At 62.7% G+C, this 93,622-nt stretch carries 99 protein-coding genes and 1 pseudogene; 55 read left to right on the top strand and 45 right to left on the bottom strand.

Annotation, left to right across the window (positions count from 1 at the left end; all coding sequences use genetic code 11):
• Positions 1-96: 96 nt before the first annotated feature.
• The 5 genes and pseudogenes from NCR34_RS19255 to NCR34_RS19235 form a co-directional block, all read left to right on the top strand.
• Positions 97-1,365 (top strand): annotated as a pseudogene (locus NCR34_RS19255) (response regulator); the annotation flags it as partial.
• A gap of 16 nt (positions 1,366-1,381) precedes the next feature.
• Entirely contained in the window at positions 1,382-2,218 is an 837-nt protein-coding gene (locus NCR34_RS19250) for a CheR family methyltransferase (RefSeq protein ID WP_250474336.1), read from the top strand.
• A 2-nt stretch (positions 2,219-2,220) separates the two neighbouring features.
• Complete coding sequence (locus NCR34_RS19245) at positions 2,221-2,820, top strand: chemotaxis protein CheB (RefSeq protein WP_250500979.1); 600 nt, start codon at positions 2,221-2,223, stop codon at positions 2,818-2,820.
• Between the two features lie 39 nt (positions 2,821-2,859).
• Positions 2,860-3,999, top strand: coding sequence for a hybrid sensor histidine kinase/response regulator (locus NCR34_RS19240; protein ID WP_250500978.1), 1,140 nt, complete (start codon positions 2,860-2,862; stop codon positions 3,997-3,999).
• Between the two features lie 98 nt (positions 4,000-4,097).
• A complete protein-coding gene (locus tag NCR34_RS19235; RefSeq protein ID WP_175942315.1) occupies positions 4,098-4,394 on the top strand; it encodes an acylphosphatase in 297 nt (98 codons plus the stop codon).
• A 20-nt stretch (positions 4,395-4,414) separates the two neighbouring features.
• Here NCR34_RS19235 and egtD read toward each other — a convergent pair whose 3' ends face one another.
• Positions 4,415-5,383, bottom strand: coding sequence for an L-histidine N(alpha)-methyltransferase (gene egtD / locus NCR34_RS19230; protein ID WP_250500977.1), 969 nt, complete (start codon positions 5,381-5,383; stop codon positions 4,415-4,417).
• A 299-nt stretch (positions 5,384-5,682) separates the two neighbouring features.
• Here egtD and rarD point away from each other — a divergent pair, with 299 nt between their 5' ends.
• The gene (gene rarD, locus NCR34_RS19225) at positions 5,683-6,651 is read left to right on the top strand and encodes an EamA family transporter RarD (protein WP_250500976.1); all 969 of its coding nucleotides are present in this window, start codon (positions 5,683-5,685) and stop codon (positions 6,649-6,651) included.
• 28 nt (positions 6,652-6,679) lie between these two features.
• On the opposite strand, the gene NCR34_RS19220 is transcribed toward rarD, so the two are convergent.
• On the bottom strand, positions 6,680-7,591 hold the full coding sequence (locus NCR34_RS19220) for a LysR substrate-binding domain-containing protein (RefSeq protein WP_250500975.1): 912 nt from the start codon (positions 7,589-7,591) through the stop codon (positions 6,680-6,682).
• 149 nt (positions 7,592-7,740) lie between these two features.
• On the opposite strand from NCR34_RS19220, the gene NCR34_RS19215 reads away from it, so the two are divergent.
• From NCR34_RS19215 to NCR34_RS19195, 5 genes are all read left to right on the top strand, one after another.
• Positions 7,741-9,081, top strand: coding sequence for a hypothetical protein (locus NCR34_RS19215; protein ID WP_250500974.1), 1,341 nt, complete (start codon positions 7,741-7,743; stop codon positions 9,079-9,081).
• A gap of 41 nt (positions 9,082-9,122) precedes the next feature.
• Positions 9,123-10,025, top strand: coding sequence for a glutamate/aspartate ABC transporter substrate-binding protein (locus NCR34_RS19210; RefSeq protein WP_502800114.1), 903 nt, complete (start codon positions 9,123-9,125; stop codon positions 10,023-10,025).
• 37 nt (positions 10,026-10,062) lie between these two features.
• Complete coding sequence (locus NCR34_RS19205) at positions 10,063-10,800, top strand: amino acid ABC transporter permease (RefSeq protein ID WP_250500986.1); 738 nt, start codon at positions 10,063-10,065, stop codon at positions 10,798-10,800.
• Between the two features lie 5 nt (positions 10,801-10,805).
• Positions 10,806-11,483 carry an ABC transporter permease subunit gene (locus NCR34_RS19200; protein WP_250500973.1) on the top strand — a complete coding sequence of 226 codons (678 nt, stop codon included), beginning with the start codon at positions 10,806-10,808 and terminating at the stop codon, positions 11,481-11,483.
• Between the two features lie 88 nt (positions 11,484-11,571).
• Entirely contained in the window at positions 11,572-12,522 is a 951-nt protein-coding gene (locus tag NCR34_RS19195) for a LysR substrate-binding domain-containing protein (RefSeq protein WP_248322790.1), read from the top strand.
• Positions 12,523-12,574: 52 nt separating this feature from the next.
• Here the strand turns inward: NCR34_RS19195 and NCR34_RS19190 are convergent, their stop codons facing one another.
• From NCR34_RS19190 to NCR34_RS19180, 3 genes are all read right to left on the bottom strand, one after another.
• Positions 12,575-12,802, bottom strand: a complete 228-nt coding sequence (locus tag NCR34_RS19190) for a hypothetical protein (protein WP_250500972.1) — start codon at positions 12,800-12,802, stop codon at positions 12,575-12,577.
• 132 nt (positions 12,803-12,934) lie between these two features.
• Entirely contained in the window at positions 12,935-13,831 is an 897-nt protein-coding gene (locus tag NCR34_RS19185) for a putative bifunctional diguanylate cyclase/phosphodiesterase (RefSeq protein ID WP_350029443.1), read from the bottom strand.
• A gap of 450 nt (positions 13,832-14,281) precedes the next feature.
• Positions 14,282-14,755 carry a hypothetical protein gene (locus tag NCR34_RS19180; protein WP_250500971.1) on the bottom strand — a complete coding sequence of 158 codons (474 nt, stop codon included), beginning with the start codon at positions 14,753-14,755 and terminating at the stop codon, positions 14,282-14,284.
• A 361-nt stretch (positions 14,756-15,116) separates the two neighbouring features.
• Between NCR34_RS19180 and NCR34_RS19175 the strand changes: the two genes are divergently transcribed.
• Both NCR34_RS19175 and NCR34_RS19170 read left to right on the top strand, forming a co-directional pair.
• On the top strand, positions 15,117-15,452 hold the full coding sequence (locus NCR34_RS19175; protein ID WP_250500970.1) for a hypothetical protein: 336 nt from the start codon (positions 15,117-15,119) through the stop codon (positions 15,450-15,452).
• Positions 15,453-15,558: 106 nt separating this feature from the next.
• Entirely contained in the window at positions 15,559-15,963 is a 405-nt protein-coding gene (locus tag NCR34_RS19170; protein WP_250500969.1) for a hypothetical protein, read from the top strand.
• Between the two features lie 120 nt (positions 15,964-16,083).
• On the opposite strand, the gene NCR34_RS19165 is transcribed toward NCR34_RS19170, so the two are convergent.
• The 3 genes from NCR34_RS19165 to NCR34_RS19155 form a co-directional block, all read right to left on the bottom strand.
• Positions 16,084-16,650: a transglycosylase SLT domain-containing protein gene (locus tag NCR34_RS19165; protein WP_248322784.1), complete on the bottom strand. Its 567-nt coding sequence runs from the start codon at positions 16,648-16,650 to the stop codon at positions 16,084-16,086.
• A gap of 104 nt (positions 16,651-16,754) precedes the next feature.
• Positions 16,755-18,149 carry a DHA2 family efflux MFS transporter permease subunit gene (locus tag NCR34_RS19160; RefSeq protein ID WP_250500968.1) on the bottom strand — a complete coding sequence of 465 codons (1,395 nt, stop codon included), beginning with the start codon at positions 18,147-18,149 and terminating at the stop codon, positions 16,755-16,757.
• A gap of 399 nt (positions 18,150-18,548) precedes the next feature.
• Positions 18,549-19,289, bottom strand: coding sequence for a hypothetical protein (locus tag NCR34_RS19155; RefSeq protein WP_250500967.1), 741 nt, complete (start codon positions 19,287-19,289; stop codon positions 18,549-18,551).
• A 202-nt stretch (positions 19,290-19,491) separates the two neighbouring features.
• Here NCR34_RS19155 and NCR34_RS19150 point away from each other — a divergent pair, with 202 nt between their 5' ends.
• From NCR34_RS19150 to NCR34_RS19135, 4 genes are all read left to right on the top strand, one after another.
• Positions 19,492-19,908, top strand: a complete 417-nt coding sequence (locus NCR34_RS19150; protein ID WP_250500966.1) for a DUF2513 domain-containing protein — start codon at positions 19,492-19,494, stop codon at positions 19,906-19,908.
• A 638-nt stretch (positions 19,909-20,546) separates the two neighbouring features.
• Positions 20,547-21,113 (top strand): PAAR domain-containing protein, encoded by a 567-nt coding sequence (locus NCR34_RS19145; RefSeq protein WP_250500965.1) that lies wholly within the window; start codon positions 20,547-20,549, stop codon positions 21,111-21,113.
• Positions 21,113-21,625, top strand: a complete 513-nt coding sequence (locus tag NCR34_RS19140) for a PAAR domain-containing protein (RefSeq protein ID WP_250500964.1) — start codon at positions 21,113-21,115, stop codon at positions 21,623-21,625. Before NCR34_RS19145 ends, NCR34_RS19140 begins: the two co-directional genes overlap by 1 nt.
• Before the next feature lie 9 nt (positions 21,626-21,634).
• On the top strand, positions 21,635-22,321 hold the full coding sequence (locus NCR34_RS19135; RefSeq protein ID WP_250500963.1) for a M35 family metalloendopeptidase: 687 nt from the start codon (positions 21,635-21,637) through the stop codon (positions 22,319-22,321).
• Between the two features lie 788 nt (positions 22,322-23,109).
• On the opposite strand, the gene NCR34_RS19130 is transcribed toward NCR34_RS19135, so the two are convergent.
• Entirely contained in the window at positions 23,110-23,652 is a 543-nt protein-coding gene (locus NCR34_RS19130; RefSeq protein WP_250500962.1) for a phosphonate degradation HD-domain oxygenase, read from the bottom strand.
• 93 nt (positions 23,653-23,745) lie between these two features.
• Between NCR34_RS19130 and NCR34_RS19125 the strand changes: the two genes are divergently transcribed.
• Together NCR34_RS19125 and NCR34_RS19120 are read left to right on the top strand one after the other, a co-directional pair.
• Complete coding sequence (locus tag NCR34_RS19125; protein ID WP_250500961.1) at positions 23,746-24,072, top strand: hypothetical protein; 327 nt, start codon at positions 23,746-23,748, stop codon at positions 24,070-24,072.
• Between the two features lie 67 nt (positions 24,073-24,139).
• Positions 24,140-24,694, top strand: a complete 555-nt coding sequence (locus NCR34_RS19120) for a J domain-containing protein (RefSeq protein WP_250500960.1) — start codon at positions 24,140-24,142, stop codon at positions 24,692-24,694.
• Here NCR34_RS19120 and NCR34_RS19115 read toward each other — a convergent pair.
• The 3 genes from NCR34_RS19115 to NCR34_RS19105 form a co-directional block, all read right to left on the bottom strand.
• A complete protein-coding gene (locus NCR34_RS19115; protein ID WP_175940735.1) occupies positions 24,691-24,939 on the bottom strand; it encodes a hypothetical protein in 249 nt (82 codons plus the stop codon). The two genes, NCR34_RS19120 and NCR34_RS19115, sit on opposite strands and share 4 nt — an antisense overlap.
• 199 nt (positions 24,940-25,138) lie before the next feature.
• Positions 25,139-25,510, bottom strand: coding sequence for a VOC family protein (locus tag NCR34_RS19110; RefSeq protein ID WP_250500959.1), 372 nt, complete (start codon positions 25,508-25,510; stop codon positions 25,139-25,141).
• 5 nt (positions 25,511-25,515) lie between these two features.
• Entirely contained in the window at positions 25,516-25,824 is a 309-nt protein-coding gene (locus NCR34_RS19105) for a hypothetical protein (protein WP_250500958.1), read from the bottom strand.
• Positions 25,825-26,203: 379 nt separating this feature from the next.
• Here NCR34_RS19105 and NCR34_RS19100 point away from each other — a divergent pair, with 379 nt between their 5' ends.
• The 4 genes from NCR34_RS19100 (at position 26,204) to NCR34_RS19085 (ending at position 29,612) form a co-directional block, all read left to right on the top strand.
• Complete coding sequence (locus NCR34_RS19100; protein WP_502800113.1) at positions 26,204-26,743, top strand: DUF3280 domain-containing protein; 540 nt, start codon at positions 26,204-26,206, stop codon at positions 26,741-26,743.
• Positions 26,744-26,891: 148 nt separating this feature from the next.
• Complete coding sequence (locus NCR34_RS19095; RefSeq protein ID WP_250500957.1) at positions 26,892-27,956, top strand: beta-propeller fold lactonase family protein; 1,065 nt, start codon at positions 26,892-26,894, stop codon at positions 27,954-27,956.
• Positions 27,957-28,066: 110 nt separating this feature from the next.
• On the top strand, positions 28,067-28,558 hold the full coding sequence (locus tag NCR34_RS19090) for a hypothetical protein (protein WP_250500956.1): 492 nt from the start codon (positions 28,067-28,069) through the stop codon (positions 28,556-28,558).
• A 13-nt stretch (positions 28,559-28,571) separates the two neighbouring features.
• Entirely contained in the window at positions 28,572-29,612 is a 1,041-nt protein-coding gene (locus NCR34_RS19085) for an ATP-binding protein (RefSeq protein ID WP_250500955.1), read from the top strand.
• On the opposite strand, the gene NCR34_RS19080 is transcribed toward NCR34_RS19085, so the two are convergent.
• From NCR34_RS19080 to NCR34_RS19030, 11 genes are all read right to left on the bottom strand, one after another.
• The gene (locus NCR34_RS19080) at positions 29,543-30,241 is read right to left on the bottom strand and encodes a response regulator (protein ID WP_250474315.1); all 699 of its coding nucleotides are present in this window, start codon (positions 30,239-30,241) and stop codon (positions 29,543-29,545) included. The two genes, NCR34_RS19085 and NCR34_RS19080, sit on opposite strands and share 70 nt — an antisense overlap.
• Before the next feature lie 4 nt (positions 30,242-30,245).
• Positions 30,246-31,433, bottom strand: coding sequence for a pyrroloquinoline quinone biosynthesis protein PqqE (gene pqqE, locus NCR34_RS19075; RefSeq protein ID WP_250500954.1), 1,188 nt, complete (start codon positions 31,431-31,433; stop codon positions 30,246-30,248).
• 36 nt (positions 31,434-31,469) lie between these two features.
• A complete protein-coding gene (gene pqqD / locus NCR34_RS19070) occupies positions 31,470-31,769 on the bottom strand; it encodes a pyrroloquinoline quinone biosynthesis peptide chaperone PqqD (protein WP_241270018.1) in 300 nt (99 codons plus the stop codon).
• 5 nt (positions 31,770-31,774) lie between these two features.
• Positions 31,775-32,509: a pyrroloquinoline-quinone synthase PqqC gene (gene pqqC / locus NCR34_RS19065; protein WP_250500984.1), complete on the bottom strand. Its 735-nt coding sequence runs from the start codon at positions 32,507-32,509 to the stop codon at positions 31,775-31,777.
• A gap of 45 nt (positions 32,510-32,554) precedes the next feature.
• A complete protein-coding gene (gene pqqB, locus NCR34_RS19060; protein ID WP_250500953.1) occupies positions 32,555-33,475 on the bottom strand; it encodes a pyrroloquinoline quinone biosynthesis protein PqqB in 921 nt (306 codons plus the stop codon).
• Between the two features lie 31 nt (positions 33,476-33,506).
• Positions 33,507-34,076, bottom strand: a complete 570-nt coding sequence (locus tag NCR34_RS19055; RefSeq protein WP_250500952.1) for a cytochrome b — start codon at positions 34,074-34,076, stop codon at positions 33,507-33,509.
• A gap of 62 nt (positions 34,077-34,138) precedes the next feature.
• Positions 34,139-34,960, bottom strand: coding sequence for a formylmethanofuran dehydrogenase subunit C (locus NCR34_RS19050; RefSeq protein WP_250500951.1), 822 nt, complete (start codon positions 34,958-34,960; stop codon positions 34,139-34,141).
• Positions 34,957-35,907 (bottom strand): formylmethanofuran--tetrahydromethanopterin N-formyltransferase, encoded by a 951-nt coding sequence (gene fhcD, locus NCR34_RS19045; protein WP_250500950.1) that lies wholly within the window; start codon positions 35,905-35,907, stop codon positions 34,957-34,959. The genes NCR34_RS19050 and fhcD overlap by 4 nt, the downstream gene beginning before the upstream one ends.
• Positions 35,904-37,613, bottom strand: a complete 1,710-nt coding sequence (locus NCR34_RS19040) for a formylmethanofuran dehydrogenase subunit A (RefSeq protein WP_250500949.1) — start codon at positions 37,611-37,613, stop codon at positions 35,904-35,906. The genes fhcD and NCR34_RS19040 overlap by 4 nt, the downstream gene beginning before the upstream one ends.
• The gene (locus NCR34_RS19035) at positions 37,613-38,875 is read right to left on the bottom strand and encodes a molybdopterin-binding domain-containing protein (RefSeq protein WP_250500948.1); all 1,263 of its coding nucleotides are present in this window, start codon (positions 38,873-38,875) and stop codon (positions 37,613-37,615) included. The genes NCR34_RS19040 and NCR34_RS19035 overlap by 1 nt, the downstream gene beginning before the upstream one ends.
• A gap of 772 nt (positions 38,876-39,647) precedes the next feature.
• A complete protein-coding gene (locus NCR34_RS19030) occupies positions 39,648-40,346 on the bottom strand; it encodes a HisA/HisF-related TIM barrel protein (protein WP_250500947.1) in 699 nt (232 codons plus the stop codon).
• A 13-nt stretch (positions 40,347-40,359) separates the two neighbouring features.
• On the opposite strand from NCR34_RS19030, the gene NCR34_RS19025 reads away from it, so the two are divergent.
• The 3 genes from NCR34_RS19025 to NCR34_RS19015 are packed head-to-tail and all read left to right on the top strand — an operon-like array spanning position 40,360 to position 43,098.
• Positions 40,360-41,391 carry an ATP-grasp domain-containing protein gene (locus NCR34_RS19025; protein WP_250500946.1) on the top strand — a complete coding sequence of 344 codons (1,032 nt, stop codon included), beginning with the start codon at positions 40,360-40,362 and terminating at the stop codon, positions 41,389-41,391.
• Complete coding sequence (locus NCR34_RS19020) at positions 41,388-42,506, top strand: hydantoinase/oxoprolinase family protein (protein ID WP_250500945.1); 1,119 nt, start codon at positions 41,388-41,390, stop codon at positions 42,504-42,506. The genes NCR34_RS19025 and NCR34_RS19020 overlap by 4 nt, the downstream gene beginning before the upstream one ends.
• Before the next feature lie 4 nt (positions 42,507-42,510).
• Complete coding sequence (locus NCR34_RS19015) at positions 42,511-43,098, top strand: amino acid kinase family protein (protein WP_244849592.1); 588 nt, start codon at positions 42,511-42,513, stop codon at positions 43,096-43,098.
• Here the strand turns inward: NCR34_RS19015 and NCR34_RS19010 are convergent.
• From NCR34_RS19010 to NCR34_RS18985, 6 genes are all read right to left on the bottom strand, one after another.
• Positions 43,089-43,793 (bottom strand): (5-formylfuran-3-yl)methyl phosphate synthase, encoded by a 705-nt coding sequence (locus NCR34_RS19010; RefSeq protein WP_250500944.1) that lies wholly within the window; start codon positions 43,791-43,793, stop codon positions 43,089-43,091. The genes NCR34_RS19015 and NCR34_RS19010 overlap by 10 nt on opposite strands.
• Before the next feature lie 22 nt (positions 43,794-43,815).
• Positions 43,816-44,385: a DUF447 domain-containing protein gene (locus NCR34_RS19005; RefSeq protein ID WP_250500943.1), complete on the bottom strand. Its 570-nt coding sequence runs from the start codon at positions 44,383-44,385 to the stop codon at positions 43,816-43,818.
• Between the two features lie 85 nt (positions 44,386-44,470).
• Positions 44,471-44,545 carry a pyrroloquinoline quinone precursor peptide PqqA gene (pqqA, locus tag NCR34_RS19000; protein WP_008354335.1) on the bottom strand — a complete coding sequence of 25 codons (75 nt, stop codon included), beginning with the start codon at positions 44,543-44,545 and terminating at the stop codon, positions 44,471-44,473.
• Positions 44,546-44,738: 193 nt separating this feature from the next.
• Positions 44,739-46,139, bottom strand: coding sequence for a DUF6513 domain-containing protein (locus NCR34_RS18995; protein ID WP_250500942.1), 1,401 nt, complete (start codon positions 46,137-46,139; stop codon positions 44,739-44,741).
• A complete protein-coding gene (locus NCR34_RS18990) occupies positions 46,118-46,717 on the bottom strand; it encodes a flavoprotein (RefSeq protein WP_250500941.1) in 600 nt (199 codons plus the stop codon). Before NCR34_RS18990 ends, NCR34_RS18995 begins: the two co-directional genes overlap by 22 nt.
• Positions 46,714-48,765, bottom strand: a complete 2,052-nt coding sequence (locus NCR34_RS18985) for a sigma-54-dependent Fis family transcriptional regulator (protein WP_250500940.1) — start codon at positions 48,763-48,765, stop codon at positions 46,714-46,716. The genes NCR34_RS18990 and NCR34_RS18985 overlap by 4 nt, the downstream gene beginning before the upstream one ends.
• A 375-nt stretch (positions 48,766-49,140) precedes the next feature.
• On the opposite strand from NCR34_RS18985, the gene NCR34_RS18980 reads away from it, so the two are divergent.
• Entirely contained in the window at positions 49,141-49,578 is a 438-nt protein-coding gene (locus NCR34_RS18980; protein WP_250500983.1) for a dihydroneopterin aldolase, read from the top strand.
• A gap of 15 nt (positions 49,579-49,593) precedes the next feature.
• Here NCR34_RS18980 and NCR34_RS18975 read toward each other — a convergent pair whose 3' ends face one another.
• The 9 genes from NCR34_RS18975 to NCR34_RS18935 form a co-directional block, all read right to left on the bottom strand.
• Positions 49,594-49,983, bottom strand: a complete 390-nt coding sequence (locus NCR34_RS18975; protein WP_250500939.1) for a hypothetical protein — start codon at positions 49,981-49,983, stop codon at positions 49,594-49,596.
• A gap of 84 nt (positions 49,984-50,067) precedes the next feature.
• Entirely contained in the window at positions 50,068-50,577 is a 510-nt protein-coding gene (gene fae / locus NCR34_RS18970; protein ID WP_250500938.1) for a formaldehyde-activating enzyme, read from the bottom strand.
• A gap of 189 nt (positions 50,578-50,766) precedes the next feature.
• Positions 50,767-51,618: a triphosphoribosyl-dephospho-CoA synthase gene (locus NCR34_RS18965; protein ID WP_250500937.1), complete on the bottom strand. Its 852-nt coding sequence runs from the start codon at positions 51,616-51,618 to the stop codon at positions 50,767-50,769.
• A complete protein-coding gene (locus NCR34_RS18960) occupies positions 51,605-52,564 on the bottom strand; it encodes an ATP-grasp domain-containing protein (RefSeq protein ID WP_502800110.1) in 960 nt (319 codons plus the stop codon). The genes NCR34_RS18965 and NCR34_RS18960 overlap by 14 nt, the downstream gene beginning before the upstream one ends.
• The gene (mch, locus tag NCR34_RS18955; protein WP_250500935.1) at positions 52,537-53,547 is read right to left on the bottom strand and encodes a methenyltetrahydromethanopterin cyclohydrolase; all 1,011 of its coding nucleotides are present in this window, start codon (positions 53,545-53,547) and stop codon (positions 52,537-52,539) included. The genes NCR34_RS18960 and mch overlap by 28 nt, the downstream gene beginning before the upstream one ends.
• Positions 53,548-53,551: 4 nt before the next feature.
• Positions 53,552-54,703, bottom strand: a complete 1,152-nt coding sequence (locus tag NCR34_RS18950; RefSeq protein ID WP_250500982.1) for an ATP-grasp domain-containing protein — start codon at positions 54,701-54,703, stop codon at positions 53,552-53,554.
• Positions 54,703-55,632 (bottom strand): NAD(P)-dependent methylenetetrahydromethanopterin dehydrogenase, encoded by a 930-nt coding sequence (locus tag NCR34_RS18945; protein WP_250500934.1) that lies wholly within the window; start codon positions 55,630-55,632, stop codon positions 54,703-54,705. The genes NCR34_RS18950 and NCR34_RS18945 overlap by 1 nt, the downstream gene beginning before the upstream one ends.
• 45 nt (positions 55,633-55,677) lie before the next feature.
• Positions 55,678-56,706, bottom strand: a complete 1,029-nt coding sequence (locus NCR34_RS18940) for a beta-ribofuranosylaminobenzene 5'-phosphate synthase family protein (protein ID WP_250500933.1) — start codon at positions 56,704-56,706, stop codon at positions 55,678-55,680.
• Between the two features lie 697 nt (positions 56,707-57,403).
• Entirely contained in the window at positions 57,404-57,778 is a 375-nt protein-coding gene (locus NCR34_RS18935; protein WP_250500932.1) for a 4a-hydroxytetrahydrobiopterin dehydratase, read from the bottom strand.
• 378 nt (positions 57,779-58,156) lie between these two features.
• Here NCR34_RS18935 and NCR34_RS18930 point away from each other — a divergent pair, with 378 nt between their 5' ends.
• The 8 genes from NCR34_RS18930 to NCR34_RS18895 all read left to right on the top strand — a co-directional run bounded on the left by NCR34_RS18930 (position 58,157) and on the right by NCR34_RS18895 (position 65,389).
• Entirely contained in the window at positions 58,157-59,965 is a 1,809-nt protein-coding gene (locus NCR34_RS18930; protein WP_250500931.1) for a methanol/ethanol family PQQ-dependent dehydrogenase, read from the top strand.
• Between the two features lie 88 nt (positions 59,966-60,053).
• Complete coding sequence (locus NCR34_RS18925; RefSeq protein WP_250500930.1) at positions 60,054-60,467, top strand: c-type cytochrome; 414 nt, start codon at positions 60,054-60,056, stop codon at positions 60,465-60,467.
• A 90-nt stretch (positions 60,468-60,557) separates the two neighbouring features.
• Positions 60,558-61,436 (top strand): substrate-binding domain-containing protein, encoded by an 879-nt coding sequence (locus tag NCR34_RS18920; protein WP_250500929.1) that lies wholly within the window; start codon positions 60,558-60,560, stop codon positions 61,434-61,436.
• On the top strand, positions 61,433-62,200 hold the full coding sequence (locus tag NCR34_RS18915; RefSeq protein WP_502800109.1) for a hypothetical protein: 768 nt from the start codon (positions 61,433-61,435) through the stop codon (positions 62,198-62,200). The genes NCR34_RS18920 and NCR34_RS18915 overlap by 4 nt, the downstream gene beginning before the upstream one ends.
• A 6-nt stretch (positions 62,201-62,206) precedes the next feature.
• A complete protein-coding gene (locus NCR34_RS18910) occupies positions 62,207-63,220 on the top strand; it encodes a quinoprotein relay system zinc metallohydrolase 2 (protein ID WP_250500928.1) in 1,014 nt (337 codons plus the stop codon).
• A complete protein-coding gene (locus tag NCR34_RS18905) occupies positions 63,208-64,104 on the top strand; it encodes a quinoprotein dehydrogenase-associated SoxYZ-like carrier (protein WP_250500927.1) in 897 nt (298 codons plus the stop codon). The genes NCR34_RS18910 and NCR34_RS18905 overlap by 13 nt, the downstream gene beginning before the upstream one ends.
• Positions 64,105-64,172: 68 nt before the next feature.
• Positions 64,173-65,042: an MBL fold metallo-hydrolase gene (locus NCR34_RS18900; RefSeq protein ID WP_250500926.1), complete on the top strand. Its 870-nt coding sequence runs from the start codon at positions 64,173-64,175 to the stop codon at positions 65,040-65,042.
• Positions 65,043-65,080: 38 nt separating this feature from the next.
• On the top strand, positions 65,081-65,389 hold the full coding sequence (locus NCR34_RS18895; protein WP_250500925.1) for an EthD family reductase: 309 nt from the start codon (positions 65,081-65,083) through the stop codon (positions 65,387-65,389).
• A 7-nt stretch (positions 65,390-65,396) separates the two neighbouring features.
• Here NCR34_RS18895 and NCR34_RS18890 read toward each other — a convergent pair whose 3' ends face one another.
• Complete coding sequence (locus tag NCR34_RS18890; RefSeq protein WP_175940696.1) at positions 65,397-66,143, bottom strand: Pr6Pr family membrane protein; 747 nt, start codon at positions 66,141-66,143, stop codon at positions 65,397-65,399.
• 142 nt (positions 66,144-66,285) lie between these two features.
• On the bottom strand, positions 66,286-66,843 hold the full coding sequence (phnN, locus tag NCR34_RS18885; RefSeq protein ID WP_250500924.1) for a phosphonate metabolism protein/1,5-bisphosphokinase (PRPP-forming) PhnN: 558 nt from the start codon (positions 66,841-66,843) through the stop codon (positions 66,286-66,288).
• Positions 66,844-67,093: 250 nt separating this feature from the next.
• Between phnN and NCR34_RS18880 the strand changes: the two genes are divergently transcribed.
• Both NCR34_RS18880 and NCR34_RS18875 read left to right on the top strand, forming a co-directional pair.
• Positions 67,094-68,458, top strand: coding sequence for an MFS transporter (locus NCR34_RS18880; protein WP_250500923.1), 1,365 nt, complete (start codon positions 67,094-67,096; stop codon positions 68,456-68,458).
• Positions 68,459-68,674: 216 nt separating this feature from the next.
• On the top strand, positions 68,675-68,959 hold the full coding sequence (locus NCR34_RS18875; protein ID WP_250500922.1) for a hypothetical protein: 285 nt from the start codon (positions 68,675-68,677) through the stop codon (positions 68,957-68,959).
• 89 nt (positions 68,960-69,048) lie between these two features.
• On the opposite strand, the gene NCR34_RS18870 is transcribed toward NCR34_RS18875, so the two are convergent.
• Positions 69,049-69,483 carry a VOC family protein gene (locus NCR34_RS18870; protein WP_248322733.1) on the bottom strand — a complete coding sequence of 145 codons (435 nt, stop codon included), beginning with the start codon at positions 69,481-69,483 and terminating at the stop codon, positions 69,049-69,051.
• A 111-nt stretch (positions 69,484-69,594) separates the two neighbouring features.
• On the opposite strand from NCR34_RS18870, the gene NCR34_RS18865 reads away from it, so the two are divergent.
• From NCR34_RS18865 to NCR34_RS18850, 4 genes are all read left to right on the top strand, one after another.
• A complete protein-coding gene (locus NCR34_RS18865; RefSeq protein WP_250500921.1) occupies positions 69,595-70,521 on the top strand; it encodes a LysR family transcriptional regulator in 927 nt (308 codons plus the stop codon).
• Positions 70,522-70,540: 19 nt separating this feature from the next.
• The gene (locus NCR34_RS18860; RefSeq protein WP_250500920.1) at positions 70,541-71,611 is read left to right on the top strand and encodes an FUSC family protein; all 1,071 of its coding nucleotides are present in this window, start codon (positions 70,541-70,543) and stop codon (positions 71,609-71,611) included.
• Positions 71,612-71,770: 159 nt separating this feature from the next.
• Positions 71,771-73,594: an alkaline phosphatase D family protein gene (locus NCR34_RS18855; RefSeq protein WP_250500919.1), complete on the top strand. Its 1,824-nt coding sequence runs from the start codon at positions 71,771-71,773 to the stop codon at positions 73,592-73,594.
• Between the two features lie 177 nt (positions 73,595-73,771).
• The gene (locus tag NCR34_RS18850; RefSeq protein WP_248322728.1) at positions 73,772-74,014 is read left to right on the top strand and encodes a hypothetical protein; all 243 of its coding nucleotides are present in this window, start codon (positions 73,772-73,774) and stop codon (positions 74,012-74,014) included.
• Positions 74,015-74,043: 29 nt separating this feature from the next.
• Here NCR34_RS18850 and NCR34_RS18845 read toward each other — a convergent pair whose 3' ends face one another.
• Positions 74,044-75,621 carry an MDR family MFS transporter gene (locus NCR34_RS18845; RefSeq protein WP_284506621.1) on the bottom strand — a complete coding sequence of 526 codons (1,578 nt, stop codon included), beginning with the start codon at positions 75,619-75,621 and terminating at the stop codon, positions 74,044-74,046.
• A 241-nt stretch (positions 75,622-75,862) separates the two neighbouring features.
• Here NCR34_RS18845 and NCR34_RS18840 point away from each other — a divergent pair, with 241 nt between their 5' ends.
• The 7 genes from NCR34_RS18840 to NCR34_RS18810 all read left to right on the top strand — a co-directional run bounded on the left by NCR34_RS18840 (position 75,863) and on the right by NCR34_RS18810 (position 82,417).
• Positions 75,863-76,228: a hypothetical protein gene (locus NCR34_RS18840; RefSeq protein WP_175940686.1), complete on the top strand. Its 366-nt coding sequence runs from the start codon at positions 75,863-75,865 to the stop codon at positions 76,226-76,228.
• Positions 76,229-76,348: 120 nt separating this feature from the next.
• Positions 76,349-77,545, top strand: a complete 1,197-nt coding sequence (gene dinB / locus NCR34_RS18835) for a DNA polymerase IV (protein ID WP_250500917.1) — start codon at positions 76,349-76,351, stop codon at positions 77,543-77,545.
• 109 nt (positions 77,546-77,654) lie between these two features.
• Complete coding sequence (locus NCR34_RS18830; protein WP_502800108.1) at positions 77,655-78,551, top strand: TauD/TfdA dioxygenase family protein; 897 nt, start codon at positions 77,655-77,657, stop codon at positions 78,549-78,551.
• Positions 78,552-78,590: 39 nt separating this feature from the next.
• Positions 78,591-79,610: an ABC transporter substrate-binding protein gene (locus NCR34_RS18825; protein WP_250500916.1), complete on the top strand. Its 1,020-nt coding sequence runs from the start codon at positions 78,591-78,593 to the stop codon at positions 79,608-79,610.
• A gap of 112 nt (positions 79,611-79,722) precedes the next feature.
• The gene (locus NCR34_RS18820; RefSeq protein ID WP_175940683.1) at positions 79,723-80,547 is read left to right on the top strand and encodes an ABC transporter ATP-binding protein; all 825 of its coding nucleotides are present in this window, start codon (positions 79,723-79,725) and stop codon (positions 80,545-80,547) included.
• On the top strand, positions 80,544-81,434 hold the full coding sequence (locus NCR34_RS18815; RefSeq protein WP_250500915.1) for an ABC transporter permease: 891 nt from the start codon (positions 80,544-80,546) through the stop codon (positions 81,432-81,434). Before NCR34_RS18820 ends, NCR34_RS18815 begins: the two co-directional genes overlap by 4 nt.
• A 182-nt stretch (positions 81,435-81,616) precedes the next feature.
• The gene (locus tag NCR34_RS18810; RefSeq protein ID WP_250500914.1) at positions 81,617-82,417 is read left to right on the top strand and encodes an exodeoxyribonuclease III; all 801 of its coding nucleotides are present in this window, start codon (positions 81,617-81,619) and stop codon (positions 82,415-82,417) included.
• Between the two features lie 15 nt (positions 82,418-82,432).
• Here the strand turns inward: NCR34_RS18810 and NCR34_RS18805 are convergent, their stop codons facing one another.
• The 3 genes from NCR34_RS18805 to NCR34_RS18795 all read right to left on the bottom strand — a co-directional run bounded on the left by NCR34_RS18805 (position 82,433) and on the right by NCR34_RS18795 (position 85,417).
• The gene (locus NCR34_RS18805; RefSeq protein WP_250500913.1) at positions 82,433-83,035 is read right to left on the bottom strand and encodes a phasin family protein; all 603 of its coding nucleotides are present in this window, start codon (positions 83,033-83,035) and stop codon (positions 82,433-82,435) included.
• A 143-nt stretch (positions 83,036-83,178) separates the two neighbouring features.
• Positions 83,179-84,012, bottom strand: a complete 834-nt coding sequence (locus tag NCR34_RS18800; protein ID WP_250500912.1) for an alpha/beta hydrolase — start codon at positions 84,010-84,012, stop codon at positions 83,179-83,181.
• Positions 84,013-84,037: 25 nt separating this feature from the next.
• A complete protein-coding gene (locus NCR34_RS18795; RefSeq protein WP_250500911.1) occupies positions 84,038-85,417 on the bottom strand; it encodes a nucleobase:cation symporter-2 family protein in 1,380 nt (459 codons plus the stop codon).
• A 397-nt stretch (positions 85,418-85,814) separates the two neighbouring features.
• Between NCR34_RS18795 and NCR34_RS18790 the strand changes: the two genes are divergently transcribed.
• From NCR34_RS18790 to NCR34_RS18760, 7 genes are all read left to right on the top strand, one after another.
• A complete protein-coding gene (locus tag NCR34_RS18790; RefSeq protein WP_250500910.1) occupies positions 85,815-86,732 on the top strand; it encodes an STAS domain-containing protein in 918 nt (305 codons plus the stop codon).
• A gap of 53 nt (positions 86,733-86,785) precedes the next feature.
• Entirely contained in the window at positions 86,786-87,145 is a 360-nt protein-coding gene (locus NCR34_RS18785) for an STAS domain-containing protein (RefSeq protein WP_248322713.1), read from the top strand.
• 22 nt (positions 87,146-87,167) lie between these two features.
• Positions 87,168-87,605, top strand: a complete 438-nt coding sequence (locus NCR34_RS18780; RefSeq protein WP_248322711.1) for an anti-sigma regulatory factor — start codon at positions 87,168-87,170, stop codon at positions 87,603-87,605.
• Entirely contained in the window at positions 87,590-88,660 is a 1,071-nt protein-coding gene (locus tag NCR34_RS18775) for an ATP-binding SpoIIE family protein phosphatase (protein ID WP_250500909.1), read from the top strand. The genes NCR34_RS18780 and NCR34_RS18775 overlap by 16 nt, the downstream gene beginning before the upstream one ends.
• Positions 88,660-90,414 (top strand): ATP-binding response regulator, encoded by a 1,755-nt coding sequence (locus NCR34_RS18770; RefSeq protein WP_250500908.1) that lies wholly within the window; start codon positions 88,660-88,662, stop codon positions 90,412-90,414. Before NCR34_RS18775 ends, NCR34_RS18770 begins: the two co-directional genes overlap by 1 nt.
• Positions 90,411-92,324, top strand: coding sequence for a hybrid sensor histidine kinase/response regulator (locus tag NCR34_RS18765; protein WP_250500907.1), 1,914 nt, complete (start codon positions 90,411-90,413; stop codon positions 92,322-92,324). The genes NCR34_RS18770 and NCR34_RS18765 overlap by 4 nt, the downstream gene beginning before the upstream one ends.
• Positions 92,325-92,854: 530 nt before the next feature.
• On the top strand, positions 92,855-93,196 hold the full coding sequence (locus NCR34_RS18760) for a DUF4148 domain-containing protein (RefSeq protein WP_250500906.1): 342 nt from the start codon (positions 92,855-92,857) through the stop codon (positions 93,194-93,196).
• Positions 93,197-93,622: the final 426 nt, after the last annotated feature.

Below are 93,622 nucleotides of genomic sequence, written 5' to 3'. Positions count from 1 at the left end.
ACGGGCGAGATATTAGTATGTGTTAGGTATAATATAGAAAGATTCTAAATATTCTGGGGGCGTTAGGGGGGTGTGTCGGCCCGGCGGGGGGGGGGGGCGGGGGCGCCGCCCCCGGTTCCCCCGCAACCGGTTGCCGCGATGCCCGAGCCGCAAGGCATCGCCGATGACCGCGCGAAACGTCAGCGGCCGGATCGCGTGATTCTCGTGATCGAGGACGATCAGCGTTTCGCGCATATCCTGTACGACCTCGCGCACGAACTCGACTTCGACTGCGTGCACGCGGCCACGGCCACGCAGGGCGTGGAGCTCGCGCGCTCCATGCAGCCGAACGGCATTCTGCTGGATATCGGCTTGCCCGATCAGTCGGGTCTCACGGTGCTCGAATGGCTCAAGCACGATCCGATGACGCGCCACATCCCGATTCATATCGTGTCCGCCACGGATCACGCCGATGTCGCGCTGCATCTGGGCGCGATCGGCTACACGCTCAAGCCGAGCGCCCGCGATGATCTCGCGCAGGCCATTCGCAAGCTGGAAGCGCGTTCGTCACAGGGCGCGCGGCGCGTGCTCGTGGTCGAGGACGACCCCGCGCTGCGGCAAAGCATTCACGCGTTGCTGGCCAGCGAGACGGTCGGCATCGTGGAAGCCGGGTCGATATCCGAGGCGCTGGAGGAGATGAAGCGCGCGCCGTTCGATTGCGTCGTGATGGACCTCGCGCTGCCCGACGGCTCGGGCTACGAGTTGCTGGAGAAAGTATCGACGAGCAGCGGAAACGCGTCGCCGCCGGTCATCGTCTATACCGGCCGGCAGATTTCGGCGGAAGAAGAGCAGCGTCTGCGGCGTTACTCGAAATCCATCATCATCAAAGGCGCGAAGTCGCCGGAGCGCTTGCTCGACGAAGTCACGCTGTTCCTGCACAGCGTCGAAAGCGCGCTGCCGCCGGAGCAGCAGCGCATGCTGCGCGCGGCGCGCCAGCGCGACGACGTGTTCGAAGGCCGCAACATTCTTCTCGCGGAAGACGACGTGCGCAATATCTTCGCGCTTTCGCGCGTGATCGAGCCGCTCGGCGCGACGCTCGAAATCGCGCGCAACGGACGCGAGGCGCTGGAGGCGCTCGCGCGCCGCGACGACATCGATCTCGTTCTGATGGACGTGATGATGCCCGAGATGGACGGCCTCACCGCGATGACCGAAATTCGGAAGCACCCCGAGCACGCGCGCCTGCCGATCATCGCGCTGACGGCGAAAGCCATGCAGAGCGATCGCGAGAAATGTCTCGAGGCGGGTGCGGACGACTACATATCGAAGCCCATCGACGTGGATAAGCTCGTGTCGTTATGCCGCGTCTGGCTGCGGCAGCGATGAACCGACATTGGCCCCGATGAACGACAGCAAGCACGAGGAAGACGCCACGTTCGACATCGAACTGAAGCTGCTCCTCGAAGCCATCTATCTCAAGTATCAGCACGACTTCCGGCATTACTCGGTGAGTTCGCTGCGGCGCAGGCTCGCTCAGGCCGTGCATGACCTGGAGTGCGCCACGCTTTCGCAATTGCAGGAGCGCATACTGCGCGAACCGGCGCTCTTCGCGCGGCTCTTTCAGTACCTCACGGTGCAGGTCAGCGAAATGTTCCGCGACCCGAGCTATTTCCGCGCGATACGCGAGCAGGTCGTGCCGATTCTGCAGACGTATCCGTCCATCAAGGTATGGGTCGCGGGTTGCAGCAGCGGCGAAGAACTGTGGTCGCTCGCGGTGCTGTTCGCCGAGGAGAACATCGCGGAGCGCACGCTGTTCTATGCGACCGACATCAACGCCGAAGCGTTGCGGCAGGCGGAGAGCGGCATTTATCCGCTGGAGCGCATGGCGGGCTTCAGCCAGAACTATCTCGCCGCGGGCGGCAAACGTTCGCTGTCGGACTACTATCACGCGGCATACGGCGCGGCGAAGTTCTCGCAGACGCTCAAGTCGCGCGTCGTCTTCGCGGATCACAGCCTCGCCACCGACAGCGTGTTCCTGGAAGCGCATCTGGTTTCGTGCCGCAACGTGCTGATCTATTTCGATCGCGCGTTGCAGGACCGCGCGCTCGGACTCTTCAGCGATTCGCTCGTGCGGCGCGGCTTTCTCGGACTCGGCAGCAAGGAAAGCCTGCGCTTTTCCAGACACACCGACCGCTTCGCGGATTTCAACGCCCGCGAGCGGCTTTATCAGAAGGTTTAGCGATGAGCCCCGCTGCCATCCCCGATGCCTTCGACGCCGTGGTGATCGGCGCATCCGCGGGCGGCGTCGAGGCGCTCAACCTGCTGCTGCCCGAGTTGCCGCGCGACTTCGCGGCGCCGGTGCTGATCGTCGTGCATGTGCGGCACGGTCAGCCGAGCCTCTTGCCCGCGCTCTTCGCCGAGCGCTGCCGGTTGCGCGTGGTGGAACCGTTCGACAAGGACGAGATCGCGCCGGGCACGGTGTACTTTGCGCCGCCCGGCTATCACATGATGGTCGAGGCCGAAGGCGGCGAGCCGCCTGCCATCGCGCTGTCGGTGGATCCGCCGGTGCGCTTCTCGCGGCCGTCGGTGGACGTGCTGTTCGAATCGGCGGCGCATGCGTACGGCAAGCGGCTGCTCGGCATCGTGCTCTCGGGCGCGAACGACGACGGCGCGCGCGGCGCGCGGGCGATTCGCGACGCGGGCGGCCTATGCTGGGCGCAGGACCCGAACACGGCGTCCGCGACCGCGATGCCGCTCGGAGCCATCGCGCAAGGGGCGGTGCAGGACATTCTCACGCTGGACGACATGGTCGCGCGCCTCGCGGGGCGCGCGCGCCGATAAGACGTTCGACACGCAACAACGAAGGCAAGGAGTCACCAGATGACGCAACCCATTCACGTGCTGATCGTCGACGACATCCGCAACAACATCACCGCGCTCGAAGCGTCGCTCGCGCGGCCGGATCTGTCGGTGCTGAAGGCGGAATCGGGTCCGGCTGCGCTCGAACTCCTGCTCAAGCACGAAGTCGCGCTCGCGATCCTCGACGTCAACATGCCCGGCATGGATGGCTTCGAGCTCGCGGAATTCATGCGCGGCAGCCCGCGCACGGCGCACGTGCCGATCATCTTTCTGACCGCGACGGCGCAGGACACGAACCGCACGTTTCGCGGCTACGAAGCGGGCGCGGTGGACTTTCTGTACAAGCCGTTCGATTCGCGCATCCTCAATTCGAAGGTCGATGTCTTCATTCAGATCGAACGGCAGAAGCAGCAACTCGCGACGCAACTCGCCACCGTGCAGCAGTTGCTCGATGCAAACGAAATGCTGATGGCCGTGCTCGGTCATGACTTGCGCACGCCGCTGTCGGCGGTGATCGCGTCGGCCGAATATCTGTCGCGCTTCGTGAAGGACGAGAACGTCGCGAATATCGGCACGCGCATCAAGTCGAGCGGCATGCGCATGGTCCGCATGGTCGATCAGTTGCTGAACCTCGCGCGGCTGCGCGGCGGGCGCGTGACGTTGCAGCCGCGAGCGGTCGAACTCAGCACGCTCGCGAAGAATATCGTCGAGGAATACGAGGCGCGCGTCGGGAAGGGACGCATCTTCGTGCTGCGTCAGGGCGATACGCTCTTGCAGGCCGACGGCGATCTGCTCTCGCAAGTGTTCTCGAACCTGATCGGCAACGCGCTGCAGCACGGGCTCGAAGGCGCCGCGATACAAGTGCGGCTCGAAGGCGGCGCGCAGGACGTCAGCATCATCGTGCAGAACGCGGGCGAGATTCCGCCGGACGTGCTGCCGAACATCTTCGCGCCGTATCGGTCGGGGCGGCGTCAGCATGAATCGGGCGGCCTCGGGCTCGGCCTGTACATCACGCGGGAGATCGCGCGGATGCACGGCGGCGACGTGAAAGTGCGCTCGTCCGCGGAGACGGGCACCATTTTCGAAGTCACGCTGCCTCGCGTGGCGCGTCCCACTACGGGCGATCGGGATGACAACGCGCAGACGTTTCGTCTCGGCTGAACGCGCAAGTCCGAAGGCGCGGGTCCAACGCGCGGTCCACGCAGATTCGCGCGCGTGACTACAATGCGGCGTATGAATCAGTCACGAGGAATTGCATGATGTCCGGCCCGGATCTCGATACGAGGATCGAAACCTATTACGTGCGTGTGAAAGGCGTGGTGCAGGGCGTCGGCTTTCGCCATCACACGGTGCGGCGCGCGCATGCGCTCGGCGTGCGCGGCTATGTCGCGAATCTCAACGACGGCTCGGTGGAAGCCGTCATTCAGGGCGCGGCGAATCAGGTCGATCTGATGCTCGAATGGCTGCGACGCGGGCCGCCGCATGCCCGCGTCACCGATTTCTTCAGCGAAGAGCGTTACGTCGAAAAACGGTACGAACGCTTCGAGCAGCACTGAGCAGCACTGAGCAACACGCGTTAGCGCGCGACCAGCAGGCTCTCCGCGAAGTGCCATTCGTCGTCGCGCCATTGGTGCGTGCATTCGAAGCCCGCATCGATGGCAATCGGCGCGACTTCTTCGGCCGCGTACTTGTGGCTGCTTTCCGTCCAGATGGTTTCGCCTTCGCGGAAGTCGACGTGCAAGCCGGCATCGCGCACGCGCGCCGTCAGCGGGCGTTTCGCGCGCAGATGCATTTCGATGCTGCGCGCGTCGGGATTAAAGCGCGCGACGTGTTCGAACGCGTCGAGCGGAAAGTCGCCGTGCAACTCGCGGTTGATGCGCGCAAGCAGGTTCAGGTTGAACGCCGCCGTCACGCCGATGGGATCGTCGTAGGCCGCGATCAGCACCGGCAAGGGCTTGATCAGATCGGTGCCGAGCAGGAGGGCATCGCCGGGTTCGAGCATGCTGCGGATCGACTGGAGAAACTTGGTGGCCGCAAGGCGCGCGAAGTTGCCGATGGTGCTGCCGAGAAAAAGCACGAGCAGCCGCTCGCCTTTGTTACGCCGGGCGCTCACTTCGGACAGGCCGGCCAGATAGTCGCGTTCGTAGCCCACGATCGAAATGCGCTCGATATCGCCCAGTTCGCGATGGCACAGTTGCAAAGCCGTGCGCGAGATTTCGATCGGGTAATAGGCGGTCGGCTGCTTTTTACACAGTGCTTCAAGAATGCGGCGCGTCTTGCGTCCGCTTCCGCTTCCGAGTTCCGCGACTTTGACGTTGCCGGGCAGCGCGGCCACGATATCGGTGGCGTGCGCCTTCAATACGCGTTCTTCGGCGCGCGTCACGCCGTACTCGGGCAGCGCGGTGATCACTTCGAAGAGGGCCGAGCCGACTTCGTCATACAGATACATCGAAGGCAATTCTTTCTGCGGGCGCTTGGACAAGCCGGCATGGACGGCTTCGGCAAAGGCACTGGAAAAGCGGGGCGACGGGGCAGCTTGAGTCATGACGTCTCCATCGATGCGGCGTTTTCTTCGCGTGCTGGCGTGAGCCGAGCACGGCGTTCGGATGCTGCTGATGCAATGACGTGAGCGGCGGCTTCGCGCGTTGCTCGACTTTCTGTGGACTACTGGATTGCCCGTGGGCGTAGACGGTTTAAGACAACGTTCCGGCGCAACGAGTTCAGACCGCGAGTTCAGACCTATTCGCGGTTCATGCGCCGGTGTTCGCGCGATACGACGTTTAGAATGCGCAGTTCTTCCGCTTCGCCGGCCAACGCAACCACTCGGCGCTTCGCGCTTATTCGATGAATCAGCATGTCCTCGGACGCGGCATTGCGCTTTCCGTCGCCGCTTCCGCTTTGTTCGCGCTCCTGTCGGGCTATACGAAATGGCTCGCGCCGCTCGACGGACTCGACATTTTTGCATGGCGGATCGTCTGGACGCTGCCGGGTGCGCTGCTGCTCGTGGCACTCTCCGGGCGATGGCCGCAATTATGCTCGCTCGTGGCAAACCTCGCCAGAAACGTGCGCCTGCTCGCGGCGTTCGTCGTCTCGACAGCGCTGCTCGGCGTGCAGCTATGGATATTCCTGTGGGCGCCGCTGCATGGACGCGCGCTGGAAGTATCGCTCGGCTATTTCCTGTTGCCGCTCGCGATGGTGCTGATCGGGCGCTTCTACTATCGGGAGCCGCTCGACGCGTTGCAATGGGCGGGCGTGGCCGCGGCTGCGCTCGGCGTGGCGCACGAGTTCTTCATAACGCGTGCCTTCGCGTGGCCCACGCTCGTCGTGATGCTCGGTTATCCGCCGTATTTCATGCTGCGGCGGCGGCTCAACGTCGATCCGCTCGTGGCCTTCGCCATCGAAATGATGATGCTGGCTCCGTTCTGCCTGATCGCGCTGATCGTGCGTGGTTCGTTCGCGGTCGTCGCGGGTTCGCCGCTTCTATGGAGCGTCTTGCTGCCGGGCCTCGGCGCGTTGAGCACCATTGCGCTGGGCTCGTATCTGCGGGCAAGCCGCTATTTGCCGCTCGTGCTGTTCGGCATTCTCGGCTATGTGGAACCTGTGTTGCTCGTGGCTGTCGCGGTCTTGCTGCTCGGCGAACCGTTCACTGCGAGCCAGCTAGGAACCTATGGGCCGATATGGATCGCGGTCGCGCTGACCGCTGTGCATAGCGCGCGGCTCTTGCTGCGCGAGCGGGCGTCGAAGGCCGCGTTGCCGATGAGCGAACATCACGCGAGCGTCGAACACGAAACGGGTGCCGAGCGCGTCGACTGAGCGGTCCTTTACAGGTCGCGCCGCGTCTTTACTCGCACACTTCCGCGCCGAGCGTATGCAGATGCGCATGGAGGGCTTCGACGAAACGGCGCGCGAGCAGAGACGGAGCCGTGTGCAAAGGCATGGCCATGCGCACAGGAACGTCGATAGACGGCATGAGCGGCCGGATCGACAACTTCCCCGCGTACGTGTTGGCGACATACGGGTTCACGATGCCCACGCCGTTGCCGGCCGCCACCAGCGCGCAGATCGTGATCGACGAGGTCGTCTGGATCGAGAATTCGGCTGGCATGTCGTGCGCGAGGAGCACGTTCTCGATGTCGATCGTGAGGTCGTCCATCTCGCCGAGCGAAAGCAGCGGCTCCGATCGCAACATCCGCACATGCACCACCGGTTCGGTTTCGAGCCGATGCCCCGGCGGCAGCACGCACACGGCGGGCATCGTCTTCACGATGGTCGTCTCGAAGTCGTGCTCGTCGAGCTTGCCCGTGGTGAGAATCAGATCGAACAGATCCTGGCGCAGCAAGTCGGTCAGTTGCGTCGTGGCGAGCGTCTGGATGTTGATGTACGTGTCGGGAAACTGCGCTCTGAAGGCCCGAACGACCTCCGGCAGCAGCCCCACTCCGAGGGTGGGCGTGCAGCCGAGGCATAGCGCGCCCGTGCCCGACTTGCGCAGCAGCGATATCACGGACTCGATTTTCTCGAGCCCATCGAAGTGCTTTTGAATGGTCTTGTACAGCAGCTTACCTTCGCTCGTCGGTCTCAGCCTGCCATGATGCACTTCAAACAGTGTGAGTCCCGAAAAGCTTTGAAGCTCCGCAAGGCGGCGGCTGATGGAAGGCTGCGTCGTGTTGAGCATCGCTGCCGCGCCGGTCGTGGTGCCTTTCTGCATCACGGCGCGAAACGCCTGGATGAGCTGAAAATTCAACGGTCGGGTCATGTGTTTCGCAATCTGTCGAACGAAGATGCATCGCGCGTGGCGCGCGAGAGGCCTATGTCGAAACTGAATAGCATCGCGACAAATTCGAATTTTATAGGTTCGAGTTGCAGCGATATCCTGACGTCTAATTTTCGTCAAGGGAATCGCCGATGCATTCGCTTCATGCCAATCCGGCCGTCACGACAGCCGGAGCCGTAACGTCCGCCGCGCCCGCCTTCGTTAGACCGTGCACGGTCAGCCGCCTTGGCAATGCCACGGGACATCACTTCTTCGGCTATTACAACAAGACGGCATGGGACCGCACCGGGCGATACGTGCTGGCACATCGGGCCGCCATGATGGATGCGCCGCTCACACCGGAACTCGAAGTCGAGGTCGGCTGCTTCGACTTGCAGAAGAATGCGGCCTTTCACGCCTTCGATACGACGGGCGCATGGAACTGGCAAATGGGCTCGCAGTTGCAATGGCTCGACGGCGAGCCCGGCCGCAAGGTCATTTACAACGTGCGCACGGGCGACATGTCCGCGCGTTATCCGGGCTTCGGCGCCACGACCCTGGATCTCGACACGGGCGCGAAGCAAGCGTTGCCGATGCCCGTCTATGTAACGGCGCCTGATAGTCGCTACGCGCTATGCGTCGATTACCGGCGTCTTTTCGTCACGCACGAAACCATCGGCTACAGCGTGCACGATGGACCGCTCACCATGCTGCGCGCGCCCGCCACGGACGGCATATACCGCATGGATCTCGCGACAGGTGGGGCGACGCTCCTCGTGAGCTACGCTGCGCTGCGCCGCTTTCGGCCAAAGTTATCGATGGAGCACGCCATTCATTGGGTGAGCCACATCGAGATCAATCCTTCGTCGTCGCGCGTGGTGTTTCTGCATCGCTGGACCGAGCGCGTGGAGGATGAAACCTGCTTCCTGCATCGCCTGATCACGATGAATCCGGACGGTTCCGACATGCGTCTGCTCGAATGCTCGGACCATCCGCTTCCGCAAATCGGCAGGTCTTTCGATCCGAAGGTCGTCGGCATGTTCGACTATGAAAAGTCGGTGCATCAGATTTCGCATCCACTGTGGCGCGACGACTCGCGCATTATCGCGTGGAGTCCGCATGCCGGCGAGATTCACTACCACCTCTACGATGACAGCGACGCTGGCAACGTAGCCGTGCTGGGCCGCGACGTGCTCACCGAAAACGGCCACATGTCGTTCTCTCCGGTCGACTCGCGCTGGCTGGTCTCGGATACCTATCCGGACGCGCACAGCAACAAGCGCGCTTTGTTTCTTTTCGACGTGCGCGATGGCGTGCGCATCGACGTGGGCGAGTTCTACGCGACGCCCGACCTCGGGAAGGAAAACCGCTGCGATCTGCATCCGCGCTGGAGTCGCGACGGCAGGGCCGTTTGCATCGACTCGGTACACGAAGGCATGCGTCAGATGTACGTGATCGACGTCTCGCCCATCACGGGCGCGCGCGGCCGATAGCAGCGCGCGAGCATCACGCGACACGGTTCATGGAGATCAGCATGAAACGACACTATTCGTGGGCGGCCGGCCTCTTGATGCTGACATGGACGGCGGATGCGCTTGCCGCCGAGCCGGCGGTCACCGGCACGCTCGAAAAGATCCGCATCGAGCACGCCGTCACCATCGGCTATCGCGATGCCTCCATTCCGCTGTCCTACTACGATGCGCAGCAAAAGCCGATCGGCTATTCGATCGATTTCGCCAATCTCATTGTCGAACGCATCAAGTCTCAACTGAAGCTCACCGAACTGACGGTGCGCATGATTCCGATTACGTCGCAGAACCGCATCTCGCTCTTGCAGAACGGCACGATCGACTTCGAATGCACGAGCACCACGAACAACGCGGAGCGCGCGCAGCAGGTCGCGTTCTCCAACAGCTTCTTTGCGATCAGCACGCGCCTGCTCGTCAAAAAGTCCGCGGGTATCAGAGATTTCGCCGACCTCGACGGGAAGACCGTTGTCGTCGGGGCGGGCACGACGTCGGAGAAAATCCTGCGCCGATTGAACGTCGACAAGTCGATGAACATGAAGATCATCAGCGCGAAAGACCATTCGGAGTCCTTCATGATGCTATCGACGGGACGCGCGAAAGCCATGATGATGGACGACGCCTTGCTTGCCGGCGAGCGCGCGAAGTCGCCGCATCCGGACGACTACGAGATCGTCGGCACGCCTCAGTCCTACGAGGTCTACGGCTGCATGCTGCGCAAGAACGACGCGTCGATGAAGGCCGTGATGGATGCGGCCATCGCCGACGCGCAAAGGTCCGGACTAGCCGCCCGCATCTACGCGCGCTGGTTCACGCAGCCGATTCCGCCCAAGCAGATCAATCTCGACTTCCAGATGTCGCCGCGAGTGCAGGCGCTGTTCGCGCACCCGAGCGACAAGCCGGCTTCGTGAACAGCACGACAGGGCGCTCTGCAAAGGCGGACGAATGATGGGTTACTCGTGGAATTGGCGCGTGCTCTTTCAGCCCGTGGCGACGGGCGAGCCAGAAGTCTATTTCGACTGGCTCATCTCGGGCTTGCTGAACACGGTCGTGTTGACGGTGCTCGCGTTCATGCTCGCTCTGGCCATCGGCGTCGCATTCGGGATCATGCGTACGTTGCCCAATCGCGCCGCTCGAGCGGCCGCTGCGATTTATGTATCGATCTTTCGCGGCGTGCCGCTGATCGTGCAGTTCTTCATCTGGTTCTTCGCGCTGCCGGAGTGGCTGCCGACCGCGTTCGGCGACTGGCTCAAGGAGCTCTCGCCGAATGTGCAGTTCATGAGCGCATCGGTGATCACGCTCGGCGTCTACACCGGTTCGCGCATCTGCGAACAGGTGCGCGCGGGATTGATGGCGCGCCCGCCCGGACAGCTTCACGCCGCGCTCGCGCTGGGACTCACGCGTCCGCAGGCTTATCGACATGTTCTGCTGCCCATGACGCTGCGCACGATAGCCGGGCCACTGACGTCGGAGTTTCTGATCATCTCCAAGAACTCGGCGGTGGCATCGACAATCGGTCTGCTCGAACTGTCGGGACAGGCGCGGCAACTCGTCGATTACACCGCGCAGCCGTATGAGTCGTTCATCTGCGTGACGCTCGCGTACGTGGCGCTGAACTTCGTGATCTTGTGGGGCATGGGCCGGCTGCGTCGGCTGAACACCGTGCCCGGTTCGATGGAGAGTTGACCGATATGTTCGAGATGGACTGGCAGGCCGTGTACGCCGCCAAATCGGTTTTGCTGGAAGGCATGGGCGTCACGCTACAGATCACGCTTGTTGCCATTCTGTGCGGCCTTGCGTGGGGCACGGTGCTCGCAGTGCTGAGTCTGTCGCCGGTCCGGCTGCTGAAGACAGGCGCGCACGTCTATGTCGCGCTGTTTCGCTCGATACCGCTCGTGATGCTGCTGCTGTGGTTCTTCCTGATCGTGCCTCGGTCTTTGAAGGCGCTGTTCGATTTGCCATCGGGCGTCGACGTGCGGCTGATCTCGGCGATGGTCGCCTACTCGCTGCTCGAGGGCGCATTCTTCTGCGAGATCATTCGTGCCGGGATCGCCAGTCTGCCGCGCGGCCAGATGTACGCCGCGCAGGCGCTCGGCATGACGCCCGCGCAAACCATGCGCTATGTGATCCTGCCGCAGGCGTTCCGCGCGATGGTGCCCGTCGCGCTCACGCAATGTATCGTCATCTTTCAGGACACGTCGCTCGTGTACGTGATCGCGCTCGGCGATTTCTTTCGCCGCACCACAGCCATCGGCGAACGCGACGGCACGCTCATCCCGATGCTGCTGTTCGCGGGCACGACGTATTGGCTGGTGAGCACGGCATCGATCGCGATGACTCGCCTGCTGAAAGCAAGGCTTGCGCGATGATCGATTGGCGAGCTCAAACGCGCTGTCCGGCGATTCGCCGTGCGCGCACAAGCAAACCGTCGCGGCACAACGCCGGACTTGGGAAGACATGAAGATCCACCAGCTTCGCGCGCTCGTCGCTGTCGCCGATACCGGCAGCGTGCGCGGCGCCGCGCGCCTGCTCCGTGCATCGCCGGCCGCCATCACGCAGAGCCTTCAACAGATCGAGGGCGATCTCAGGCTTCGGCTCGTCGCGCGCACGCCGTCCGGAGTCACGCTCACGTCAGACGGGCAGACCCTTCTCGAACACGCGCGTCTGATCGTTGGGCAGATCGAGCGCGCGCACCAGGCCGTCGACGCGATGCGGGGCGAGGCACGCGGACGGCTCTCGATTGCAGTGACGGCGTGGGTCGCTATGACGTTTCTGCCGGAAGCCGTGCTGCGGTTCCGGCGGATCATGCCGCACGTGCAGCTGGAGTTCTTCGAGGGATTGCTCGCGATTGCGAATCCGCGCCTGCGCGACGGCAGTCTCGACATCCACATCGGGCGTCAGACGCCGGGCGAGATTGCGTCGGAGTTCGCGTTCAAGCCGCTTTTCCTGACGACGCTCGCGGTCGTCGCGCGGCAAGGTCATCCACACGGCGAGACCCGCTCGCTTGCTGATCTCCTCGATGCCGACTGGCTTGTCGCACTCGATCCGGAGACCGAGGGGCTCGCGCCATACACGATGTTCGAGAAGCACGGCTTGCCGGGGCCACGCAGTGTTCATTTCCTGCATTCGCTGACCGTTGCGCTCTCGTTGCTGCAGAGAACGGATATGGTCAGCATTTTTCCGTGGCCGCTCGTCGAACGGTGCGCGCCACGCGAATCGCTCTGCGCGATTCCTCTGCGCGAGCAACTCGACGACTCGATCGTCGGCGTGATCACGCGGGCCGGACAACCGCGCAGCGCGGCGGCCGAGTGCTTTGTCGATTGCTTGATCGACACCATCCGCGATCCGGCGTGGATCAGCACGCCGGAGATACAGAGAGCAATGCACTCGGTCGACGTGCTCATCTAGCGCGGTTCACGGAAGCGGTTGCAGCGCAGTCCAAGGCGACCAGCCGGTGTCGCTATCCGGCTTGGCGACGCGCAATGCCCCGCGAGCCGTCGCCGAAAATGAGCGACTCGGCGCGATAGACGTTCGTGTTGGGAATGTCGCAGGGTCCGACGTAACCGAGTTCATGAGTGAACTGCAGATTGCCTTCCCGCAGCACGCCGAGATATGAGTCGAAGTCTTCGTCGCTTGCATGATTAGCACAACGATTCAAAAACGTCGCGACGAATTCTGCATCGAACATGGCTTTTCTCCCGATTTGCGCCCTTATCGAAGGCACTGTCATTGGCATGCATATGCTGGCGGCGGACCGGTCAACGTGCGGACGGATCGTTTCGCCTGTTTCTGGTCTGCGTGAATGCCCGGCTCTTGCGGTCTATTGGCTCAATGCACGAGCGAATTCCGCCGGGCTTGTCGCGCGGCCGAACAGATAGCCTTGCAGCAGGTCGCAGCCGAGCGCCCATAAGGCCGTGGCCTGATCGGTGGTCTCGACGCCTTCGGCGGTGACGGTCATGTGAAGCGCATGCGCCATGTCGATGATCGCGCGTGTGATCGCGATCGACTCGTGACTGCCCGGCAGATCCGCAACGAACAGGCGGTCGATCTTCACGTTGTGCAGAGGGAATCGCTTCAAGTACGACAACGACGCGTAGCCTGTCCCGAAGTCGTCGACGGCGAGCTTCACGCCAAGATCGCAAAGCGCCCTCGCTGTAGCTGCGATGGCCGCGGTATCGGGCATCGGCATGCTCTCGGTGATTTCCAGTTGCAACGCGGAGGCTTCGAGTCCTGTGCGTTCGAGGCACGTCATGATATGCCGCACGAGCCTTTCGTCGAACTGCACCGCCGATACGTTCACCGATACGACGATCCGCGGCGCGAGGGTCCGACGCCAGCACGCAGCCTGGGCACAGGCGCGTCGCAAGGCCCAGTCGCCGATGTTCCTCAGCAAGCCGGTCTTTTCGGCAATCGGTATGAATTCGGCCGGCGCGACGTCGCCCAACTCGCTATTAGTCCAACGCAGCAGCGCCTCCGCGCCTACTGTTTCACGCGTGACACTGTCCATGATGGGTTGATAGGCGAGCGCGAATTCGCCAGCGGCCAGCGCGTGAGGCAGCAACGCTTCGATGCGAAGGGCGCGCTGCGCATCAGCTTGCCTTTCCGCCGGTATGGGATGCAAGCCGCCGCCCGCATTTGACGTCCGCAACGAGCGCGGCGGCAGCGAGGCCAACTGCGACGCCCGTCCGTTGATACGCAATGGAAGAGTTCGATGCATCGTTTTCGCCATCCTATGCTAAGGCAACCATTCCCATTCGTCCGATTCGAGGAGCGAGACGCTCATAACCGACGATGGCGTACATCGCATGAAACGACACGCAAGCGAGACTGTTTCATTCGACGGCCGGTGCGGCTACGATAGCGCGCACTCGTCGACGCGACTACGGATGGGAACGGCTAACGCGTAAAGCAAGGATGAACACCGTCGGTTCAGACATGCGGCAACGCGGCGCCATCGCGATGGCGGGACTCGCGAAGCATCACGATCCGGCGCGACGTTTCAAAGAAGGTGGTTCCCGAGACCGCCGAAGATGGTGGAAGCCCTTACGTATTCGTGTCGGGCAAGCGGCAAGGAAAAAGCGAGCCCGCAGGCTCGCCAGATGTCACAACGCATGGGACGCTTTTGCCGACGCGCCCCATTGCGCGATGCGATTGACGCCGGCCTCCCTTACTTCTTCGCCGCGTCGACCTTCGCATCGGCAGCCGCCTTGCTTGCGTCGCTTTGTGCCTCGACTTTTTCTTTGTCGGCTTTGGCTTGCGCCACCTTGGCATCTTGCGCTGCGTCCTGCTTCTTCTTGTCGGCCTTGGACTGTGCAGCGTGCTTCTTCTTGTCGGCTTTCGCCTGTGCCTTGGCGGCATCACCGCGGGCGTCGGAGGCTTGCTCCGGCGTGGTCGCCTGCGCTACCTTCGCGGCTTCCTTGTTGGCATCGTCCTGCGCGGATGCCTTGTCCTTGTTGGCGGATGCCTGCGCCTTGGCGGCATCCTGTTGAGCGTCGGTCTTCTTGCGGTTGGCAGTGGCCTGAGCCTCCGCCTTTTCGTGATTGGCCTTGACTTGCGCCTTGGCGGCATCGGATGCGGCCGTTTGCGCGAAGACAGTGCTTACGAGCAGCGTGGATGCGAGAGCGGCGACGATTTTCTTCATGATGTTCGACTCCTATGATCCTGCGTTTCTTTGGACACGCCATGATCGGCATGTGACGATGAAAACGCCGTGGCGGCGCGCGTCGTTGACCGCCATCTCGTGACAAACCGTAACCGGTGCGAGCAAATGCAACGGCGTGACTGCCGTTTCGATCGCAATGCACGCCAACGTTGGAAGTCAATAGAAGCTTTGTTACCGCATGGCAAATTCCGCCGACCATGTTACGTCGGTTGATTTGGAATCCGAATGAACCCGGATTTGTAATCGTTGAAATGCACGGTTACCAACTGCTGCAGATATTTCCAAAGCGTCTGCTTAAGATGCGTCCATACACCCGGCATTCGGGAACGGAGAAGAAGTCATGAAACGCGCAGCCCTTGTCTTTTTGATGATTGGTAGTTTGTCGGTGGCCGGTCAGGCGTCCGCGCATGGGCACGGCGGCGGTCATGGCCACGGCGGCGGCGATGGCGGCGCGATTATCGGCGCCCTGATCGGCGGCGCGGTGCTGGGTGCGTTGGTCACGTCGGTCGCTAACGCGCAGCCGGCCTACTCGCAGCCGGTCTACGCGCAGCCGGCGTACGCAGAGCCGGCGTATGCGCAACCAGCTTATGCGCAGCCGGCGCCGCCGGCTGGTTATTGCTACGACGGCTACCGCCGCGCATACGTGCCGTGCGCGCCAGCCGGCTATGGTTATTGAACTGCCGCGCGCCGAGCAGATGCGGCACGTTGCTTGCGCCTGATAGATGCGGCGGATGCGGCGGATTGGCTGCATCGGCCGGCACGCTAACTCTTGGAGACTTGCAATGAAAGCGATCAGGACGAAGCTGGTAGTTTCAGCGCTGGTGTTGGGCTTGTCGGGCGGCGTTTATGCGCAGGCGGGCGGCGGCGGTGGCGGTGCAGGCGGCGGCGGTAGCGCAGGCGGTGGTGGCGGCGCAGGAGCGGCAGGCGGGATGGGCGCGGGCGGCAATGGCTCGGCGGGTGCGGGCTCGAGCGCGTCGGGCAAGGGTGGCGGCGTCGGCATGGGCGGCACCGGCATGGGCGGTTCCAGCGACGGCACGACCGGCACCGGCGTGAACAGCGGAATGGGCAATAACGGAGCGAACAACGGCATGGGCCAAGGCACCATGCAACGCAGTGGCCCCGGCAGCACCGGTAGCTCGAGCAGCAGAAGCCCTGGCGGCATGGCGCACGGCAACAACTCGCAGTAACAGCAGTTGAACACGACCGAAGCGGCTAGAGCCGCATCTCAGCGCGCAAGCGGGTTTTATCGCCGTGAACTTTGCGGCATCCGCCACGCGGCGGCGCGCATGAAAAACAACTAGAAGCTATTACTGCGCAGGCGCGGACGCTGAATAGACAGCCGCCACCGGCTCGAACGTCTTGGCTCGCAGACTCACTTTCTCCGCATAAGCACGCGAACCGCCGTAGTTCTTGAGCGCGGCGTCGACATCGCCTTGCGCGGATTTCAAATAGCCATGCAGGATGGACGAGCCGATTTCGATATTCGTTTCCGGCTCCGTCAGATCCACGTTGCGCACGAGCTTCTTGTGCGCGGACGGCACCACTTGCATGAGCCCGGTTGCGTTATTCGCACCGACGGCCGTTTCCTTGAAACGCGATTCGATTGAAATGATGGCGAGCAGCAGGGCCGGCGGCAGCGAGTATTTCGACGCGGACGCCATGACCGCGCTCGCTATCGTTTGCGCTTTTTCGCGCGCGACGCCGAACTTGCGCGTGATGACTTCGGAGATTTTGTGGCGCGCCGCGTCGAGGCGGGAGTCCTGCTGCACGACTTCTTGCGGGTTCGTGTCGCTGGCGGCGAGCGGCTCTGCCTGAGCGAAGGCGGTGTTCGCGAAGGTCAGAACGAGGGCGAAGAGTAAGAATGTGCGGCGCATCGGTCTAGCGAGGTAAGCGGTGCTGCATTATATCGTCAGAAAATCTCCTTTGCGATCAGTCACTTGTCTTAAATGCGAAGAATCGTTTCGATAGCCGGAAGAATTTACTTCGCCGACGAAGCCGAGATGCCTTGGCCGGCGTCGGCGGAGAGGCGCGCGAACATCGGCAGCGAGGCGAGGACGAGCAACGCCGTCGCGGCGAACCCGCAAGCGAGTTGCCACCGTTCGGCCTGCGCGCTGCCGGAGACGAGCATCGTGGCCTGAATGGTTCCCGCCGCGACCGTCACGCCGAGCGCCTTCATCAGTTGCTGCGCGGTGCCCTGGAACGAAGTCGCCGCGGCGAGGCGCGGCTTCGGAACGTCGGCGAAGGCGAGCGCGCCCATCGTCGCGAAACTGAGCGAGCGGCCAAGACCGCCGACGAGCAGCAGCGCGAAGATGGCGCTGGCGGGCCACGCTTGCGACATCGTCGAACAGACGGCGAGCACGGCGGCGAACGAGACGCTGCCCGCGCACAGCACCGTGCGCACGGAAAAGTGCCGCAGCGCGAGCGCGGTCATCGGCCGCATGCAGAACGAGCCGAGCGCGCTCGCAAAGGTCACGAGTCCGCTCGCCGACGCGCTATAGCCGAACCCTGTCTGCAACGTCAGCGGCACGAGAAACGGCAATGCGCCGGCACCCGCGCGAAAGAGACTGCCCGCCACGGTCGCGGCGTGGAACGTCGGAATGGAAAGCAGCGAGAAGTCGATGGCCGGATTCGGCGTCTTGCGGCAATGCACGACCGTGGCCCTGAAAAGCAGCACGCCGATGACGACGCATACCCACGGCACGCCGTCCGGCAGCACGTGGCGGCCCGCGCTTTCGATCCCTACCATGAAGAGACTGAGCGATGCGCCCGAGAGCACCATGCCGCGCAGGTCCGGCGGCGTGCGCGCTTCCGGCGGCGAAGGCGGCAAGAGCCGCCACGTCAGCAGCAGCCCGGCCACGCCCACCGGCACGTTGACCCAGAAGATGCTGCGCCACGACAGCGCGTCGGTGAGAAAGCCGCCGAGCGGCGGACCGAGAAGCGGACCGACGAGCGCGGGCATGGTCAGCCACGTCGTCGCCTGAAGCAATTCTTCGCGCTTGACGCCGCGAAACAAAATGAGGCGGCCGACGGGGACCATCATGGCGCCGCCGAGTCCCTGAAGTACGCGCGCCACGAGGAGCTGTGGCAGGTTCATCGCGGCGGCGCAGGCAATGGAAGCCAGCGTGAATGTGGCGATGGCCCACATGAAGACGCGTCGCGCGCCGAAGCGGTCGGCCACCCAGCCGCTCGCGGGAATAAAGACGGTCAGCGCGACCAGATACGCGGTAATGGCGCTGCTCAGGTGGACGGCATCGACGTTCAGATCGCGGGCCATCGTCGGGATGGCGGTCGCGACGATCGTGCCGTCCATGTTCTGCATGAAGAGCGCGCTGGCGACGACGGCGGCGGTGATGCGGAAGTTGCCGCCTTTCATTTGGAGGCTCCAAAGCCTTGATGCAAAGAGGGTTTTTCCGTGTGCCGAATTCAAATCCTCGCATGCCGGCATTCAAACCGTAGTGCAGCTGCCCAGTGCAAGTGATCGCCCCCAATCTCCCACGGCCAATCGAAAATTTCCCTGTCTTCAATAACTCGAATTGCCTAGATTGTTATCTGCCTAATTGAACACGCCAATGCTTCCTTGGCTCCGGCCCGTTCTGGAAAGAGGAGACAGGAATCGACGCAGCAAGAGGCGTAACGACACCTAATGCCGTGGCGGCTGCGCTAACGAAAGCAATGACGTCGGTCGTTTGTCACCCTTCGTGATTAGGCGTTGGCGTGCAGAACGAACGTCGAGATGGTGTGCAGGTTTCATATGACAGAGAGTGGGCCTGCATCAACTCGTACTGGTAGCTGCGTCGGCTTTCGCACGCGCATGAGGAAGTCGCCGCGTGAGATTGTAGCGTCGATCCAAATTTTCCGGGCAACGCTCAAGAGTTACCGTGGTGAAAGAAGGGATCTGTCTGTTGACAGACACATCCACCCGGTTAAGAGAGATGCATGCTCCGAAATGCTTTACCCAAAGTTCGTCAAGGTAATCTCGGTAGACGATCTGCCCACGAATGAGAACCTTTGTGTCTGACGGCATGGGTTCCGAATCGGACGTCCCAAACTCCACAGAAATCGTCAAAGGGTCACCACCTTCGATGATTTCACCCATAAAAGATTGCTGTTTACTTCCCAAAGCTCGAGTGTCGGCGTCGGTCGGGAAAGACGACGACAAAACGGAGCAGGTCAAACTTTTTCGAATAATTTCCGCAGCCGTCGCACCGCAATTCTTGAGTTCTATCGCTGTATGTATCACGAGTCCGCCGGCTTCTTGCCGTCCCCAAGCCTGTGCGCTGCTAGAAACAATGAAACGAGGGCACTGGGCTGCGGTCGAGACTTCCACGCTCTTGGCGGCGGCGCTAGCACTCTTGGCGGTTTGGCGAGCGCTATATGCCGTAGCAAGGAGTGTGGCGAGACTTACAACGAACGCAGATCCTTGACGGTACTTCTCGGGGACGGCAGCGAGGACCAGAAGGGTTAGAAGAAGAATGGTGTAGCCGATCCTTGGGCTTCTTGGAATGACCTGCATGGCACTTTGGTCAGTAAGGATACCGACATTATGGAACGTTTTATCGATGTATTTCGACCTAACCAACCGGCGCTCCGACGACTCACGCGATGGGCGAATGGCTGGTCCCGAGCAACAATTCGACGCCTATAATTTGTCAGGCCCCTATGTATCAACGTCGGACCTTCGAACGCTTGTCGAACTAGAATTAGGATAGGTAATTATGAAGCGCGACTGGGAACTACTGCGCCAGCAGCTCACTGACATCGAAGAAGACCGCGACCCCTTCGCTGCCATCCCTACTGAACCGAGATGGACGAGTCAGACGGAAGCGGAGTTCACGCGTGAATATGAGGAGTATCGGGCGACGGAAGCTAAGATCTGTGGGCATCTCGAAATGCTAATAGACAACGGGTACGTCGACGGTTTGAAGGTCATGCGAGGATCAGACGGACACTTTTCGTGGGGTGATTTCGGAGCACGCCTCACGATGAATGGACATGACCTACTAGATACAATGCGATCCAAACCTGTATGGGAACAGATCAAGTCAACGGCGCAGGCCAAGGGAATCGAACTGACGTTCGACGCTATCAAGGCAATCGGCGGCTGGGCGCTTAAGCACGTTCTCACCGCATGAGATGTGACGAGGGGATCCAAACCCAACAGCCAACCAGTCTTCTATGACGCGAAAAAGATATCAACGAAAGAGTCACCTAGCCGAAGCGATCAACCACGCAAGCGAAGGGTGGCAGAAGCTCTAGGCCGTCGCGGTTGCTGTCGCCTTCGTGTTCTCGGTCGTCATGTATTTATCTCATTGCACAGTACCGTTCTGCATCCATAGACGGTAACGCATCCAGTAGTCGCGCCACTCCTGGCGCGACCTTCATATCACTCGCTTCTTCCTGGTTCTCCCGCGCCACACCACTGCCTCGTCCTCTCATCGCCGGCCGCGCGCGCCACGTGCAGAGATACTGAATTATTCTGAGACGTTCGCGCAATTCGACTGCTTAGTGGCAGTGCTTTTTGCCTAGACGTTTCCCCTGATTCATCCTGAAAAAAATCCCGCATAGCGTTCTGCCCGTCCAGTCGCCTTCTAGCGACTCGATTACTTGTAGCGACGTGCGAGCGCCAGCTGGCCTCTGTTCACCTGCCCGCAGGACTCGGACGTTAATACGCCGATGAGGCGGACTCTCGAAAGACTATGCAAATGGAAACAGTCGGCAAAACAAAACGGAAGTTGGCGACGATTGGCTTACGAACGGAGTGCGGCGCCAGATGAGCATCTACTATCCAGCGTTAGACGGCGATCCGCTGACGACCGGCGATGGTAGCTACCTCATCGCAAAACATTTCTGGGGTACTAACGACGCAGGTGCTGGGCCGAAACGCATGGTGGTGATCGGAGACGAAGCGTATTGCTCTGTGTGCCGGTGTATCGGCGAGGTTACTTACGGCGCTCCGCTGGCAGAAGGACGGCGCATCAATTGCATGGGGCGACCCAATGCAGTGGGCGGCGACCGAGTGGTCTGTAATTGCGCAGAGAACCCGCGCATTTCTGAGCAATCGAGACGGACATTCACCATTGTGGACAACGGCGGGTCGCCGTTTATGGCGCAGTCAGCAGCAGGCGCGTCAATGGCATCAGTTGCTAAGGCGTATGACCAACAGTTTGTTCTACGCGACGCGGAAACTGGTCGCGGTCTTTCAGGTGTGGCGTATCGAATCATCGCCAACGGTGCGACCATCGCCAGCGGCATGACCGACGGCGAAGGCCGAACCCGACGAGTGGTGACAAGCGGCGCGCAGCGACTTCTGCTGCACGTGTCGGAGAATGGCCAATAATGCTGAAAGCCGCCGTTAGCGACCGTGATCGCACGTCAACGGGTGGCCGTATCATCGCCCGAAAGTCGTCGTTCTATGACGGTCGTCATCCCGTCGCACTTGACCTGAGCTATGCAACGTGCGGTCGGTGCGAAGGCACTTTCCGGGTGTTCGGCTCGGGCGACGACATGCTTGACCAAGGTGTAAAGATCGTCCGGGACGGTGATCGTATCGGTTGCTCGTGCGGAGTTAATCGTGCTCGCGCTGGAGCCGACGCAAGTTTCTTCTTTGAATCCGGCAATCGTGTTGTCAGAGGGTCCGCTACTGCGTCGAAGCCCTCTCTCATACCGACACCGATCTACGATCAACAATTTGTTGTCCGTGATCATGAAACGCGCCAGCCGTTATCAGGTGTGCGCTACCGCATACGCAGCAATGCGGGCCGCGTTTTCGAAGGAATGACCGACAGAGCCGGTCGCACGGAACGCATAAAGACCGAGCAGCTTGAATCCATCACATTGGAAATTTTTTAGGGTTGAGCAATGGCACAAGAAACGTTCGAAGTTGCACAGTCGGAGACCAACACAATCGACGGTTCCACACACGATGTATATATAAACAATACGCTCATCTGTCCGAACATGACGAATGCACAGTTCCGCGGATTGATGATGAACTTGCGCGATATAGCGGTAAATAAGATCGACGAGCGCTGCGTCTCCTTGACTCGAAATTGGTCGAAAGAAAAAGAACGAGTTTATACGTGGTTTGGTCAAACAGACGAAGGACTTCGTCGGGCTCTTATAGCAGGCTTGCCGCGACTTAAAGCGGCAATGTTAGAACTCACGCCAGGCAAGATACTCAGATATGATGACGAGAGAGCAAAAACTATGAGTTGCGTCCCGGTCACCGACAACGGAAACAATGATGCTTCGGTATGCAAGCCTGACAGCTCTAAACGAATCATTTGCCTTTACTCCCATTTCTGCACAACCGCCGCTGCTAGATTGGACGGTGAAAACAAACTTAAGAACTTGATCCATGAATGTACACATTTCACCGATACTTTCGACTCCGTAGACACCGCTTATGGATACGGGCATGCGCTACAAATTTGGGGCAAGATGAATCCGACAAAGACGGCCAATAACGCAGATACTATCGCCTGTTACATTACCTACGCCGAAGGCGTTGACTTAGGGACCGATCTACAGTTATGTGGCTGTTAAATCTATGCCGTAATAGGCTGTTGCTGGCGACGCTCCTATTCATGCTTGCGAAAGCATCTCACGCTTGCAAGATATATGAGGATTTTTCAACCAAAGTCCCGCTCAATGAAGTGAGTATCGGGAACGCTGCCAGGGTTAGGCTGGCAGACGTAGTAATACGGGCGCGAACGTGGCCAGACGTGGAAGTCGGCGCAGAACTTTCTGCGCCCGCTTTGTCGACTGAGCGCGATGCTAGAGCATTGTCGATCGCAAGATCGGAAGCGATAAAGTCGTATCTCATTCAACTTGGAATCAAGGATTCAAACATCGTATATGAACCAATAGTGATAACGCATCCCGTCGCGCGTGATGCGGATGGATTAGAGCGCTTAAGGCAGATCTATGTAAGCTTCGCCCCTATCTGCCCGGATGGTTGCGACCGGCTTTGCAGCGATCCACGGGTAACACCTGTATCCAAGGCAATCAAGTAACACCGCCTTGGAAGGCGCCATCTACTCCATTGACTCGCCCGCGCGGTGCGGGCGTTTTCGAAGCCCGTCCATCGCTCTGGCCGCATCTCCACTTAGACTCCGCGTTTCTACCGGATGCCCCGCCACACCACCGACTTCCTCTCTTATCGGCAGCTATGCCCGCCGTGCTGGTCGCACGCAACTTGGGATGAACATGGCGCTGCTTACGCGGTCGATCAACGTCGGGGAAACGGGCGTTGGTCCCGCAGCCGCATGATGATGGGTAGTCAGCGTGCATGCACCCCAGTCTACTCGAAGGGTCGTCGCACCGTTCGCACGCTACGCAACGCTCGCCGCGATCCCCAAATAGTGCGAAAGCGGCGGCGTGACGCGGCTTGCGTCCTTGGCAGCGTCGTCCCAACGTCGCAGGGTCATGGCGTCTCGCGCGTAGGGCAGCTGTACGAAAGCGCGCGCTTCGTCCTTATCAAACACGCCGCCCTGCAATTGCAGGCTGCGCACGGAATCCGCCGAGAGCCGCGCGTGATACTCGGGATCCATCGCGCACAGGCAGCGTTTCGCATCGACATGAAGGCGAATCGGTTCGAGCACTGCGTCGGAAAACACGGGCCGCAGAAACGGCAGCGCGTAGTACTGGTGGAGATCGTCGATACCGCGCTCGGTCGGCGTCTCGCCCTGCAAGTTCAGCAGATGCCCGAGATCATGCAGCAGCGCTGCAACGATCAACTCACGACTCGCGCCCGCTTCTTCCGCGAGCCAGGCCGTCTGCAGCGCGTGCTGCAATTGGGTGACGGGTTCGCCGCTGTAGGCCATCGAACCGTGGGCATCGAAGAGATGCCGGATATCGTCGAGAGAAAGCGCCATCGTGAGTCAGTCGCCTCGGCGTATGCTAGATGGAACGAAGCCCGGCATTATCAACGCGCAATATGACGCGCTCATGGCGCAGCGAGTTACATCATGCCGTTTCTTTTTCATCGACGCCCGGAACTCGCAGGTCTGGACGGTCGCGCGCGAAGCGACGTGCGACGCCTGGCGTGGCACTTCGCGCAGCGTCACTGGACGCTGCATGCGCCGGCCTTTGCGTGGGTCGTCTTCGTCGCGCTGCATACGCGATTCGGCCTCGTGCCCGACCCGCGCGACTACGTGTTAGCGACGCTCGGGCTGTTCGCGACGGCGGTCGTCGTGATTCGGCTGCATATCGCGCATCATCTGCGTGCGGCGCGCGCCATCTACGACGCCTTGGGTCCGGCGAGCCTCGACTCGATCATCCGCACGCGCCGATAACCGAGTCACGCAAAGTCCCCATTTTTCGCGTGTTACGATGCCTCGCGTCCCTTCTCAACGATCGCACATGGCAACGTTATACGAAACGCTGGGCGTCGATGAACACGCCACCGAAGACGAGATCAAGCGCGCTTATCGCAAGGCCGCGATGCGCTGCCACCCGGATCGCAATGCCGGTCAGGAAGAGGCGGCGCGGGTCCGCTTTCAGGAAGTGAAGGAAGCGTACGCGATCCTGTCCGACCCCGCGCAACGCGAGGTGTACGACCGAACCTTCGCGGAAGAAATCGAACGCTGGGAAGCGCGCATGCGCGAAGAGGAAGCGGAGCGTGAGGCGCTCTACGCGGCACGCGTAGCGCTTGCCATGCGCTTTGCATCGCAAGGTCATAACCGCGATGTCGTGTTCGGCGTATTGCTTGGGCAGGACTGCGACGAACCCACTGCGCGTCATATTGCGGAAAGCGTCGTCGCGTTGCACGAGTCACGTCAGGAACCCGCGACGAGCGAAGCGAAAGAAGAGCAGTCCGCCGAGCTTGCACCCGAGAAACCGAAAGCCGACGAGCCGCATGCAGCGAACCCGCTCGGGGCGATGTGGTTTCAGTTCTTCAACAATCTGCGCTTCTAGGCCGCGAGTCGTTCGGTGCGCATGTTCTCTTTGCGCGGCGCGGCGGGATAGACGCACCATTGCCCGTCGTCGTGACGGAAAAAGAACAGCGCCTTCGACGCTGCGCCTTGCATCGTTTCCACGCACACGAAACGCCGATGATCGGCTCGCGTGCGGCTGAACTGCTTGACATGGACCGGCACGCTTGCCGGCGCAAGCCATTTCTCGACGAGATAACGAAGCGATCGTTCGTTCGCGCATTTCATCTGAAGTCTCCTGCATGCGGCGTTCATGGCTGTATATCGGCCGAAAGCATTCGACGCTTGAGCGGTCCCACGAAAGACGCCTGCCGCAACGCACCACACTCATGACAAAGCACTTTAACTCTACGCCTGAATGGGGCGTGCACGCGCAGTTTGGCGTAATAGCAACAGGAAAGCGCAGTACCGGTCGCGAGCGCTTTTATTAAAGCGGGCGCGCGAAGCTGAGTTCGTGGCCGTCGGGATCGGTCAGATGAAAGTAGCGCTCGTTCCACGGCGCGTCGCGCGGTGCGAACTGCGGCTCGATACCGAGTGCCTTCACTTTGCGGTAGAAGGCATCGACATCCGACACGTAGAAGACGATGCGGCCCCACCACGAGATGGGGCCATGCGTTTCGCTCGTGATGTTGAGGTAAGAGTCGCCGAGCGCGAACGATGTGAACGCCTCGTTCGCGCCGCCGTGCACGATGCGAAAGCCCAGCGCCTGATAAAAGGCTACGGCGCGCGCCATGTCGTGCGTGGCGAGCGTGACTGCGCTGAGACTGACGATACGAGCATCGTCGATGGGTGTCGTCATGTAGCTCAGGAATGGTGATGGTGCGAGACGATAGACAGCACGGACAAGTCGGGATGCGTGCCATCCACGATGCTCTTGCCGATGTGCCGCGCATCGTCTAAAGCGTCTGCGGCGGTCTTGTATGCGTCGTCGCCATCGGAGTGAAAGTGAACGGCTTCTCCAGGCACGTCCGCATTCGCGCCATGCAGGCACACATGTCCGATGAAGGCGTACCGTTGCGCCGGTTCAGCCCCGGGCTTTAGCTGCGGAAGCACGTGGATATCGAAGCCTTCGTATTCGAAGACATGCCATTCAGTAGAGAGGTCGACGGCCATGATCGTCTCCTGTTTCGCCATGCCGGCAATCTGACCTTACTCCTCTTGTCGTGACGAATCCATTGGCGAATGCATCGATGACAAGGCATGCACCGGCGCCGCCGCTGGGCGTCGCACGACATCGGCTTCGAAAGTTATAAGGACCGCCGACTCGTCCTTCGAAGGTAGCGATATTCATCAATCGAGCACATCGACTGCGCGCGCAATTCTGCAAAGCCTATGCCAATGCCACGCTCAAGCTCACGTCGGCACGCGGGCTATCGCCCACGACGCTCTTAGGCCGCGCTTAACCGACGCCAAGCGCACCGGAACGTTGGACAGAAGCCGACAGACCGGCGCATGCTGTCGGCTGCTGCGTCACCAAGCAACGATCGAGACCATGACCATGACATCCTTCGTCCGTATGCTGGCGTTACTCGTTCTATGTAGTCTGCCATTGAGCGGACAGGCGCAAGCGCTGCGAGCGCAACAATCCATCGCGCTGCTGGATTGCACATTGATCGACGACAACGCCGCCTATAACGATGCGGATACCAATCGCATACAGGCCGAGCGCCTCGCGATGGTCAGCAACGCACTGCGCGAGCAACTGCGAGAGAAAACGCCCTTACATGTGACGGACAACGCACAGGCGAGCGATCTCATTGCAACGCTTCAACGCGCGCAGGACATGAGTGCGTGCAATGGCTGCGAGCTTCGCGTGGCGCGCGAACTCGGTGTATCGCGCGTCGGCGTGTGTTGGGTACAGAAGATCAGCAACCTCATCCTCAATATCAATCTCCGCGTGGAGGACGTCGATAGCGGCGCGACGCTCTTTCAGCGTTCGGTCGATATGCGCGGCAACACGGACCAGTCGTGGCAGCGCGGCGCAAAGGCACTCGTCGATCTGCTGACGAGCGAGGCCTCTGTCATGCGTTAGGCATGCGGTCGCATCGCCCTAGGCATTTCGGGAATTTCTCCCGCCATGCAACGTTGCCTGCGCGCGGGGTCTTGCGCTAAGTTGGCTGTGGGGCCGGCGTTCAATACGCCCTTAAAACGATACGAAGAACGTTCAGCCGGAGACGATCATGCATGTGAGCTTCAACGCGACGCGTCTTTCACTCGCGTCGCTATTAGCGTCCGCGCTGCTGCTTTGTGCAAGCCACGCACACGCGGCCGCGCCGCTGGCCTATGTGACGAGCGAGAGCAGCGGCGTCGGCGTGATCGAGCTGGACGGCCTGTCGCTTGCCAGAACCATCGACGTGGGCAAGGACGGTCCGCGTGGCCTGAGCCTCAATAGCGACGGCACGCGCCTTTACGTCGCGAACAAGTCGACGGGCGATCTGTCCGAGATCGATACGGCGTCCGGCAACGTGCTGCGCCGCGCGAAAATCGGCAAGAATCCGGAGTTCGTGCGCGTGCACGGCGGCGCGGCTTATGTCACGTATGAGCCGGGCGAATCGGGCGCGCCGGGGAAACCCGGAGAGCCGCCAAAAGATGACGACGACGCGCATTCGCCGCCCGCGGAAATCGCCATTGTCGATCTGAAGACGATGAAGGTCAGGCGTTCGGTCAAGAGCGGCCATGAGACGGAAGGCGTCGAGTTCTCGCGCGACGGCAAGCTCATACTCGTGACGAACGAGGGCGACGATACGGTGTCCGTCTATCGCGCCGGCACCGGCCAGCCCGTGCGCACGGTCAGTCTGCCCAAAGGATCGCGTCCGCGCGGCATCAAGGCATCGCCTGACGGCAAGGCGTATGTCGTCACGCTGGAGAACGCAAACAAGTTCATGGTGCTCGCGGGTAACGACCTCAAGCCGGCAAAGACCGTCGATACGAAAGCCGGACCGTATGGCGTGTCGTTCGATCCATCGGGCAAGCGGCTTTTCGTGGCCGCATCTCGCGACAAGACGCTGCAAGTCTTCGATGCTTCCACATACGCGCATTTGAGCGACGCGCCGATCGGGCAGCGTTGCTGGCACTTCAGCTTCACGCCGGACGGCTCGAAGGTGCTGCTCGCATGCGGCCGTTCGAACGCGGTCTATGTGCTCGACGCTTCGAACTACGCGACCGTCAAGCAGATAAACGATGTACCGCTCGCATGGGGCATCGTGACGTATCCGCCGAGCGCGGGCTCCATCACCGGACGTTGAGTCCGGGCGCACGGCCGTTTCGGTTTGTGCCGCGCATCATTGCGCATTACACGTCGCGCCTCGCGGCGGGCGGCTGCTAGTATCAGTCAAGCTCGCCGGCGAGGACAATCATGCATACATTAGCCGAGGCGTTTGACACCATCAGCGATACACCCACGCGCAAGCGCGTGCTCATCGCGTCTCAGGGCGGCACAGGCAATTGCCGCTGGCTGCCCGCTTCCATAGGCAAGCACGGCGAATTGCGCTTCGACGTGTGCGAAGAAGAGGGCGTCGAGATCGACGACGAAGCCGCCGATGCAGTGCGCCTCTTCGATGCCGGCTCGCTCTCATCCTGCGCATTGGTCGTGCATCTCGGCGCGCTCGGCATGGGCGCGCTGGTCATGGGACCCGGAATCGCCGAGCGACGCCATGCGCATGCTCGAACAATTGAAAGCGCATGCGCTCGGCCGCTTCGTGGAGAACTACTTGGCGGAACTGCGGCAGCGGCGACCGGCCAAGGTCTATCCTTTCAAGCCGCGCTGATTCGGGAGATTCTCCCGTTCATCGAAAGAAGCGCTCAAACGTGCGATGCCTACTGCGCCGCTCCCCGCAGGCGTGCGTAGAATGTTTCGCGTGATGCCATCCGAGTCCTTCTCCTCGCCTGCGAAAGCGCCTTCCACTCGCACGCCGCGCTCGACGGTCGCGCGCGATCTCGCCTGCGTGCTCGCCGTGACCTTCGCCGCGGGCGCCCTGTTCGCGACGTTCGACTTCAGCGAGTTCACGTATCGCTGGACGCGCAGCGCGGAGCGCTTCCAGCTCGACGAAATGCCCGCGACGCTTGTCGTGCTGGCGCTCGGCCTGGCGTGGTTCGCGTGGCGCCGCTATCGGGAAGCACAACGCGAAGCGCGGCGGCGTCGGACGTTGGAAGAGGAAGCAGAGCAACTGCTCGCGCAGAATCGCCGCCTCGCCAATCAAGCCATGTCCGCGCAGGAGAGCGAGCGTCGTCATCTTGCGCGCGAATTGCATGATGAACTCGGTCAATACCTGAACGCCATGTCGCTCGATGCAGCGCGCATACGCGACCTATCTGCGGGACGTGAAGCGGAGATTCATCGGCTCTCTCTCGCGTTGATGCAAAGCGCGACGCATGTGTATCGCGAGATCGGCGGAATGATACGCAAGCTACGACCCATCGGGCTCGATGAATTCGGCTTGCCGACCGCGCTCGAACATTGCATCGAAGGCTGGCGCGAACGCTTGCCGCAGGCGGTCTTTTCGCTGACGGTGGAAGGCGACTTCGATCATTTGAGCGATGCGCTCAATATCACCTTGTATCGATTGGTGCAGGAAGGCCTCACGAATATCTCGAAGTTCGCGCGCGATTCGCGTGTCGAGATCTATCTCGTGCGCACGCCGCAAGACGCGAACTCAGGCGCGGATGAAATCGTCGTCACGATGGCCGATGACGGTCCCGGCATCGATCTCACGATTCCTCGCAAGGGCCTGGGACTGGTCGGCATGCGCGAGCGTGTCGAGGCGCTCGGCGGCGAGTTCCATCTGGCAAGCAGCCCGGGCGAAGGTTTCCTCTTCTGCGCCCGCGTGCCCGCTCAAGCGGGACTGCCGTTGCCGAGCGAGCCGAACGGCGCATCGGCTGCGCCGGTGAAATCGGAGAAATGAAGGCCGAGGCGGCTCGCGATCTGCGCAAGCTGCACGCCATTGTCCGCGCCGAACTTCTGGCGTATGACCGACTGGTGGTTCGCCACGGTCTTCTGGCTCAGACCCAGTTTCTCCGCGATGCTCGGTAACGTATAACCCTGCACGAGCAGACGCAAGACTTCGAACTCACGGGCCGATAACTGCCTTCCCGGCGGGCCTTCACGAATCGTTTCGCGCAATGCGAGCGCCTGCGATATGTCGGGACTCAGATAGCCGATGCGGCGCGCCACCGAGCGGACGGCTTCAACGAGCACGTCCGGCGCGCTGGCTTTCGTCACATAGCCGCGCGCGCCGGCATCGAGTGCGCGGCGTACGAAAATCGCTTCTTCGTGCACGCTGAAAATGAGCACGCGCGCCTGCGGCTCGCGCGCGAGCATGCGCCGCATCGCCTCTATGCCGCTTGCGCCCGGCAATGCGAGGTCCATCACGACGACGTCCGGCTGCAACGCGCAGAACTTCTGGTAAGCCTGCGCCGCGTCCGCTGCTTCACCCGCGACGCTCACGTCGGGGCTCAGTTCGAGCAGACGCTTGTAGCCCTCACGCACGACTGCGTGATCGTCCACCAACAGCACGGAGATGTCGGCGGTCACGTTGTTATCCTCCGTTGTCCGAACTATTTACGCTCGATGCGGCCGCCATGCGCCGCGAGTTCGCATCGTTGCGAAAGACGATGGGCTGTTCCGCTGGTTCCTGCCTGACCGATGCCGCGCGCACCACTTCGATGACGCGTTCATGATGCGGGGACTTGTCGCATACCGGGTCCGCGTTCGCCGGATCTTGCGTGAGCAGATACGCCTGACAGCGGCAGCCGCCGAGGTCGATGGCTTTCTCGTCGCAACTGCGGCACGGCTCCTTCATCCAGCCGAAGCCGCGAAAGCGGTTGAAGGCATCGCTCTCATACCAGATGTCTTTGAGCGGCGTCTGCGTCACATTGGGGAAGGTGAGGCCCGGCAACGAGCGCGCCGTATGACACGGCAACGCGGCGCCATCCGGCGCGATGCCGAGAAACACGGAGCCCCATCCGTTCATGCAACGCTTTGGCCGACGCTCGTAGTAATCCGGCACGACGAAGAATATCTTGCACTTGTCGCCTATTTCGCGCCGGTAACGCTCGACCACGGCTTCGGCTTCCTTCAACTGCTCCGCGGTCGGCATGAGTTGCGCGCGGTTCGCGTGCGCCCAGCCGTAGTACTGCGTGTTCGCGAGTTCGAGATACTCGGCGTCCATCGCGAGCGCCATGTCGATGATGCGGCCGATATGCGGCAGGTTATAGCGGTGCAACACGCAATTGAGCACCATCGGGAAGCCGTGCGCCTTGATGAGATTGGCGACGCGCTTCTTGAGGTCGAAGGTTTTCGTGCTCGAGAGAAAGTCGTTCAGCTCCTGCGTCGAGTCCTGAAACGAGAGTTGAATATGATCGAGTCCCGCGTCCTTCAGCGCAGTCAGACGCTTGTCCGTGAGACCGATGCCGGACGTAATGAGATTCGTATAAAAGCCGAGTTTGCGTGCTTCTGCGACGAGCGTTTCCAGATCGTCGCGAAGCAGCGGCTCGCCGCCGGAAAAGCCGAGTTGCGCCGCGCCGAGCGCGCGCGCCTGCCGCAACGTGTCGAGCCATTGCTCGGTATTCAACTCTTGCGTGTGTTCCGCGTAGTTCACAGGGTTGTAGCAGAACACGCAATGCAGCGGACAGCGGTACGTCAGTTCGGCGAGCAGCCAGAGCGGCGGCGGTATGACCGCGCCTTCGTGCTCGGACTTCGCAATGGGTTCGGAAAGATCGGTCATGCTCGTGCCTCTGGGTGTGCCTCTGCGTGTGCCTCATTACTCCAGCCAGCCGCGCGATCGTGCGCCGGCGATGAACGCCCGCACGTCGTCGCCGAGGCCGCTGGCGTTGAACGCCTGTTCCAGATCCGCGACGAGCGCGGGAATGTCGCGCGTGCCGTCACAGCGCAAAAGAATCTGCGCGGCGCTTTGATTGAGCTTCACCATGCCTTCGGGATAAAGCAGGACGTGCGCATCCTGCGCGGGCTCCCATTGCAGGCGAAAGAGACGCTTGAGCTTCGGATGCAGTGAGTCATCCGGTGCTTCGACGGCTTCCTGGACACGCTGCGTCGGGTTCATATCGCTCATGACGGAAAGGCCTTTTCGATGGAATCCAGCATGGTCCAGAGAATATCCAGCTTGAATTGCAGAATGTCGAGCGCGCGTTGTTGTTGCTCGCGTGTCGTGAAGTAAGCGAGCGTCACTTCGAGACCATGTTCGACATCGCGCTGGGCAAGCGACACACGCGAGCGAAAATAAGCGAGACCATCGGCTTCGATCCACTTGTAATGCTCGGGCCATGTCGCCAGGCGATCCTTGTGAATCTGCGGCGCGAACATCTCCGTCAGCGACGAGCACACCGATTCCTGCCACGGCGCGCGTCGCGCGAAATTCACGTAGGCGTCGACGGCAAAGCGCACGCCGGGCGTGACGAGCCGAAGCGACCACAGATCGTCGCGCGAGAGACCCACTGCATCGCCCAGGCGCGCCCACGCTTCGATGCCGCCTGGCTGATCTTCATAGCCGTCGTGATCGAGAATGCGCAGCACCCAGCGGCGGCGCGTCTCGCGGTCCGGGCAGTTGGACATCACGGCCGCGTCCTTCAGCGGAATGTTGATCTGATAGTAGAAGCGGTTAGCGACCCAGCCGCGAATCTGCTCGGGCGAACAGCCACCGCTATTCATCTTCACATTGAACGGATGATAGATGTGGTACGCCGCGCCTTTCGCGCGCAGTTGTTCCTCGAACTGATCGCGTGTCCACGCTGGCTCCGCGGTCTTCACTGCGGTGAAGTGCGGGCCGGTCGTGGGATTGAGCATCGGCGTGAACGGGTGGTCAGACATTCATCGTTCTCCAGGGATTCTTCATAGCTCGAAGCTCATGCCGTCGTGCGCCACTTCGATGCCATGCTCCGACAGCATGCGGCGTTCGGGACCATCTTCGATGAGAATCGGGTTCGTGTTGTTGATATGGATTAGCACTTTGCGCATTCCCGCGCGCTCGATCGAATCGAGCACCTCGATCATGCCGCCTGTGCCGCTCTGAGCGAGGTGACCCATGTCGGCGCCGGTCTTCTTCGTCAGGCCCAGACGAATCATTTCGTCGTCGGTCCATACCGTGCCGTCGATCAGCAAGAGGTCGGCCCCGCGCATCGCGTCGAGCACGTGCGGTTCGATCGCGCCGAGCCCCGGCGCATAGAACGCCCGCTTGCCCGTTGCGCTGTTCGTGAACACGAGTCCGATGTTGTCGCCCACTTCGGGTGCTTCGCGGTGCGGCGAGTAAGGCGGCGCCTTGCTCGAAAGCGGTAGTGCTTCGATCTGCACGCGCGGCAGTTCCGGCACGCTCAACGCGGCCCCGTCGAGCGCAATGCGTCGATGTTCGACGGCGCAGTAATGCGAGAGGATCGACGTGACCGGAAAGCCCGTCGAGAGGTCTTGCCACACGGCGTCGGTCGCATAGAGCGGCAACGGCGTGCCGCGTTCGCGCAGCATCAGAAGACCGGTGACATGATCGATCTGCGCATCCATGACGATCACCGCTGCGATGCCCGTATCGCGCACGCGACGCGCGGGCTGCAACTCGGGATTCGCGGCGATCTGCGCGAGTATGTCCGGCGAGGCATTGACGAGCAGCCAGTCTTCGCCGTTATCGCTGATGGCAATGGAAGACTGCGTGCGCGCCCGCGCCGCTATCGTGCCGCGACGCACGCCGTCGCAATTGCGGCAGTTGCAGTTCCATTGCGGGAAGCCGCCGCCTGCCGACGAGCCCAGCACACGAATCTTCATAAGCCAGCCTCGCTGACCTGCATCACGGCGCTCATGGCCACATTCTCCTTAACAGTCCGTCCTTGTCGATCAGTTGATGTTTCATCGCGCCCAGGAAATGCAGCGCGATCAGCGCGGCCATGATCCACGCCAGATAAACGTGAATGCCGAAGAACAGTTCCCGCATGCCCTTGTCGTCCCATCCCCATTGCGGCAACGGCACGCCCCAGAAGCGCGTGCCGTACTTGTTGAACGACGAGCCGAGGTAACCGGTCAGCGGCATCGCGATCATGCCAACGTATAAAAGACCCTGCGTGGTGCTCGCGGCGGCGCGTTGCCACGCTCCCATCGGCGGCAGAGGCGGGCGGCCATAGGCCAGGCGTACCAGGATGCGGATCAGCACCAGCAGGAAAACCGTCATGCCGAGCGACTTGTGGAAGTTGATGAGCGTCGACTTGAACGGCAGCCCGCGCGGCAGGCCGACCATGTAGAAGCCGATGCACAACATCGCGATAATGGCGGCCGCGATGATCCAGTGCAGCGCGACGAGCGGACGCGCGAAGCGATCGTTCGCCGCGACCGTCTTGCCGTGCGCCGCAGCAGGAATTCGTGCAGCGGTCATGGCGCGCCTCCTTCGTCAAAGGGCAATCATCCGCGGGATAGAAGTCCATTGTTCTCGTCTGTTCACGAATTGGCGATCAGCAATTCCCCCCGTCCGTCCACGGCGAGATCGCCCGCATAGCGCGTCGGCATCATGCTGTCGGCGAGCGTCGCAAAGAGCGGCATCTCGCGCGCGATCATGCGGGTCAGCAGCCGCCAGAAGACGTCGAAGCCACGGCCGCCTTCGACGAAAGTCGGTTCGATGCGTCGCGGTGCCTTCAATAGTACGACCGTGCCGCGTCGCATGCCATAACCGAGGTGCGCGCCCGTTTCGCCCGCGATGCAAAGCGTCCCCGCTACGAGCCGCGATGCCGCGAAATCGCCCGCATTGCCGCCGATCAGCACGGTGCCGCGCCGCATGCGGTCTGCAAGACGCGCGCCTGCATCGCCGTGGACGATCAAAACGCCGCCGCGCATGCCCTCCATGTCGCCGGGCAGCGCGCCCGCTGCGAAATCGCCGACATGTCCGCGCACCGTCATGCGGCCGCCTTGCATTTCGCATGCGGTAAAGCGGCCCGCATTGCCGTCGATATGCAGCTCGCCGCCGCTCATGCCGATGCCCGCGTAGTCGCCCGCTTCGCCGTGGACAAACAGCGAACCGGCATTGAGCGACGCCCCGATGCGGTCGAGCCATGCAACATCGCCTTCGATACGGAGCGTTGGCGCTTCGCTTTGCGTTCTGCTGATGTCGAACAGATCGGCTATCGCGCACTGCTCGCCGTGCCCTTGCAATATGAATCGCGCGACTTCGCTATCTTCCAGGCCACCGAGTGCGCAAGGAAGTAAGTTCGACGCATCGACGCGAAAGCCGGGCGCACTTTTTACACGCAGCGTGATGGCGCTCATGCACGACTCCCGTCGATGCCGGCTGCGAGTTCATGCAGCTTGAAGTGATACGGCCCGAGCTTGCCGCCGTAATTGCCCGCCGATATGCGCAGCATGCCGCCCGCTCGCCCGATGGCAGTGGCGGCCGCGATGCCGGCAGTCATCGCGGCGCGCACATCCGCATCGGTCAGACCGTCGATCACGATTTCGAGCACGCATGCGACCTCGGGCGTGAGTTCGCTCTTCTTCGACAAGCCGACGAGCGTGGGGCAGAAGGCATCGTTCGTGGAGGCCGTCGCGCCCGCGTATTTCGAGCCGATCTTGGAGCCGGAGCGCACCGCGCCGCCGGGAAATGGCGTGATGATGTTCGGCAGCGCGTGCATGGCGGCAACGGCGGCTTCGGCGGCGTGCAATGCGCTGTCGAGATCGCGCGCGAGGAACAGCAGATTGCCGCCGCCCACGGCCTTCACGGTAGCCGTGGATTCCTCGCAGACGAATTCGCCGTCCATCACGGGCACGCGCCAATAGCGCGTCGCGCCGAGCACTTTCGATATCTGAAAGCCGTCGCCGAAGAAGCGCAGTCCCGCGCCGAGCGGTGCGTTATCGGAGAGCGGCGCGCGGCTCGTTGCCGGATCGATGCCGCCATAGACTGCGGTGGTCGGGCACGTGAGCACGCATTGCCCGACGCGCCGCGCGACCTGCTTCGCCAGTTCTTTCGACGACACAGCGAAGATCAGCACCGATATGCCCGGCCTGCCATCGGGCGTTTCATCGGCTGCGAGATCGCGTTCGATGCCCGCTTCGCATCCGCAATCGATCACGGATGTCGCAAAGCCCGTCAGCGAATTGGCGGCGTGACGCGCCCAGGTCGGCGTATGCGCGGTAATGACGAGGCGCGTCGCCTTCATCGGGAACGCTTCGGCGAAGGTGTCGTCGATCTCCGTGTCGTTGATGCGCTTGGCGGTCATGGTTGTGCGTTCCCGCGCGTGGCGAGGCACGCAACCGGCAACAGCCTGCCGCCGTTGCAGCATGCGCAGATTTCGTCGTCGCCGATAGCCGCGTTCTCGAAGCGCGCCGCGAGGTTGGCGTCGGTGAAAGCGCGCACGCGTGCTTCGATGGAACGGTCATAGTCCGGCTGCACATAGTGGATGCCGCCTGTCGGTACGTTCAGAAGGGTGCCATCGCGTGCGACTAATTCGCCATCCTTAAAGACATAGGCGGGTGACGTGAACATGCGCTCGCGGTCCGCATCCTCGCGATAAACGGCAATGTCCGCTGCCGCGCCGACTCCGAGATGCCCGCGATCCTTGAGCCCGAGCAACCGCGCGGGTCCGGCGCGCGTGATGATGGCGATGTCGTACAGCGAGAACTCGCGAGTGAGTCCACCGAGCGCGGTCGCGGTCTTCGCATCGGCGTGCAGCTTATCGAGTTGCTCGTCGCGAAAGGACTTGTCCATCAGAAGCCGAATGAGATGCGGGTAACTCGTGAAGGGACCGCCGTTCGGATGATCGGTCGTCATTGATACGCGCCACGGATCGTCGACGAGCAGGAAGATCTCCAGCCCGATGATCCATTGCAGCGCGTTCACGAAGCTCTGCTCGCGATACCGGAAGGGCAGCACGCCACAGCCGCCATCGCATTCGATATCGCCGAGTATCCATTTACGCGGTCGAGCGAGCGGCGCATTGCGGAACTGCATCATCGTGTCGCCGGAAGCGGTGACGGTCTGACCGAAGATGATCTGTCCGACATCGATGGTCACGTTGGGACGCGCGTTGACCGCTTCCGCAATGGCGCGCGCGCCGGATGAAAACTTGCGCGGCCCTTCCGTGCCGTAACTGTGGAACTGGATATGCGTGAGATGCACAGGCAGGCCTTCTGCCGCATCCATCGTCGCGATGGTCGAATCGACGTTGCCGGGCACGCCCAGATTACTCGCGTGCACATGCAACGGATGCGGCACGCGCAAGTCGGTGAGCGCGCGAGTGAGTGTCTTCAGCACGTCACGCGGCGTGATGCCGTAATGCACGTGTGCTTCGTCGAGATCCAGCGAACGCTGATTGAACTTGAAAGCGGATATGCCGCCGGGGTTCACTACCTTGACGCCGAGCGCCTTGCTCGCGTTGATGGTCCAGCCCACGTAATCGCGCATGCGTTGGTAGTCTTCGCGTGCCGCCAGCATCTGCAGGAATAGCTCGTCGTTGCCCATCATCACATAGGCGCCGTGATCGATGATCGGTGTATCGCCCATTTCGAGGTGAGTGTGACGCGCGTTCGAGGCGATCATCGCGGGCTCGAATGCAGCCGTATAGCCCATTTCCGCGTAACGATATCCGGTGGCGAGCGTTCCCGGCGCGCATGTGCCGCAGGAAGGCAGACGCATATAGCGGCCCTCGTCGGGCCGGTTTGGCACGGCGCGCGGATCGGCGCGATGATCTTCCGGCAGCAGCAGTCGCGAGAGATTGGTCTTGCCGCCGCCGATATGCGAGTGCAGATCGATCCCGCCCGCCATGACCACCATGCCGCTCGCATCGAAGTCACGTTCAGGCGGAATGTCGTGACTGTTCAGACCATCCACGATACGGCCGTCGCGGATCGTGATGTCGCGCTGTTCGCCGTTGATCCCGTTCGTCGGATCATAGACGGTGCCGCCTCTCAGTCGCGCCGTGCTCACTATGTCCTCCTAGTCCGTATCGATTGCGCGAGTTCACTCGCGATGGCGGCCACGGTGGGCAATGCCATATCGCGCGCAGGCACGAGCGGCGCGACCACCGATGTATCCATGCGAAACAGGTGTCCGCTGCTATCGACGCCGGGTGTCGCAACGGGAATGAACACGGTGGGCGCGCTGCGTTCAACGAGCGCGGTGGCGGGATGCGCGAGGATGATCGCGGGAACATCGTCGGCGAGTGCATCGGGCATCGGCTCGGGACCGAAGCTCGATACCCATAACAGCGCGTCGGCTTCGCGCGTATGCAACAGCGTGTGCGTCCGATAGCGATATGGATCGTGATCGAGCGGCATTCCCATGGTGGCACGCGTTCTGAGCGGAAAGCCGGAGAGCCACGTGACTGTCTGATTGACCGATAGCGCGCCGTCGTCCCCGGTCAATGCAAGGACGCCCGCGCGCGTGGTGCGATTGAGCGTCTTCACGATTCGGTGTAGCGCTTCTATCGCGAGCGCCGCATTCGGCAGTGGCAATACGGCGGGTTCATAGACGAACGCGGTGTAGTGCGCCGTGTGGATGCGGTCAGTCAAGGCCTGCAAATCGCGGGCGGTTTCCGCGTCTGCGAACGCATGCGGCTTGCGGTCTTCGACGAGCGCGGACCAGAGGGCGAGCGTATCGAAGGTATCGAGATTGCGCAGCAATGTCTCGCCATGCGGGACGGCCGTATCGACGTCGCATCCGACGAAGACGATCTTCTTTTCACGCTGCGCGGTTTGCAGCCGCTCATAGAAGCGCGGATAACGGCGCGAGGGTTCGCACGCGAACACGACGATGAGATCGGCGCGCGAACGCACTTCCGATAGCGTGGTGAAGAGCGCGCCTCGGTCTTGCAGCGCGAGCGTGGCCGCGGCGAGCGAATCGCCGTGCATGTGATCGAGGATGGCGCCGCTGTGGGCCGCGAGTTCGTAGAGCGCGCGTGCGCCGGCGACGTCGGTGGCGAGGCCGCTGAAGAGCGGGCGGCGGGCTTTCGTCAGTATGTCTGCGGCGCGCGAGATTGCTGTGGGTATGTCGGTTTGGGTTCCGTCGATTTTTGGTTGTGCGCTTGCTGGTCCGGCGTTGATGCTCGCGAGTGAGTTCGTTAGCCGCGGACAGGTCGTGTTCGTTGCGCTCAGCCGCGCGTCCGCCGCGACGTCCAGCGCGATGTCGTCGCATAAGAGCGGGCAGAATGGACACGTCCACAGGGGTTTTGCTGGCGCTGGTTTCGGCATGGTGCGCGGGTGTTTGCAAGGTCTATGCCGAGGGTCTTTTTGCTCGCGCTTGTTTTTCTTCGTGGAACTTGTGTTCGTGTCGGTCTATTAGTGTTGCCCCTCCCCGGGGCGGGGGTTACTTTCTTTGCTGCTGCAAAGAAAGTAACCAAAGAAAGCAGCTTTTCTAGCCCGCAGCACTGAGAAGGTGGTCACTTCGCAGAGAGTCATTGGCCCTCAGCTTGAATCTACCCTGAATCACCTTCCACGCCCGCTGAGCGCCACGTCCTCCGAGCCCCTTGGCTCGATAACACCGAACGCTTGCAACGGTATGGGCGCTTCTCATACGTTGAACTCAGTGCTGGCAGGTCCGCGCCTCAACGGACTCATGCGCGGCACGACACGCGATTTGAAGCGTGAAGCGCTGACCGGGGTGTGGTGTTATCGAGCCAAGGGGCTCGGAGGACGTGGCGCTCAGCGGGCGTGGAAGGTGATTCAAGGCTGCCAACCAGCTGAGTGCCAATGACTTTCTGCGGAGTGACCACCCTGTTGTTGCTGCGGGCCCAAGAAAAGCTGCTTTCTTTGGTTACTTTCTTTGCAGCAGCAAAGAAAGTGACCCCCGCCCCGGGGAGGGGCAACGCAAATAGACCGACACGAAAGCAAGTTCCATGAAGAAACTGGCGCGGAAGCAAGACATATGAAACACACTGTCACGCCCGAGCGGCAGCTCAAAGACCACAACACCGAACCAATGCCATTGGCACAAATATTGAGTCCTGGAGAAGCGAACGCCAAACTAAACCGTCCGATCATGAATCGCAGAAGCAACGAGCCACCCGTGCGCGCCGCGCAACCCGACCTGCCTGAGGTCGTCGCGATCCCGCACCCCTCCCGCGCCGATCAAAGAGCGCTCACCGGCCAAAGCCCGCACTGCATGGAACGTATCGAAGTCCGGCCCGGCCTTGGCACCGACATGATCCAGCGTCATCACAATGACGCGCGAAGGCCACCACGCGCTATCGCCGCTGAGCGCACCCAGCGCGCGCCCGCCGCGAAAGTCGAGCGAGAGAATCGGTTCATAGCCGGCGGCGCTCGCTTCGGCAATCGCGTCTGCGTCGAGCAAGGTCTCCGTGCCGAACACGGGCACGAGCGTCGCAGCCGCAGCGCATGGCTTCACGTTCACGATGCGCTCGAACAACACGCGCATCGACGCGAAATCGCGAAAGCCCGCATCGAGCCAGATAGCGACGCCACCGCCGAGCGCCTCCCGAAGCGCCGCCAGCGTGTCGATATGCGCGCCGCGCCCGAGAATCGCGCCGAGATCGGCCACGTATAGCGTGCGAGCGCCGGTCGCGGCCAGCAACGCACGGGCGACCTCCAGAGGTTCGCTCGTCCCGCACAACGAAGACTGAATCGGCCGGTAGCGCAAACGCTCGCCGCGCACCGCGCGCACCGCGTGGCCGTCGAGCAAGTCGAGAACGGGTATCACCTGCATGGATGGCTTCCCCTTGACCAGAATATTCGTGTTCGAGTATCTCACCGGCGGCGGCATCGATCCGGATGTCGCGAGTGCAAGCACGCTCGCGGACCTCAGCGCGCTCATCGTCGAAGGACGCGTCATGCGCGACGCCATCGCTGCCGACTTGCGCGCGCTCGAAGGCGTCGATGTCACCGTCGCCACGTCGCGCTTCGAGCAGATGAGCAAGGATCACGCGCATGCGCGCCCGCAGCCCGGCGAGCCGATCACGCGCTTCGTCTCACGCATCGCGCGCGAGCACGACTATGCCATGGTCATCGCGCCCGAATGCGACGGCCTGTTGTTGCAGTTGCACGATGCCGTCGGCGCCGAGCGCTGGCTCGGCTGCGCGAAAGAAGCCATACGCACGGCGTCGAGCAAGAGCGCGACAGCCGCATGCCTCGCCGCGTATGACATCCCCGTGACGCCCGCGCTCGACCCCGAGCAGGCCGTCGCCGCAGAGGGACGCCGCTGGGTCGTGAAGCCCGATGACGGCGCGGGCGGCCTCGATACGTATGTCTACGATCAACTCGACGCGGCCCGCGAAGAACACGAAGCGCGCGCTGCAGCCGGGCGCAATCCTGTTCTGCAAGAATGGGTCGATGGCGAACCGCTCAGTCTTTCGCTTCTTTGCGATGACGCGGGCGCGCGGCTCTTGTCCATCAACCATCAACGTATCGCGCTTTCCGAGGCGGCGCAGTCGAAGCGCCGCGAATGCGTCGTACAGTTCGACGGCGTCGATGTGAATACCGTTGCGCGCAACGGCGAGCGAGGGCGCGTGCTCGAAAGACTTGCGCAGCGCGTGGCTCATGCGCTTCCCGGCTTGCGCGGGTTCGCGGGCATCGACCTCGTATGGCACCCGCAACGCGGACCGGTGGTTATCGAAATCAATCCGCGCCTGACGATGGCCTATGCGGAACTCAGCAAGACGCGCAACATCGCGGCCGACTTGCTTGCGGCGCACGGTGTACCGCGCTTCGAACAACGTGAGCCATCTTTGCGCGCATGCGGAGCGTCGTCATGACGACGCGTGCGGGCGGCGCGCCGGTCTTCGGCTGGGATGTGGGCGGCGCGCATGTGAAGGTGTGCATGGCCACGGCGGGCGCGCCGGTCGATGTCGCGCAATGGGCGTGTCCGTTATGGCAAGGCATCGCGCATCTGGAGCGAACGGTCGATAGCGTCTTCGAACGCTGGCCGCAAGCCGCCGACGCCACCGCGCGCCACGCGGTCACCATGACCGGCGAAATGGTCGATCTCTTTGCGGACCGCGCAGATGGCGTGCGCACGCTGACCCGCATGCTCGCGCAACGGCTCGGGCCGCGCACGCTCTTCTACGGCGGCAAGGCGAACTGGCTCGCGCGTTCCGCGTGCCGCGAGGGCTGGCGCAAGATCGCATCGGCGAACTGGCTCGCCACCGCGGAATACGTCGCGACGCGCGTGCCTCATGCCTTGCTCGTCGATATCGGCAGCACGACCACGGACATCATTCCGATCGTCGCGGGCCATGTCGCCGCACGCGGCATGAACGATGCACAGCGTCTCGTGAGCGGCGAGCTCGTGTATCAGGGCGTCGTTCGAACGCCTTTGTGCGGTGTCGCGCATCGCATCGCATTCAGGGGCGAAACCACGGGCGTGATGAACGAATGGTTCGCGACGACAGCGGACGTGTATCGCCTGACCGGCGAGTTGTGGGCCGAGCACGACCAGCATCCGAGCGCGGACAACGGCCCGAAGACGGAAGCCGCGAGCCGTGCCCGTATCGCACGAATGATCGGACGTGACGCGTGCGATGCAAGCCCCGATGAATGGCGGCGATTCGCGCTTGCATGGCGGCGCGAACAGTTGCGCGTGTTCGAAGCGAATCTGGCTCGCGTGAGCGCGCAACACGAGTCGTTGGCAAGGGCGCCTATCGTCGGCGCAGGATGCGGGCGCTTCCTGGCCGCGGCGCTCGCGCAGCAGGAGGCGCGCAGCTATGTGGATTTCGCGCGGCTCGCGGGAGTCGCGTCGGACGATGCCGGGCAATACGAATGGGCTTCGACGTGCGCGCCGAGCGTGGCGGTCGCGCTGCTGGCTTCGTCGCCGGTAACGGATATGAATGCGGGCGGCGCGAACGAGGCGGTCAATCTCGAACGAGGATAACGGCATGTGGGTGATCAAAATCGGCGGAAGCCTGAGCCATGATCCCGTGCTGCGCGAGTGGCTCACGCGGCTCTGGGAACTGGGCGGCGGGCGTGTCGTGATCGTGCCTGGCGGCGGCGATTTCGCAGATGCGGTGCGGCAGTATCAGCGCGAATGGCGCTTCGACGACCTCGCCGCGCACAACATGTGTCTGCTCGCGATGACCCAATACGCGATTCTCATGCAAGGCGTACTGCCCGAGCTCGTGCTCGCCTCGAATGAAGAACGCATCCGGCGTGCGCTGCGCGATGGACAGGTCGCGGTATGGGTGCCGACCGATCTGATGCGCACCACGCCCGACTCGATGACCAACTGGGACACGACATCCGACAGTCTCGCCGCGTGGCTTTCGACCACGCTCAATGCCGAGCGCCTGATGATCGTGAAGTCGTGCGCGATCGAAGCGCATGCGCCGCTCGAAGCGCTCGCCGCAAGCGGCGTTATCGACAGACGCTTTCCCGCCTATGTGAGAGACGCGAACTATCTGGTTGAAGTGTTCAGCAAGGGCGATGCGTCGGTCATGCGCGAGCGGCTGCTCGCCTTTCACGCATGAGCGCTCACGCGTTCGTCATGCAGTGCGCGCGACCACTGACGCACGCGCGATGCATCGAGCCGCCCCGTGCGTCCATCGCGCTCGTCGCATAGCGCGCCTCTGAGGCCCGCGATATCCGGTGCAAGCGCGCGTATCCGTTCGAGATCGCGCCAGCCTAGCGATCCTGCGAGGGCGGTCATCATGCCGCGTGACCGCGCTTGCGAAAGGCATGGGGCGAGCGTCGCCGTATCGACGCAATCGAACAGCGTGCGGCCGTCTTTGTTCGCGGTGTCGAATACAAGCGCGACGAAGCCGAGTTGCGCGGCGAGTGTAACGACGGAACGCTCGATGCCGTCGTCCGCAAGCAGCACCGGCACGACCGTCGCCGGCAAGGACGCCAGATGACGCAAGCACGCCGCGGCGCGTGGACCCGGCGCGACGCCGACCTTCACGTAATCGACGCCGGTGCTCGCGACGTCCAGCACGCGGCTCGTCATTTCATCGAGCGCGTCGTTCGGCAAGTCTCCGATGGTCGCGCTGATGGGCCGCACCGCGTACCGCGCCCGCAATGCGCGCACGATGCGCTTTATCTCGTCCGTCGCGACGCCGCCCAGCGCGCCCGCGCGCGGTTCCTTCAGATCGATGACGTCCGCGCCGGCTTGTGCGGCATCGAGCGCTTCATCCACCGAGCGGACGCTTGCCAGCAATGCGGTCATGGTCGAACTCCGGAGCGTTGAATCAGGGATGAGGCGTCTTCGCGCGATGCTGTTCGATGGCCTGCAATAGCCAGTTCCACGCGGTGCTTTCGGCATCGCCCGCTGTCTTGTCGATGGCGATACGCAGATAGTCGATCTCGCTATCTACCTTCTCTTGCGGCAACATGAAGAGACGGCTAACCAGAATCGCGCCCTCTACAACGGCAGCCTGCGCGCGATTGAAGCCGGGAAACGGCGCGTGCGTCTCGCGATGCACGCACGCCATGCGCAGCGAGGGGCGCGTGTCGTCATCGTTCATTTCAATCAGTTGCAGTTCCGCATGCGCGAGCGTCTGCGCGAGCCGCACGCTCGGCACCGCTGTCGCGCGAAGCGTCGGCCAGTCGCGCTGAAAGCCCGTGACGCAGCCCGCGAACACGCGCACGTCCGTCGTGAAGTTGATGACGGCGCTTCGCGTCGCGATGACGTTATCGAGCGTCGTCGACGGGCGAAACGGCGCGAGGATGGCTGAGTCTTTCTCGAAGCGCACGCCCATCGGCGCGACATGCGGAAGGCCATCGCGATCCGCCGTGGTGACGATCGTCTCGTAGATCATGGCTGTCCGCGCACGCGTGCATAGGCATGGGGCTCGCACGAAGGCGCGTTCACGCACGCGGCTTCGTGCAAGTGGGACGTCGCACTCAGCGCGTGGCGATATACATCGTGATTTCGAACCCGAAGCGCATATCGGTGAAGCTCGGCGTAGTCCATTGCATGGCAATTTCTCCTTGGTTGAACGAGTGAATCGGTCGATGCCAACGACGCCCTTCCAATTCGAGCGGCGCGCGCGTGCGAACGCACGCAAGCGGCATGCCAAAAAGATCCAATCGTTCGTGCGCGCTGCAGTGTGACGGAAACGCAGCAAAGTGTCCCGTCTGCGTGATGCTCCATCCGATGAACGCGCGTCGATCAGCGCTTTTTCATCGTCGTGCCGGGCGCGTGCCATGCCGTCAGATCTTCCTCGGGACGATCCACCTCGCATCCCCAATCGAGAGCCTGGTCCTGATCGAAACGCTTGCCGAGTTGCCATGCGATTTCGGCCCGCGCCAGTTGCACGCCCATGTAGAACGCGTGGCCGCCGTCGGCTTCCAGCTTGAGGTCGGGGTAGAGCGCGAATGGGTCGGTGGCGATGCGATGCCCATCACGGTTATAGACATGAATCCCTTCGGCCGAAACCTGAACGCGAAAGTTAGGATCACGTACGGATTGCGCGAGTTCGTTAATCTCCTCGGCGTTGTAAGGGAAGGGACGCTTCGCATGCAGCGCGGACAGGTCGCCCGACATGCCCTTGGGCAGCGTCTGCGTTTCGCGCGCGGCGTGCATCACGCGTCTTGCGACATCGGCTTCGCGCACGGCACGGCGCGCATGCAGGCTCACGGATGTCGTGAGCACGGCCGCGATGCCCAGTTCCGCCGCCATGCCGAGCAGCACCGCGTTGATGCCGCTCGTGTCCGCTTCCGTCAACTCGGTCACGTTGCCGATGCCCATCATGATCGCAACGTCCGGATGACGCTCGCGCAGGCTCACATAACGCGCGATGGATGCTGCTAGCCCGAATGGAATCGGATCGAGAATAGGGTCGGCGAGGAACGGGCGATTGCGTGCTTTCATCGCGTCGATGGCCGCTTCGAGCGATGCCATGTCGTGCGGCTCGCGCGGCACGAGAACGGGCGTCGATGCCGTTTCATCCGCGATCCACAGCGTATCGACGTTCAGGCTCATCAGGTAATCGGCGCCTGCGCGTGCGCCGCGCACCAGTTCGTCGGCGAGCATCGAATCGACGCTCACGCGATAACCCTGTTCCTTGAGCATCGCCACTGCGTCTTCGAGATGCGGGAACGGCGTCTCGGGCAGGCAGCCGATGTCGATCACATCCGCGCCCTGTTTGGCGTAGTCGCGCGCGCGGGCGGCGATGCCTGCGAGGTCGAGTCGCGGCGCGTCGACGATCTCGGCGAAGATCTCCGTCTCGTAGCGCGATAAATCGACATGCCTCGCTTCGCGTCCGAAGAACTGCGGCAAGTCCTTCACTTCCTCCGGGCCGCGCTCGACCTTCACGCCGTAGTGCGCGGTCAGCGCATCGAGGTCGCCGCGGCATCGGCCCGGCACGATCATGCGGCTCGTGCCTTCGCCGAGCGGCGTCGCGACGCGCCGGCGAATCATGTCGGCGGTCATGAGTCCCGCCACTTGCAGACCGATCTCGCGAACTTCCCATGTAAAGGGCGATGCGGCGCTCGTCGGCGCAATGCCTTCGAGCACGCGACGAAGGCTCTGTTCGGCGAGCCTGCCCGTCAGGAAGACAATGTGTTCCATGCGAGATTCAGGTCCGAAAGCCGTTGTTCGAGCGCGGCCTTCAGGTCGTCGAGCGTGCGCGCGACAGTCGTATGTTCGATGCGCGCCAGACGTTCGACGTTATCGAACTCGATGGCGCGCGGCCTCACTTCGACCCATTCGTGGGGCGTTTGCGTGATGACGCTCGGCGCGGTATCGCATGCGAAAACGATACCCGGCACGCATTGCTTGCCGGCCTGCGCAAAGAGATTGGTGGGCAACGTATCGGAGATGCCGAGCGCGCACTTTGCCACCGTGTTGCTCGTTGCCGGCGCAATCACGACGGTGTGATATTCGCCGTGATAGAGCATGCCCACGGGCACGCTGCTCGCGCTGTTGTCGCGAAAGACCTTGAAGTGCTCGCGCAGCTTACGGATAGGCCAGCCATAAAGCGGCAACACTTCTTCGCCCGCGCGTGACAGGAAGAGATCGCAGCGCGGCAGGCGCAAGGCGAGTTCGAGCGATTCCTCGATCATGTGCCCCGAACCGGTCACGCACCACGCGAAGCGCGCGTCGGGCTTGAACTCGTCGAGCCGGCGAGCGGGCGCGGGCTGCGTCATGCGTGATCCGGCGTGGCCGAATCGTGCGACAGCCTGATGTGCAGCCGATGCATCTTGCGATACAACGTGTTCCGGCTGATGCCGAGCACCTTCGCGACGTTGCTCACGTTCCAGCGATGTTCGTCGAGCAGCAGCAGCACGGTCTCGCGTTCCCTGACTTGTATCGCGTTGAGCGCGGACGTGTCGGCGTCGTCGGTGAGATGCGGCAGTGGCGCCGTGGCGGTTGCCGTGGGCGCAGTTGTCGCGCTCACGGCACGCGCGCCGTTCACGATCTCGGGCGGCAGATGCGCGCAGCGAATCTCGGGACCGTCGCAGAGCGCGATCGCCATCTGCAGGACGTGCCGCAATTGACGTATGTTTCCGGGCCACGAATAACTCAGTAAAGCCTGTCGTGCCTCGGCGCTCAACGCGGGCGGATCGGTGGATTCGGTTTCGAGGATATGGCCGATGAGCGCGAGCGCATCGGCGCGTTCGCGCAGCGGCGGCAAGTTGATCTCGATGCCGTTGAGCCGGTAATACAGGTCTTCGCGAAAGAGGCCTGTCTGCACGAGTTCCGCGAGATTGCGGTGACTCGCGCTAATGAGCTGGAAGTCCACCTTCACGGTCGTTTCCGCGCCGAGCGGCGTGACTTCGTGTTCTTCGAGCACGCGCAGCAGCCGCGCCTGCAGCGTGAGCGGCATGTCGCCGATCTCATCGAGGAACAGCGTGCCGCCATTTGCCTGCACGATCTTGCCGCGCCGTCCTTCACGCTGCGCGCCGGTGAAAGCGCCCGCGCGATAACCGAACAACTCGCTTTCGATGAGGTTCTCCGGCAGCGACGCGCAATTCACCGCGACGAACGCGCCCGCGCCGTTCGGGCTGATGCTGTGCAGCGCATTGGCGAAGACTTCTTTGCCGGTGCCCGTTTGCCCACGCAGGATGATCGGTATCTTGCGTTGAATCACGCGCGCGGCAAGCTGAATCTGCGAGGCCATGCGCGGATCGCCGAATTCCAGATGCGAGAGCTTGTCGAGACGGCCTGCGCCCGAGCCGGCGTTTTCGCGCCACTCCTTGCGCGCGGGCTTCGCGCGTGTCGTCAGCGCGGAGTCGTTCATCAGAATGCGCGTCGCGCCGCCCGCCGCTTCGCGCGGCGTCTGCGCGGTGAGAAAGAAGCGGCTGTTCGCCTTCGCGCTATACACCGTGACCGGATGAAACGAGCCGCGAATGCTGCGCGCGATCATGTCTTCGAGCGACGCGTTGAACGCCTCTTCGATGCGCTTGCCGCACAGTTCGGCGGGCGTGCGCAGATCGAGCTGAAAGAGCGCGCTGCGGCTCGCGGCCAGCACCACGCCGTCGTCGCTGACCGCGAGCTTGCCCGCGTGCAGCGTGCCGACGAATTCCGGCCGGCTATGAAAGTGGATCATGTTCGCGTGCCGGTAGCGCGCATCGATCAGACGATTTTCGATCATCTGCCGCGACATGCCGACGAGCACGAGTGAATGCTGCTGCAAGAGCTTCGAGCGGCTCGTGACATCGAGCACGCCGGCAATCGTGCCGCGTTCATCGAAGATCGGCGCGGCGGAGCAGGTGAGCGACGTATAGCGCGGATAGAAGTGCTCGTGCTGGCACACGGCAATGCAATCGCGCTCGATGAGGCACGTGCCCATGCCGTTGGTGCCGGCTTCGCGCTCGCTCCACAGCGCGCCCACGCGCAGGCCGTCGGCGGCGACAGCCTCGCCGAACGGCACCGAGGACACCTGATGCACGATCACGCCGTCCGCATCGACGAGCACGACCGCGAGCTCGGGATCGGCGAGCTGTTGATACAGCGTCGTCATTTCCAGCTTCGAGCACGCGATCAGGTCGCTCGCGGCTTCGCGGCGCTCGGTGAGTTCGCGCGATGTCAGTACGGGCGGCATCACGAAGCGCGCCGGGTCGAGGTGGAACTCGGTGAGGCAACGCATCCACGATTGCGCGACGGAATCGCTCGCGCGCCGCGTGGCGAGCGGGTTATTGACGATGTTCAGCACTTCCCGGACATGCGTGTCTACGTCAGCTAGCGACGACATGGGGCCGTGTCTCCGTGGCGTTTTTCGTTGCGGTCGCGCATGAGCCGCGCGTTGCGTCCGACGCCGAATCTGTTGTGTTTCCGCGGGCGCCGCGGCCGTCTCGTTGCCGTCGTGCTGTAGCCGTTCGCGTGCGCGCCTCGTGGCCGGGCGTGCGTTTCGGTCAAGATTTCCGCCCCGATCCGGCCCGGTTCCCAAAAACTCTACATCCGATGGCGCGCCGGTTCAATAAGTAGTCGCATAGAGTTTGGCGCTGCGCGCGGTTTTTGCTTTTCTCCTCGAATCACCCGCGTTTCACGCTTTCATCACTCACCGGGCCGCTCGCGCGGCGACACGCACATGGGCCGATTCGATCCGATCCGCGAAGCCGTTCGCGACATGGCGCCGCGCGCTGCCGAGGAAAACCCGCCGATGGATATCGTTTTTATCGAGGGACTCACAGGACAGACGGTAATCGGCATCGACAAGAGCGAGCTGCACATCGCGCAGCCCGTGCGCATGAGTCTCGCGATCGGCGTGCCGTCGCTGCGCGCGTGCACGACGGATCGCATCGAGGACACGGTCAACTACGCCGCGGTGCGCGAGGCCATTCACGCACTGCTTGCGTCGCATCGCGTGCAGCTATTGGAGGCGCTGGCCGAGCACATCGCGCAACTCGTCATCGCGCGGTTCGGCGCGCATTGGGTGAGGGTGTCGCTGGCGAAGCCCGCCAAGTTCGACGATGTGGATGCGGTCGGCGTCGTGATCGAGCGGCGGCGCGCGCCGTCGATGCAAGGCGGCCTCGGTTGGATCGGCCTGGGCTACGTGCCGCAATAAGCCTTGCGTGCAGCGTTATTTCGCGGCCGCTGCGGGCTTCACGAGTCCACACGCCCTGAACGCTTCACGCTGCAACTCGCGATACTTCTTCGTCTGCGCCTTCGCGCGATCGACGCGAAACTCGGCGCCGCCTTCGCCGCCGAGCGCGGCGTATTTCGAAAACGTCGACTGCTCCACGAAGTCGTCATAGGTGAGCACTTGCGCGATCTTGTCGATGGCGCACGAACACTTGTAGACGTTCACGAAGTCATGCCCGTTGTCGTCCATGCAGGCGAGCACGTATTCCACGCGGCCTTCGGTCGGATAGTCGTGCCCTTGCGCCGGCACGCCCGCGGCCGCGAACGACAGCGGGCACACGGACGCCAACGCGACGAACACGCAGAGCACGTTGCAACGTGGACTCATTCGATGAACCTCGTATCGTGGTCGATGAAATGCGGCCGGCGCGCAACGGCGACGCCGGCCGCACTATCGACGGCATAGTGACGATCAGGCCGCCGCGAACGGATGCGCGACCGATGACTTCCTCGACACCACTTCGGATGCCTTCGGTTCGCCCGCTACCGCGCGCTGAATGGCTTCTTTCGTCGCCTGATAGTTGAACTCCTGAATCTTCTTGTCGTCGGTTGCTTCCCAGTGAATGAACACGCCGACACAGATAAAAAGGTCGTCGGCTTCGTCGGCGGGAATGGTGCCGTTTTCCACGCTGTCGGCGACCGCGAGCGCCACCGCATGCTGCGCCGGACCGAACATCTGCACGGCCTGCTTCGCGCCCTTGATGGTGACCTTGTTGAAGAGAATCGTATTGGGCTTGGTGATGAGATTGGGCGCGACCACGGCCAGCAGCGACGTGAAGCCGTCCTTGTTGTTCGTGAGCGCGTGGCAGAACGCGGTCTCCGCAGCGGAGCCTCGCGGTCCGATGATCAAGTCGATATGTGCGACCTCGTTGCCGTCGCCGACGAGCGACTCGCCTATCAGGACGCGGTTGATCTTGGCCATGCTGTTCCTCCAGTGAAGGGTTCTTGGGACGATCGACTTGCTCCAGGGCTCAGGCGGCCACGGTCGATAACCCGAAGACCGCGCAACGCATCCTCGATGCAAACGGCTGCACAGAGGGCGGCATAACCGCGTACGTCCTAAACATGATCCGTGCCAATTTCCCGGTACAGAGGCGCGCCCATCGACGAGTCATGCGGTCATCAGCGCGACGAAAAGCGTCGCCACGGCGAGGTCCGCGCTCGTTCCCGGGTTGATGCGTCGCGCCTTGAGTTCGGCGTCCCATGCGTCGAGCGCGGGCGCGTGCGAAGGACGGCCCACTGCGCGCCAGTTGGCGCGTTGAACGGCTGCATGGCGCGTGACACTTTGCGCCGTCGCCGCGCCGTGCTTGCGCACAATGTGCGAGTCCGGCCAGAGCGAGAGGAACATGAGGAACGCATCGAGCATGGCTGCGCGCGGATTCGCGATGCCCGCGTCTCGCGCCGCATCGAGGCCCGCGCCGAACACGTCGGCGAAACCGTTCGCGTATTGCCGCGCGATGCTGTCGCGGTCTGCGGCGAGCGTCATCGCGGCGCGCAAGTCCACGGTCGGCGGCGCATGCACGGATTGCTCGCGTGCTTCGCCGAGGCCGCCGGGATTGGCGAGCGCGATCGCGCGATAGGCGAGACGGGCATCGTCAAGATCGAGCGATGCAAGCGCGGCTTCGGTCGCGGCATGCCAATGCTCAAGGTCGACAGGATGATCGCGCGGCAGGCGTTCGAGTGCGGCGCACAACGGCGCGGCGAGCAGCACGATGCCGAGATTCGTGTTGCAGCCGACCGCATTAGATGTACGGCGCACGGCGTCCAGAATGCGCATGCCGACGCTTGCGCCTGAGACGAAGAGACCCGTTGCCGCCATTTCGGCGCTCTCGATGAACTGAGCAGCCGTCATGCCGTGACCCGCGCTCGCGATGCTCACGTTGCCGGGTTTGCGCGTCTCCACATCGAGCGCGCAGGCGCGCATGAACGCTTCGCGCGCGTGCCTCGGATCAGGCGCGGGCATCGCCGCTTGCCAATGCGAGCGTGCGCTGCGATAGCGCGAGCTTGCGGTCGAGCAGATCGTCAACAAGCAACGCGGCGATATCGAGCGGTGTCACCGACTGCAACCCGCGCCACGCTGCCACGCCGTTCACTTCGAGCACGAGCGGGCGCCCTTCGGCTGCGATCAGATCGACGCCTGCATAGTCCAGCCCGAGCGCATGGCTCGCCCGCACCGAAGTATCGGCGAGCGAGGGCGTGAGCTCGGCCGGCTCGCAACGCGCGCCGCGCGCGAAGTTGTGAATCCAGTCGTCGCCGCCCACACGCTTCATCGCCGCGACCGCCCGCGTGCCGATCACGAGCACGCGCCAGTCGAAGCCGGGATGCCCGGCATCGACATAACGCTGTAGATACGCCACGCCGCTGAAGTCTTCGAGCGATGGCAACGTTTCGCACGCGTCGTCGCCGAGCCGCCGCAAGCCTTTGCCTTGCGAGCCGAACAGCGGCTTCATCACGAGCTTGCGGCCCGCGGCGGCTTCGCGCATCAACACGCGCTTGGCGAATGCGGGCGATTCGCCGGCCCATGTCGCGGGCGTCGGCACGCCGAAGCGGTTGAGCAAAAAGCTCGTCATCGACTTGTCGACGCTGCGTTCGATGGCGCGGGCGTCGTTATAAACCGGCACGCCGCTTTCGCGCAACGCATGCATGATGCCGAGCCGCAGCGTCACCTGTTCGAACGTGCCGCCCGCGATGCCGCGCACGAACACCGCATCCGGCAGCGCGTGGCCGAAGCCGGGAATGGCGAGACCATGCGGAGGCCACGTCGTATCGATGCGGCAATCCGCGAGATCGACGCAACGCGCCTCGACGCCGCGCGCGCGAAACGCTTTCTTCAGACGGCTCGTGTGCCAGCCGGTCTCGTCGGTCATGATCGCGATGCGCGTCATGGCGTTTCCTGCGTGACGTGCCATTGCGCGTGAAGCAGCGCGTGGTCGAGCTTGCCGCCGTGATATGTCGCGCCGCTTTCGAGACTCGACACCCACGCTTCGGCGGGCGCGAAGAGCGCGGCGTCGATCTGATAGAAGTCGTAGTTGAACGACTTGAATATCTCGGCGAAGGGCTTGCCGTAGTCTCGCGCGTTCGAAGACGGCAGTTCGGCCGCGAGCCGTCTCGCGGCCGCATCGCTCTTGACGGTGAGATGCACGCGGCCGCCGTAGAGGATGGCGTCATTGGTGCGGCCCATTGCCTGCGTGTCGTCGGGCGCGGGCGGCGGCAACGGCGCGCTGCCGCTTGCTTCCACGATCTCGCTCAAGTCGACGCCCAGTACGTGCGTCTTGTGCAGCGCAACTTCCACGACGCGCGCCACGACCTGCACCGTGCCCGCGACAGAATGTGTCGGCGTGACCGCGATGACGAGCTTGTCGGGCGCGAGGCCGCAATCGTCGATCACCTTGTCGATCACCACTTGCGGCGGCAGGCGATTCACTTCCATGACCAGCGCGCCACGTTCGTGTTTGTCGCGATAGCCGAGTTCATCGAAGAGCGGCTCCTTGCACGCGAGCGCGCGCGCCGGGCCCGAGCCTAGCGAGAAGAACTTCTTGCCGCCGGTCTCCTCTTTCGTCGCGGAGAGACTCCAGCCCGCGTACTGGCTCCCGAGGCAGGCGAGCACCGGATTCGACGTATGCACTTCGATGAAGACGGGCCAGAGCGGAGCGGCATCGAACGCCATGCGGCGCGCGACGTGTCCGAGCCCGCCCATGCAGATTCGCGCGATGAGCATGCCGGCATCGGCGCTGCCCGCTGCATCGACGCCTGCATCCACGATGGTCGTGCCCGCACGCGTGCGCGTGATGCCGACGCGAAGCTCTTCGCTGCGTTCGATCAACTGCGCGACGAGCGGCTCGCTCATCGCGTTGACGCTCAGTCCGGCGGGAAGGGGAGAAGTCAGTGTCATGAGCTCAATGGTTTCTGATGCGTTGCAGGATGCGAGCGCATTCGCTGTCGAGCGCCGTACGCAGCAAATCGAGTTCCGGCGCGGTCGTCATCATCGTGCAGACAGGCATGCCCGCGTCGATGCGCGCGCCGGGAAGCGGTATGTCGTGGCACGCGGGATCGGCAAAGCAGGCATCGCTGAATGCCTGCGATGCGACGAACCCGTGCGGCGCAAACACGACGCGCTGCCCCGCGATCAGCGGTGGTCGCTTGAGCGCGGTATCGGCGTGCGGCAACTCCCCGTCGAGGCACGCGTCCAGATGCGCTCCGATCAAACCGCGCGGCCACGCGTCGGGCCATGCGGCTTCGTATAGCGCCATGGTCGATGACGGGCGCGTGTTGATTTCGAGCACCTGGAACGTGTCGTTATCGAGCAGAAAGTCGAGGCTGCAGAGACCCGTGAGATCCGTTCGCCATACGATCGTTTCGATCGCATCGACGATGCGCGCGGCCGTATCGCGCGGCAACGTCACGGGACCGAGCGACCCTGCATGAATGAACGGCAGACGATGCGCGCTCACCGTGGTCTGCTCTGCGAAGCCGATGACCACGGCCTCTCGTTGTGCCGCGATGAAGAGCGCGGACATCGGGCGGCCTCGCGATAGCCGCTGGAAATAGGCGCCGGGCGGCGTGTCGTCGAGCTCGCGTGCCCATTCGATGTGCGTGCCGCCGCAGCCGTCGCTTCGCTTGATGAGCCAGTCTCGCGCATCGGCGGGGCGCGTGAAGCGCACGTCGGGATGGGCGATATGCGCGTCGTCGAGCAACGCGAAGAAGCGCCGCGGATCGCGCACGGCCGCCGACTGCGCGCCATTGCCGATGACACGCGGCACGCCCGGCGCGCGGCTTAGCTCGATGGCGAGCGGCTCCAGCCCGCTCGTCACGACGAGCCCCAGCATGCGAGGCAAGCGTGCCACGTGTTGCAGTGCATCGTAGAGACGCGCGCGGTCGATGGACAAGCCCTCGCCGCCGATGTCGAACCACATGCCCGCGTGCGTGCGCGTATCGCGGTCGCCGAAAATATCGAGCGCGACGACGTTCAGGCCCGCGCGCGCGGCCGACTGCGCAAGCATGCGCGCCGACAGTCCGGCGACGGCGACGCGCGGCGCGCGCGCGTTCATCACGCGCCCTGTCCCGCGACGATGGCGCGGGCTTCGTCGAATGCTTCGGGAAAACCCAGATACACCGGCTTGCCGCCGGTGCGCATGCGCACGAACAAGCGGTGCTCGGCCTGATACTTGACGTTGCCGATGGCGAGCGCGCCGATACCGATGGCATCCGTGCGCGCCGCGCCGGCAAGCGGCTTGCCGTCGTCCATGACGTTGACCCCGGCGATGCCTTCGGGCGGCACGGCGTTCACGTCGGCGGCGATCAGCAGATGCTTCGCCTGTGCGATGTCGGCGGCGTTCATCACTTGCACGCCCGCGGCGGCGGTGGCGAAGACGATCTCCGCTCGCGCCAGTTCCCGATGCAATTGCTCCGTGGTACCGGTCGCGACGCCGGTTGTAGCGATATCGAAACGCCGGTTGATTTCGTCGCTGACTTGCGTGGCGCGCGACTGACTCGAATGGCTTGCGACGACGACGTCCGCGCCGAGCGATGCGGTCATCGCGGCGGCCACGCGCCCTACCGCGCCCGTGCCGCCGAGAATCACTACGCGCTTGCCGTCGAACCCGACCTGATGCGACGCCTTCAGATGCTTCTCCGCGAGCGCGACGAGCGCGGCGGCGGTCGTGTACGCGCCGCTGGGATCGGCGAAGACGGAGACTTCGAAGGGCGGCACCATCGCGTTACGCGCGCGTTCGAGCATGTCGGCGGCGAGCATCACGTCGCGTCCCCCGAGAAAGATGCCCGTGCGCGACACGCCTTTAGGACCGCGCGAAAAGATGGCGTCCTGCGTGAGTTGCACGACGCTGCCTTCATCGACGTTGCAATACGGCACGACGATCTGATAGCCGGCGTCCGCAGCCATGTTCACATCGAACGGGCTCATTTGCGGCGTGCTCGTGAACATGTGCAGCACGTAAGGTCTTTCGGCGGCATCGGGCATGGTCTGGGCTCGGTCGGTGAGGGAAATGATGCGTTGCGGCGCGATTCACGCAGCATTTGCGCCTGATTCGCGCGGACAGGCTGCGCGCCATGTCGCGCCGTGATTGCGGGCCGCGACGATGGAAAAGCTGAGCGATGCGTGCGGCGCTGCGCGTTGCGCGGTGGCGAGCGCGCGCTCGGCCTGCTGCGCGCTTGCGACGAACGCGAAGCCCACCGGCCCCCATGACGTCTGACCGATGCCGGCCTTCTGTTCGGCCGCGACCGCTTGCAGCGCATGCGCCACTGCGGGACTCGCGAATACGCCGCCTTGCGCGGGCGCGAAGTATTCGCCGATGGTCTGCTGCATGTCGCAGATCGCGTCGGCGAAGGGTTCGAAGTCGCATTCGGCGACGGCGGGCAGAAGGCGCATCAAGACGAGATGCGAAAGATGGGCGGCGAGCGCGGCGGGAAACGGCGCAAGCGAGGCGAGGCCGCGCTTCTCCGCTTCGCCGTGCAGCCCTTCGCGGGATGCGTCGTCGATGAGCAACACGCGCCAGGCATCGGGAAAGCGCTGACGCGCGAGCAGTGGCGGGAGCGTTGCGTTCTCGCTGTGCGCGGTGCTGCGTCCGCCATCGACGATCAGTCCGCCGTGATCGAAGCCGTGTATGCCGATGCCCGAACGCGCGCCGCGTCCGAGCAGCCGTGCGATATCCGTTGTGGTCAGATCGTGCCCGGTCACGCGGGCGAACGCGGTTCCGAGCGCCAGCGCGAGTTGCGTGCCGGAGCCTAGTCCCGTATGGGCGCGCGGGGTTTCGTGTACTTCGATGTCGACGGGTTGTGTGACGCCTAGCGCCTCGTGGAGCCGCGCGAGGTACGCTTCGATGCGCTCGTGCTGCGCTTGCGTCGATGTGCCGTCTATGCGCCCCTTGCGTTGGGCGCGCCGCGCGGTTATGCGGGTGCCGTGTCCGTCGATGACGAGCCCCACGCTCCCGAAAGCGCGGCCGAGCGAACCGTTCGGATCGATGAAGCCCAGATGCAGCCGGGCATCCGCCGAAAGGGTGATCGCCTGGGGCGGCGATAGGGCGGACTTGGGCATGGGTTTCTTTTCCGCTTTCGCTCGTACGGGAATTTTCATGCCTTAGGCAAAAGGTGTACCAACTTTTTTTTTTGTGGAACTTGTATTCGTGTCGGTCTATTGGCGTTGCCCCTCCCCGGGGCGGGGGTCACTTTCTTTGCCGCTGCAAAGAAAGTAACCAAAGAAAGCAGCTTTTTTCGGGCCCGCAGCAATAACAGTGTGGTCACTCCGCGGAAAGACGTTGGCACTCAGCCGGTTGGCAGCCTTGAATCACCCTCCGCGCCCGCTGAGCGCCACGTCCTCCGAGCCCCTTGGCTCGTTAACACCGAGCGCTTGCAACGATATGCGCGCTTGTCACACGTTGAACTCAGTGCTGGCAAGTCCGCGCCTCAACGAACTCATGCGCGGCACGGTACGCGATTTGAAGCGAGAAGCACTAAATGGGGTGTGGTGTTAACGAGCCAAGGGGCTCGCATGACGTCAATGTTCAGCGGGCGTGGAAGGTGATTCAAGGCTGTCTCAAACCGATTGCCAATGTCTTTTTGCGGAGTGACCACGCTGTTATTGCTGCGGGCTAAAAAAAAGCTGCTTTCTTTGGTTACTTTCTTTGCAGCAGCAAAGAAAGTGACCCCCGCCCCGGGGAGGGGCAACGCTAATAGACCGACACGTGTACAAGTTCCACGACAAGAAACGCCTCGCAAGAAAGAAGCAAACAAAATCAATCGTACTTGATATACCGAAACCGCTGATCATCGGTGGGCGTCCCGCTAAGAGGCCCTCCCTCGAGCGAGGGCCGCCACTGCACGACTTCTTCGATCTTGGAAGCAAGCGCAAAGTCTTTATCGGTAATGCCTTTGGCCGAATGCGTCTTGAGCTTCACGATAACGAACGCATAAGAAACGGTAAGGTCCGGATGATGCCAGGCCGCTTCCGCAAGATGGCCCACCGTATTGACGACCATCAGCGTGCCCTTCCAACCTTCCGTGCGGAACTTGCGCCTAAGCCATCCATCCTCGAAGTACCAGTGTTTGAGCGTACCGATAAGACGCTCGGCGATTTCCGCATCGGAGTACACCTTCTCGGTTTGAGTCATGGCGAGGTCTCGGACAAGACGTGAGTGATTCAGTATGCGCGTCTTCGTCAAAGGCACACAAGCAAAGGCAACCAGTGCTGCGGCGCATCAGAAAGCAAGCTAACGAAGCCAGTATTTCGCGGATTTGACACAGTATGTCTCGCGATACACCGCACGCTTGCGTACTATTGCGAGCGAACAGCATGTCACTCCCGCGTTATCTCAGTACCCGCACGAGCGCATTAAACCGGCATGGAATATGCAATTGGCGTCGATACGCATGCGTTCGGCCATGACCGGGCACAGCGTAGCTCGTTACCTGCATTGAGAAGGCGCGCGCGATGCAACCCGGTAGCGTGGTCATCCCTGGGTCGGAGGCATCACCATTCTGGAGGAGACATGAACTTACGCACCCTGGTTCTTGGACTGGCGGTGGTTGCGACAGCAGGCCTGAATTCCTATGTAGCGCAGGCCGATTCGCAACTCGACAGCCTCATCAAGAATCCTTCGAATTGGGCAGCGCAAGCGGGCGATTACTCGAATCACCGCTATAGCACGCTCAAACAGATCAACGAGAACAACGTCGGCAAGTTGCAGGTTGCCTGGACCATGTCCACCGGTGTGCTACGTGGTCACGAAGGATCGCCGCTCGTCATCGGCGAGACGATGTATATCCATTCGCCATTCCCCAACAAAGTCATCGCAGTCAACCTGAAAGACCAAACCTTCCTCTGGCAATACCAGCCTAAGCAGGATCAGCAAGTCATCTCCGTGATGTGTTGCGACACGGTCAACCGCGGGCTCGCTTATGGCGACGGCAAGATTTTCCTCCAGCAAGCCGATACCAAACTCGTCGCGCTCGATGCCAAGACAGGCGATGTCGTATGGAGCGCGCAGAACGGCGATCCGAAGAAAGGCGAGACGAACACCAACGCGCCACACGTATTCGGCGACAAGGTGCTGACCGGCATTTCGGGTGGCGAATTCGGCGTGCGTGGCCGTCTCGTGGCATACAACATCAAGGACGGCAAGGAAGTGTGGAAGGCCTATAGCACGGGGCCCGATGATGAGATGCTGCTGGACCCGCAGCAAACCATGACGTGGTCCGACGGCAAGATGATGCCCGTGGGCGCCGACTCGTCGACCAAAAGCTGGCAAGGCGATCAATGGAAGTACGGCGGCGGCACGACATGGGGATGGTACGCATGGGACCCGAAACTCAACCTTGTCTACTACGGCACGGGTAACCCCGGCACGTGGAATCCGACTCAGCGCCCCGGCGACAACAAATGGTCGATGTCGATCTTCGCGCGCGACCTGAATACCGGCAAAGCGAAGTGGGTCTATCAAATGACGCCGCACGACGAATGGGACTATGACGGCGTCAATGAAATGATCTTGTCGGACCTGAACATCGGCGGAAAGCGAGTGCCCGCGATCGTTCACTTCGACCGCAACGGCTTCGGCTATACGCTGAACCGCGAAACCGGCGAACTGCTCGTCGCGCAGAAGTACGATCCGGCAGTGAATTGGGCCGATAGCGTCGATCTCAAGAGCGGCCTGCCCATTCGCAACGCGAGCTATTCGACACAGAAGGCGGGTCCGGATCACAACGTGAAGGGTATCTGTCCTGCCGCGCTCGGATCGAAAGATCAGCAGCCTGCCGCATATGATCCGAACTCGAGTCTCTTCCTCGTTCCGACCAATCACGTTTGTATGGACTACGAACCGTTCCAGGTCGATTACGTGTCGGGTCAGCCGTTCGTCGGCGCAACGCTCTCGATGTATCCGGGCCCGAACGAGAACGGCGCGATGGGCAACTTTATCGCGTGGGATGCGGCCAAGGGCAAGATCGCATGGTCCAAGCCCGAGCGGTTCTCGGTGTGGTCCGGCGCGCTGGCAACCGCAGGCGGCATCGTGTTCTACGGCACGCTCGAAGGCTACATCAAGGCGGTACGCATCAGGGACGGCAAGGAACTGTGGAAGTTCAAGACGCCGTCCGGCATCATCGGCAACGTCTTCACGTATCAGTATCAGGGCAAGCAATACGTCGGCGTGTATTCGGGCATCGGCGGCTGGGCCGGCATCGGCATGGCAGCGGGACTCGAAAAGTCGACGGAAGGCCTCGGTGCGGTAGGTGGTTACCGCGAACTCGCGAAGTACACGGCGCTGGGCGGCACGCTCTTCATCTTCGCTGTCCCGAGTTGATACAGGCGTGAGCAGAATTGCGCGGCGGCATGCGTGCCGCCGCGCATAGCAGAGCCTTGCATAAAAACATATTGAAGGAGACACGCGAATGATAGGCCGAACCATCCTGGTGTTGTCGATAGCGCTCGTTGCGTCATCCGCGCCTCTCGCTCAGACCTCTTCAGGGGAGATGAAGCCGGTGGCGTACCAGGTCGTCGACGGCAACAAGGTCGACAACGATACGCTGCAAGGATGGCGTACCTGGCGCGCGCTCGCGTGCGAACGCTGTCACGGGGCGAAGCAGGAAGGTCTGGTCGGTCCCTCTCTCGTCGACGCTTTCAAGACGCTCGACAAGAACGAATTTCATCGCACGGTCTTCGGCGGACGTGTCGACAAGGGCATGCCCGACTTCAGCTCGAGCCAGATGATGCAGAAGAATTGGGAGAATCTCTACACCTACCTGAAGGGGCGGTCCGACGGCAAGATCAATCCGGGCGACCTGCAAGCAATCGATGCCAAGTGAAGGCATCGCGAGCGGCGCACGATGACCGCTTCTACTCCCGGAGGCTTCATGTTTCAGCGTAAGGCCAGTCGTACCGCGCGATTCGGTCGTATGGCCGCATTGCTCTCAGCGCTTGCTCTGCTTTCGACCGACGCCGCGATCGCGCAGGGCGCAGGCGGCCCGCCGCCGAGCCTGCCGAACAACGACGGCGCGGACGGCGTGCTTCGCGTATGCGCCGATCCGAACAACATGCCGCTCTCGAACCAGAAAGGCGAAGGCTTCGAGAACAAAATCGCGAGCCAGATGGCGAGTGATTTCGGCTATAAGCTCGAATACACGTTCTATCCGCAGCGCATGGGCTTCGTGAGGAATACGCTGCGCGACAAGGTGCCGAATACCGAGCAATACAAGTGCGATCTCATCATCGGCGTACCCAAGGGCTATGAACTGACTGCGACGACGCGGCCGTATCTGCATTCCACGTACGCGATGGTTTTTCCGAATCGCCCGGAATACGCGAACATCAAGACGCCCGCTGACCTCATGAGTCTGCCGCCGGATCAACTCAGGAAAATGAAGCTCGGCATCTTCGTCAAAAGCCCGGCCGTGGACTGGCTGCTCAGGAATAACCTCATCGAGCAGGCGGTGTCGTATCAAGGGCAGAGCGGCGATCCCGAGGCGTTTCCCGGCGAGATGATCGAGCACGACCTGTCGCAAGGCAACGTCGATGCTGCGTTCGTCTGGGGGCCAATTGCCGGATACTTCGTCAATCGTTCGGATAACAAAGTTAGGCTCGTTCCGTTCCCGCCGCAGCCCGGCATTCGCTTCGACTTCGAAATCTCCATGGGCGTGCGCTACGGAGAGAAAGCATGGCGCGACAAGGTCGATAACTGGATTGCGTCGAATCAGCCGAAGATCGACCAGATATTGACGAGCTATCAAGTGCCGCTGCTGCCTCTCCAGCCGATGCAACCTGCGCAAGCACAATGAGAACGCCTGCCGTCACTCTTTGCGCGGTGATGCTCGCGTGCGCGCTGGGCCTGACGCAAGGGCATAGCGCGTTGGCCGCAGCACCGCCGGCCGCTTCGGCGCCGGGGGCGGACATTGCGCCCGCTGAACGCCTCGTGTTCCTGCAGCCGCATATGAGCGGCGTCGAGCCGCAAACGGAACTGGATTACTCCGTGGACTATTCCGGTCCGCCCGCGAAAGTCAGCGATACGGTGCGCGTGCTCGTCGTGAGTCCCGGCAACAGCAAGAACGATGCGCGCGTGACAGACCGCACCGGTCCTGTGAATGTACCCGGCGGTCTGCCGTGCAATCCGGTCATCATCTATTTTTTGGAGCACGACATTGCCGAGATGGAGCAATTGACGGGCGGACAGCGGCGCTATTTTCAGCAGCGCGTTCGTCTCGCATTGGCAGCCGCTCCGGCGATTACGTCCGTATCGAGCGATGCCCTCGGAATCGGAGGCGGCAAGCATGTGACGGCGCATCAGGTCGTGATTCAGCCTTACCTGAACGATCCCAATGCCGAACGCTTCTCACAGTACACGGGCAAGCGCTATACGTTCGTGATCGCGGACGACGTGCCGGGCGGCCTTCTCATGATTCGCACCGAAGTGCCGGGCGCGGGCAACGACTTCGCCCATCCGCTGCAGAAGGAAACGATCGCTTATCAAGGGGCGCTGAAGAATCTGTCGCCGCCTGCGGGCGCGCCTGTAAAGGCGGGGAATGTGCCGCGCGCGAGCCGATAACTTCACATGAGCCTCGGCCGCTCGACTGCGCATGCGCCGGGAAGCGAAGACGCTATCGCGCGGATGTGGGGTATTTCGGCGCGAGTACGCGTAAAGGCGTTTTCATTCGCATGGCATGCGTTGTTGCTCTTTGCGCTTCTGGTCGGACCGACGCGCGCGGAACCGCCGCTTTCCATGCAGCAGATTGCGCCCGGCGAATACGCGCATCGCGCTCACGATGACATTGCGACACGCGCGAACAAGGGCGATATCGCGAACGTGGGCTTCATCGTCGGCACGCGCTGCGTGGCGGTGATCGACACGGGCGGCACGCTCGCAGAGGGACGCGCGCTGCGGCAGGCGGTACGACAGATCACGCCGCTGCCGGTCTGCTATGTCATCAACACGCACATGCACCCGGACCATATCTTCGGCAATGCGGCATTCGTGGACGATCATCCGCAATTCGTCGGAAGCGTGAAGCTCGCTCAAGCGGAGGCGTCGCGCGCGGAGAATTATCTTCGCGCGCTGAACCGCGAACTCGGAGACATCGCCGAAGGTAGTGAAATCATCGGGCCGACTCAAACGGTGGATGGCAGCGCAACGCTCGATCTCGGCGACCGTCCGTTGACGCTGCGGACATGGCAAACAGCGCATACCAACAACGACTTGACGGTATACGATGAGAAGAGCGGTACGTTATGGACCGGGGATCTGCTCTTCGTGCGCTGCATTCCGGTGGTGGACGGAAGTGTCGTCGGCTGGCTAGAAGACATCACACGTATTAAGCAGATGAATCCGCGACATGTCGTGCCGGGACATGGTCCGCTCGATCCGCCGTGGCAGCAGTCACTGGAAGCAGAAGAGCAGTATCTTGCCGAACTCGCGGGTGACGTGCGCGAGGCCATCAGGCGCGGCGCGACGATTCAACAAGCCGTAGACACCGTTGGCCTCGATCAGCGCGACAAGTGGCTGCTCTACGAGATTTACCATCGTCGCAATGTGACGGCCGCTTATGCGGAACTCGAATGGGAGCAGTAACAGGCAGCATGGAGGGCATCATGATGACCGATACGCCTGGCTCTATGCGCGCGCGCGGCGCACTGTTCGCGCTGCTTACGTTGATGGCATCGATCGCGCAAGCGGCCCAGCCGGACGACGACCCGAACAGGGTCGCCCGCTGGCTGGATTTCAAGGAAGGCACGTTTAAGGGACAAACAGTCGATACGCATGGCGAATCCGTCATCACGCTCGACGCCCCTGCGCGCGCGGCAGATGCCGCAGTTGTTCCTATCGCGATCAACGCACAGTTCCCGCAGAGTCCCGCGCACTACATCAAGAAGATCTACCTTTTCATCGACGAGAATCCCGAGCCGTATGCGGGCTATTTCGAATTCACGCCCGAGTCCGGACTGGCGAGCATCGAAACGCGTGTGCGCGTGGAAGACTATACGTTCATGCGCGCCATCGCCGAGACCAACGACGGGCACCTGTATAGCGCGGTGCGCTTCGTGAAGGCGTCGGGCGGTTGTTCGGCACCCGCCGACAAGGATGACGATGCAGCCGAACGCGCGGCAGGCGCGGTTCGATTGCAATCGGAGGGCGCGGCGGTCGCAGGCAAGCCGCAACTCGCGCAAGTGATGGTGCGGCACCCGAACCGCACGGGCATGGCGATGAATCAGATCACGCGCAACTATGCGACGGCCTATTTCATTCGCAAGGTCGCCGTCACCTATGCGGATAAACCGGTGATGACCGCGAACGTCAACTTCTCGATCAGCGAGAACCCGAATTTTCGCTTCTACTTTCTGCCGACCGGGAATGGCGAGTTGAAAGCGCATATAGAGGACACCAAGAACAAGCAGTTCGAAGGCGCGATCGCTATTCAGACGCAAGCGGCCGGGCAAGCGTCGGCAATGAAATGAGGCTGCGCTGCGCGAAGCTACTCATCGCCGCGCTTTTCATTGCATGCGGTGCGTGGGCTGGACCGGCAATGGCCGCGCTCGCCGGCATGCCCGCGCCAACGCGCATTGCGCCGGGCGTTTACGCGTTCATCGGCACCGGGGACGCGGTGGCGCCGGAGAATCATGGCATCGTCGCGAATAACGGCTTTATCGTCGGGAAAAGCGGCGTGACGGTGATCGACACGGGGCCGTCTTATCGCTATGGCCGCGCGATGATCGAAGCCATCCGCAAGGTGACGCCTTTGCCGGTGACGCTTGTGATCATCACGCATCAGGCGCCGGAATTCGTCTTCGGCGCCGCTGCCTTTCGCGACCGGAATGTGCCGATACTCGCGCATGTTCGCGCGGCGCAACTTATCCATGATCGCTGCTCGATCTGTCTTGCGAATCTGCGCAAGACACTCGGTGAAGATGAGATGGCGGGCTCGCGCGTGACCGTGCCTGACCGCACCATCGACGGGACCACTGAGATAGAGAACGGCGGACGCAAGTTGCAACTGCTGCATTTCGGCCCCGCGAGCACACCGGGCGATCTGGCCGTGCTCGATACCGAAACCGGTGTCCTCTTCGCGGGCAGTCTGGTTTCGAATGGCCGGATTCCCGAGCTACGCAACGAGCAGATACCAGGCTGGCTCGCAGCGCTCGAAAACCTGCGTGCGCTCGATCTGAACACCGTCGTGCCCGCGTTCGGTCCGCCTTTGCGCGGCGACGCCATTCTGCAAACAGGCCTTTATTTACGGGAGCTCGATGCATCCGTGAAGCAAGCCTATAAGAGCGGCATGAGTCTCACGCAGGCCATGCACGCAGTGCAGTTGCCCGCGTTCAGCGGCTATAAGCTCTACACGACCGCGCAGCCGCAGAACGTGCAACGCATCTATCTTCAGTTGGAGAAGCAGTAGCCCGTTCTTTCAAGCAGGCCCAACCAAGGAGACACGACATGGCCAAGCTGGTCGCGCTGTATAAAACGCCGTCGGACAAACAGGCATTCGACGCCCATTACACATCGACGCACGCTCCGCTCGCCAAAACGCTACCGGGCCTCCGGCGTTATGAGTTGAGCACGGGACCGGTCACGGTGGCGCAAGGCGAATCGCCGTATCACCTTGTCGCCGTGCTCGAATTCGATTCGCTCGATGCGATCCGGTCCGCGCTTGAATCGCCGGAAGGCCAGGCAACCGCCGGCGATTTGTCCAACTTTGCGCAGGCGGGCGTCGAGTTGCTGATGTTCGATACCAAGGACGCCTAAGCGTCGGTCAATGTGGAGCGCCCGAATCCGATACGTCGTCGGATTCGACTTCCGGATCGGGCACGCGCAGATCGTCGCGCCGGTGATTGATGACGAGAAAGACGCTCATCAGCACGAGAAAGGCCACGACCAGCATCGCGGCGTTGAGAAACACGCGCTCGTAACCCAGCTCGGACACGTCGATGAACCAGTACGGGTAGAACTCCGACTCGCTTCCGCGCCATAGCGTCACGAAGAGATAGCCCAGCGGATAGACGAGCCAGAGCGCGCATCGCCGCCAGGAAAGATGAAAGCGCGGCACGAACAAGAGCCAGTACAACGCGGAAAGCGCGGGCACCACCGTGTGCAGCGATTCATTGACGAACGCGCGATAGCCCGATGGCGTCCATAAGAAGCGCAGCAGCGTGTTATACGCGATGCCGACGAAGACCATATACACGACGACTGCGGTGACGACCGTCGGCTGACGAAAGAAGCGCGCAAGCGGCGCCTGAGCGCGCGTGGCGACACACGTGAAGCAGATGGCCGTGAGCAATACCGTCAGATTCGTGAGGTAGCTGCTCATGCGCGCGATACCGTCCATGACGGTCAGGCCGCGATCGAGCGAACGCGCGATGGTCAGATCCGTTTGCGCCGCGATGGCAAGCCACGCGACCATTGCAATAGCCGCAGCGAGAGCGAGCGAGGCAGTGCTGGGGGTATGAAGCGGCAAGTCGGGCTCGTGCCGCCGCGAATTCTCTTGGGATTGGGACATGCGCTCATTCTATCGGCGCAGGTGAAAGCGTGCAGGCGAGGTCTCGGCCGTAACGTATGCATCTAAACGCCTTCGTGCGTGACTGCACGAATGAGTTAAGGCCGATTCGAAAGCGTGCGCAAAATGCGTTCGATTCGGCGCGCTATTGTCCAGCGTGACCGACGATGTTCAAGAACTGGCTGCCGGCTTCTGAAAGCAAGCCGGAATTATCGATATGCACCACGCGCGCATGACGCGGGAGTTCGAACGCGGGCCTGCGTGCGAGCCGCGCCTCGATCTGCCGTGCGTCTTCGCGTCCGCGCCTCGCAAGCCGCGCGGCCAGCACGGCAGGCGCGGCATCAATATGGACGAAGCATGCGTCCGGATAACGCATGAGCGCCTCGGGCGCGTGCTGCCGCGAACCGTTGACGACGACGGAGATGCCGCGCGCGAGCCACGCATCCAGTTCGATACCGATGCCATAGCGCAGACCGAGGCTTTCCCAATGCATCGCAAAGAGGCCGTGAGAAAGGCGCGAGGCGAATTCGTCGGGCGTGAGCGCGATATGGTTCTCGCCGTCAGTCATAGCGCGCGTGATGTACCGATGCGCGAACATCACGCGTGCGCCGACGCGTTCGCGTGCGAACGCCAACAGTGAGTCTTTGCCCGCCCCGGAAGGGCCCATGACATAGATCAGCCTTGCGCTTTCCATCTTGCTCATGCGATGTCCTGTGCAATGTTCGCGTTCGAAGATCGATTGTAGAGTGCAACTCGTGATGACAGTATGGTTCGCAATGGCGCCAGACGTCGATTCAGTCTGACGAGTCGGCCGCCACGTCCCTTTCATTTCCGGGTAACCCCGCGTTGCGGCACATGGGGCTATTCCGTATTCTCACGCGAAACGCATAGTTCGCTATGTGAATCGCTGTTCGCATAGCGAACATTCATCGTCTCTTTCGGAAGGGAATGAAGTGAGCAGAAGTCCAAACGTGAACGTGCAGACGTTCATCAACGAGCACCCGTTTTCGCCGTTTCAATGGCTCATCTTCGGCATGTGCTTCGTCATCGTGCTGCTCGACGGCTTCGATACGGCCGCGATCGGCTTTATCGCGCCGTCGCTGGTTACCGAGTGGCACATCAGCCGGCCGGCGCTCGCGCCCGTGTTGAGCGCGGCGCTTTTCGGCCTCGCCGCGGGCGCGCTGCTGTCCGGGCCCTTGTCCGACCGCCTCGGCCGCCGCGCGATGCTGTTGTCGTCGGTGATCATCTTCGGCGTCGCGTGCTTTGCGTCGGCGTATTCCGCGAGCCTCGAGCATTTGACCACGCTGCGCTTCATCACCGGCCTGGGCCTCGGCGCGGCCATGCCGAACGCCGTCACGATGATGAGCGAGTTCTGTCCCGACAACCGTCGCGCCACGCTCATCAACCTGATGTTTTGCGGCTTTCCGCTGGGCGCTGCATTCGGCGGCTTCCTCGCGGCATGGATGATCCCGCAGTTCGGCTGGCGCAGCGTGTTGTTCCTCGGCGGCGTCGCGCCGCTCGCGCTTGCCGTGCTGCTGCTCATCACGTTGCCTGAATCGGTGCGCTACATGGTGGCGAAGTCGAAGCCCGTCGAGAAGATTCGCGCGACGCTTGCCCGCATTTCCGACGATGCTCGCCACGCCGGCTCCTTCTTCATGACCGAAGCCGCGCCTGCCGTGCAAGGTCAGAGCGGCATGAGCGTGGTGTTGTCGCGTTCTTATGTGATCGGCTCCATCATGCTGTGGCTCGCGTACTTCATGGGCCTCGTGATCTTTTATGCATCGATCAACTGGATGCCGATTCTCCTCAAGGAATCCGGCTTGAGCCCGCAACGCGCGACGCTGATTTCCGCGCTGTTTCCGCTCGGCGGCGTCGGCGCGGTGCTGCTCGGCGTGCTGATGGACAAGTTCAACGCGAACCGCGTGATTGCAGCATGCTATGCATTGACGGCGGTGAGCGTCTACTGCATCGGACAGGCCGTGGGCAACGTCGGCTTGCTCGTGCTGGTGGTGTTCCTCGCGGGCGTCTTGATGAACACCGCGCAATCGTCGATGCCCGCGCTCGCCGCCGCGTTCTATCCGACGCAAGGGCGCGGCACGGGCGTCGCGTGGATGCTCGGCATCGGGCGCTTCGGCGGCATTGCCGGATCGTTCCTCGTTGCCGAACTCACGCGCCTGCATTTCAGCTTCGGTGGCATCTTCGCGGTGATCGCAGTCGCGGGGCTCGTCTCTGCGGTTGCGCTCCTCATCAAACAAGCGGCTCATCCGCAGCGCGCGGTGAATGCCGACCTCAAGGCCACGGGCCCAGTGGGTCACTGAACCCGTTATGCGATTCGCGGCGCGTGGTGACGCGCGCCGCGTTGTCATGTCGATGTCACGGTGATGCGGGCTTGTGAGCTTGCGAATCGTCAGACCGTGGCACGTCCCATGCTCCAGACGTCTTGCGACCAGCCGTCGCTCGCATCACTCGACGGCCAGCATGCAGAACAAGCTGCAATCATCGCATTCGCAAACCGCCAACAGGAGTCATTCGACATGAAACGTATCGCTCTCTCCTGCGCCGCCGGCGCATTCGCTCTCGCTTGCGCATCCGCGTTCGCGCAGGACAATCCGCCGAGCTCGGCCACGGGCCTGCAAGCGGGCGACAACGCGCAGACCACCACGCAGGGCTCCGGAACGTCGCACAAGCACTCGCATTCGAAGAAGAAGTCGCACAGCACGCATTCGTCCTCGAACAGCGGCTCGACCGCTGGCCAAAGCGACAGCGCGACGCCGGGCGGCCCCGGCGCGCCGGTCAGCGCAAGCGGCTCGGGTCAGTAAGCGTAAGCATTACGCTCGCACGATGTAAAAACGGGACGCCGATGGCGTCCCGTTTCATTTGCAGCGCGAGCCAGCGAAGGCTCACAAAGTCACTTCGCGAATAGCGACGCCATGTTGGCGAAAGCCTTCACCTCCACCGCATTGCCCGACGGGTCGAGGAAGAACATCGTCGCCTGCTCGCCGACTTCGCCCTTGAAGCGAATATGCGGCTCGATGATGAAACGCGTGCCGGCCGCCTTGAGCTTGTCCGCGAGCGCCTCCCACTGCGGGATAGACAGCACCACGCCGAAGTGGCGCACGGGCACGGCGTCGCCATCGACCGCGCTCGTCGACCGATGACCGACTTCGTCCGGCGCAAGATGCGCCACGATCTGATGCCCGTAGAAATTGAAATCCACCCAGTCTTCCGAACTGCGTCCTTCCGGGCAGCCGAGCAGTTCGCCATAGAACGCGCGCGCATCCGAAAGACTGTGAACGGGAAACGCGAGATGAAACGGCGGCATGGCGTCGTGCGGGGTGTTCATGGTCGAAGGTCCGTGAGGGTTGATCGAGAGAAGCCGCTAGTGTATTCATGAACGAAATCCATGAAAAACGATAAATTGCGGGTCTGAGCAACAACAAAATCGATCTATCACATGCTGCGCGAATTGAGGACTTTCATCGCGGTCGCCCGCCACGGCACCTTTGCGGGCGCAGGGGCGCATATCGGCTTGACGCAATCGGCGGTGAGCGCGCAAATGCAGCGGCTCGAAGCGCATCTCGGCTTTGCGCTGTTCGATCGCACCGGCCGCTCCGCGACGCTGAACGCAGCGGGGCGCCGCACGCTCGAACTCGCCGATGAACTCATCGCGCTCTATGCGCGTCTTGCCGAACCCGGCGGCGAGGAAGGGCGGGGCGGCACGCTTTCGGTAGGCGCGATCGCATCGGCGCATGCTGCGTTGTTGCCCGATGCCATCGCTTCGTTCCGGCGCGACATGCCGGCATGGCGCATACGTCTCGTGCCGGGCGTGTCGCTCAATCTGCTCGCGCAGGTGGATGCCGCCGAAGCCGACATGGCCGTCATCATTCGCCCGCCGTTTTCGTTGCCTGCGGAACTGCGCTGGCGCACGCTGATCGCGGAGCCGTTCGTATTACTCGCGCCGGCCGCAAAGAAGCGCGCGACATGGCGTGAGTTGATAGAGAGCGAGCCGTTCATTCGATACGACCGGCGTTCGTTCGGCGGCCGGCAAGTGGACGTTTTCCTGCGCAAGAAGCGCATCGCCGTGCGAGAAGCCATCGAGGCCGATGAGCTGCATGGCATCGCGCAACTCGTCGCGCGCGGCATGGGTGTCGCGTTACTGCCGAAGTCGGCGGGCATCGGTGCGTGGCCGCGAGGCACCGTGGCGCACGATCTCGGCGACGATACGTTTCATCGCGAGATCGGTCTCGTCGAGCGGGCGCGGCGCGCCGATCACGACGCAGCGGCGCGGCTTGCCGAATGTATCGCCGATGCAGCCGCGCACGGCACGGGTTTAGATCGAGCCAAGGCGGTTGAACGACCCGCGCGGAAGAAGCGCAGCTAGAGGCACAAGGTGAATCGCGATGAACGCTCGCTACCTGTTGGCAATGACCGCATGGTTCGAACGCGTGGACCCCGGCACGCATCGGCGCATCAAGGGCTTGCGGCTCGTGACGGCGTATGGCCTTGCGGCGGCCATCGGCGCCTTGCACGATGTGACGCGCGACGTGCCCGCAAGCGTGTCGGTCGGCTCGCTCGCCGCGACGTTCGCGCTGTGGGCGAGCGTGTCCGAGGCGCGCGCGAGGCGGCGTGAATCGAGCCGCGACCTCGCGGTGCTGTGCCTCGCGGCGGCGTGCGGCGCGTTCACCGTTGCATGGCTCGGACCGTGGTTCGACGAACACGGCCGCAGCGGTGCCGAGTTCATCCTCGTCTCCGGGGCCTTTTTTGCGGGCTATTTGAAGCGTTTCGGCGTAACGGGCGGTGGCATCGGATCGCAGTTCTATATCGGTCAGGTGGCCGCCTACGTGATGAAGCTCGCGCCGATGGATACGTGGGCAATCGTGGTCGCCCTGCTGATCGCCATGCTGGCGTCCATCGTGCCGCGTCTCTTGAGCGGACCTGCGGAACATCCTGTGGTGCCGCCTGCGCTCGCATCGCAGCCGGTCTATGGCAGACAGGCAGTGTCGCCCGCTTTTGCCATGGGTCTGCAAGCAGCGAGCGGCGCGCTCGTCGTCGCGCTGCTCAACGCGGCGTTCGCGCTCGCCGAATCGGCGTGGGCCATCACGGCATGCGTCTATGTGGTCGCGACGTCCGCGGTCGGAACGGCGGACCGTGTGCGAAGGCGTATCTACGGCACGCTGGTGGGCGTCCCCATCGGAATCATTTGCCTGCCGCTTGCTGAGCATGCGCCGCTTCTCGTCTGGGCGATGGCTGCCATCGCGATGATCGTCTACGCGATGGCGCTGCCGGACCGCTACGACATCGCATGCGGAGCCTTCGCCTTTGCGCTCGTCGTGACGCTGGCCGCGAGCGGCGTTCATTCCGTGCCGCTGCTCGCCGCGCGCGCATGGGAGACGCTTCTCGGCGGCGCCATCGGATTGCTTTGCGCAAGGCTCGTCTTTCCTCTGCGGACCGTTCCGCAGCGCGATGCTTGATAGAACGATCGTTCTATACCGGTCCGGTATTGACACTGACACCCGCTGTTTGTAGCGTGTAAGCCATCACATCGTCCGTAAGCCGCTATCCGGTCGGATTCGAAGTCGACACATCGAGCGCGCATGGTCTGTCTGCCACGTCGTTTCCTGGAGGCTGTCATGGATCGTCGCCGCTTTATGTCGTTGTCCATGTTCTATACCGTTGCGGCAGCGTCCGGCACGCTCGCGGCCTGTCATCATTCGAGCGATGACGAGGGCGGCAGCAGCGCGGGCGGCGGCACCACGCCACCGCCGTCGGGCGTGTACGCGTTCGCGCAGGGCGTCGCGAGCGGCGACCCGCGCGATACGTCCGTCGTGTTCTGGACGCGCTGCGTCGCCAATGCGAGCAGCGCCTCGCAAGCGGCAATCGCCCTGACGCTGCAAGTCTCCACGCGTCCCGACTTCTCGCAACTCGCGGCGAGCGTGCCCCTCAGCGCCATTCCCGACTACGATTTCACGGTGCGAGCCAAAGTCACGGGTCTCAGCGCGAAGACGACCTATTACTACCGCTTCATTGCCGGCAGTGACATCAGCGCGACAGGCACGACACGCACCGCAGCGGCGGCCACCGAATCGCTTGCCCAACTGCGCTTCGCGTGGTTCGTCTGCCAGAACTGGAGCGTGAACCACTGGCAGGCGCTCACGCTGCTCGCGGCGGAAACCGACCTCGATTTCGTCGTGCATCTGGGCGACTATATCTACGAGACCGTCGGTAGTCCGAACGAAAAGAACGCCGCCGAGCCGGCGCACCCACAGATCACCTTGCCCGATGGCGTGGCGATGTCGGGCGGCGGCGTCTATGCGAACACGCTCGCCGATTACCGCACGCTGTATCGCACGTATCGCGGCGACGCGCGCTTGCAGACCGTTCATGCGCGCTTTCCCGTGATCGCCATCTGGGACGATCACGAGTTCTCGGACGATTGCTGGCAAGACCACCAGACGTACACGAACGCGAACGTGCAGCAGACAGCGCGACGCCGCAATGCGAATCAGGCGTGGGCGGAATATTTGCCGGTGGATTGGGGCGACGTGTCGTTCGACCTCAACAACGCCAGCTACGACAACATTCGCATCTACCGGGACTTCCACTTCGGCTCGCTGATTCACCTCGTCATGACCGACGAGCGGCTTTATCGCGACGATCATGTGGTCAGCGAAGCGGCTGTCGCGCAGAAGCTGGGACATGATCCTGTGAACGGCAACGATCTCGTCGGCTCGCGGTACGCGGTGCCGCAACAGGTGCTCGCGCAGTTCGAGGCGGCGGATACGCAGCGTCTCGGGCGCATTCCGTCCATGCTCGGCCCGGTGCAGACGCAATGGTGGAAGGACACGCTGAAAGCCTCGAGCTCCATATGGAAGGTCTGGGGCAACGAAGTGATGATGAATCGCCTGTGGCTCGATCTGCGTTCGATCGCGCCTGCGCCCGACAACCTCGTGTTCGTGATGGACTGCGACGCATGGGACGGGTATCCATCGCACAAGGCCGATCTCACATCGTTCGTGAAGGCACAAGGGATTACGAATCTCATCGCCATCACGGGCGATCTTCATGCTTTCCAGGCCGGCATCGTGCGCGATGTGCCCGATCCGGCGACAGGCACGCCTGTGCTCGTCGATCTCATGGCGGCGGGCGTCAGCAGCCGCCCGTTCTTTCAGGATGCGACGAACTATGTAGCCGGCATGCCGTTGGCATCGCTCATCACTTCATCGTCGGCACTGGATGCGTTCATCAGGCAGAACAATCCGGACATGCTGTATGCGGACCACGATGCGATCGGCTATGCATCGGCGACAGTCACGCCCACGCAGTTCGTCGCGATCTACAACAAGGTGAAGGGGCTGAACGCGGACGGCACCGCGCCGCAGAACCCTTTGCAAAAGCGCACGCGTTTGACGATCAATGCGGGCGCCGTGGCGATCGCGGTGGAAGACAACGTCTGATTGATGTGCGCGAAGCGCTTCATTCAGGGCGCTTCCGCCATTCGTATCCGCGCTTCTGGGGGGATTTCATGGTCGAGTCACGCACGTAGACTGCGTGCACATTTCGGAAGGTCGCATGCTGGCAGGGCAGTGCATTGGCCGATGAAGTGGACATCTGAAACCCTCAGGAGTACAACCATGATCAGCAAAGTCACCGGCATTGTTCTCGTCGCGGCCTCGCTTGCCGCGCCTTACGCGCTCGCAAGCGGCTATGGTCCTGCGCCGCACTATAAGCCCGATACCGGCGCGCCCACGTCGCAACAAGGCATGAACACGCAGACCATCGCGGCGGACGAATCGGCCGCGCCGGGCAGCCAGAGCGGAGATGCGAGCGTGTCGAAAGACAAGCAGGACAGCCCGCTCATTCAGGCGCAAGATTGAGACTGGGTGTGCTAAGCATCGACGCCGGATCAGGCGTCGATGCCGACGCGTTCCGGCGCGTCGTTGGCGCTGACCGTCCCCACCGCAGGCCGAGCCCGACCGATGTCTACCGCGGGCATGAACAGCATCGAAATTACCGCGCCCAGCGCGATCACGAACATCGACGTGAAGGTCAGATGCAGCGCATGGTGCAACGCGAAGCGAATCTCCGCGTTGCTCGCGAAGTTGCCCGGCACGGCCGATAACAGGCGCTTCAATTGATCGGCGCTGACCGCCGGCACGCCGCTCGCATGAGCCAGCCCATAGTTCTGCACGGCGCCGAACACGGCCGCGCCGAGCGTGTTCCCGAGATTGCGGGCAAAGAGGTTCGATGCAGTGGCACTCCCGCGCTCGGACAGCTTGACGATCTCCTGAATCAGGATGAGGCACGATACGCTCAGTATGCCCATGCCGAAGCCCATCACCGCGGAGCCGACGCCGGCCCACACGGGACTCGACTGCGGCGTGAGAAGCACGAACGGAATCGCGCCGAGCGGAATGAAGACGGTTCCGCCGATCAACAAGCGGCGCAGCCCGATGCGGCTGAAGGTGCGTGAAGTGAAGGTGGCGCCGCTGGGCCAGCCGATCATCATCATCGTGAGCGTGAGGCCCGCTTCGACCGGCGAGCGATGCATGACGCCTTGCACGTACATCGGCAGAAAGGTGGTCAAGCCCATCAACGCCATGCCCGCGAGCAGCGTCGCGGCGTTGCCCGCCGCGATCGGGCGATGCGCCCATAAGCCGAACGAGATCATCGGATCGGCGGCGCGCTTTTCCTGCATGACGAAGAGCACGCTCGCCACGATGCAGATCGCGACTTCCACGCCGACGCGCGCACTGCTTGCGGTGCTGGCATCGGTGAGCGCCATCATCAGCGAAGCGACGGCGGCCGTGAACAGCAACGCGCCTGCAAGGTCGATTGCCGGACGTTCGTGGCGCTTCTCCTCATGCAGGAAGAGCACGAAAAGCAGCGCGGCGAGCGCGCCGATCGGCAGGTTGATCCAGAAGATCCAGCTCCACGAAAGATGCCGGATGAGCAAGCCGCCGACCATCGGCCCCAGCACGGCGGACACGGCCCATACGCTTGCGAGGTAGCCTTGCACCTTACCGCGCTCCCGTGCCGGATAGAGATCGCCGACCACCGTCAGCGCAACCGGCAGAATGGCGCCCGCGCCGACGCCCTGTATCAGGCGGAAGACGATCATGGCGGGCATCGACCACGCGAAGCCCGCGAGTATCGAGCCGACGAGAAAGATGGCGATGCCGGCGAGTATCGCGGGCTTGCGGCCGTAAAGATCCGCGAGCTTGCCGAATACGACGGTAAGCGCGGTCTGCGTCAGCAGGAACGACGAGAACACCCAGCTATACAGATTGAGGCCGCCGAGCTGCGTGGCGATCTGCGGCATGGCGGTCGAAACGATGGTGGCTTCGATCGCCACCATGGCCATCGAGGCCATCACTGCGGCAATGACGAGGGGACGGACGGTCTGCTTGTGTTGGGGCATGCGGTCGGGATCTGATGAAAGAGGACGCGATCCGCGGCGGGCACGCGCGGCTCGACTCGTCATGGTATCCCGGTGCGCCACGCACTGCTTGCGCGGTCTAAGTTACCGCCTTTGACATGCTCCTTCGTCGGGAGGCAGGGAATTCTTAGCCACGATTCATGCGTTCGTCAGCACACGATGCCTTTCTTGCAAGGCACTGCCGCGGCGCACCATCCCGTGCTATCTTGTTTCATACGGAATTCATACGGAACGCAGCGTATTCGCTGACGTACCTCTCGTCGAAACGTCCTTCGTGAGCGCCGCCATGAACGATGTGCCTCGTACCCTGAGTGCCCGGGACCGCGTCGAATTGCTGTGCTGGCTGACATGCGGCAGTCTGGGCGCGTTCTATCTGAACGGAGACTGGCCGGCGGCGGCTTTCCATGTGCAGGCCGCGCACAAGTGGCTCGACAGGCATGAACGGCTCGCGGACTGGCTGACGGTCGCGAAGCTCGCCGCCATCGCGCGCGATCTGGCCGCGCGTCATTGCGCGATACTCGAGGCCGACTGGGCGCGCGATGCCGTCGAGGAGATTCTCGACAGCGAAGACCTCAACTATCAGTCGGATGTGGTCCGGCAGGTCTTCGACGACTGCCGCCGCGCACTCGCGGAAAAGCGCGCGGCAGAGTAGCCGCTGAAGCGTCACTGAAAGGCCGCTGGCGAAAATCACTGTATGGATGTACAGTAAGCCATTTTCGACTTCGGCCCTAAGCGCTCTTGCTCTTGCTTTTGCGCTCGCCTTTCGCCGTCGATGGACGCCTCACTGCCTTCCTCGTTCGCCTCGCAGACGCTGCCGCGCCGTATCGCGCACCTCGACATGGATGCGTTTTTCGCCTCGGTCGAGCTGCTGCGCTATCCGGAACTGCGCGGCGAGCCGGTGGTGGTCGGTGGCGGCCGAAATGCCGCGCCCGAGACGCTGGCGGACGGCACGCGCCGTTTCAAGCGATTGCGCGACTACGCGGGCCGCGGCGTCGTGACGACCTCCACGTACGAAGCGCGCAAGTTTGGCGTGTTCTCCGCAATGGGCATGATGAAAGCGGCGCAGCTCGCGCCCGACGCCATTCTTCTTCCGACAGATTTCGAGTCTTATCGGCATTACTCGCGCCTCTTCAAAGCGGCGATAGCCGGATTCACCACGCAGATCGAGAACCGCGGCATCGACGAGATCTATATCGACGTCACCGACATGCCCGGCGATTCCGCGGACATTGGTCAGCGCATGAAAGACGCGGTGCGCGAAGCGACCGGCCTCACGTGTTCTATCTGCATCGCGCCGAACAAGCTGCTCGCGAAGATCGGCTCGGAACTGGACAAGCCCGACGGTCTCACCATTCTTACGATGAACGACCTGCCCACGCGCATCTGGCCGCTGGCCGCGCGCAAGGTGAACGGCATCGGGCCCAAGGCGAATGACAAGCTCGCGGCGCTCGGCATCGTGACCGTGGGCGATATCGCGGCCGCCGACCTGGGCCTTCTGCAATCGCACTTCGGTCCGACTTATGCGGCGTGGCTCGCGCGCATCGCGCAAGGGCAGGACGAGCGGCCTGTCGTCGTCAGTTCCACGCCCAAGTCCATGAGCCGCGAGACCACGTTCGAGCGCGACCTGCATCCTAAACACGACCGCGCCACGCTCTCGGCGGAATTCACGGGCCTGTGCAAGCGCGTGGCGGACGATCTCGCGCGCAAAGGTTACGTGGGGCGCACCGTCGGCATCAAGCTGCGTTTCGACGACTTTCGCACCGTCACGCGCGACTTGACGATTCCGGTCGCCACGGCCGATGCATCCGAGATTCGTCGCGCAGCGACCGAGTGCCTCAAACGAATCGTGCTCGACAAAAGACTGCGACTGCTCGGCGTGCGCGTGAGCGCGCTGGAGTCCGCTGACGAAGCCGGCGTTTCGGTTGCGCCGGTACAGGTCGAATTGCCTTTCGATGCTATCGAAGACTGACCTCTCCCGGTCTTAGCATCGCGCCAGATAATCAAATCGCGCATCGTTCGTTGCCGCGCGCGCGTGCCGGGCGTAGATTATTCGTCTGTCCGCCGCTTTTCATTACACCGTGACCATTCTTTCGCCGACTCACGACGCTGCCGAGGCCGTCGAGCAACATATCGTCATTCGTCCCTTCGACGGCCCGCTGGGCGCAGAGGTCATCGGGCTCGATCTGTCGCAGCCCTTGTCCACTGAGGATTTCGCGCGCATTCATCGCGCTCACCTCGACTATCACGTGCTCGTGTTCCGCGAACAGCGCATCACACCCGCGCAGCAGGTCGCCTTCAGCAAGCGGTTCGGGCCATTGCAGATTCACGTATTGCACCAGTTCGGACTGGCCGGCTATCCCGAAGTGCTCGTGGTGTCGAACATCATCGAGAACGGCAAACCTATTGGACTCGGCGACGCCGGCCACTTCTGGCATTCGGATCTCTCATACAAAGAGAAGCCGAGCCTCGGCTCGATGCTTCATGCGCAAGAGCTCCCATCGACAGGCGGCGACACGCTGTTCGCGAATCAGCATCTCGCGTGGGAGACGTTGCCCGCGCATCTGAAGAACGCGGTCGAGGGGCGTTTCGCGGAGCACACGTATCTCGCGAAATATGCGGAGCTGCAAAAGCGCAGTCCGTGGCGTCCGAATCTCACACCGGAGCAGATCGCGCAGGTGAAGCCTGTCGTGCATCCCATCGTGCGCACGCATCCGGAGACGGGTCGTCAGGCGCTCTTCGTGAGCGAGCACTTCACCACGCGCATCGTCGATATGCCGGAAGATGAAAGCCGCGCATTGCTCGACGAAATCTTCGCGCACAGCGTGCGGCCCGAATTCGTCTATCGGCATGTTTGGCGCGACCATGACATGGTGTTCTGGGACAACCGCTCGGTCATGCACTTGGCCGCGGGCACGCCGGACGATCAGCGTCGCAAGCTGTATCGCACCACCATCGAAGGCGATGCGCCTTTCTGAGCCGAAACACAAATAGTCCTATAAACACGGGGTTTTTCGATGCATTCTCGAAAAGGGAAGGGCGCGCTGCGCGCGTTCGTCTGCGCGTTGGCGCTTTCGCTCGGCGGCACTTGCAACGCCTTCGCGGAAGGCACCCTGCGCATTGCGGAGCAATATGGCGTGGTCTATCTGCTCCTGAACGTGGCGCGCGACCAGAAGTTCATCGAGCAGGAAGGCAAGAAGCAGGGCATCGATATCAAGGTGGATTGGGCGAAGCTCTCCGGCGGCGCGAGCATCAACGACGCGCTGCTGTCCGGTTCCGTGGATATCGCGGCGGCAGGCGTCGGTCCGCTCTTGACCATCTGGGACCGCACGCACGGGCGCCAGAACGTGAAGGGCGTCGCTTCGCTCGGCAATCTGCCTTATTACCTCGTATCGAATGATCCGCGCGTGAAGACCATCGCCGACTTCACGGACAAAGACCGTATTGCGTTGCCCGCCGTGGGCGTGTCGGTGCAGTCGCGCATTCTGCAATATGCCGCCGCGAAGCAGTGGGGCGACAAAGAGTTCGATCGCCTCGACAAGCTGACGCAAGCGGTGCCGCATCCGGATGCAGCCGCCGCGATCATCGCGGGCGGCACGGAAATAAACGCGCACTTCGGCAATCCGCCGTTTCAGCAGCAGGAGTTGGCGGGCAATCCGAAGGCGCACATCGTTCTCAGCTCCTACGACGTGCTCGGCGGACCCAGTTCCGCAACGGTTCTTTATGCGACCGAGAAATTCCGCAACGCGAATCCGAAGACGTATCGCGCGTTCGTCGATGGTTTAGCCGATGCCGCGCGCTTCGTGACGCAGCGTCCGAACGAAGCAGCGGACATCTATCTGCGCGTGAATCAGGCCAAGATCGACCGCGCCTTGCTCGTCAAGATCATTACGGACCCTTCGGTGCAGTTCAAGATCGCGCCACAGAACACCTTCGCGCTCGCGCAATTCATGCATCGCGTGGGCGTCATCAAGAACGAACCGAAGTCGTGGCAAGACTATTTCTTCAGCGATCCCGCCACGCGCGACGGAAGTTAAGGGATCCGAGCAGGCGCCTTATCCGCGATCGTGCATTGAATATGCGCATTCATTGGTTAGGCTCTGAAACGCGCGCCGGTATCTTGATGGTTTGCGTTTTTGCACTGCGATCATGGCTGCCAATCCTCATGTGCTGTATCCGGTCGAAAGCAACAAGGCCGTTCTATCGACCACCAAGCTGTTGAGCGCGCGTAATGTCTCGCTGGAATACCGCACGCCGGAGCGTCTCGTGCGGGCGACGCATGACGTGAGCTTCGATGTCTATGGCGCCGACCGCTTCGTGCTGCTGGGACCGTCGGGGTGCGGCAAGTCCACCTTGCTGAAGGCAGTGGCGGGATTCATTCAGCCGGTGGCGGGCAGCATCGAGATCGACGGCGAGCGCGTGCGCGGGCCGGGCGTGGACCGCATTGTCGTGTTTCAGGAGTTCGACCAGCTTCCGCCCTGGAAGACGGTTTTGCAGAACGTGGCTTTTCCGTTGCGTGTCGCGCGCAAGCTGGGCCGCGCGGAAGCGCGTGAACGAGCGCTTCACTATCTCGACAAGGTCGGCCTTGCGCATGTGGCCGATGCTTATCCGCATACGCTGTCCGGCGGAATGAAGCAGCGCGTCGCGATTGCGCGAGCGCTTGCCATGCAACCGCGCGTGCTTCTCATGGATGAGCCGTTCGCCGCGCTCGATGCGCTCACGCGCCGCCGCATGCAGGAAGAACTGCTGCGGCTGTGGAGCGATGAACGCTTCACGTTGCTGTTCGTCACGCACTCCATCGAAGAGGCGCTGATCGTCGGGAATCGGATTCTGCTGTTGACGCCGCATCCCGGCCGCGTGCGCGCGGAATTGAACAGTCATCAGTATTCGCAGGAGAGCGTGGGCCGGGGCGACTTTCAACAGAGCGTCGCGCGTATCCATCGTCTGTTGTTCGAAGAGGAGATCGCGCAATGAGCACGCCGCAATTGATCGAACCGCCAGTGCGGCCCGAGTTCGAACGGCATCCGTCGACATTCGCGCCCGCAGCCGATGCGACGCGGCGCGACGCGACCTTGCCGCTTGCGACGCGTCTTTTCGACCGTGCGTGGCTGCGCAAGTTGCTGATCGCGGTCGCGCTCATGGCGTTATGGGAGTGCGTTGCGCGCGTGGTCGATAACGACTTGCTCTTGCCGACCTTCAGCGCGACCTGCGTTGCCTTCGCGCAGGGCATCATTACCGGCGAGTTGATCGCCAAGACCGCGATCTCGCTGTCCGTGCTGCTGCGCGGTTATCTGCTCGGCGCGGCGCTCGCGTTCGCTCTGACATCGCTTGCGGTATCGACACGCATCGGCCGTGACATTCTTTCGATGCTCACTGCGATGTTCAATCCCTTGCCCTCCATTGCGTTGCTGCCGCTCGCGTTGTTGTGGTTCGGGCTCGGCACCGGCAGTCTTCTTTTCGTGCTGGTGCACTCGGTGCTGTGGCCGCTCGCGCTCAATACGTATGCGGGATTCCAGGCGGTTCCGTCGACGCTGCGCATGACCGGCCGCAATTACGGGCTCACGGGCCTGCGGCACGTCGTGCTGATTCTCGTGCCCGCCGCGTTGCCGTCCATTCTCGCCGGCTTGCGAGTGGGTTGGGCGTTCGCGTGGCGCACGTTGATTGCAGCGGAACTCGTGTTCGGCGCGAGTTCGGGCAGGGGCGGGCTGGGCTGGTACATCTTCCAGAACCGCAACGAGCTCTATACGGACCGCGTGTTCGCGGGGCTGGCAGCGGTCATCGTGATCGGGCTGGCGGTCGAACATCTCGTCTTCGATACCATCGAACGCGTGACCGTGCGGCGCTGGGGCGTTCAGTCGTAGATTGCAATGGGCTGAATGCGGCGCGGCACACTCTGAAGGCTCGGGCATCGAGAAGAACTCGCGAATGCCCGAATCGGCTCAATTTTTTGTCCAATCCTCCAAGGTCAACCGTGGCGGCACGCATCGTGCGATGCGTGTACGATCGACGGCGATATGACGCCATGACCGATGGAGACCGCTGGATGAAAATCGCGACCTTCAACATCAACGGCATACGCTCGCGTCTCGATGCCTTGCTCGCTTGGCTCGAACGCGAAGCGCCGGATGTCGTCTGCTTGCAGGAACTCAAGGCCACCGACGCGCAGTTCCCCATTTCCGCCATACAGGCTGCCGGTTATGGCGCGGTGTGGCACGGACAGGCATCGTGGAACGGCGTGGCGATACTGGCGCGGGACGCCGAGCCGGTTCTGAGCCGTCGCGGCCTGCCCGGCAACGAAGACGACACGCACAGCCGTTATATCGAAGCGGCGGTGCATGGCATCCTGATCGGCTGTCTTTATCTTCCTAACGGCAACCCGCAGCCGGGCCCGAAGTTCGACTACAAGCTCGCATGGATGGAGCGCTTCAACGCGCACGCGAAGACGCTTTTCGAAAGCGGACATCCGGTGATACTGGCGGGCGACTATAACGTCGTGCCGACCGACGAAGATATCTACAACACGCGCTCATGGCTCAAGGATGCCTTGCTTCAGCCAGAAAGCCGCGCGGCTTTCGCGAAGCTGCTCGCGCAGGGCTGGACGGATGCGCTGCGCAAGAAGCATCCCGATGAGCGCATCTATACCTTCTGGGATTATTTCCGCCAGCACTGGCAGACGAACTCGGGGCTGCGCATCGATCACATCTTGCTCAGCAAGGATCTCGCGCCACGGCTTCAGGATGCGGGCGTCGATACATGGGTACGCGGCGAGCCGCACGCGAGCGACCATGCGCCCGCGTGGGTCGTATTGAAGGAGCCGCGCGCGAAGAAGAAGGCGGCCGAGTAAGACCGCCTCCGGTGGTTAGCCTTGACGACGCGACGACGAACGCGGCGGCTTCACCGGCGCGCTCTGCGCTTCTTCCGCGGGCAGAACCAGTTGCTTGGTTTCGTCGGCGGACTCGCTGGCCGCTTCGTTTGCGATCTCGCCGCTTGCATCGAGGATCACACCCGACGTGTTCGCCGCTGCTTCGCTCGTCGTTTCCGCGAGATTGGTCACGACGAGGCTCGTCGATTCCGTCGTCTCCTGAGCCGCTTGCGCGCCGCTATCGAACAGGCCTTTCAGCGTGATGCCGTTGCGCTCGTACTGGCTGCGCACTTCGCCGAGAATATCCGCTTCGGTCGACGTGATGATCGACAGCACATGCTGTCCGTACGAAGCCGCCTTCTGCGGCAACTGCGCGAGCATCACCGACTGCCAGCTCAACGCTTCGCCGGCGCTCGTCTCGTCGCCGGTGCGCAGCAGTGAATTGCTTTCCTCGATGACCGTGCGCACCGTCTGAACATTCAGTTCTGTCAGCGCATGCAGACCGTTCGCGAACCGCTCGCTCGCGTTGAGAAACGCCTGAAGATTGGCGCGTGCGATCGACGGCATTTGATAAGCGATGAGACCGGGATACTGAAACATTGACCGCTCCTTTTCTTAAGCCGAATATCAATCGGTAAATAACGAATGCGGGGCGGGACAGCCGCGCCTTGTGAGTTGGTTCTGACGAAGCCCACGCTAGCCGGTTCCCGTCCGAGGCCCGATTTTTTTTCAAGCACGACCGGTCACGTTGCGTCGGAGGTTCTCTGCCGTTCGCGCGCGCTCAGAGAGGCCAGAAACTGCATGACGTGTGCGCGCCCGCCGTTGCGCCATGCATCGAGATGGTCGGCGTCCTCGATCATCGCCAGATGTTTGTCGCCTCGTGCCGCTCCAAAGAGACGCTGAAAGTGAACAGGCGGCACCACGAAGTCCCGCGTTCCGCCGTAGATGAGGATAGGCGCGCGTATTGAAGCGATCTTCGAGAGGTTGTCATAGCGGTCGCGTGCGAGCGCCCGGACCGGAAAGAAGCGGAAGCGCGCGGCCGCTACATCCACGATGCTGGTGAAAGGCGCTTCCAGTATCAGCGCCGTCACGCTCGCTTCGCTCGCGAGTTGGACGGCTACGCCAGATCCCAGCGAATAGCCGTGCAGCACGATGAATGGCGACCGCGCGTGAGCGTAGGCGTAAGCGGCGCGCGCATCCGCATAGAGCCCGGCCTCGTGCGGCTTGCCGGGATTGCCGCCATAGCCGCGATATTCGGCGAGCAACACGCCGTAGCCGGCTTCGATCATTTCGAGCGCAATGTGCGCGCGTTGCGTCAGGTCTTCTCCGTTGCCGTGAAAAAGCAGCACCGTCGGCGCGTGCGCGTCGGGCGGCGCGCGATAACGCGCCTTCAGCGCGAGGCCGTCTTGCGTTTGCAGCGTGATGACTTCGGTGCTCTCTTCGAGCGTCGCATCGACGAAAGCCTGAATCTGTTCCAGCGGATACACGAGCCGCCCTTGCAGCCAATACAGCGCGGCGAGCGCAAAGAGATACGCCAAAGCAACGGCCGCCAGTAGAACGCATAGTGCTTCGATCATGAGTCGCTGCAATGCAATTGGTTTGTCATTCGCGCGGGCGCATGCGGGCTTCATCGCTTTGCCGCAGACTCAGCGGCATGTCCGCCGCAATGTCGCGCTGCACGGTGTCCGCAGATTGTGTGCGATTGAATAGCGCGTTCAAAGCGATCGCGAAGATCGCGGCAAGCGTGATGCCGCTATGCGTGAGCGGGCCGGCCCACGCGGGCATCTGCGCGAAGAACGTCGGCGCGGCGAGCGGAATGACGCCGACGCCGAGACTGATGGCAATGATGAGCAAGTTGTTCTTGTTTTCATAATCCACTTTGCTGAGGATCTTGACGCCGGTGGCCGCGACCATGCCGAACATCGCGATGCCCGCGCCGCCCAATACGACGACCGGTATCGACGCAATGAGATTGGAGAGCTTCGGCAATAGTCCGAGCAGCATCAGGATAACGCCCGATACCGCGACGACCCAGCGGCTTTTCACGCCGGTAATGCCGACGAGCCCGATGTTCTGCGAAAACGACGAGTGCGGAAACGTATTGAACACGCCGCCGATCACGGTGCCGAGTCCGTCCGTGCGAAGGCCGCGCGTGGCATCGGCGCGCGTGACGGGGCGCATCGTGAGATCGCCGAGCGCGAGGAACATGCCGAGCGATTCGACCATGATGACGATCATCACGAGGCACAACGACGCGATCGCCGCGATGTCGAAGGTCGGCAAGCCGAACGCGAACGGCCGCACCGGCGCGAACCACGCGGCACGCCCGACGCCCGAGAAGTTCACGAGGTCCATCGGCAACGCGACGAGAAAGCCGATCGCCATGCCGAGCAGCACCGAGATGTTGGCGACAAAGCCCTTCAGATACTTGTTGATGAGCAGAATGGCGAGCAGCACGATGCTGGCGATCATCAGGTTCTTCGGCTCGCTGAAATGCGGCGCGCCATGTCCGCCGCCCGCCCAGTTGATCGCGACGGGAAATAGCGTCATGCCGATGGTGAGGATGATCGTGCCGGTCACGATAGGCGGGAAGAACCGCATCAGCCGCCCGAAGAACGGCGCGATGACGATGGCGAACACGCCCGCCGCGATAGTCGCGCCGAAGATGGCGGGCAGTGCCGCGCCCGATGAAGCCATCGCGACCATCGGCCCGACCGGCGCGAAGCTGACGCCCATGATGACGGGCAGCCGGATGCCGAACTTCCAGATTCCGATGCACTGAATCAGCGTGACGATGCCGCATGCGAAGAGGTCCGAACTGATCAGAAACGCGACTTGATCCTTCGGCAGCTTGAGCGCCGCGCCGATGATAAGCGGCACGGCAATGGCGCCCGCATACATGACGAGCACGTGCTGTATGCCGACGGCGAGCATCTGTCCGAGGGGCAGCACTTCGTCGACGGGATGAGGGGTTTGGGCCATGTGCCCTCCGGGCGGCAGGGTGGATCGCGTGATGTGCGAGCGAGTATTGCACCCGCTGGCGCCCAAGAAAATAATCGCGTCGCTATAGGCGGCATCGCACATCCCGCGAAATGCGCAGGGACATATGACCTTGTTTTGTCTAGCCGCTAACGAACGCCCGGCATATTTTCCCGAACCCTAAATGATGGGCGATCATTCTTCGCACGAATCGCGTTTCGGCTTGAAAATCAAGGCCGAGCGCACTGTCGATTTTCGAGATGGCGTGCTACATTCCGAGCGCCTTTGCGTTGCGCGGGGGCGGGCGCGGCATACGCGGCCCGATGCTTTCAACGCAAAAACGGCGACATCCGGGGCTTTGGCGCCCAAAAAAAACCATCATTCGCACAGGGATCTCGGCATGGAAATGGTCGGCGGAACGCGACTCGCCCAACTCTTTAATTCGAATCAGGCGGACCTGCTCGCCGAATGGATCACGCAGCAGCATGCCATCGCATCGCGGCGCGGACTCGTCGGCGAAGCCGAACTTCGCAATCAGTTCGGACAGTTCGTCTCCTTGTTGCTGGCGGCGCTCGGGGCGTCGGATCGCGTCGATTTCAAGGCGTCGCACTGGCAGGAAGTGCGCGCGTTTCTCGCGGATATGTCGGGGCAGCGCGCACGTCAGGGCTTTTCGCCGGTCGAAACCGCGATGTTCGTGTTCTCGCTGAAGCAACCGCTCGTCGCGCGTCTGCGTCAGCAACTTTCGAACGAGCCCGTGGCGCTCGCGGATCTCACCTGGACCGTCAGCTCGCTCTTCGACGAACTCGGCCTCTACACCACCGAAGTGTTTCAGGCGAGCCGCGAGCAAGTGATCGTGCGCCAGCAGCAGGAACTGCTCGAATTGTCGACGCCGGTCGTGCAACTGTGGGACGGCATTCTCGCGCTGCCGCTCATCGGCACGCTGGACTCGGCGCGCACGCAAGTCGTGATGGAGAACCTGCTGCAGAAGATCGTCGAGACCGGCGCGGCCATCGCGATCATCGACATCACCGGCGTGCCGACCGTCGACACGCTCGTCGCGCAGCACCTGCTCAAGACGGTCGCGGCGGCGCGGCTCATGGGCGCGGACTGCATCATCAGCGGCATTCGTCCGCAGATCGCGCAGACCATCGTGCATCTGGGCGTGAACCTGTCGAACGTCACGACGAAGGCGTCGCTCGCGGCGGCGTTCATCGTCGCGCTGCAGCGCACCGGCAAGTCCGTGACGGCGGCGGGCGCGCAGGACAACGCCACGCGCAACGGCGCGGGCGGCTTGCACGATTCGTCGCTGCCGGAATGACGGCGCGCGAGATCGACAACCGCATGCAACGCGACTGAACAGGGCCCCAAGCGATGGATCGCATTCCAATTCTCACGATGGGCAAGCTGCTGCTCGTCACCATTCAAGTGGACATGCACGACCGCCTCGCGCTCGCGCTGCAGGACGATCTGACGAGCCGCATCGTGAAAGACGGCGCGAAGGGCGTGCTGATCGACATCTCGTCGCTCGACGTGGTGGATTCGTTCATCGGCAGGATGATCGGCAACACGGCGGCGATGGCGCGCGTGCTGGATGCACAGACGGTCGTCGTCGGCATGCAGCCGTCGGTCGCGATCACGCTCGTGGAACTCGGGCTCACGCTCTCGGGCGTGCGCACGGCGCTCAATGTGGAAAAAGGCATGGCGCTGCTTACCGGGGGCGGCGCGGTCTGACGGCCGCCAAGCGAACCATTCCATGATCACCTTCGATTCCTCGGCAGCGCGCGCTGCCTCTCCGGCCGAGACGCTGCCGATCCGCTCGGACGAGCAGATCGTGCGGCTGCGCCAGTTCGTGCGCGAGAAGGCGGTGGCGCAGGGCTTGTCCCTTATCGATCAAACCAAGTTCGTGACAGCGGCGAGCGAACTGGCACGCAACACGCTCATCTACGGTGGCGGCGGCGACGTGCATTGCACGATCGTCGAGCGCAATGGCCGCCGTGGCCTCAAACTCGAATTCGTCGATAACGGGCCCGGCATTCCCGACATCGCCCGCGCGCTCTCGGACGGCTACACGTCCGGCAGCGGGCTGGGACTGGGTCTCGGCGGCGCCAAACGCCTGTGCGACGAGTTCGATATCCGCTCTGCGCCGGGTGAAGGTACGCACGTCTCGATCACGAAATGGAAACCGTTCTGAAGGAATCGATGGCCGCGCAACAGCGCCACGAGATCGCGGAGGCGAGCCAGATAGCCTTCGCGCGACGCTCGATCGGCGAACTGGCGCGCGGGCTCGGTTTCAACGAGACAGTCGCGGGCGAGCTCGCGATTGTCGTCACCGAATGCGGCACCAATCTTCTCAAGCACGCAGGCAGCGGCGAGCTGCTCGTGCGTCCGCTGCTGGATGCGGGCGACCGTTACGGCATCGAGATTCTGTCGGTGGATAGCGGCCCCGGCATCCACGATCTTTACCGCTGCTTCGAGGACGGCTACACGACGGCCGGCAGCCCCGGCAACGGCATGGGCGCGATCCGGCGTCTGTCCGGCGAACTCGACATCTGGAGCCGGCCGCAGCAAGGCACGGTGATGCGCGTCGTCTGCTGGAACCGCGCGGCCGCGCCTGCCGCCGAGTCCATCGGTGCGGCGCGCGTCACCTACGGCGTCGTGAACCTGCCGCTTCCGAGCGAGACCGTCTGCGGCGACGCGTGGTCCTGTAGCGCGGGCGAGGACGGCTTCACCGTGCTCGTCGCGGACGGCCTGGGTCACGGGCCGCTCGCGAACGTCGCGGCGGTCGAAGCGGCGCGCGTGCTCGGCTGCCACGGGGATGCGCCGCTCGAACGCATCATGGAGCTCGCGAACGATGCCTTGCGCCCGACGCGCGGCGCGGCGGTCGGCATCGCGCGCATGCCGGTGCTTGCAAATGCCGCGTCGGCGAGCGGCGCGAAGGTCGCGTTTACCGGCATCGGCAATATCGCGGCGAGCGTGTGGACCGAGGATTCGCACCGGCATCTCGTGTCGCACAGCGGCATCGTCGGGCACGGGGCGCGACGCGTGCAGCAATTCGACGTGCCGTATCCGCCGAACGCGCTCGTCGTGCTGCATTCGGATGGAATCGGTTCGCGCTGGGATCTCGCGCGTTATCCGGGCCTGAGCGCGCGGCATCCGGCGCTCGTCGCGGCGGTGCTGTACCGCGATTTCTCGCGTGGCCGCGACGACGTCACCGTGTTCGTCGCCCGCGCGGCCGGGAGCGCGTGATGACGCTTCCGCTCTACTCGATGCAGATCGACGGCGAGCACGACATCGTCGCGGCTCGCCGCAAGGCGCGCGACGCGAGCGCCGCGCTCGGCTTCTCGGCGCAGGACCAGACGCGCATTTCGACCTCGGTGCTCGAAGCGGCGCGCACGGTGCTCACGGCCGGCGCGCGGGCGCGGGCGGATTTCGTGGTCGACGACGCGACGTATCCGCCGCGCTTCGTCGTGCGCTTTCTGGCGTGCGCGAGCGCGGGCGAGCGGCTTCGCGCGATGAAGAACGACGACTCGCAAGCCGCGCTCGGCCTGCTCGCCGCGCAGCGTTTGATGGACCAATGCGCGATCGCCGACGATGCCGGCGGCGGCACGGCCATTTCGCTTGCGAAGACGCTGCCCGGCAACGCGCCTGTCGATGCCGGCGCGGTGCAGGCCATATCCGCCACGCTGTCGCGCCAGGACAGCGAAGATTCGACTGCGGAACTCGCGCGTCAAAACCGCGAGCTGATCGGCGCGCTTGCCGACTTGCGCGAGCGCCAGGAAGAACTGACGCGCCTCACGCGCGAACTGGAAGACACGAATCGCGGCGTCGTCGCGCTGTATGCCGAACTCGACGCGCGCGCGGATCATCTGCGTCGTGCGGATGAGTCGAAGTCGCGGTTCCTGTCGAACATGAGCCATGAATTCCGCACGCCGCTTTCGTCGATTCGCGCGCTGTCGAAGTTGCTGCTCGAACGGATCGACGGCGATTTGACGGAGGAGCAGGAAAAGCAGGTGCGCTTCATTCGCAAGGCGGCGGAAGATCTCTCCGAAACGGTCGACGATCTGCTCGACCTCGCGAAGATCGAAGCCGGGAAGATCGAAGTGCGCGCCACGGAATTCGAAGTCGATACGCTCTTTTCCGCGCTGCGCGGCATGCTGCGGCCGCTGACGCCAGGCGGCGCGGTGGAACTCATCTTCGAATCGTGCGAGGGGCTGCCGCCCATTCGCACCGACGAAGCCAAGGTCGCGCAGGTGCTGCGCAACTTCGTCTCGAACGCGCTGAAGTTCACCGAGCGCGGCGAAGTGCGCGTGTCGGCAAGTTATGACGAAGCGCGGCGCCTCATCACGTTCGCGGTGAAGGATACGGGCATCGGCATCGCGCCCGAGCATCAGCACGTCGTCTTCGAAGAATTCGGACAGGTCGAAAACCGGCTTCAGCAATACGTGAAGGGCACGGGACTCGGCCTGCCGCTGTGCAGGAAGCTCTGCAAGCTGCTCGGCGGCGATGTCTCGCTCGAGAGCGAACTCGGACGCGGCTCCACGTTCATTGCGACGATGCCGGCCGAATACGGCGCGCCGGACAGCATGCAAGCCGCGCACGGCGACGCGCGTCCGATGGTGCTCGTCGTCGCGAGCAACCCGATCGAGCGGCTGGATTGCGAGGCCGCGCTCAAGGCTTCGCCGTATCGCACGGTAAGCGCCGCGACGCTCGACGAAGCGAGCCGCGCGCTCGCGCGCACGCCGCCGGCCGCGCTGCTGCTCGCGGTGCGGCCCGCGGCATCCGAAGCGTGGATCTGGCTCGCCGCATTGCGCGCGCAGGCAGCGACGCGCAATGTGCCGGTCGTGGTGCTCGGCGAGGCCGAGGATCGCAACGAGGCGGAGGCGCTCGGCGCGGCGGCGTTCATCCAGAAGCCGATCTCCGGCGGAGAACTGGCCGGCGTGCTGGACATGGTGTCGAAGGCGATGGAGGGCTTGCGTCGCGGGGAAGGGCTGGCGACGTGAAAAGCGACTGGACCGAGGTGCTGATCCTCAACGTCGACGACAACGACGGCGCGCGCTACGCGAAGACGCGCATTCTGTCGCGTGCCGGATTCAACGTGATCGAGGCGGGAACCGGCACCGCCGCGCTGGAGCGCGTGCGCGCGGAATCGCCGGATCTCGTGTTGCTCGACGTGAAGCTGCCCGACATCAACGGCCTCGAAGTGTGCCGGCAGATCAAGGCGTCGGCGGAAACGGCGGGAACGCTCGTGCTGCAAACGTCGGCGGCGGCGGTGCATAGCATGGATCGTATTCGCGGTCTGGAAGGCGGCGCGGACAGCTATCTGACCGAACCGGTCGAGCCCGCCGAACTGATCGCGCACGTGCGCGCGCTGCTGCGCGTGCGGCTTGCGGAAAACGCGTTGCGCGAGAGCGAGGAGCGGTTTCGCCAGCTTGCGGAGAATATCGACGACGTCTTCTGGATGCTCGATCCCGCCGCGAATCGCCTGCTCTATGTGAGCCCCGCCTACGTGCGGCTGTGGAAATCCGGCGATGGCGCGCCGACGCCTGAGCCCGGCGCGGATCACTGGTCGGGCGAGATTCATCCGCTGGACCGCGAGCATGTCGCGGCGGCGTACCGGCAATTGCTCGCGAGCGGCGCGCCGTATCAGGTCGAATATCGTATTCCGCGCGCGCATGGCGAACCGCGCTGGGTGTCCGAGCGTGCGTCGCTCGTACGCGATGCGCAGGGGCGGCCGGCGCGTATCGCGGGCATCGTCAACGACATCTCGGAGCGCAAGGCCGCGGAGATGCTGTTACGCGATGCCGACCGCCGTAAGGACGAGTTTCTCGCGATGCTCGCGCACGAGCTGCGCAATCCGCTCGCGCCGATTCGCAATGCCGTGGACCTGCTCGACCCCGAACGCGCGCCCTCGGCGCAGAACTTTTCGACGGTGCGCTCGATCATCGACCGGCAGGTGCGCCATCTGAGCCGTCTCGTCGACGATCTGCTCGACGTCGCGCGCATCACGCAGGGCAAGATCACGCTGCGGCGCGAAGTGGTCGATATCGCGGCGGCGGTGGAAGCGGCGATCGAAACGACGCAGCCCGCGCTCGACAGGAAGCGTCACCGGCTCACGACCAAGCTCTCGGATGCGCCGCTCTTCATCATCGGCGACAGCGTGCGGATTGCGCAGGTGTTCGGCAATCTGCTGTCGAACGCGTCGAAGTACAGCGTCGAAGAAGGCGAGGTCGCTATCGAGACCGAGCAGGTCGGCGACGAAGTGCGGATCACCGTGCGCGACAAGGGCATCGGCATTGCGGCGGACATGCTGCCGCATATCTTCGATCTATTCGTGCAGTCGGAGACATCGCTCGAACGCTCGGAAGGCGGGCTCGGCATCGGCTTGCCGCTGGCAAAGACGCTCGTCGAATTGCAGGGCGGGCGTATCGACGCGCATTCGGCCGGGCCGCATCAGGGCAGCGAGTTCGTCGTGTGGCTGCCGCTCGCGAAGGGAGCGGAAGTCGCGCCGCGTGCGGTGGAGCGCGAGCCGGCGAGCGTGAGCGGCGGCATGCGCGTGCTGCTCGTCGATGACAGCGTGGATGCCGCAACGGCGATGTCGTTACTGCTGGAAGCCGATGGCTTCGATGTGCGCACCGCGCATGACGCGACCACGGCGCTCGCCATCAGCGATAGCTTCGCGCCGCAAATCATCCTCCTCGATATCGGACTGCCGGGAATGGACGGCTACACGCTCGCGGCGGAGATGCGTTCGCGTCCCGCGACGCAGGATGCGCTGATGCTCGCGGTAACGGGCTATGGACAGGCGAATGATCGGCAGCGATCGAGAGAGGCGGGTTTTGATCATCATTTGGTGAAGCCGGTGGCGTTCGCGGAGATTTTGCAGGCCGTGCGGGGGCGGTTTGGGGAGTAACGGGTGTTTGCGATGGGTTCTTCGGCGCGGCATTGCGATGTGGCAAGAGCGATTGCGGTGCGCGCCGCGGCGACGTTTGCAGGATTGAGCGCCGCCAGTCTTCCATCTTTGGCCTCGCGGCGAGGAACGGCGTGTTTGGAGAATCAGCGGGCGCGGGCGGTCTAGCCTGCGTTGCGTCGGTCGTGTCGACGCGTTTCGCGGTCTGGAATAGTAAGTACTTCTACATTATCGAGCGATAGCGCTTTGAGGATACGTTGACGTTTTGATCGGGCAAGACGATGACAGTCCGCCTCCGTGATGCATCCACGCTGTTGTGCGGCGCGTTTGTCTTCGCAAGCGGATGACATGTTGGGCGATTGCCAACAGGCGTGGCGAACGCGTATCGCGTGCAAGTCGTTCTCGGCATGGAATAGATCGCGATGTGCCGCGGTTAACCATTCGAAGCCTCAATGCTTGGAACCCGGGCCGAGCGAGGTTAGCGGATCGCGTGCGATCCACGTCTACCCTACTCGTCGGAGCTTGCACTCACCATGAACACCATCGCTAAAGTTGTCTTGTCGGTCGCCGCTGTGGTCGCGCCGACGTTTGCATTCGCGCAGGATCAGACTGGCCCGGTCACCCGTGCGCAGGTCAAGGCTGAGCTCGTGCAGCTGGAGCGGGCCGGATTCTCGCCGGCCACCGGAGAGAACGCGACGTACCCCGCGGACATTCAGGCGGCGGAAGCCAAGGTCGCCGCGCGGAATGCGCAAGAGGCGTACGGCGGCATGCCGTCGGGTGCAGGTGCGTCGGGGTCGATGCGGCGCGGCGGCTCGTCGGCTGCGGCGGATTGCGTCGGTCCGGCGGGCTTCTGCACGCCGTTCTTCGGGAACTGAGCGCCCGGATCATATCGATGCTCTGCGCGCCAGGCGGATATCGTGCTGTGAATGCACGCACTGGCGCGTTTTTACCTGTCGTTTTTAGTGCCTAATCGTCGCCCGAAAATAATTTGGAAAAAGGGGTTGACCTACCTGTCTTGCGCCAGTCATAATTCGCCTCCCGTTGAATGACGGCGCGCAAGAAAGCAAGCAAATAAGCAAAGCGATTCTTGTGCAATTGCTCTTTAAAAACTAACAGCCGATAAGTGTGGGCGCTTGATGGTGAGTGCGACCGGTTCTACGGAACGGGTCAAGCAAAAGTATCAAGAGTCTCACACGAAGTATCAGAGGAAGGTTTATCTGTCGAAAGACGGATTAATCATCGTCAGTACGTTGAGTGAGCGACCGGTTTCTTAGAAACCGAAAACAGTAACAGGCATTGAA

Source organism: Caballeronia sp. GAWG1-5s-s (assembly GCF_023631445.1).
Classification (GTDB): domain Bacteria; phylum Pseudomonadota; class Gammaproteobacteria; order Burkholderiales; family Burkholderiaceae; genus Caballeronia.
The sequence above is the reverse complement of the archived record's forward strand: the minus strand, read 5'-3'. Positions and strand labels throughout refer to the sequence as shown.

What these genes read in the sequence shown, in the direction of transcription:
- NCR34_RS19250 (WP_250474336.1), top strand. Translation starts at nt 1,382, where the DNA reads ATGAACGACAGCAAGCACGAGGAAGACGCCACGTTCGACATCGAACTG.
- NCR34_RS19245 (WP_250500979.1), top strand. Translation starts at nt 2,221, where the DNA reads ATGAGCCCCGCTGCCATCCCCGATGCCTTCGACGCCGTGGTGATCGGC.
- NCR34_RS19240 (WP_250500978.1), top strand. Translation starts at nt 2,860, where the DNA reads ATGACGCAACCCATTCACGTGCTGATCGTCGACGACATCCGCAACAAC.
- NCR34_RS19235 (WP_175942315.1), top strand. Translation starts at nt 4,098, where the DNA reads ATGTCCGGCCCGGATCTCGATACGAGGATCGAAACCTATTACGTGCGT.
- egtD (WP_250500977.1), bottom strand. Translation starts at nt 5,383, where the DNA reads ATGACTCAAGCTGCCCCGTCGCCCCGCTTTTCCAGTGCCTTTGCCGAA.
- rarD (WP_250500976.1), top strand. Translation starts at nt 5,683, where the DNA reads ATGAATCAGCATGTCCTCGGACGCGGCATTGCGCTTTCCGTCGCCGCT.
- NCR34_RS19220 (WP_250500975.1), bottom strand. Translation starts at nt 7,591, where the DNA reads ATGACCCGACCGTTGAATTTTCAGCTCATCCAGGCGTTTCGCGCCGTG.
- NCR34_RS19215 (WP_250500974.1), top strand. Translation starts at nt 7,741, where the DNA reads ATGCATTCGCTTCATGCCAATCCGGCCGTCACGACAGCCGGAGCCGTA.
- NCR34_RS19210 (WP_502800114.1), top strand. Translation starts at nt 9,123, where the DNA reads ATGAAACGACACTATTCGTGGGCGGCCGGCCTCTTGATGCTGACATGG.
- NCR34_RS19205 (WP_250500986.1), top strand. Translation starts at nt 10,063, where the DNA reads ATGGGTTACTCGTGGAATTGGCGCGTGCTCTTTCAGCCCGTGGCGACG.
- NCR34_RS19200 (WP_250500973.1), top strand. Translation starts at nt 10,806, where the DNA reads ATGTTCGAGATGGACTGGCAGGCCGTGTACGCCGCCAAATCGGTTTTG.
- NCR34_RS19195 (WP_248322790.1), top strand. Translation starts at nt 11,572, where the DNA reads ATGAAGATCCACCAGCTTCGCGCGCTCGTCGCTGTCGCCGATACCGGC.
- NCR34_RS19190 (WP_250500972.1), bottom strand. Translation starts at nt 12,802, where the DNA reads ATGTTCGATGCAGAATTCGTCGCGACGTTTTTGAATCGTTGTGCTAAT.
- NCR34_RS19185 (WP_350029443.1), bottom strand. Translation starts at nt 13,831, where the DNA reads ATGCATCGAACTCTTCCATTGCGTATCAACGGACGGGCGTCGCAGTTG.
- NCR34_RS19180 (WP_250500971.1), bottom strand. Translation starts at nt 14,755, where the DNA reads ATGAAGAAAATCGTCGCCGCTCTCGCATCCACGCTGCTCGTAAGCACT.
- NCR34_RS19175 (WP_250500970.1), top strand. Translation starts at nt 15,117, where the DNA reads ATGAAACGCGCAGCCCTTGTCTTTTTGATGATTGGTAGTTTGTCGGTG.
- NCR34_RS19170 (WP_250500969.1), top strand. Translation starts at nt 15,559, where the DNA reads ATGAAAGCGATCAGGACGAAGCTGGTAGTTTCAGCGCTGGTGTTGGGC.
- NCR34_RS19165 (WP_248322784.1), bottom strand. Translation starts at nt 16,650, where the DNA reads ATGCGCCGCACATTCTTACTCTTCGCCCTCGTTCTGACCTTCGCGAAC.
- NCR34_RS19160 (WP_250500968.1), bottom strand. Translation starts at nt 18,149, where the DNA reads ATGAAAGGCGGCAACTTCCGCATCACCGCCGCCGTCGTCGCCAGCGCG.
- NCR34_RS19155 (WP_250500967.1), bottom strand. Translation starts at nt 19,289, where the DNA reads ATGCAGGTCATTCCAAGAAGCCCAAGGATCGGCTACACCATTCTTCTT.
- NCR34_RS19150 (WP_250500966.1), top strand. Translation starts at nt 19,492, where the DNA reads ATGAAGCGCGACTGGGAACTACTGCGCCAGCAGCTCACTGACATCGAA.
- NCR34_RS19145 (WP_250500965.1), top strand. Translation starts at nt 20,547, where the DNA reads ATGAGCATCTACTATCCAGCGTTAGACGGCGATCCGCTGACGACCGGC.
- NCR34_RS19140 (WP_250500964.1), top strand. Translation starts at nt 21,113, where the DNA reads ATGCTGAAAGCCGCCGTTAGCGACCGTGATCGCACGTCAACGGGTGGC.
- NCR34_RS19135 (WP_250500963.1), top strand. Translation starts at nt 21,635, where the DNA reads ATGGCACAAGAAACGTTCGAAGTTGCACAGTCGGAGACCAACACAATC.
- NCR34_RS19130 (WP_250500962.1), bottom strand. Translation starts at nt 23,652, where the DNA reads ATGGCGCTTTCTCTCGACGATATCCGGCATCTCTTCGATGCCCACGGT.
- NCR34_RS19125 (WP_250500961.1), top strand. Translation starts at nt 23,746, where the DNA reads ATGCCGTTTCTTTTTCATCGACGCCCGGAACTCGCAGGTCTGGACGGT.
- NCR34_RS19120 (WP_250500960.1), top strand. Translation starts at nt 24,140, where the DNA reads ATGGCAACGTTATACGAAACGCTGGGCGTCGATGAACACGCCACCGAA.
- NCR34_RS19115 (WP_175940735.1), bottom strand. Translation starts at nt 24,939, where the DNA reads ATGAAATGCGCGAACGAACGATCGCTTCGTTATCTCGTCGAGAAATGG.
- NCR34_RS19110 (WP_250500959.1), bottom strand. Translation starts at nt 25,510, where the DNA reads ATGACGACACCCATCGACGATGCTCGTATCGTCAGTCTCAGCGCAGTC.
- NCR34_RS19105 (WP_250500958.1), bottom strand. Translation starts at nt 25,824, where the DNA reads ATGGCCGTCGACCTCTCTACTGAATGGCATGTCTTCGAATACGAAGGC.
- NCR34_RS19100 (WP_502800113.1), top strand. Translation starts at nt 26,204, where the DNA reads ATGACCATGACATCCTTCGTCCGTATGCTGGCGTTACTCGTTCTATGT.
- NCR34_RS19095 (WP_250500957.1), top strand. Translation starts at nt 26,892, where the DNA reads ATGCATGTGAGCTTCAACGCGACGCGTCTTTCACTCGCGTCGCTATTA.
- NCR34_RS19090 (WP_250500956.1), top strand. Translation starts at nt 28,067, where the DNA reads ATGCATACATTAGCCGAGGCGTTTGACACCATCAGCGATACACCCACG.
- NCR34_RS19085 (WP_250500955.1), top strand. Translation starts at nt 28,572, where the DNA reads ATGCCATCCGAGTCCTTCTCCTCGCCTGCGAAAGCGCCTTCCACTCGC.
- pqqE (WP_250500954.1), bottom strand. Translation starts at nt 31,433, where the DNA reads ATGACCGATCTTTCCGAACCCATTGCGAAGTCCGAGCACGAAGGCGCG.
- pqqD (WP_241270018.1), bottom strand. Translation starts at nt 31,769, where the DNA reads ATGAACCCGACGCAGCGTGTCCAGGAAGCCGTCGAAGCACCGGATGAC.
- pqqC (WP_250500984.1), bottom strand. Translation starts at nt 32,509, where the DNA reads ATGCTCAATCCCACGACCGGCCCGCACTTCACCGCAGTGAAGACCGCG.
- pqqB (WP_250500953.1), bottom strand. Translation starts at nt 33,475, where the DNA reads ATGAAGATTCGTGTGCTGGGCTCGTCGGCAGGCGGCGGCTTCCCGCAA.
- NCR34_RS19055 (WP_250500952.1), bottom strand. Translation starts at nt 34,076, where the DNA reads ATGACCGCTGCACGAATTCCTGCTGCGGCGCACGGCAAGACGGTCGCG.
- NCR34_RS19050 (WP_250500951.1), bottom strand. Translation starts at nt 34,960, where the DNA reads ATGAGCGCCATCACGCTGCGTGTAAAAAGTGCGCCCGGCTTTCGCGTC.
- fhcD (WP_250500950.1), bottom strand. Translation starts at nt 35,907, where the DNA reads ATGACCGCCAAGCGCATCAACGACACGGAGATCGACGACACCTTCGCC.
- NCR34_RS19035 (WP_250500948.1), bottom strand. Translation starts at nt 38,875, where the DNA reads ATGCCGAAACCAGCGCCAGCAAAACCCCTGTGGACGTGTCCATTCTGC.
- NCR34_RS19030 (WP_250500947.1), bottom strand. Translation starts at nt 40,346, where the DNA reads ATGCAGGTGATACCCGTTCTCGACTTGCTCGACGGCCACGCGGTGCGC.
- NCR34_RS19020 (WP_250500945.1), top strand. Translation starts at nt 41,388, where the DNA reads ATGACGACGCGTGCGGGCGGCGCGCCGGTCTTCGGCTGGGATGTGGGC.
- NCR34_RS19015 (WP_244849592.1), top strand. Translation starts at nt 42,511, where the DNA reads ATGTGGGTGATCAAAATCGGCGGAAGCCTGAGCCATGATCCCGTGCTG.
- NCR34_RS19010 (WP_250500944.1), bottom strand. Translation starts at nt 43,793, where the DNA reads ATGACCGCATTGCTGGCAAGCGTCCGCTCGGTGGATGAAGCGCTCGAT.
- NCR34_RS19005 (WP_250500943.1), bottom strand. Translation starts at nt 44,385, where the DNA reads ATGATCTACGAGACGATCGTCACCACGGCGGATCGCGATGGCCTTCCG.
- NCR34_RS18995 (WP_250500942.1), bottom strand. Translation starts at nt 46,139, where the DNA reads ATGGAACACATTGTCTTCCTGACGGGCAGGCTCGCCGAACAGAGCCTT.
- NCR34_RS18990 (WP_250500941.1), bottom strand. Translation starts at nt 46,717, where the DNA reads ATGACGCAGCCCGCGCCCGCTCGCCGGCTCGACGAGTTCAAGCCCGAC.
- NCR34_RS18985 (WP_250500940.1), bottom strand. Translation starts at nt 48,765, where the DNA reads ATGTCGTCGCTAGCTGACGTAGACACGCATGTCCGGGAAGTGCTGAAC.
- NCR34_RS18980 (WP_250500983.1), top strand. Translation starts at nt 49,141, where the DNA reads ATGGCGCCGCGCGCTGCCGAGGAAAACCCGCCGATGGATATCGTTTTT.
- NCR34_RS18975 (WP_250500939.1), bottom strand. Translation starts at nt 49,983, where the DNA reads ATGAGTCCACGTTGCAACGTGCTCTGCGTGTTCGTCGCGTTGGCGTCC.
- fae (WP_250500938.1), bottom strand. Translation starts at nt 50,577, where the DNA reads ATGGCCAAGATCAACCGCGTCCTGATAGGCGAGTCGCTCGTCGGCGAC.
- NCR34_RS18965 (WP_250500937.1), bottom strand. Translation starts at nt 51,618, where the DNA reads ATGCCCGCGCCTGATCCGAGGCACGCGCGCGAAGCGTTCATGCGCGCC.
- NCR34_RS18960 (WP_502800110.1), bottom strand. Translation starts at nt 52,564, where the DNA reads ATGGCACGTCACGCAGGAAACGCCATGACGCGCATCGCGATCATGACC.
- mch (WP_250500935.1), bottom strand. Translation starts at nt 53,547, where the DNA reads ATGACACTGACTTCTCCCCTTCCCGCCGGACTGAGCGTCAACGCGATG.
- NCR34_RS18950 (WP_250500982.1), bottom strand. Translation starts at nt 54,703, where the DNA reads ATGAACGCGCGCGCGCCGCGCGTCGCCGTCGCCGGACTGTCGGCGCGC.
- NCR34_RS18945 (WP_250500934.1), bottom strand. Translation starts at nt 55,632, where the DNA reads ATGCCCGATGCCGCCGAAAGACCTTACGTGCTGCACATGTTCACGAGC.
- NCR34_RS18940 (WP_250500933.1), bottom strand. Translation starts at nt 56,706, where the DNA reads ATGCCCAAGTCCGCCCTATCGCCGCCCCAGGCGATCACCCTTTCGGCG.
- NCR34_RS18935 (WP_250500932.1), bottom strand. Translation starts at nt 57,778, where the DNA reads ATGACTCAAACCGAGAAGGTGTACTCCGATGCGGAAATCGCCGAGCGT.
- NCR34_RS18930 (WP_250500931.1), top strand. Translation starts at nt 58,157, where the DNA reads ATGAACTTACGCACCCTGGTTCTTGGACTGGCGGTGGTTGCGACAGCA.
- NCR34_RS18925 (WP_250500930.1), top strand. Translation starts at nt 60,054, where the DNA reads ATGATAGGCCGAACCATCCTGGTGTTGTCGATAGCGCTCGTTGCGTCA.
- NCR34_RS18920 (WP_250500929.1), top strand. Translation starts at nt 60,558, where the DNA reads ATGGCCGCATTGCTCTCAGCGCTTGCTCTGCTTTCGACCGACGCCGCG.
- NCR34_RS18915 (WP_502800109.1), top strand. Translation starts at nt 61,433, where the DNA reads ATGAGAACGCCTGCCGTCACTCTTTGCGCGGTGATGCTCGCGTGCGCG.
- NCR34_RS18910 (WP_250500928.1), top strand. Translation starts at nt 62,207, where the DNA reads ATGAGCCTCGGCCGCTCGACTGCGCATGCGCCGGGAAGCGAAGACGCT.
- NCR34_RS18905 (WP_250500927.1), top strand. Translation starts at nt 63,208, where the DNA reads ATGGGAGCAGTAACAGGCAGCATGGAGGGCATCATGATGACCGATACG.
- NCR34_RS18900 (WP_250500926.1), top strand. Translation starts at nt 64,173, where the DNA reads ATGGCCGCGCTCGCCGGCATGCCCGCGCCAACGCGCATTGCGCCGGGC.
- NCR34_RS18895 (WP_250500925.1), top strand. Translation starts at nt 65,081, where the DNA reads ATGGCCAAGCTGGTCGCGCTGTATAAAACGCCGTCGGACAAACAGGCA.
- NCR34_RS18890 (WP_175940696.1), bottom strand. Translation starts at nt 66,143, where the DNA reads ATGTCCCAATCCCAAGAGAATTCGCGGCGGCACGAGCCCGACTTGCCG.
- phnN (WP_250500924.1), bottom strand. Translation starts at nt 66,843, where the DNA reads ATGAGCAAGATGGAAAGCGCAAGGCTGATCTATGTCATGGGCCCTTCC.
- NCR34_RS18875 (WP_250500922.1), top strand. Translation starts at nt 68,675, where the DNA reads ATGAAACGTATCGCTCTCTCCTGCGCCGCCGGCGCATTCGCTCTCGCT.
- NCR34_RS18870 (WP_248322733.1), bottom strand. Translation starts at nt 69,483, where the DNA reads ATGAACACCCCGCACGACGCCATGCCGCCGTTTCATCTCGCGTTTCCC.
- NCR34_RS18865 (WP_250500921.1), top strand. Translation starts at nt 69,595, where the DNA reads ATGCTGCGCGAATTGAGGACTTTCATCGCGGTCGCCCGCCACGGCACC.
- NCR34_RS18860 (WP_250500920.1), top strand. Translation starts at nt 70,541, where the DNA reads ATGAACGCTCGCTACCTGTTGGCAATGACCGCATGGTTCGAACGCGTG.
- NCR34_RS18855 (WP_250500919.1), top strand. Translation starts at nt 71,771, where the DNA reads ATGGATCGTCGCCGCTTTATGTCGTTGTCCATGTTCTATACCGTTGCG.
- NCR34_RS18850 (WP_248322728.1), top strand. Translation starts at nt 73,772, where the DNA reads ATGATCAGCAAAGTCACCGGCATTGTTCTCGTCGCGGCCTCGCTTGCC.
- NCR34_RS18845 (WP_284506621.1), bottom strand. Translation starts at nt 75,621, where the DNA reads ATGACGAGTCGAGCCGCGCGTGCCCGCCGCGGATCGCGTCCTCTTTCA.
- NCR34_RS18840 (WP_175940686.1), top strand. Translation starts at nt 75,863, where the DNA reads ATGAACGATGTGCCTCGTACCCTGAGTGCCCGGGACCGCGTCGAATTG.
- dinB (WP_250500917.1), top strand. Translation starts at nt 76,349, where the DNA reads ATGGACGCCTCACTGCCTTCCTCGTTCGCCTCGCAGACGCTGCCGCGC.
- NCR34_RS18825 (WP_250500916.1), top strand. Translation starts at nt 78,591, where the DNA reads ATGCATTCTCGAAAAGGGAAGGGCGCGCTGCGCGCGTTCGTCTGCGCG.
- NCR34_RS18820 (WP_175940683.1), top strand. Translation starts at nt 79,723, where the DNA reads ATGGCTGCCAATCCTCATGTGCTGTATCCGGTCGAAAGCAACAAGGCC.
- NCR34_RS18815 (WP_250500915.1), top strand. Translation starts at nt 80,544, where the DNA reads ATGAGCACGCCGCAATTGATCGAACCGCCAGTGCGGCCCGAGTTCGAA.
- NCR34_RS18810 (WP_250500914.1), top strand. Translation starts at nt 81,617, where the DNA reads ATGAAAATCGCGACCTTCAACATCAACGGCATACGCTCGCGTCTCGAT.
- NCR34_RS18805 (WP_250500913.1), bottom strand. Translation starts at nt 83,035, where the DNA reads ATGTTTCAGTATCCCGGTCTCATCGCTTATCAAATGCCGTCGATCGCA.
- NCR34_RS18800 (WP_250500912.1), bottom strand. Translation starts at nt 84,012, where the DNA reads ATGATCGAAGCACTATGCGTTCTACTGGCGGCCGTTGCTTTGGCGTAT.
- NCR34_RS18795 (WP_250500911.1), bottom strand. Translation starts at nt 85,417, where the DNA reads ATGGCCCAAACCCCTCATCCCGTCGACGAAGTGCTGCCCCTCGGACAG.
- NCR34_RS18790 (WP_250500910.1), top strand. Translation starts at nt 85,815, where the DNA reads ATGGAAATGGTCGGCGGAACGCGACTCGCCCAACTCTTTAATTCGAAT.
- NCR34_RS18785 (WP_248322713.1), top strand. Translation starts at nt 86,786, where the DNA reads ATGGATCGCATTCCAATTCTCACGATGGGCAAGCTGCTGCTCGTCACC.
- NCR34_RS18780 (WP_248322711.1), top strand. Translation starts at nt 87,168, where the DNA reads ATGATCACCTTCGATTCCTCGGCAGCGCGCGCTGCCTCTCCGGCCGAG.
- NCR34_RS18775 (WP_250500909.1), top strand. Translation starts at nt 87,590, where the DNA reads ATGGAAACCGTTCTGAAGGAATCGATGGCCGCGCAACAGCGCCACGAG.
- NCR34_RS18770 (WP_250500908.1), top strand. Translation starts at nt 88,660, where the DNA reads ATGACGCTTCCGCTCTACTCGATGCAGATCGACGGCGAGCACGACATC.
- NCR34_RS18760 (WP_250500906.1), top strand. Translation starts at nt 92,855, where the DNA reads ATGAACACCATCGCTAAAGTTGTCTTGTCGGTCGCCGCTGTGGTCGCG.